This is a genomic window from Acetobacter senegalensis, assembly GCF_001499615.1.
GTDB lineage: Bacteria > Pseudomonadota > Alphaproteobacteria > Acetobacterales > Acetobacteraceae > Acetobacter > Acetobacter senegalensis.
This window is the reverse complement of the sequence record NZ_LN606600.1, coordinates 3209921-3325263: the sequence shown is the minus strand read 5'-3', so window position 1 is coordinate 3325263 and position 115343 is coordinate 3209921. Positions and strand designations below refer to the sequence as shown.

General features: G+C 51.8%; 87 protein-coding genes and 2 pseudogenes (2 of these 89 running past the window's edge). 57 read left to right on the top strand and 32 right to left on the bottom strand.

What is annotated here, in order from left to right; genetic code table 11:
- Nucleotides 1-1200, bottom strand: partial view of an aldehyde dehydrogenase family protein gene (locus ASN_RS15455; RefSeq protein WP_231948263.1) — the 5' portion only. 231 nt of this gene lie to the left of the window's left edge; the window shows 1200 of its 1431 coding nt (coding positions 1-1200); it begins with the start codon at nt 1198-1200; its stop codon lies beyond the left edge, outside the window.
- 443 nt (nt 1201-1643) lie between these two features.
- The gene (locus tag ASN_RS15450) at nt 1644-2408 is read right to left on the bottom strand and encodes an SDR family oxidoreductase (protein WP_058988723.1); all 765 of its coding nucleotides are present in this window, start codon (nt 2406-2408) and stop codon (nt 1644-1646) included.
- Nucleotides 2409-2796: 388 nt separating this feature from the next.
- Here ASN_RS15450 and ASN_RS15445 point away from each other — a divergent pair, with 388 nt between their 5' ends.
- The 14 genes and pseudogenes from ASN_RS15445 to ASN_RS15380 all read left to right on the top strand — a co-directional run bounded on the left by ASN_RS15445 (nt 2797) and on the right by ASN_RS15380 (nt 18034).
- A complete protein-coding gene (locus tag ASN_RS15445) occupies nt 2797-3222 on the top strand; it encodes an NADH-quinone oxidoreductase subunit A (RefSeq protein ID WP_058988721.1) in 426 nt (141 codons plus the stop codon).
- The gene (locus ASN_RS15440) at nt 3219-3863 is read left to right on the top strand and encodes an NADH-quinone oxidoreductase subunit B (protein ID WP_006558687.1); all 645 of its coding nucleotides are present in this window, start codon (nt 3219-3221) and stop codon (nt 3861-3863) included. Before ASN_RS15445 ends, ASN_RS15440 begins: the two co-directional genes overlap by 4 nt.
- Nucleotides 3853-5643 (top strand): annotated as a pseudogene (gene nuoC / locus ASN_RS15435) (NADH-quinone oxidoreductase subunit C/D). Before ASN_RS15440 ends, nuoC begins: the two are co-directional and overlap by 11 nt.
- Complete coding sequence (gene nuoE / locus ASN_RS15430; RefSeq protein WP_039904404.1) at nt 5630-6121, top strand: NADH-quinone oxidoreductase subunit NuoE; 492 nt, start codon at nt 5630-5632, stop codon at nt 6119-6121. Before nuoC ends, nuoE begins: the two are co-directional and overlap by 14 nt.
- Nucleotides 6121-7416 carry an NADH-quinone oxidoreductase subunit NuoF gene (gene nuoF / locus ASN_RS15425; RefSeq protein WP_058988719.1) on the top strand — a complete coding sequence of 432 codons (1296 nt, stop codon included), beginning with the start codon at nt 6121-6123 and terminating at the stop codon, nt 7414-7416. The genes nuoE and nuoF overlap by 1 nt, the downstream gene beginning before the upstream one ends.
- Before the next feature lie 21 nt (nt 7417-7437).
- Nucleotides 7438-10191, top strand: a complete 2754-nt coding sequence (gene nuoG / locus ASN_RS15420) for an NADH-quinone oxidoreductase subunit NuoG (RefSeq protein ID WP_058988717.1) — start codon at nt 7438-7440, stop codon at nt 10189-10191.
- Entirely contained in the window at nt 10188-11144 is a 957-nt protein-coding gene (gene nuoH / locus ASN_RS15415; protein ID WP_058988715.1) for an NADH-quinone oxidoreductase subunit NuoH, read from the top strand. The genes nuoG and nuoH overlap by 4 nt, the downstream gene beginning before the upstream one ends.
- A 25-nt stretch (nt 11145-11169) precedes the next feature.
- Complete coding sequence (gene nuoI / locus ASN_RS15410; RefSeq protein ID WP_006558681.1) at nt 11170-11682, top strand: NADH-quinone oxidoreductase subunit NuoI; 513 nt, start codon at nt 11170-11172, stop codon at nt 11680-11682.
- A gap of 6 nt (nt 11683-11688) precedes the next feature.
- A complete protein-coding gene (gene nuoJ, locus ASN_RS15405) occupies nt 11689-12189 on the top strand; it encodes an NADH-quinone oxidoreductase subunit J (RefSeq protein WP_058988714.1) in 501 nt (166 codons plus the stop codon).
- A 1-nt stretch (nt 12190) separates the two neighbouring features.
- Nucleotides 12191-12502: an NADH-quinone oxidoreductase subunit NuoK gene (gene nuoK / locus ASN_RS15400; protein WP_058988712.1), complete on the top strand. Its 312-nt coding sequence runs from the start codon at nt 12191-12193 to the stop codon at nt 12500-12502.
- Between the two features lie 4 nt (nt 12503-12506).
- Nucleotides 12507-14465, top strand: coding sequence for an NADH-quinone oxidoreductase subunit L (gene nuoL / locus ASN_RS15395; RefSeq protein ID WP_058988710.1), 1959 nt, complete (start codon nt 12507-12509; stop codon nt 14463-14465).
- The gene (locus ASN_RS15390) at nt 14462-15970 is read left to right on the top strand and encodes a complex I subunit 4 family protein (RefSeq protein ID WP_058988709.1); all 1509 of its coding nucleotides are present in this window, start codon (nt 14462-14464) and stop codon (nt 15968-15970) included. The genes nuoL and ASN_RS15390 overlap by 4 nt, the downstream gene beginning before the upstream one ends.
- On the top strand, nt 15967-17433 hold the full coding sequence (locus ASN_RS15385; protein ID WP_058988707.1) for an NADH-quinone oxidoreductase subunit N: 1467 nt from the start codon (nt 15967-15969) through the stop codon (nt 17431-17433). The genes ASN_RS15390 and ASN_RS15385 overlap by 4 nt, the downstream gene beginning before the upstream one ends.
- A gap of 79 nt (nt 17434-17512) precedes the next feature.
- Nucleotides 17513-18034: a CBS domain-containing protein gene (locus ASN_RS15380; RefSeq protein ID WP_058988705.1), complete on the top strand. Its 522-nt coding sequence runs from the start codon at nt 17513-17515 to the stop codon at nt 18032-18034.
- Nucleotides 18035-18167: 133 nt separating this feature from the next.
- Here the strand turns inward: ASN_RS15380 and ASN_RS15375 are convergent, their stop codons facing one another.
- Genes ASN_RS15375 through exbB form a run of 3 tightly spaced genes read right to left on the bottom strand, consistent with a single transcriptional unit; the run spans nt 18168 to nt 20257 of the window.
- Nucleotides 18168-19031 (bottom strand): energy transducer TonB, encoded by an 864-nt coding sequence (locus tag ASN_RS15375; RefSeq protein WP_058988704.1) that lies wholly within the window; start codon nt 19029-19031, stop codon nt 18168-18170.
- Entirely contained in the window at nt 19028-19501 is a 474-nt protein-coding gene (exbD, locus tag ASN_RS15370; RefSeq protein WP_058987069.1) for a TonB system transport protein ExbD, read from the bottom strand. Before exbD ends, ASN_RS15375 begins: the two co-directional genes overlap by 4 nt.
- A 6-nt stretch (nt 19502-19507) precedes the next feature.
- The gene (gene exbB, locus ASN_RS15365; protein WP_058988702.1) at nt 19508-20257 is read right to left on the bottom strand and encodes a tonB-system energizer ExbB; all 750 of its coding nucleotides are present in this window, start codon (nt 20255-20257) and stop codon (nt 19508-19510) included.
- 1080 nt (nt 20258-21337) lie between these two features.
- Here exbB and ASN_RS15360 point away from each other — a divergent pair.
- The 12 genes from ASN_RS15360 to ASN_RS15305 all read left to right on the top strand — a co-directional run bounded on the left by ASN_RS15360 (nt 21338) and on the right by ASN_RS15305 (nt 37568).
- Entirely contained in the window at nt 21338-22756 is a 1419-nt protein-coding gene (locus tag ASN_RS15360; RefSeq protein WP_058988701.1) for an LLM class flavin-dependent oxidoreductase, read from the top strand.
- Between the two features lies 1 nt (nt 22757).
- On the top strand, nt 22758-23924 hold the full coding sequence (gene ssuD / locus ASN_RS15355) for an FMNH2-dependent alkanesulfonate monooxygenase (protein ID WP_058988699.1): 1167 nt from the start codon (nt 22758-22760) through the stop codon (nt 23922-23924).
- 2 nt (nt 23925-23926) lie between these two features.
- Complete coding sequence (locus ASN_RS15350) at nt 23927-25357, top strand: FAD/NAD(P)-binding protein (protein WP_082666727.1); 1431 nt, start codon at nt 23927-23929, stop codon at nt 25355-25357.
- A gap of 31 nt (nt 25358-25388) precedes the next feature.
- Complete coding sequence (locus ASN_RS15345) at nt 25389-25922, top strand: flavin reductase (protein ID WP_058988695.1); 534 nt, start codon at nt 25389-25391, stop codon at nt 25920-25922.
- A gap of 135 nt (nt 25923-26057) precedes the next feature.
- On the top strand, nt 26058-28301 hold the full coding sequence (locus ASN_RS15340) for a TonB-dependent receptor family protein (protein WP_058988694.1): 2244 nt from the start codon (nt 26058-26060) through the stop codon (nt 28299-28301).
- A 15-nt stretch (nt 28302-28316) separates the two neighbouring features.
- A complete protein-coding gene (locus tag ASN_RS15335) occupies nt 28317-29699 on the top strand; it encodes an LLM class flavin-dependent oxidoreductase (protein WP_082666726.1) in 1383 nt (460 codons plus the stop codon).
- 16 nt (nt 29700-29715) lie between these two features.
- Entirely contained in the window at nt 29716-30972 is a 1257-nt protein-coding gene (locus ASN_RS15330; RefSeq protein ID WP_058988693.1) for an SfnB family sulfur acquisition oxidoreductase, read from the top strand.
- A gap of 201 nt (nt 30973-31173) precedes the next feature.
- Nucleotides 31174-32424 (top strand): acyl-CoA dehydrogenase family protein, encoded by a 1251-nt coding sequence (locus tag ASN_RS15325; protein ID WP_058988692.1) that lies wholly within the window; start codon nt 31174-31176, stop codon nt 32422-32424.
- A gap of 26 nt (nt 32425-32450) precedes the next feature.
- Complete coding sequence (locus ASN_RS15320; RefSeq protein ID WP_058988689.1) at nt 32451-34112, top strand: ABC transporter substrate-binding protein; 1662 nt, start codon at nt 32451-32453, stop codon at nt 34110-34112.
- Nucleotides 34109-35065: an ABC transporter permease gene (locus ASN_RS15315; protein WP_058988688.1), complete on the top strand. Its 957-nt coding sequence runs from the start codon at nt 34109-34111 to the stop codon at nt 35063-35065. Before ASN_RS15320 ends, ASN_RS15315 begins: the two co-directional genes overlap by 4 nt.
- Nucleotides 35062-35928 carry an ABC transporter permease gene (locus ASN_RS15310; protein ID WP_058988687.1) on the top strand — a complete coding sequence of 289 codons (867 nt, stop codon included), beginning with the start codon at nt 35062-35064 and terminating at the stop codon, nt 35926-35928. The genes ASN_RS15315 and ASN_RS15310 overlap by 4 nt, the downstream gene beginning before the upstream one ends.
- Nucleotides 35925-37568 carry an ATP-binding cassette domain-containing protein gene (locus ASN_RS15305; protein ID WP_058988686.1) on the top strand — a complete coding sequence of 548 codons (1644 nt, stop codon included), beginning with the start codon at nt 35925-35927 and terminating at the stop codon, nt 37566-37568. Before ASN_RS15310 ends, ASN_RS15305 begins: the two co-directional genes overlap by 4 nt.
- Before the next feature lie 50 nt (nt 37569-37618).
- Here ASN_RS15305 and ASN_RS15300 read toward each other — a convergent pair whose 3' ends face one another.
- Nucleotides 37619-38647: an acyl-CoA dehydrogenase family protein gene (locus ASN_RS15300; RefSeq protein WP_231948262.1), complete on the bottom strand. Its 1029-nt coding sequence runs from the start codon at nt 38645-38647 to the stop codon at nt 37619-37621.
- Nucleotides 38648-38959: 312 nt separating this feature from the next.
- Between ASN_RS15300 and ASN_RS15295 the strand changes: the two genes are divergently transcribed.
- Nucleotides 38960-39949 carry an aliphatic sulfonate ABC transporter substrate-binding protein gene (locus ASN_RS15295; RefSeq protein WP_058988684.1) on the top strand — a complete coding sequence of 330 codons (990 nt, stop codon included), beginning with the start codon at nt 38960-38962 and terminating at the stop codon, nt 39947-39949.
- On the opposite strand, the gene ASN_RS15290 is transcribed toward ASN_RS15295, so the two are convergent.
- Genes ASN_RS15290 through ASN_RS15280 form a run of 3 tightly spaced genes read right to left on the bottom strand, consistent with a single transcriptional unit; the run spans nt 39946 to nt 42112 of the window.
- The gene (locus tag ASN_RS15290) at nt 39946-40551 is read right to left on the bottom strand and encodes a nitroreductase family protein (RefSeq protein ID WP_058988683.1); all 606 of its coding nucleotides are present in this window, start codon (nt 40549-40551) and stop codon (nt 39946-39948) included. The genes ASN_RS15295 and ASN_RS15290 overlap by 4 nt on opposite strands.
- 32 nt (nt 40552-40583) lie before the next feature.
- Nucleotides 40584-41336, bottom strand: a complete 753-nt coding sequence (locus ASN_RS15285) for an ABC transporter ATP-binding protein (protein ID WP_231948261.1) — start codon at nt 41334-41336, stop codon at nt 40584-40586.
- Entirely contained in the window at nt 41333-42112 is a 780-nt protein-coding gene (locus tag ASN_RS15280) for an ABC transporter permease (RefSeq protein WP_099048387.1), read from the bottom strand. Before ASN_RS15280 ends, ASN_RS15285 begins: the two co-directional genes overlap by 4 nt.
- A gap of 528 nt (nt 42113-42640) precedes the next feature.
- Here ASN_RS15280 and ASN_RS15275 point away from each other — a divergent pair.
- Nucleotides 42641-44890 (top strand): TonB-dependent receptor family protein, encoded by a 2250-nt coding sequence (locus ASN_RS15275; protein WP_058989391.1) that lies wholly within the window; start codon nt 42641-42643, stop codon nt 44888-44890.
- A gap of 120 nt (nt 44891-45010) precedes the next feature.
- On the opposite strand, the gene ASN_RS15270 is transcribed toward ASN_RS15275, so the two are convergent.
- From ASN_RS15270 to ASN_RS15255, 3 genes are all read right to left on the bottom strand, one after another.
- Nucleotides 45011-45796 carry a siderophore-interacting protein gene (locus tag ASN_RS15270; RefSeq protein WP_058988681.1) on the bottom strand — a complete coding sequence of 262 codons (786 nt, stop codon included), beginning with the start codon at nt 45794-45796 and terminating at the stop codon, nt 45011-45013.
- 68 nt (nt 45797-45864) lie between these two features.
- Nucleotides 45865-46461: a PadR family transcriptional regulator gene (locus ASN_RS15265; protein ID WP_039903255.1), complete on the bottom strand. Its 597-nt coding sequence runs from the start codon at nt 46459-46461 to the stop codon at nt 45865-45867.
- A gap of 330 nt (nt 46462-46791) precedes the next feature.
- Nucleotides 46792-49428, bottom strand: a complete 2637-nt coding sequence (locus tag ASN_RS15255; RefSeq protein WP_058988679.1) for a M1 family metallopeptidase — start codon at nt 49426-49428, stop codon at nt 46792-46794.
- Nucleotides 49429-49935: 507 nt separating this feature from the next.
- Here ASN_RS15255 and ASN_RS15250 point away from each other — a divergent pair.
- Nucleotides 49936-55176, top strand: a complete 5241-nt coding sequence (locus ASN_RS15250) for a Hint domain-containing protein (protein WP_058988678.1) — start codon at nt 49936-49938, stop codon at nt 55174-55176.
- 609 nt (nt 55177-55785) lie between these two features.
- Nucleotides 55786-56217 (top strand): transposase, encoded by a 432-nt coding sequence (locus ASN_RS20595; protein WP_082666725.1) that lies wholly within the window; start codon nt 55786-55788, stop codon nt 56215-56217.
- Nucleotides 56218-56460: 243 nt separating this feature from the next.
- Here the strand turns inward: ASN_RS20595 and ASN_RS15240 are convergent, their stop codons facing one another.
- From ASN_RS15240 to pxpB, 6 genes are all read right to left on the bottom strand, one after another.
- A complete protein-coding gene (locus ASN_RS15240) occupies nt 56461-58944 on the bottom strand; it encodes a TonB-dependent receptor plug domain-containing protein (RefSeq protein ID WP_058988677.1) in 2484 nt (827 codons plus the stop codon).
- 320 nt (nt 58945-59264) lie between these two features.
- A complete protein-coding gene (locus tag ASN_RS15235; RefSeq protein ID WP_058988676.1) occupies nt 59265-60485 on the bottom strand; it encodes an MFS transporter in 1221 nt (406 codons plus the stop codon).
- A 124-nt stretch (nt 60486-60609) separates the two neighbouring features.
- Nucleotides 60610-61530, bottom strand: a complete 921-nt coding sequence (locus ASN_RS15230; RefSeq protein ID WP_407922286.1) for a DMT family transporter — start codon at nt 61528-61530, stop codon at nt 60610-60612.
- A gap of 62 nt (nt 61531-61592) precedes the next feature.
- Nucleotides 61593-62354, bottom strand: a complete 762-nt coding sequence (locus tag ASN_RS15225) for a LamB/YcsF family protein (RefSeq protein ID WP_058988674.1) — start codon at nt 62352-62354, stop codon at nt 61593-61595.
- Nucleotides 62351-63358 (bottom strand): 5-oxoprolinase subunit C family protein, encoded by a 1008-nt coding sequence (locus tag ASN_RS15220; protein ID WP_058988673.1) that lies wholly within the window; start codon nt 63356-63358, stop codon nt 62351-62353. Before ASN_RS15220 ends, ASN_RS15225 begins: the two co-directional genes overlap by 4 nt.
- Nucleotides 63355-64056, bottom strand: coding sequence for a 5-oxoprolinase subunit PxpB (gene pxpB, locus ASN_RS15215; protein ID WP_058988672.1), 702 nt, complete (start codon nt 64054-64056; stop codon nt 63355-63357). The genes ASN_RS15220 and pxpB overlap by 4 nt, the downstream gene beginning before the upstream one ends.
- Before the next feature lie 295 nt (nt 64057-64351).
- On the opposite strand from pxpB, the gene ASN_RS15210 reads away from it, so the two are divergent.
- The 4 genes from ASN_RS15210 to ASN_RS15195 are packed head-to-tail and all read left to right on the top strand — an operon-like array spanning nt 64352 to nt 67411.
- Nucleotides 64352-65104, top strand: coding sequence for an SDR family oxidoreductase (locus tag ASN_RS15210; RefSeq protein ID WP_058988671.1), 753 nt, complete (start codon nt 64352-64354; stop codon nt 65102-65104).
- 5 nt (nt 65105-65109) lie between these two features.
- Nucleotides 65110-65577, top strand: a complete 468-nt coding sequence (locus tag ASN_RS15205) for an acetyl-CoA carboxylase biotin carboxyl carrier protein (protein ID WP_058988670.1) — start codon at nt 65110-65112, stop codon at nt 65575-65577.
- Nucleotides 65574-66941, top strand: coding sequence for an acetyl-CoA carboxylase biotin carboxylase subunit (gene accC / locus ASN_RS15200; protein ID WP_058988669.1), 1368 nt, complete (start codon nt 65574-65576; stop codon nt 66939-66941). The genes ASN_RS15205 and accC overlap by 4 nt, the downstream gene beginning before the upstream one ends.
- Complete coding sequence (locus tag ASN_RS15195) at nt 66941-67411, top strand: acetyl-CoA carboxylase biotin carboxyl carrier protein (RefSeq protein ID WP_082666724.1); 471 nt, start codon at nt 66941-66943, stop codon at nt 67409-67411. Before accC ends, ASN_RS15195 begins: the two co-directional genes overlap by 1 nt.
- Nucleotides 67412-67521: 110 nt before the next feature.
- On the opposite strand, the gene ASN_RS15190 is transcribed toward ASN_RS15195, so the two are convergent.
- On the bottom strand, nt 67522-68724 hold the full coding sequence (locus ASN_RS15190) for a pyridoxal phosphate-dependent aminotransferase (RefSeq protein ID WP_058988668.1): 1203 nt from the start codon (nt 68722-68724) through the stop codon (nt 67522-67524).
- Nucleotides 68725-69095: 371 nt separating this feature from the next.
- Between ASN_RS15190 and nac the strand changes: the two genes are divergently transcribed.
- From nac to ASN_RS15165, 4 genes are all read left to right on the top strand, one after another.
- The gene (gene nac, locus ASN_RS15185) at nt 69096-70037 is read left to right on the top strand and encodes a nitrogen assimilation transcriptional regulator NAC (protein ID WP_006557290.1); all 942 of its coding nucleotides are present in this window, start codon (nt 69096-69098) and stop codon (nt 70035-70037) included.
- A gap of 698 nt (nt 70038-70735) precedes the next feature.
- Complete coding sequence (locus tag ASN_RS15175; protein WP_082666723.1) at nt 70736-72295, top strand: carbohydrate porin; 1560 nt, start codon at nt 70736-70738, stop codon at nt 72293-72295.
- A 156-nt stretch (nt 72296-72451) separates the two neighbouring features.
- Nucleotides 72452-73795 (top strand): MFS transporter, encoded by a 1344-nt coding sequence (locus ASN_RS15170; protein WP_058988665.1) that lies wholly within the window; start codon nt 72452-72454, stop codon nt 73793-73795.
- Nucleotides 73796-74018: 223 nt separating this feature from the next.
- The gene (locus ASN_RS15165) at nt 74019-74801 is read left to right on the top strand and encodes an enoyl-CoA hydratase/isomerase family protein (protein WP_058988664.1); all 783 of its coding nucleotides are present in this window, start codon (nt 74019-74021) and stop codon (nt 74799-74801) included.
- A gap of 206 nt (nt 74802-75007) precedes the next feature.
- Here the strand turns inward: ASN_RS15165 and ASN_RS15160 are convergent, their stop codons facing one another.
- The 5 genes from ASN_RS15160 to ASN_RS15140 all read right to left on the bottom strand — a co-directional run bounded on the left by ASN_RS15160 (nt 75008) and on the right by ASN_RS15140 (nt 81633).
- Nucleotides 75008-77461 (bottom strand): TonB-dependent siderophore receptor, encoded by a 2454-nt coding sequence (locus ASN_RS15160; RefSeq protein WP_231948260.1) that lies wholly within the window; start codon nt 77459-77461, stop codon nt 75008-75010.
- 88 nt (nt 77462-77549) lie between these two features.
- Entirely contained in the window at nt 77550-78527 is a 978-nt protein-coding gene (locus ASN_RS15155; protein WP_058988663.1) for a FecR family protein, read from the bottom strand.
- A gap of 69 nt (nt 78528-78596) precedes the next feature.
- Nucleotides 78597-79118 (bottom strand): RNA polymerase sigma factor, encoded by a 522-nt coding sequence (locus tag ASN_RS15150; protein ID WP_058988662.1) that lies wholly within the window; start codon nt 79116-79118, stop codon nt 78597-78599.
- A 259-nt stretch (nt 79119-79377) separates the two neighbouring features.
- On the bottom strand, nt 79378-80493 hold the full coding sequence (locus ASN_RS15145; protein WP_058988661.1) for a metallophosphoesterase: 1116 nt from the start codon (nt 80491-80493) through the stop codon (nt 79378-79380).
- A gap of 159 nt (nt 80494-80652) precedes the next feature.
- Entirely contained in the window at nt 80653-81633 is a 981-nt protein-coding gene (locus tag ASN_RS15140; RefSeq protein ID WP_058988660.1) for an SDR family NAD(P)-dependent oxidoreductase, read from the bottom strand.
- A gap of 122 nt (nt 81634-81755) precedes the next feature.
- Here ASN_RS15140 and ASN_RS15135 point away from each other — a divergent pair, with 122 nt between their 5' ends.
- The 6 genes from ASN_RS15135 (at nt 81756) to ASN_RS15105 (ending at nt 87779) form a co-directional block, all read left to right on the top strand.
- Complete coding sequence (locus tag ASN_RS15135; RefSeq protein ID WP_058989387.1) at nt 81756-82337, top strand: TetR/AcrR family transcriptional regulator; 582 nt, start codon at nt 81756-81758, stop codon at nt 82335-82337.
- Nucleotides 82338-83225: 888 nt separating this feature from the next.
- On the top strand, nt 83226-84335 hold the full coding sequence (locus ASN_RS15130) for a low temperature requirement protein A (RefSeq protein WP_231948259.1): 1110 nt from the start codon (nt 83226-83228) through the stop codon (nt 84333-84335).
- Nucleotides 84336-85590: 1255 nt separating this feature from the next.
- Nucleotides 85591-86016, top strand: a complete 426-nt coding sequence (locus ASN_RS15120) for a hypothetical protein (protein WP_058988657.1) — start codon at nt 85591-85593, stop codon at nt 86014-86016.
- Nucleotides 85982-86266 carry a hypothetical protein gene (locus ASN_RS15115; protein WP_157765200.1) on the top strand — a complete coding sequence of 95 codons (285 nt, stop codon included), beginning with the start codon at nt 85982-85984 and terminating at the stop codon, nt 86264-86266. Before ASN_RS15120 ends, ASN_RS15115 begins: the two co-directional genes overlap by 35 nt.
- Nucleotides 86267-86378: 112 nt before the next feature.
- A complete protein-coding gene (locus tag ASN_RS15110) occupies nt 86379-87143 on the top strand; it encodes a hypothetical protein (protein WP_231948258.1) in 765 nt (254 codons plus the stop codon).
- Between the two features lie 42 nt (nt 87144-87185).
- Nucleotides 87186-87779, top strand: coding sequence for a hypothetical protein (locus ASN_RS15105; RefSeq protein WP_086897132.1), 594 nt, complete (start codon nt 87186-87188; stop codon nt 87777-87779).
- 614 nt (nt 87780-88393) lie between these two features.
- On the opposite strand, the gene ASN_RS15100 is transcribed toward ASN_RS15105, so the two are convergent.
- The 4 genes from ASN_RS15100 to betC form a co-directional block, all read right to left on the bottom strand.
- A complete protein-coding gene (locus ASN_RS15100; protein WP_058988654.1) occupies nt 88394-91183 on the bottom strand; it encodes a bifunctional aconitate hydratase 2/2-methylisocitrate dehydratase in 2790 nt (929 codons plus the stop codon).
- Between the two features lie 757 nt (nt 91184-91940).
- Entirely contained in the window at nt 91941-92798 is an 858-nt protein-coding gene (locus ASN_RS15095; RefSeq protein ID WP_157765199.1) for an MFS transporter, read from the bottom strand.
- Nucleotides 92799-93085: 287 nt separating this feature from the next.
- Nucleotides 93086-95479 (bottom strand): TonB-dependent receptor, encoded by a 2394-nt coding sequence (locus ASN_RS15090; RefSeq protein WP_167541321.1) that lies wholly within the window; start codon nt 95477-95479, stop codon nt 93086-93088.
- Between the two features lie 7 nt (nt 95480-95486).
- Nucleotides 95487-97016, bottom strand: a complete 1530-nt coding sequence (gene betC / locus ASN_RS15085; protein ID WP_058989384.1) for a choline-sulfatase — start codon at nt 97014-97016, stop codon at nt 95487-95489.
- 119 nt (nt 97017-97135) lie between these two features.
- Here betC and ASN_RS19050 point away from each other — a divergent pair, with 119 nt between their 5' ends.
- Complete coding sequence (locus ASN_RS19050) at nt 97136-98065, top strand: LysR family transcriptional regulator (RefSeq protein WP_082666720.1); 930 nt, start codon at nt 97136-97138, stop codon at nt 98063-98065.
- On the opposite strand, the gene ASN_RS15080 is transcribed toward ASN_RS19050, so the two are convergent.
- Complete coding sequence (locus tag ASN_RS15080; RefSeq protein ID WP_058988652.1) at nt 98022-98666, bottom strand: TetR/AcrR family transcriptional regulator; 645 nt, start codon at nt 98664-98666, stop codon at nt 98022-98024. The two genes, ASN_RS19050 and ASN_RS15080, sit on opposite strands and share 44 nt — an antisense overlap.
- 113 nt (nt 98667-98779) lie before the next feature.
- Here ASN_RS15080 and ASN_RS15075 point away from each other — a divergent pair, with 113 nt between their 5' ends.
- The 7 genes and pseudogenes from ASN_RS15075 (at nt 98780) to ASN_RS15050 (ending at nt 104759) form a co-directional block, all read left to right on the top strand.
- Nucleotides 98780-99322 (top strand): OsmC family protein, encoded by a 543-nt coding sequence (locus ASN_RS15075; protein WP_006559374.1) that lies wholly within the window; start codon nt 98780-98782, stop codon nt 99320-99322.
- A gap of 9 nt (nt 99323-99331) precedes the next feature.
- Entirely contained in the window at nt 99332-100486 is a 1155-nt protein-coding gene (locus ASN_RS15070; RefSeq protein ID WP_082666719.1) for an acyl-CoA dehydrogenase family protein, read from the top strand.
- Nucleotides 100483-100614, top strand: a pseudogene (locus ASN_RS20320) (rubredoxin); the annotation flags it as partial. The gene ASN_RS15070 and the pseudogene ASN_RS20320, both read left to right, overlap by 4 nt.
- Before the next feature lie 346 nt (nt 100615-100960).
- Nucleotides 100961-101827, top strand: coding sequence for an FAD-dependent oxidoreductase (locus ASN_RS20315; protein ID WP_231948257.1), 867 nt, complete (start codon nt 100961-100963; stop codon nt 101825-101827).
- Between the two features lie 109 nt (nt 101828-101936).
- Nucleotides 101937-103100 carry a CmpA/NrtA family ABC transporter substrate-binding protein gene (locus ASN_RS15060; RefSeq protein ID WP_058989382.1) on the top strand — a complete coding sequence of 388 codons (1164 nt, stop codon included), beginning with the start codon at nt 101937-101939 and terminating at the stop codon, nt 103098-103100.
- Nucleotides 103097-103957, top strand: coding sequence for a nitrate ABC transporter permease (gene ntrB / locus ASN_RS15055; protein WP_082666717.1), 861 nt, complete (start codon nt 103097-103099; stop codon nt 103955-103957). Before ASN_RS15060 ends, ntrB begins: the two co-directional genes overlap by 4 nt.
- Nucleotides 103947-104759, top strand: a complete 813-nt coding sequence (locus ASN_RS15050) for an ABC transporter ATP-binding protein (RefSeq protein ID WP_058988651.1) — start codon at nt 103947-103949, stop codon at nt 104757-104759. The genes ntrB and ASN_RS15050 overlap by 11 nt, the downstream gene beginning before the upstream one ends.
- Before the next feature lie 313 nt (nt 104760-105072).
- Here the strand turns inward: ASN_RS15050 and ASN_RS15045 are convergent, their stop codons facing one another.
- From ASN_RS15045 to ASN_RS19045, 3 genes are all read right to left on the bottom strand, one after another.
- Nucleotides 105073-106080, bottom strand: a complete 1008-nt coding sequence (locus ASN_RS15045) for a FecR family protein (protein WP_157765198.1) — start codon at nt 106078-106080, stop codon at nt 105073-105075.
- A gap of 107 nt (nt 106081-106187) precedes the next feature.
- On the bottom strand, nt 106188-106703 hold the full coding sequence (locus ASN_RS15040; RefSeq protein ID WP_058988649.1) for an RNA polymerase sigma factor: 516 nt from the start codon (nt 106701-106703) through the stop codon (nt 106188-106190).
- 468 nt (nt 106704-107171) lie between these two features.
- Nucleotides 107172-107926 (bottom strand): IS5 family transposase gene (locus ASN_RS19045; RefSeq protein WP_099048343.1). Its coding sequence is split into 2 segments (ribosomal slippage): nt 107172-107596 and nt 107596-107926, totalling 756 coding nucleotides; the frame shifts between segments, so codons are not numbered across the junction.
- A 214-nt stretch (nt 107927-108140) separates the two neighbouring features.
- Between ASN_RS19045 and ASN_RS15025 the strand changes: the two genes are divergently transcribed.
- The 5 genes in view from ASN_RS15025 to ASN_RS15005 are tightly spaced (at most 47 nt apart) and all read left to right on the top strand, a layout consistent with a single transcriptional unit that may run on beyond the window.
- Nucleotides 108141-110387: a TonB-dependent siderophore receptor gene (locus ASN_RS15025; protein ID WP_082666716.1), complete on the top strand. Its 2247-nt coding sequence runs from the start codon at nt 108141-108143 to the stop codon at nt 110385-110387.
- Nucleotides 110388-110392: 5 nt separating this feature from the next.
- The gene (locus ASN_RS15020) at nt 110393-111199 is read left to right on the top strand and encodes an ABC transporter ATP-binding protein (protein WP_058988647.1); all 807 of its coding nucleotides are present in this window, start codon (nt 110393-110395) and stop codon (nt 111197-111199) included.
- Nucleotides 111196-112131 carry an ABC transporter substrate-binding protein gene (locus ASN_RS15015; RefSeq protein ID WP_058988646.1) on the top strand — a complete coding sequence of 312 codons (936 nt, stop codon included), beginning with the start codon at nt 111196-111198 and terminating at the stop codon, nt 112129-112131. Before ASN_RS15020 ends, ASN_RS15015 begins: the two co-directional genes overlap by 4 nt.
- A 47-nt stretch (nt 112132-112178) precedes the next feature.
- Nucleotides 112179-114164 carry an iron ABC transporter permease gene (locus ASN_RS15010; protein ID WP_167541320.1) on the top strand — a complete coding sequence of 662 codons (1986 nt, stop codon included), beginning with the start codon at nt 112179-112181 and terminating at the stop codon, nt 114162-114164.
- Nucleotides 114165-114167: 3 nt separating this feature from the next.
- On the top strand, nt 114168-115343 hold the 5' portion of the coding sequence (locus ASN_RS15005; RefSeq protein WP_058988644.1) for an NtaA/DmoA family FMN-dependent monooxygenase. 42 nt of this gene lie beyond the right edge of the window; the window shows 1176 of its 1218 coding nt (coding positions 1-1176); the start codon lies at nt 114168-114170; the stop codon falls past the right edge of the window.

Sequence of the window (115343 nt, the reverse complement as noted above, 5' to 3'; positions counted from 1 at the left end):
AACCGGCCCAAAAATTTCGTCCGTTGCAATATCCATGTCAGATGTAACGTCCGAAAAGATTGTTGGTTGAACAAACAATCCCCGATCTGTGCCATTGATTTTACCTTGCGAGAGCAAACGGGCTCCCTGCTTTGTTCCTCGTTCAATGTAGTCACAAATGGTTTCATGCTGCTTTTCACTTACAATTGCGCCAATCTGCGTGTCCGGGTCCAACGGGTCTCCCACACGCAAACGGGCCAATTTTTCAGTTAAAAGGCGCTCAAACTCGGGCTGAATGGATTTTTCAACAAGCAACCGGCTTCCGCCCACGCAGCATTGGCCCGCGTTAAAGCAGAAACCAAAAATAACCCCATCAACAGCGTCTTCAAGCCGTGCATCAGCAAAGACCACATGAGGGTTCTTCCCCCCTAACTCCAGGCTCAGCTTTTTGAAGTTCCCGGCAGATGCCGCCAGCACCCGCTTGCCAACAGCGGTTGACCCCGTGAAGGATAGCATATCAATGTCGGGATGGTGAGACAGCACTTCTCCCACCACGCTTCCTGGGCCCGTGACAACATTGAATACGCCATCTGGCAGCCCCGCCTGCGTCAGGATCTCAGCCATAATCAGCGTGGTGGCAGATGTCAGATCACTCGGCTTTGCAACCACTGTGCAGCCAGACGCCAAAATGAAGGGCAGACGCTCAGACAGAATGAAAAAAGGAAAATTCCACGGTGTAATAAGCCCCACAACACCGATTGGCTCACGGGTCACAAACCCGAACATGCTATCGCCGAGGTTATTGAAGCTATCCCCATGCAGCATTCTGGCCGCGCCAGCCGCATATTCATAAATACCAGCGCTGGCCTGAATTTCTCCACGAGATTGCGTAATAGGCTTGCCTGTTTCAAAGGTTTCAAGCCGCGCCAGTTCCTCGGCCCGCTCCCGAATAAGGGTTGCCGCTTTCAGAAGCACATCCGCACGCTGCTGACCAGAAAGCCCTGACCATCTCCTGTCTTCAAACGCCTTTCTGGCCACTGCAACAGCCTCATTGACGTCCGCTTCCGTGCCTGCTGTGGTTCTGGTTACCAGAACACCGTGTGCCGGGCTGCGGCGCTCCATGATCTTACGGTCGCCAGAATCCACCCACAACCCATTGATATATAATCCGAATAAACGTGGGTTTTGGGGTAAGGAAAGCTTTTTTGTGCTCGTTGTCATTGCACCGCCCTGTTTTTGATTTTGTGTTATTGTCGCTGGAAATCGGTGTTACTAACTAGTTAGTGTATTACAGAATGAGTGTCAATCAACACCCTTCCCCTTCACAACCTCTGAACCGCCGTTCAACTTAACTTGATGGTTTTGCGAGGAGCTTTGACTTCAACATGATGCACGGAGCTGAACGCCGATTAGCACCCTTTTCTTGATCAGCCTGGGCCTCCTGACGGTGCTCCCGTAAAGCGTCAGGACACTGTCACCATACATTTTCGATGCAGCGATAATAATAGCGTTGGCGGAAGCCAAAGAAGCAAGGCATCACGCCTCATGTCAGCAAGCTAAACTGCCAAAGCAAAAGGGGGGGCAAACTCTGGCTATCACAGATGTGGTACAAGTCTCTTCGTTATCACAAGGTCAGCACGCACAACACTCACGCAGTATCGCAACTATTGCGCCGTATAACCGCCATCTATCACAAGCTCGCTGCCTGTAACGAATTTTGATTCGTCAGATGCAAGATAGAGGATGCCATAGGCAATATCTTCTGGCGCCCCTAAATGCCCGATAGGGTGAAGATCAACCAGCCGCTGACGTGCTGCCTCGTCTTCCTGTGTCAGCCCTTCTACCATGGGTGTCCAGATATAGCCCGGATGAACGGAGTTGACCCGGATGTTATATCCCGCCTTTGCACAATGTAATGCCGACGATTTTGTAAAAATACGCACTCCGCCCTTGCTGGCATTGTAGGCAGCCAACTCCGGATCTCCAATTAGCCCTTCAATTGAAGACAGATTGATGATTGAGCCACCTCCCGCGTGCTTCCGTATTCCTTCAATGCCGTATTTTGTGCCCAGAAACACACCGTCGAGATTGATGGACTGTACCCTCCGCCACGCTTCCAGACTGGTGCTTTCCACAGTGCCGCTATACGCAATACCTGCGTTATTCACCACGATATCAAGTCGGCCAAAGGTAGCTAAAGCAGCTTCAACCACAGCTTTCCAATCTTCTTCCTTGCTCACATCAAGGGTGAAAAACTGGGCTTTTCCGCCTTCCCCTTCAATTTCAGAAACGGTTTTCTCTCCCTCCTCCTTGTTAATATCCCCAACAACAACAGAAGCGCCTTCCTGCGCCAGAAGCTGCGCTGTGGCTTTGCCAATACCAAGCGCCGCTCCACTCACAATGGCAACTTTACCCTGTACGCGCCCCATGTCCGTCTCCTTCTGTAATATTAAAGTCCATCATGAGGACGCAAAAAACGCCTTCACACGTAGAAGAACGCACACAGGCAAAGAGAGACGCATTCTCCCCCTCCTGTTTTTTATTCCCTTCTCAGCGGCATAAATTCCCCGCTCCTCAGCCCTTGCCGTGCATGGAAAAAGGAAGGCTATGACGTTCCAGATACGCTTTCTGTCTGTCTTGCGGGAACTTCCCCTTTTATCAGGCGTATGAAGCTCGACAGCACCGCTCGCGGCTCCGTTTTTTATACTGGAGCAAACATCGCCGGGACGTGCCGAATATAAGCAGAAAAACACAAATTCCTTACAGGTTAAGACAACTCCGTTCGGATAATAATCAACAGATGCGGAAGGTCCCGATATGGTCGATTTTTCCCAAATCCGTTCCCTTCTTATCTATGCGTTGGTTATAAGTGTTCTGCTTGCCTGCATGCTGGGCCTGAGCGCCCTGACGGGTCTCAGACGTTCCTTGTCCCACGGCGGAACCTCTCTCTCCATCCCATTTGAATCCGGAATCATCCCTACCGGATCTGCCCATCTCCGCCTGCCAGTGCAGTATTATCTGGTCGCCATGTTCTTTGTCATTTTTGATGTAGAAACCGCGTTTCTCTTTGCGTGGGCCATTGTGGTGACAGATGTGGGTTGGGTTGGATACAGCGCAGCGTTGCTCTTCATTTTCTTTCTGGCTGTCTCCCTCGTGTACCTGTGGCGAGCAGGCGGGTTGGATTGGGGGCCTCTGCCCCGGTGCCTTCCAGAAACACAATCCAGCATGGAGCATCTATCATGATCTGGTCACTTTCTCGCCCGGCAACAACGCCAACCACTGTACCCTCTGTTGATAACGCGACTTTTACAGAAACAGTCCAGCGCAACCTTGTTATCGGTCGCCTTCAGGATTTTGTCTCCTGGGGGCAGAAGAACTCCATTTGGCCTCTCAATTTTGGTCTTTCCTGTTGCTACGTGGAAATGGCCACGGCCTTCACAAGCCAGTTCGATATAGCACGTTTCGGATCTGAAGTTCTCAGGGCCACGCCCCGCGAGGCCGATCTCATTGTTATATCCGGAACCGTTTTTGTAAAAATGGCTCCTATCATCAAACATCTCTATGATCAGATGCTTGAACCGCGCTGGGTTATTTCCATGGGATCCTGCGCCAATTCCGGCGGTATGTATGATATTTACAGCGTGGTACAGGGGGTAGACAGCTTCCTGCCGGTAGATGTGTATGTTCCCGGTTGCCCACCAAGACCAGAAGCTCTTCTGGAAGGCCTCATGCTTTTGCAAAAATCCATCGGGAGCCAGAGGCGCCCGCTCAGTTGGATGGTAGGCGAGCAAGGGATCGTTCCGGTTACTCCACCAAGCCTGCGGGACGCCAAACGCAGCGTCCGTCAACAAACGCAGGATCTGCGTTCACCAGATGGGATCTGATACCATGAGCGCGACTGTTCTTTCTGACCGGCCACCGCCCCATTCCCTGTTGGAAAACATTGCTGCACAGAACCTCCCGCCTTCTGGCCCAACTGCCGATGTCACACGGGATAACGTAGCTGTTGTCTGGATATCGGCAGCCACCATTCGCGCCACGCTTCAAATGCTGAAGGATCATGCCCAAGGTCATTTGATGCTTTTTGACCTTACGGCAATAGATGAACGGGAACGCATTCACAGGGAAGGACAACCAAGCTCCTCCTTCACAGTCGTCTATCATCTTATGTCCCTCGATAGTCGGGCGGATTAAGTCCGGATCAAGGTTGCCCTAACTGATCATGCCCCGTCTCTGCCCAGCATTAGTGATATCTGGCCCAACGCCAACTGGTACGAACGGGAAATATGGGATCTGTTCGGGATTCATTTTGACCACCATCCTTTCCTGCGCCGTATCCTTACGCCCCCTACATGGACAGACCATCCGTTACGCAAAGATCACCATGCTCGCGCAACAGAAAAACCACCTTACAGCCTGACCGAAGATCAGGAAAAATATGAGCAGGATGCATTATCTTTTGATCCCTCCCTATGGGGCATGAAGCGCCATAGTGATCATAGTGATTTCATGTTTCTCAACCTTGGCCCCAACCATCCAAGTGTGCACGGTGTGTTTCGCATCGTGCTGCAACTGGAAGGGGAACGCATTGTAGATGCTGTGCCCGATATAGGGTTTCATCACCGTGGCGCGGAAAAAATGGGAGAACGCCAGTCCTGGCACACCTACATTCCCTACACCGATCGGGTGGATTACCTCGGTGGCGTGATGAACAACTTTCCCTATGTCATGGCTGTTGAAACACTGGCAGGCATTACTGTTCCCCCACGTGCGCAGATGATCCGCGTCATGCTGGCAGAATTGTTCCGCATTGCCAGCCATCTGGTTTTTTACGGAACAATGGCGCAGGATGTAGGGCAACTTTCTCCTGTCTTCTACATGTTTACCGACCGCGAGAAAGTATTCAGCATTATAGAAGCCATCTGCGGTTTTCGGATGCATCCGGCATGGTTCCGTATCGGGGGCGTTGCCATGGACCTTCCCACGGGGTGGGATGGGCTGATCCGCGCCTTTCTGGATTATCTCCCCAAACGCCTTGACGAATATGATGCCATGGTCATGCGCAATCCAATTTTCCGTGCACGCACGCAAGGAATTGGCGCTTACACAAAAGCCGAGGCCGTAGAATGGGGTGTAACAGGACCCGGCTTACGCGCCTGCGGGCTGGAATGGGATTATCGCAAATACGCCCCCTATGCCTGTTACGATCAACTGGACTTTGATATTCCCACGGGCAGAAACGGCGATTGTTACGATCGTATCGTGGTCCATATAGAAGAGATACGTCAGAGCCTGCGGATCATCCGCCAATGTCTGGAACACATGCCGTCCGGGCCAGTAAAAGCGGATCATCCGCTGACCACGCCGCCGCCAAAAGCGCGGACAATGCATGATATTGAGACCCTCATTCATCATTTTATCAATGTCAGTTGGGGCCCCGTCATCCCCCCGGGCGAAGCACGGGCCTGTGTTGAAGCAACAAAAGGGCTCAACAGTTACAGCCTGATCAGTGATGGCGGCACGACCTCTTACAGAACCCGTATCCGCACTCCCTCCTTCGCACACCTGCAGATGATCCCACTTCTGAGCCGCGGCACCATGATTGCCGATCTGATAGCGATTGTTGGCAGCATTGATTTTGTGATGGCCGATGTTGACCGTTGAATACACCCTCCCTGCCGAACTGAGGGCAGATATTCTCGCCCTTGCGCAGGAGGAACTCCACCCACAGGGAGCCAGCGTTGCCGCGTTGCAATTGGTGCAATCCCATTTCAGGTGGATCAGTTCCCAGCATTTGCAGGAAGTGGCCCAGTTGCTCGATATGTCACCCGATGCGCTGGATGGCATTGCAACCTATTTCAACCTCCTGTTCCGCCAGCCCGTTGGCAGACATGTCATCATGCTCTGCGACAGCGTTTCCTGCTGGCTGATGGGACGGGACCGCCTTTGCGCCCACCTCCGCCAGACGCTGGGGATCCATCCGGGAGAAACCACACCAGATGGAGCCATCACCTTGCTGCCTACAGTCTGCCTGGGCCATTGCGATCACGCCCCCGCCCTTCTGGCAGACGAAACACTACACGGAGACCTTGATACAGACGCGCTGGACCGCCTGATTGGCAGCCTGAGGGAGACACCGTGATGACAGCCGCCACACACCCTTTGACTGCCATGATCACACCCGCCGCCCCGCCACCGGATTGCGCAGCATACGAGCAGGCAGGTGGGTGGCAAGCAGCCCGCAAGGCTCTCAAAATCCTTGCCCCAGCCGAGGTGATCGACATGGTGACACGCTCAAAACTGCGGGGCCGTGGAGGCGCAGGCTTTGCAACGGGCCAGAAATGGAGCTTTGTGCCGAAAGATGCAGCCTCCGAACGCAGGAAATACCTCGTTGCCAATGCTGATGAGATGGAACCCGGCACGTTCAAAGACCGCTGGTTACTTGAAGGGAACCCGCTTCAGCTTGTGGAAGGTATGATTCTGGCGGCATACGCCATTCAGGCAAGCCACGGCATTGTTTTTCTACGGGGAGAATATCACCTTCCGCGCAAGCGTTTGACGCGTGCTATTGAGGAAGCTCGACAAAAAGGCTGGCTGGGCGAGAACATTCTGGGCTCTGGCTTCAGTTTTGATATCCATCTCCACTCCAGTGCTGGCCGTTACATCTGCGGGGAAGAAACTGCTCTCATCACCGCGCTGGAAGGCAAACGCGCCACCCCCCGCAGCAAACCGCCCTTCCCTCAGTTCAGCGGCCTGTGGGGAGCCTCGACTGTTGTGAACAACGTTGAAACTCTCTGCAATCTTCCGCACATCATCACCAATGGGCCAGAGTGGTTTCTCAGCCTTGGCATGGGCGCGGATGGCGGGACCAAGCTTTATGGCGTAAGCGGTCGGGTGCGACGGCCCGGTGCATGGGAACTCCCCATTGGCACGCCCCTCCGCCAGATCATTGAAGATCATGCTGGGGGAATGCTGCCCGGCTATAGCCTGCGCGCTCTTTTGCCCGGCGGGGCGTCCACGGCTTTTCTTGATGAATCTGCGCTGGATGTTGTAATGGATTACGGCTCGGTCGAAAAAGCCGGAAGCCGACTTGGCACCGGCACGGCCATCATTCTGGATGACCGCACATGCCCCATCGGCATGATCCTGAATCTGGAACATTTTTTTGCCCAGGAATCCTGTGGCTGGTGCACGCCATGTCGGGATGGTCTACCATGGGTGGAACGTCTCCTCGGCGCTCTTGAAGAAGGCACGGGCGAGAGCGAAGATCTTGAAGAACTTGCCCGTCATGCCCGTATGCTGGGCACACCGGGCCGCACTTTTTGCGCGCATGCACCCGGTGCCATGGCCCCGCTCGCCAGCGGCCTGAAACTGTTTTCTGATGATTTTTCCGCCCATATTTCCCAGCGCGGTTGCCCCCTCCGGCACGCAGCCTGATGGCAGAGAAGGAGCAGGATCATGGTCACCTTCCAGCTAGATGGACTTCAGTGCTCTACCCGCGCAGACATCAATCTGCTTCAGGCCTGCCTGGAAGCCGGTGCCAACCTCCCCTATTTCTGCTGGCACCCGGAACTTGGATCCGTTGGGGCGTGCAGACAGTGCGCAATCAAACAGTTCAGTGGCCCGGATGACAAAACAGGCCGTATCGTCATGGCCTGCATGACGCCGGTGACCGAGGGCACGCGCGTTTCAATTGATGACGCAGAAGCAAAGGAATTTCGGGAGGGCGTCATTGAATGGATGATGGTCAACCATCCGCATGACTGTCCCGTTTGCCCGGAAGGCGGTGAATGTCACCTTCAGGACATGACCGTCATGACTGGGCACAATACGCGCCGCTACCGTTTTACCAAACGCACCCACCGCAATCAGGATCTCGGCCCTTTCCTGAACCATGAGATGAACCGGTGTATTGCCTGTTACCGCTGTGTGCGATTCTACAAGGATTATGCTGGAGGTGAGGACCTCGCAGTACTCGGTGCTCATGATAATGTCTATTTCGGGCGATCAGAAGACGGCACACTAGAGAACGCTTTCAGCGGCAATCTCGCCGAAATCTGCCCCACAGGCGTCTTTACGGACAAACCCTTTTCCGAGACCTACACCCGCAAATGGGACATGCGCGGCGCGCCCTCCGTCTGCGTTCATTGTGGCGTGGGGTGCAATACTTTTGTCAACGCGCGTGATGAAAAAGTAAGGCGGCTCCTCAACCGTTATAATGATGAGATCAACCGTTATGCGCTGTGTGACCGGGGAAGATTTGGACACGGCTTTGTCAATGCCCCCTCTCGCCTTCACACGCCTCTTTGCCTGTCCGAGGAACAGCCTACCCCCGTGCCCCCACAGTCTGCCATGGCGCAGTTTGCGCGCATGGTGGCCTCTGGCCCAATCGTCGGCATTGCCTCCTCCCGCGCGTCTCTGGAAGCCTGCTTCAGTCTCCAGTGTCTGGTTGGTCGGGAACAGTTTTCTACGGGTCAGACACAACAGGAACAAACCTGCGCTGAACTGGCTTATACGCTCTTAAGAGATCATCCAGGCTCCATTCCACCCCTGCATGACATGGAAAGCGCGGACGCCGTGCTCGTGCTGGGGGAGGACGTTTCCGCAACCGCGCCACGTCTTGCGCTGGCCTTACGACAAGCTGGGCGACAGAACAGCTTTCTTGCAGCCGACGCCGCCAAGGTGCCTCGTTGGATGGATGCGGCCGTCCGCACAATCGGGTCTGAGAGGCTATCCTCTCTTTTTATCGTTACGCCAGCCCCCACCGATCTGGACAAAAGCGCGGAGGAAACCTTTCGTGCAGTGCCAGACAACGCTGCCCGCCTAGGGTTCGCCATTGCGCATCAGCTTGACCCAACCGCGCCCGCTGTGCCTGACCTCACACCACTTGAGGCCGAACAGGCAAATCGGATTGCAACCGCTCTGGGTGCCGCCAAAAAACCACTAATCGTATCGGGCATGCAGTATGGCTCTCCGGCCCTGATACAAGCTGCTGCCCGCATTGCCCGCAGCCTTGTCCGGAACACTCCGGATGCCGGGTTATCTCTGGTCATGCCAGACTGCAACAGCATGGGGCTGGCCATGATGGGTGGTCTCCCCCTCGAAACTGTCATGATGCGGGCCAGAGCGGGCGCAATTGGAACGCTCATCATTGTGGAGAATGATCTCACTCGCCATCTTGATCCACCAGAAATCGTCGAGCTTCTGGAGGCCGTCCCTAACATCGTCCTGATTGATCATACGGCAACACCACTGTGGCAAAACGCAAACCTCGTTCTGCCGGCCGCTGCCTTTACGGAATACGCTGGCACCCTGATCAGTCAGGAAGGGCGCGCACAGCGCTTTTTCCCGGCGGTTTTTCCGCCTTCTCCCATTCAGGCCAGCTGGCGCTGGGTGCAGGAACTTGCCCGCGCTCTTCCCCCATCGGGAGAGGCCCAGCTTGCACCACACAGAACAGACATAACCGCGTGGCAGAATCTTGATGATGTTCTTGCCACCTTGGGCAAGGAGATGCCGATATTCGCAGGCGTCACAAAGGCCGCTCCAGATGCAGCGTATCGGCTAAATGGCCAGAAGCTCCGCAGCCAGACCTATCGCGCAAGTGGACGCACCGTCATCCGGTCTTACATCAGTGTGCGGGATCAACCTCCCCCACCCAATCCGGACACGCCCTTCAGCAGTTCCATGGAAGGCGCTTATCAACCAGACATGCCTGCGGCCCTTGTTCCCGCTTTTCACACGCCTGCATGGAATTCGGTACAGGCGCTCAATCGCTTCCAGCAGGAGATTGGTGGCCCCTTGCGTGGCGGAGAGGCTGGCATCCGCCTGCTTGCCAACCATGCGCTAAAAAACGGTCAAACCGAGCAACCTCCAGCACCTGACATCCCTCCGCCGTTTACGCCACAGCCTGATACGGTTCTTCTTCTTCCTGACGTCCGGCTGTTTGGCAGCGAGGAACTCAGCATGCTCTCTCCTCCTGTTGTTGCCCGTGCTCCTCCAGTTAAACTAAGCCTTCCGGCACATGGAACTGCCACCGCGTCCCACATAACCCTTCATCTGGAAGGCTATGGGCCGCAAACCCTTCCTGTGCAGCAAATTGCTGATCTGCCTGACGGTATTGCGTTGTGCCCAGCGCACATGGTCGCCCCCGCCTTCGCTTTCCCTCGTATGGCGCGCCTTACGGCCACAAGGGCAGAAGGAGACGGGTCATGAGCCAAATACCGTTCCTTGCCATTGTTCTGACGCCACTGGTGATCCTGGCATTAGCCACACTGCTAACATGGGTGGAGCGTCGCCTTTTGGGTTTATGGCAGGATCGGCATGGTCCAAACCGCGTTGGGCCGGGTGGTCTCTTTCAGGCCGTAGCCGATGGTATCAAGATTCTTTTCAAACAGGACTGGATTCCACCATTCGCTGATAAAGCCATTTTTGTTCTGGCCCCCACCATAGGCATGATGACGGTTCTGCTCTCTTTCGCCGCCATTCCTTTTACCGCATGGAGCAGCATTGTTGGCACCCTGAATGTTGGTCTTCTGTTCATTCTGGGCATGATGGGTCTTGGCGTATACGCGGTTGTTCTCGCCGGATGGGCCTCCAACAGCAAATATGCGTTGCTGGGTGGTATGAGAGCCGCTGCCCAGATGATCAGCTATGAAGTCTTCATGGGGCTTTCCCTGCTTGGAGTGGTGATGATTGCTGGTTCATTCAACCTGCATGATATCGTCATGGCGCAGACGCATTGTTGGTTCATTCTTCCGCAATGCCTTGGTTTTCTTGTCTTCCTGCTGGCAGGCATTGCAGAAACCCATCGGCTTCCCTTTGATCTTCCCGAAGGCGAAAACGAACTGGGGGCTGGCTTTCATACAGAATATTCCGGCATGAAATTCGGCATGTTCTTTATTGCCGAGTATGCAGGGATTATCCTTATTTCCTCTCTTGTCACCACGCTCTACCTGGGTGGCTGGCAGGGGCCTCTTCTCCCGGCGGCTCTCTGGTTTTTGCTCAAAACCACAAGTGTTGTCATTTTTTTCATTCTTCTCCGGGCCGCCCTTCCCCGTCCGCGTTATGACCAACTGATGGCTCTTGGCTGGAAAATCCTGCTGCCGCTTTCTCTTCTCAATGTCACCGCCACCGGCACTATCCTGATGTTACGCGCAGCCGGATAGTACGCTCCATGGAAAGGCACGTGTCATGCTCAATACTGTCCGCACACTGTTCCTGACATTCCTTCACGCTTTCCAGCGCCGTGCAACCGTGCAGTATCCGGAGGAACATCCCTATCTGCCGCCACGCTACCGTGGACGCATCATTCTCTCACGCGATCCGGACGGCATGGAGCGCTGCGTTGCCTGCAATCTCTGCGCTGTCGCCTGCCCGGTAGATTGCATCAGTTTGCAGAAAACAGAAGAAAATGGGCGATGGTATCCGGAGTTCTTTCGGATCAATTTTTCCCGCTGTATTTTCTGTGGTTTTTGTGAGGAAGCCTGCCCGACCTACGCCATTCAACTCACACCAGATTTTGAGATGAGCGAATATGCACGACCCAATCTTGTTTATGAAAAAGAAGATCTTCTGATCAGCGGAACAGGGAAGTATCCGGACTACAGTTTCTACCATGTGGCCGGTGTTACCATCCCCGGCAAGGATCGCGGAGAGGCCGAACGCGAGCGGCCACCCGTCGATCTCCATACGCTTCTGCCGTAACACGCCATGAATACGCTAGCCCTCTTTTCCGGCGCCGTGACCCTGCTGGGGGCCATTATGGTCATCACACGGCAGGTGGCCGTTCATGCCGTGCTGTATCTGGTTGTCACTTTATTGGGGCTAGCGACAGTTTTTGCCCTGCTTGGCGCGCCGTTTGCCGCCGCACTTGAGGTCATCATCTACGCCGGCGCAATCATGGTTCTTTTTGTTTTTGTCATCATGATGCTCAATCTGGGGCAATCTGACCGTGAGAGAGAAAAAGAGTGGCTCCAGCCCCGCATCTGGCTGGGCCCGGCTCTTCTTTCCATTCTTCTCTGTGCAGAACTGATCTATTCTGTCAGCACCTCCTCACAACAAGAAGGGCCGCTTGCCTCTCTTTCCGCGCGGGATGTGGGCCTTAGCCTGTTCGGCCCCTATGTGCTGATGGTGGAACTGGTCTCGTTTCTACTTCTGGCTGGTCTTATCACAGCCTTTCATATCGGAAGACACCGCACGGAGGGCCGTTGAAATGGCCGCTCTTTCCTTAAATGCTTCCCTGCTTCTGGCCAGCATGCTGTTCTGCATCGGTCTTGCCGGGGTACTGATACGCCGTAACCTGCTGTTCATGCTGATGTCACTCGATATCATGCTGAATGCAGCGGCGCTCCTGTTTGTGGCTGCCGGTGCGCGTTGGCACGATAGTGGCGGACAGGTCATGTTCCTGATGATTTTGGCACTCGCCGCGGCGGAAACCGCCGTAGGGTTGGCCATTATCCTCGCGTTGCACGCCAGAGGGCGTCCTTCTCTTGATGCCGATACCGGCAACCTGCTGCGAGGATAAGACCATGCCTTCCCTTCTTCCCCTTCTGGTGTTTTTCCCTCTTGCATCAGCCATCTTTCTGTTTGTCACAGCGGGCCGTCTTTCCGCACGAACGGTTGGATGGGTAGCAACGGGAGCCATCGGGTTATCCGCCTTGTGCAGTATCGTGCTGGCATGCTTTTTTCTCTTTTCAGCGGTTCCAGCGCCTATCCACATTATCCTCTGGGAATGGATGCACACACAGGCATTCTCTGCAGATATTGCTTTTATTCTTGATCCCGTGTCGCTCGTGATGATCCTCGTCGTTACGATTGTCGGGTTTCTGATCCATCTTTACGCCATACGCTATATGGAGGAAGAACCCGGCATCGCACGGTTCTTCGGCTCCATGACGCTCTTTGTGGCGTCTATGCTGGTTCTGGTGCTCGCATCTGATCTGTTCTGCCTGTTTATCGGATGGGAAGGCGTTGGCATATGCTCCTATCTGCTGATCGGGTTCTGGTATGAAAACCCCGTCAATACCGCAGCCGCCCGCAAGGCATTCTACATGACGCGTATCGGAGATACCGCCATGCTCTGTGGCCTTCTCCTTCTGGCCACCACAACAGGCTCGCTCCATATAGAAACGCTTCTGGCCACCTTGCACGCAGGCCAAATTGCCCCGGACGTTCTGACCACTGCAACACTGTTTCTGCTGATAGGCGCATTAGCCAAATCTGCCCAAATTCCCTTCCAGACATGGCTACCAGACGCCATGGCAGGGCCTACGCCAACATCGGCCCTTATCCATGCGGCCACAATGGTCACTGCGGGTATCTACCTGATCGCCCGGCTACATGAACTGTTCACCGCGGCCCCTCTTGTGATGATGCTGACATCCATTATTGGCGCGCTCACCCTCATGATGGCTGCCTGCACGGCCCTTGTGCAAACAGATCTCAAACGTATCCTGGCGTGGTCCACCATCAGTCAGCTTGGCTATATGTTTCTCGCCCTCGGCACGGGCGTCTGGCAGGCCGCCCTTTTCCATCTGATGACCCATGCGTTTTTCAAGGCGCTTCTGTTCCTTACAGCGGGCGCTCTCATCGCCCGCCTCCACCACGAGCAGGATATTTTCCGTATGGGGGGACTGTATCGCACCATGTCCGGCCTCACAGTAGCTTTTCTGGCAGGCGCTTCCGCTCTGGCCGGGCTGCCGCTTGTCACGTCCGGCTTCTATAGCAAGGAAATGATCCTCTCCAGCATCTGGAGCGCCCATTTCCCCTTATTGCCTGGTTCGTTTCCACTTGCTCATATTCTATGGGGAATTGCACTGACTGGCGCCTTTCTAACTTCTCTTTATATTTTTCGTTGCATTTTCATTGTTTTTTTCAACACACCAAAAACAGAAAGCACCGGTTCAACCCCGCGTCTTATGGCTATTCCGCTTGCGTGCCTCTCCTTTCTCTCCCTGTTTGGAGGAGTCATCGAAATGCCAGACACACTTGCCCCCATTCACCTCTTTACCCACTTTTTATCCGCCCCCCTCCCTCATGCGGATGAACCTGTGTGGCTCCTTCTGGCTGGAGCGTCAGCCCCCATTGCTGGCGTGGTCATTGCGTGGGTACTCTGGGGCCGCGCTACGCCTGTCATGCAAGAAATTCCCGGCCAGGCCACCATCATCCGGGTGGCAAAGGAAGGCTGGGGCGTAGATGCCCTGTATGCTTTTCTCTTCGTGCAGCCTTTCAGATTTCTGGTCTGGCTCACCCGGCATGATGTTCTGGATTACCTTATTACCGGCATCGGCAGAATGGTCCGTGCCATCAGCTCTTTTCTTGAACATACCCGCACCCGTTTTCTTACGCTTTCCTCGGGCAGAACCACACTCCTCCTTCAGAGCGGAGATACCCTTCTGGCCCGCGTCCAGAACGGGCGTGTCCGGTGGTATGCCGCATGGATCGTCGCAGGCCTCTGCGCCGCCCTCGCCTCAGGAGTTGTACCATGAACCCGCTCCCGGCCCTTGTGCTTCTGCCCTTGCTGGGTGGTACGGTTGCCTGGTTGGCTGACCGTTCAAATACGGCCAACCAGCAGCCCACCAGGAATATCTCCTGGCGCATCACTTTGATGGTGCTGACACTGGAAACAGTGTTATTGCTTATCATCACCTTCAGGCACCATACCCTGCCAGGGCCATGGCTAGATCATTTTTCCATACCGTGGATCCCCGTCATGGGCATCGCCTTCCAGTTGGATATGGATGGCCTTTCCCTTTCCTTGCTATGGCTCTCTCTCATCCTCTCCTTTCCCTGCGTTCTTCTCGCCACCCGACAAATCACCACCAATGCAGGTGCTTTCTATTTTCTGTTTCTCGCCACTCTTACCGGCATCATCGGAACATTTCTGGCCACGGACCTCTTTCTCTTCTTCTTTCTTTGGGAACTGATGCTTGTCCCAATGTTTGTTCTGATCTCCGCATGGGGGCATGAAGACAGACACCGCGCTGCAATCAGGTTTTTTCTCTTCACACAGGGCAGCGGGCTGCTCATGCTTCTGTCCATTCTGGGGCTTGTCATTACGCACTACCGGGAGACCGGAATACTTACATTCAATTACTTTGCACTCGCCAACACCCCTCTTTCTCCCTTCCTTTCCATGCTGCTTATGCTGGGGTTCTTTATTGCGTTTGCGGTGAAACTTCCGGTCGTCCCCGTGCATGTCTGGCTGCCCGCCGCCCACACGCAGGCCCCTACTGCCGCCAGTGTTCTCCTCGCGGGCCTTATGCTCAAAACCGGGGGCTACGGCATGATCCGCTTTAACCTCATGCTCTTTCCAGAGGCTGCAATCCGCTTTGCTCCCGTCGCAATGGGGCTGGGTATTGCAGGCATTCTGTATGGCGCGTGGCTGTCCTGCGCTCAAAACGATGTCAAACGCCTGATTGCCTACAGCAGCATCAGTCACATGGGCTTCGTTCTGTTGGGGATTTTCACAGGGTCCAACACCGGTTTGCAGGGCGCTATTATCCAGATGCTGGCACATGGCCTGAGCACCGGAGCACTCTTTATCATCGCCGGTTCCATTCAGGACCGTCTCCACACACGGGATATGGCACAAATTGGCGGTCTGTGGGCTTCTCTGCCCCGGCTTTCAAGCGCAGGGCTGTTTTTTGCCGTCGCATCTCTTGGCATGCCCGGTTTGGGAAACTTCACCGGCGAATTTCTGGTTCTGCTCGCAACGTGGCATGTCAATTCCATCGTGGCCGCGCTCACCGCAACCGGGCTCGTGCTGGCAGCCATCTATTCGCTCCGTATGGTAAACCGAATTTTCCTGGCCCCAAGCCGAACATCCCCCAGTCACGCAAAAGATTTTTCAGCAGGACAGATGACCATTCTTGGCGCGCTCATGATCCTTCTGGTCGTGCTCGGCGTGCACCCTCAACCAATCATGACCTTATCCATGCCGTCACCTCTTTCTGCTCCCCCTCTCTCTGATAGAGGAGGAGACACGCAATGATCACGCATGATCTGTTCCTGCCTTTGCCGCTCCCTCTTCTTTCTGTCGGCACCATGCTTCTGCTCACGGCCATCGCATGGCGTCGCTCAACAACACGTAGCCTGACACTTGCTTTAGTGACACTCGCCCTGTCCCTCGGTGGCATAGGTTATCATGTCGGCACACCACAACCCGAAGGCTTGTCCCTCTTTGTGCAGGACCGCTGGGCAAACTATACTGCTCTGCTCATCCTGCTTTCTTCTCTAAGCATTCTTCTTATGTCATGGCGGGATCTGGAGCAGGATAAAACACACCCAACCGACGAATATCCTCTCATGCTTGTTCTGGGCACATTAGGCGCAACTTCTATGGTTTTCAGCGCAAATTATCTCCCCTTCTTTCTGGGGGTGGAGATACTGGCGCTCTCCCTTATGGGGCTTGTGGCATCTCGCTCTTCCCGTTTGACAGAAGCCAGTGAAGCCTCCATGAAATATCTGATTCTTTCTGGAATATCGTCCGCCATTCTTCTTTTTGGCATCGGTCTGGCTTATGCCAGCACTGGCTCCCTTCTGTTCAGCCCTCCCCCTTCAGGCAATGCCAACACCATCCCGGCCATTGCGACCATCATGATCCTTGTGGGGGTTTTCTTTAAACTCTCTGCCGTGCCTTTTCATATGTGGCTGCCAGATGTCATGGACGGTGCTCCGCCGCCGGTTGCAGCATTCATGGCTGTGGTTTCAAAAATAGCCATTTTCTCGTCTCTTGTTCGCTATTTCGGCACAGGGGATACTCCTGAGTATCTGCATGGCATCCTGTCCGCCGTCATCATTCTGACTATTCTTGGTGGCAATTTTCTGGCCTTGCGTCAGACCAATCTCATCCGTCTTATGGCGTGCTCGTCAATCGCGCATGTCGGTTATCTTCTTATTGCGTTTTTTTCGCCCGGGCAGTTGAGATCAGAAGCGATCACACTCTATCTCGCAGCCTATGCCGCAAGCACTTTAGGAATTTTCGCCATCATCTGCGCCTTTGCCCTGACGGAGAATTCACTCCCCAATACCATTACTGACTGGAGAGGCCTGTTCTACACCCGCCCTTTTCTGGCAACCACCTTATCCCTGATGCTCCTTTCGCTGGCTGGCATTCCACCGGGAATTGGGTTTTTCGCAAAATTTGAGGTCGCCGCAACCGGTGTGGAACGTCAGCAGACACTTCTGCTTGCTGCCCTTGTTATTGGGAGCATCATCGGCCTGTATTATTATCTCTCTATTGTCCGTGTCCTTATGGGCACGCAGGACACGCCCTCGTTACAGGTTAAAAAAAGTCAGTCTCCGGAACTGACAACTCTTATCGTCGTTTTGACTTTGATAGTGGTTGTGGGTGGAATTTTCCCTGCCCGGATGCTTCCGCAGGTTCTGCCGTCCCCACCATTACCACAAAATGAGCTTATAAGTATTCAAGAGCCAATGCAGCCCAGCCTTTAATATGGCCGCATACAAACAATGCCTTCTGACTTCAAAAATATTCCATCTCTTCACGCAAAATACAGAAAGAACAGTTGTCATGTCTTCTCGTGTTTTTCATATTCTGGCCCAAAAAGGAAATGTGGTCCTCACCGTCAAGGAAGACGATCCTGTCCTTTCTGTCGCCAATTTGCTGATCCGTCATAATATTGGTGGCGCACCAGTTATGGGCGCTAATGGCGCACTTGCGGGAATGGTTTCGGAACGTGCCATTGTTAACGCACTCACCCAATATGGCCCCAACATCGCATCCCTGACAGCAAAAGAGATCATGCTGAAAGAGACGCCAACCGCTTCACCTGACGACAACATATTTGACATCGCCAACCGAATGACATGGTCCCGCAGCCGTCATGTGCCGGTTCTTGAAGACGGAAAGCTCGTAGGTCTGGTCAGTATTGGCGATATCGTCAAATTACGGGCAGAAAATGCAGAGCAGGAGGCTCAGGAACTTCAGGATTACGTCACTGGCAGCAACCATGCCGCCGTCAAACCTCATGACGATAGCCCCCGCTCCTCCTCTAAAGCTCAATATAAAATTCGCACCAACCATAGAAACTAAAATAGCAACCCCTGACAGAGCGGAAGTCTTTCAACCTCAAAGATAAATTAGATAAAACAATAAAAATAGAGTATTTTTATAAATATTCAAATTAGTCGCCTATAAAATCTAAAAATATTCCGTAAATAATTCGCTATCCTTTCCCTTTTTCTATGTAAAATTCAATCGGCACAGTGAGAGTAATCGGATCTCCTTGCACACTATCTGGTGGAACCGGAAGAGGCTCGGCACGGCGCACCAACGCCATCGCTTCCTGATCCAGCAAAGCATGGCCGGAACTGCCTTGAATGTGAGCAGACAAGACATGACCTTTACGATCCATGGAGAAACGCAGCATTGGCACGCCCTCCTGATGATCAGCCATGGCCTCCGCCGGATACCGCTTATACTTCTCCAGCCGGGCTAACAAATCACCTTGCCACGTTGCTGGACTTTGAGACGCATGTGATGATGACTGGCCTGAAGCAGAAGTAGCCTGAGCAGCCGCCGGAGGTGCTTCTGTCGCGGGCGGTGCTGTTACTTCCTCTGCTGGCGGCGTTTTATCTGGCACCAGCTGTTTCAAATGCGGCGCGGGTTTGTGTTTCTTCACAATTTTGCGCAGCTTTTCAGGTTTGGGCACCGGCGCTGGCGGATTGGCTGCGGGTGATGGCAGGGCCGATATCTTGGGCGGCTCTTCCGGTGCCGGATCCGGTTCCGAGAGGGTCTGCTGCGGGCCGGGCGGCACATCTGTTGGAGGAGACGGCGTGGACACAGGTTCCGGCGCCATATCAATGGCAATGGCCGCAGGTGGAGGTTCCGGCACGGGCACCACAACCGGAGGCAGCCGCATGATCCATGCCACCGCCCCGCCTGTCACCATCAGCACCGCCACAAAGGATATCCCCCAGCGAAGCGCTTCCTCCCGGCGGATATGGCGGGTATGATCCTTCTGCCACTCGGCAAAAGACTGGGACAGGTGCACGGTTTTTTCGCCCTGTTCGACAACCGCCGTGGTCATGGCGTTCCCCCAGCCGGGGTGGGCGCGTTGGACGGAGTAGCCGGTGCGGCCCCTTCTTCCTGCCCCTGCAGATTGACCAGCGCTACCTTGAGGTATCCGGCAGAGCGCAGCTTATCCATCACGCCCATCAGTGTGCCGTAATCCACCGTTTTGTCGGCCCGCAGGAAGATCCGTTCGTCCTTGTTGCCTTTCGTCGCTGTCTCCAGCGCACCGGCAAGCGCGTCCTCACCGATATCGTCCTCGCCCAGCGCCAGACCGTGATCGGCCTTGACGGTCAGAAACACGGGATCATCCGGCCGGGGTGTGGGCTTTTCGGTGGAGGACGGCAGATCAACCGGCACGTTCACCGTGGTCAGCGGGGCCGTGACCATGAAGATCACCAGCAGAACCAGCATCACATCAATGAACGGCGTGACATTGATCTCACTGGCCTCATGCGGGTTTTCATCAGTGTGACGGATGCGGATCATACCCCGTCACTCCCCGGCCATGCGGCTGACACCCAAGCGCACCACCTGCCCGCTTTCCAGTTGCGCCTGCATCCGCCCCAGATCGCGCGAGACCAGCCGCATGACCAGCGAGGTCAGATCTGCCACCTGCGCCCGGCACGCGGCGGACTGACGTGCAAGATGGTTGTAGATGATCACCGCCGGAATGGCCGCCACCAACCCCAGAGCCGTGGCCAGAAGTGCTTCGGCAATGCCGGGCGCCACCACCGCAAGGCTAGTCGCCTTGCTGGCGGCAATACCGGTAAAGGAGGTCATGATTCCCCATACCGTGCCAAACAGGCCAATAAAGGGTGATGTTGCGCCAATGGTGGCCAGCAGGCCCGTGCCACGCATCAGGCGGCGGCCTTCCGCCGCTTCCAGACGTTCAAGATGCAGCACGATCCGCTCCTTCAAACCCTCACGGTCATCGGGAATATCCTGTGAACGTTCGCGCTCCGTTTCCGCGGCCATCACCAGCGCATGGGCAATCCCGGCGCCACGCGTGTGCTCTTCTCCCAGATCAAGCGTTCCCGCGTCCTCCAGCGCCCGCTCCGCCCGGCCCAGCTTCAGCCGCACACGCACCAGTTCAACCGTTTTGGCAAAAAAGACCGTCCACGTCAGCAGGGATGCCAACGCCAGAAGAACCATCACACACCGGACAACAGGCCCGGCATTCATAAACATTTCCCACGGAGAAAACGAAATATTGGTGAGAACTGGGGAGGCTGATGTTGGCATGGAGAAACCAGCACTTTCAAAACATGAAGAAATACAACTCCATGCGACAGATCTCAGATACGCCCTTTCTTAACTCAATGGCGCAACAACCTGCTGTATCTCTGACACATGAAAAATTTCACACAGTGATAACAAAGCCGCTCAAAACCCGCAAGTGCGAATCACTATCATTATTATCGCTCTTATTCTGCTCGCAAAACAGACCTCGTACCTATCTCTCAGAAAGAAGGACCACTAAATTTATTATTTAAAATCATATTATTAGCAGGTGGAAAGAGACTAACCACGCCCCCCACTTCGCCCGACCGGTAATAATCCCTGATAACAACCTGTGGGTCTGAGGGTCTCGTTCAATCCCAAACAGCGCCCTAACCCCCGCCGTTGGTCAAATCAGGTCGTTCTTCTTTTTGCCGACTACCCCAAGGGCCATCGCACAAAGAAAGCCACGATACTTGTCCCTCATATGTATCTCTTCCTCCACATGGGCAGGAGGTTGATCGCACCGGCAGCCCTCTTCAATACTGCTGGTTTAGGGCCTTGCCTGTTTAAAGCGGCGTGCGTCGAAACTGCATATGAAGCACTCCTTACGTGCGCAGCAGCAACTGAACATGGACTGACGGAAACTCTGTTTCTCCATAGCCCCCGTTAAAGATGACTCAGCCCCCTTCCATCTTGCGGGAGCAGATTACCGTCATCTTCCAAATGTGATCGCCCACAAACACTCCCCGCATCCAACGCGCAGAGCCTGCGTTGAATAGGTCCTTATGCAGGTAACACGCTGGCAACCCGGCTGAATCCGGTTATCGGCATCCCGGCCTTTCAACACAATGGGGCGATAATTTTCTTTATAACAAATTTATGTCGTGAGTTTTTTGTTTGACTCACGAGGTGTCGTTGTTACTATTCATTATGTACTATTTTGTGTGGTTATTTAAGGAGTCTGCGGTGCTTACGTCTCTTGCCTTTTTCTCTTCCGGCTCCTTTCCGCTCCACTCCGCAACCTGCCGTGCCGTCACCCTCTCTGCCTCGCCTTATCAGCCGACCTTGAGACCATTTCGTCACGCAGTCTGAGCCAAAACCATGAAACAACTGCACGTAAATCTGTTTGAAATGGCCTGCGTCAGCCACATCGTGCATGGCATGTGGCGTGCGCCGGGCAATAACCGCCATCGCTATAGTGAAATGGAGCATTGGCTTGAAACGGCCAAGCTGGCCGAGGCCGGCCTGTTTGATGCTGTTTTTCTGGCTGACGTAATTGGCACTTATGACCGGTTTGGAGAAAGCAACGATGCCGCCCTGCGGGAGGCTGTGCAAATTCCTAATCTTGATCCGCTCCTGCTTGTCCCAGCCATGGCGGCTGTCACCAAAAATATCGGTTTTGGTGTTACATTTTCCACCACCTATGAGCCCCCTTTCGCCTTTGCGCGCCGCATGGGAACGCTTGATCTGCTCACACAAGGGCGGGTGGGCTGGAATATTGTCACCTCCTACTTAAGAAGTGCCGCGCAGAATTTCGGTCTGGATGATGAGATCCCGCATGATGAACGTTATGCCATTGCGGACGAATATATGGATGTCCTCTATAAGCTCTGGGAAGGCAGTTGGGATGACAACGCCGTTCTGAAAGACGCTGCAGCAGGCATTTATACAAATCCATCAGCAGTCCGTTCCATTAACCACACAGGGCCTAATTTTCGGGTTGCCGGGCCGCACCTTGTGGAACCATCCCGGCAACGGACACCTTTACTGTTTCAGGCAACCGGCTCATCAGCAGGGTTGGAATTTGCAGCCCGACACGCCGAGGTTGTGTTTATTGGCGGCCGCACGACTGAGGAAGTGCGCCGCAACATTGCCAAAACACGCGAGCAGGCCGTGGCTCATGGTCGAAAACCTGACGATATTCGGTTCATCGTTATGGCGGGCATTATTGTTGATGAAACAGATGCCCTTGCCTCCAAAAAACTGGAACACTATCGCCGTTACTACAGCGTAGAAGGCGCACTTGTTCACGCTCAGGCTGAAATTGACCTCCGCCGCTATGATGTAAACGAGCGCATCGGGGATGTCCTGCTACGTGAAGGTCAGAGCTTTGGGAACATGGGCCGTCGCTTCCGCCCGGATCAAACCATTGGTAGCGCGCTCAAACAGATAGCGTCGTTTGATGAGGGACGCTTCTTTGTTGTCGGCTCCCCCACGACTGTCGCAGATCAGATCGAGAACTGGCTGGACGTAGATGGTATTGATGGCATCAATCTGCGGCAGTACCACTCCTTTGATACTGCAAGGGATTTTATTTCCCTCGTCGTGCCTGAACTTCAGCAGCGTGGTCGCTACCGTACAGCTTACACGCCGGACGAGACCCTGCGCGAACGTCTTTTTGAACCCGGAAGAGCACGCCTGCCAGCATACCATTTTGGCGCGCGCTACCGGGACCCGCAAAACCTGACGGCTCCAGCGGCCCCTCTCTTTTCTTCCTTGCCCTTTTCCAAGGCGTCCTGACATGTCTTTTTCTATTCCTGATAAAATCAACGTTCTATGGTTTTTGCCTACCCATGGTGACAGCCGTTATCTTGGCACCCAGAAAGGGGGGCGTCCGGTAGATCTTCCTTACCTGCAGCAGGTGGCAAAAGCGGCCGATACCCTTGGATATTATGGAGTACTGATACCAACAGGCCGCAGCTGTGAAGATAGTTGGGTTGTAGCCTCGGCCCTCGCGCCCATTACGGAGCGGCTGCGCTATCTTATTGCGGTCCGGCCCGGACTGCTTTCCCCCACTCTCGCCGCACGAATGACAGCAACACTGGACCGTTTCTCTGAAGGCCGTCTGCTGATCAACATTGTCACCGGGGGAGACCCGGCAGAAAATGCGGGTGACGGATTTTTTGCCGACCACGCTACGCGCTATGAAATTACAGATGAATTTCTCGATATCTACCGAGCCCTTTTGCACGGTGAGCATGTCAATTACGTTGGAAAACACTTCAAAATAGACGATGGCCACATTCTGTTTCCGTCTTTCCAGAAAAATGGTCCCCCGCTCTATTTCGGCGGCTCCTCTGAGGCCGGTGCACATGTCGCCGCCAAACACATTGATAAATATCTGACATGGGGTGAACCGCCTGCACTAGTCGCCGAAAAAATAAGCAAAGTACGCCAGCTTGCAGAAAAACAGGGACACGATATCTCCTTTGGCATCCGCCTTCACGTCATTGTTCGAGAAACCGAGCGTGAAGCATGGCAGGAAGCAGACCGCCTTATCAGCCATCTAAGTGACGAAACAATCTCCAAAGCTCAAAAGGTTTTTGCGCGGATGGATTCCGTGGGACAGGCCCGGATGAGTGCTTTGCATGGCGGCAAACGCGACAAGCTGGAAATCAGCCCCAATCTGTGGGCCGGGGTCGGCCTTGTGCGTGGGGGGGCCGGCACCGCTCTTGTGGGTGACCCAGACACCGTTGCCGAACGCATTGATGAATATCGTCGGCTTGGCATAGACACCTTTATCTTCTCCGGTTACCCGCATCTCGAAGAAGCCTATCAGTTTGGAGAACTGGTCCTGCCGCTTCTGCCAACAGCGCACCCTATTCGGGCAACGTCCAACCTGAACAACATGGGACCTTTTGGTGAAACCATTGCTGGTGATCACCGTCCCGGTTCTCACGCAGCCTGACCATGAGTACGCAGCCTCCCAATATCATAGCCATTATCGGCGGCGGCTTCAGTGGCGCTGCGCTGGCCTGGCATCTGCTCAAGGGGCCCCCCGTACCCCTGACGGTTCTGGTTTTTGAACCCCGCTCCGTGTTGGGCAGCGGTGTGGCCTATAGCGCAACAGACCCCAACCACCGTATCAATGTTCCTGCCAGCCGCATGAGCATTGATACGGCCCATCCTCTGGACTTCCTTGAATGGCTGGAAGAAACGGGGACAAACCATCAGGACGACGGGGCTCGGCAACCTGATGGGCATCTCTATCCAGCCCGTAAGGTTTTCGGCCAGTACGTAGCGGCCAGACTGGCCCCCCTGCTGGAAGCTCACCTCCTACGACACATTCCTAGTCTGGTCACTGCGGCGCGGAAAGTATCAACTGGTAAATGGATACTGGAAACTCAGGGCGGGGACGTTTTTGAAGCAGATACTGTCGTTATCGCAACCAGCCACCCAGCACCGCAACTGCCCAGACAATTTGCCGCTTTGGGGGCATTCCTTTCTGCTGAAACGCGTCCTGTTCTGATCAATGATCCGTGGAAACCTGATGGGCTGAGCACAGTCAAACCAGACGACCGGGTTTTGATTATCGGCACAGGCTTGAGCATGGCTGATACTGTGGCCAGCTTGGCGGCACAAGGACACAGAGCACCTATTCTCGCCATATCCCGCCGCGGCCAGAGATCAAAAAGCCATAGTCGGACACCTGTTACAGCAACGGGAGATTTTCTCTCTCCTCCAGCCTCTCGAACCAGAGACGTCCTGCAACGCATACGTAAAATCATTGCAGATAACCCGGACACTCCCTGGCAGGCCTTTCTGGATCGTGTGCGTGAACAGGGGCCTCAAATCTGGAGTTCGCTTGATCAAACGGAGCGGCGTCGGCTCATTCGGCATTTACGTCCGTTTTGGGATACTCATCGCTTCCGTATTTCTCCACAAACCGAAAACATTGTGAATAAGGCACTTCAAGCGGGTATACTTCAGATTAAGGCCGCCCGCGTTATCAAGGTCGAGAAAGAGGGAAAAACCTTCAAGGTCACCTTACGGCACCGCAACGGTCATACGGACGATCAGGTTGTGGACGCCATAATCACCACAACCGGCCCCGCTCACGTCAATATTCTGCACTCACAGCCATTCCTGAAATCTCTTGCTGCTGAGGGACATATTGAGATGGATCACTCCGATCTGGGATTGCATGTTTCTGCAGAAGGAAACGCTCAGGTCGGCCCCAAAAAGGACCCTTCTCTTTTTGTTGCGGGGCCGTTGGCACGTGGCCGCTTTGGCGAACTGATGGGGCTGCCAGAAGTCACTTTATACGCCGAAAAGCTTGCCAATACCATTCGTGCGCAGACTGCCATGACCGTGCCGGAAAACGCCACCCTGATCTCCTGATGCGACCACTCTTTTGCTTACGGACCCTAAAATGAACCAGTTTATTGATCCTGCTGCACTTCAGCCGCAATCCATCCCTTCCTCCCAATCTTTTCGGGATGGCATGGCCCTGCTGCCAGGTGCGGTAACCATTGTGACAACTGATGGCAACGCCGGTCAGTATGGATTTACCGCATCAGCCGTGTGCAGTGTTTCTGATAGCCCGCCGACATTATTGGTCTGCATCAATAAAAATACCAGCGCACATGATCCCATTCTGAAAAATGGCGTTTTAGGCGTTAATGTTCTGACCCACGCGCAGCACCCGCTTTCCAATATTTTCAGCAGTCGCTCCCAATCACAGGAGGCGCGCTTCGCTCATGCGGGCTGGTCTTCATACGCCACGGGGGCTCCTCTTCTCCAAGATGCGCTCGTCAATTTTGATTGCCGTATTGCGCATGTTGTTGAGTCAGGATCGCACTCTGTCGTTTTCGCCCATATCCTCCATGTCAACGCTTCCGATACACACCACCCTGGCCTGATCTGGTTCCGGCGCAACTATGCCCACACTCATATTCCTGAATAAAACTGGAAAATCCTCATGATAAAGCACTCATTTCCACACAGTAGAGAGCTTACTCCTGCACAGGAATGCTGTTGATGCTGCTTTTCCGTTGGCCTTCCCCCGTAATATCTCTTCTTTCTGACAGAAAGTCCTCCCATGCTCAGGTTTTCTTTCTCTCCTCCTAAATTTTCTGAGCGCGGCTCCTCCCTTCCACGGCATGCAGCGCTGGCATATGCATTTTTGAGCATGCTTCCACCCGCAGCCCAGGCGGCAGAACATTCCTCATCTCCTCCTGCGGACACATCAAAGCCACGCCACCCTGCTCCCGCCTCTTCTCCCAACAAGCCCGTAGCTCAGACGCGTGCAACCAGTAGAGAAGAAATATCCGTTTCAACACAGCGGCGTTCTGATGCTCAAGTTGCCCAAAGTCATCTCCGTAGCATTCCAGGCGCAGCGACCGTTATTGATGCGCAGCAGATTCTGAAAGGCCGGAATCTCACCAATGCGGATACGCTAGCATTTCAGCCGGGCGTTTTTGCTCAGGCTTCAGGCGGTGGCGACGGTCTGCGCATCTCGGTTCGCGGGTCTGGTATCCAGACAGGCGTCAACTATTTTCGCTCTGGCATGCTCATGATGTTTGACGGTCTGCCTGTCACCACGCCCGCAGGCACCCCCTACGAACTATTTGAAAGCCTTGGCCTGCAATATACAGAGGTCTTGCGGGGCGCGAATGCCTTTGATTACGGTGGCATGCAACTCGGCGGTGCCATCAATTATGTGACCCAGACAGGATATAACTCCCAGAAATATCAGGCGCGTGCAGAAGCCGGAAGTTTCGGCTACGTCAAAGAGCAGCTGAGTTCCGGGCAAGTTCTCGGAAAATTTGATTATTATATCAGCCTCACCAACTCCTACCGTGGTGGCTATCAACATAATACGGAAGCAACCAGCTTTGGCGTAAATGCCAATTTTGGCTATAAATTTAATGATCGTGTTTCAACTCGCCTTTTCTTCCGTTATCGCCAGACCCGGAATGGCTGGGCTGGTTTCTTGACACGTGATCAGATCCTGAAAAATCCCAAACAGGCCCAACAGCCATATCAGGAATGGGGATCAAACCGTATTCAGCCTGGCACCAAATATTACGCGGATATGACCACCATCAAAATTGATGATAAATCCAAAATTGAATTGGGCTTTAATTATCAAGATGCTCCAATTGATATCCAGTACGGACGGTTTTCACAAGTCTGGGGATATAAAACTGTTGCTGGCGTGCTGAATTATGATCGGCATGATGTTCTGGGCGGCCATAAAAGTGACACCCGCTTTGGCATTCTAACCTATACTGACCTTGAAGCCTGGCAAACCAACCGTGTACGTGTGCAGTCAGGAAATTTTGCAGGATACCCCATAGGCACGTCTCTAAGACATGTTACTTATGGCGGAACAGAGAACTACTTTCATATTCGCAATAACACGGAATTATTTCATAATTTCTGGCTTACTACAGCCGGCGCGCTCGCCTTTATTCAGAAATCTTCCGATGTTCCCTCTCCGGGGCCGAGCAACCCGTTCAAAACCTCTTCCATCAATTTCATTCCGCGCGCCGGTTTCCGCTATCAACCGGACAAGCATGTCGAAATTTACGGAAATGTCAGCCGCAGCCTTCAACCCCCCAATGACTGGAACTACAACTACGCTGGTTCCTATTATCCCAGCACGTCCTTGCAAGCTGGTATGAATGCCACTGCCGGAAAATTGCGTAACCAGACAGCCACGACATTTGAAATTGGCACAACAGGGCATTATGCTGGCAATCAATGGGCACTCACCTATTATCATTCGTCCGTGCATAATGAATTGCTGGCCGTTATGACGCCGGAATCACAAGCACAGGGCACATCCATTTATGGCAACGCCTCTCCAACCGAACATCAAGGTGTGGAATTTTCTCTCGACAGCACATTGTATAAATGGAAAGGCAATCGCCTGTCCCTGCGTAATGCTTACACATGGCAGGATTTTCATTACAAGCATGATGCTGTATTCGGGCATAACCGCCTTCCCGGCATTCCGGAACATTTCTACCAGGGCGGCATAAATCTGGATCTGGCAAACGGATTTTATGCCGGTTTTGATGCTCAGGTTTCATCCAAGGTCGGCGCTGCGTATGACATGACGTATTTTGCCCCGTCCTACCATCTCTTCAATGCGCATCTGGGTTATTCCTGGCCCCACAAGCACAGAACAGTTTTTCTGAACTTCAATAATCTGGCCAACACCCATTACGCCTCCATCGTCGTACCCGGATACATTGCTGGCGGCTCCCAGCTTTCTGTCATGCAGCCAGGTGATGGTTTTGGCGTGTTCGGCGGCATTTCTCTCGGTTTCAACTGAACAGGAAAAACGAAAATGGCCGAGATACGCCTGAATGCTTTTGATATGAACTGCGTGTCCCATCAAGCCAGCGGATTATGGCGGCACCCCCGAGACCGATCGGCACAGTATCGCTCGCTCCGGTACTGGACTGACCTTGCCCGCACATTGGAACGAGGATTGTTTGACTCCCTGTTTCTGGCTGATGTCCTGGGCGTTTATGATGTCTATGGGCATAGTCCCGATGCTGCTTTGCGCAACGGTGCCCAAATCCCGGTTAATGACCCCGCCATGCTGATTTCCGCCATGGCAGGTGTCACCGAACATCTCGGCTTTGGGCTTACGGCAACCCTCTCATACGAACATCCCTTCCCATTTGCGCGGCGTATGTCGACACTGGATCACCTGACTGAAGGGCGTATTGGCTGGAACATTGTGACAGGTTACCTGAACAGTGCGGCCAAAAGCACCGGAAAGCAGGTGCAGACCAAGCATGACCAACGCTACGCAATAGCTGACGACTATATGGACGTTGTCTATAAGCTTTGGGAAGAAAGCTGGGAACAAGACGCCGTTTTACGTGACAAACAACAAGGTATTTTTACCGACCCGTCAAAAGTTCACCGTATTCAGCATGATGGTCCCTTTTTCTCATTAGATGCCATTCATCTTGCCGAACCCTCTCCTCAACGCACTCCCGTGCTTTTCCAAGCTGGGGCCTCGGCGCGCGGTCAACAGTTTGCTGCAACACACGCTGAATGTGTATTTGTGGCCGGTCCTTCTCAAGACACAGTTGCCAAGACCGTCCGCTCCCTTCGGGCTGCTGCGCAGCAGGCTGGCAGAACCAAGAAGACACCATTGGTTTTTTCCCTCCTCACCATTGTTACCGCCCCTACCGAGGAAGAGGCTTTTGCAAAATATCGTGACTATCAAAGCTACATCAGTGAAGAGGGAGCGCTTACTTTGCTTTCGGGCTGGACCGGTATTGATTTTTCCGCATACAAGCCGACAGACCCCGTGCGTCATATTCGGAGTGATGCCATCCATTCCGCCATTGATTCCCTGACAGTGATGAACCCGGACAAAATCTGGACAGTAGGAGAACTGGCACGTCATGCGGCCATTGGCGGCATGGGCATAACATTTGTTAGCAGCCCAACGCAGATTGTTGATCAAATGGAGCAATGGATTGATCAAACTGGCGTTGATGGCTTCAATCTGGCTTACGCCGTTGCTCCAGAAACATTTGAAGACATTGTTGCTCTCATAGTGCCCGAACTCCAACGACGCGGCCGCTATAAACGCGCGTACCAGCCCGGCACACTGCGGCATAAGCTTTTTGGAGCAGGCGACCGTCTCCCCGCCAATCATGCAGGCCGGCAAACTCACGCCACTCCTCCGTTAGCCTCCGCACAGTAATATCAGGTGCTCTGTCATGTCTTTGTCTGATCCGTTTGTTATTGGTTCTGGCTTACCTGTTCCGCCGCCACTCTGGCCCCGCTCCACATCTACCACCCGCATAGAAAACGACGCAGACGCCATTCGTGTCGCGCAGCTGTTAGCTGCTCATCTGAAACAAAACGCTGCGGCACGTGAACAGTCTGACCATTTTCCGCTTGAAGAATTAAACCAGTATTCCTCTTCTGGCCTCTGGGGCATTACAGTTCCCCGCTCCCACGGTGGTGCCGGTGTGTCTTACGCCACGCTGGGCACCGTTGTGCAGACTATTGCTGCGGCAGATGGCGCTTTAGCGCAAATCGCCCAGAACCATTGGGCCGCCGTCGCTGTGATTGCGTCATGCGGTACGGAGAACCAGAAAGAAGAACTGTTTGGCCTTATTCTTGACGGAAAACGCTGCGGGAATGCTTTTTCCGAGCGCGGAAACAAAACATTAACCGATCTCAAGACACAACTTGTCCGGGAGGGGGATCATGTCATCATAACCGGCAAGAAATATTACTGCACCGGTGCGCTGGCAGCAGATCTGGTGCCAATTGTTGCCGTTGATGATCAGGGGCTGGCCTGGCTTGCCATAGCAGACCGAAATACAGAAGGATTGACTGTGTTAAATGACTGGTCGGCCTTCGGTCAGCGCCAGACAGGCAGCGGTACAGTTCTCCTCGAGAATGTGAAGGTCCCTGTTACGCGCGTAATACCTGCGTGGAAGTCCTATCTCCCTGATACTCCGCGTCCAGATAGCGCAATCTCACAGTTTATTCAGGCTGCCATTGATGGTGGAATAGCACAGGGCGCCCTTGATGAAACTGTCTCTTTTGTAAAAACCCGCACACGTGCATGGATAGACAGCCATCAGGATCATGCACATGAAGATCCTTACACGCACCATATTCTTGGGGGTTTATTTGCGCGCTTAAGCGCGTGCCGTGCCTTGCTGGACGTAGCGGGAAAAACAATTGACGCAGCACTTATTCACGCTACACCAGATACAGTCGCGGCAGCCCAAATTGCCACGGCAGAAGCGAAAATTTTCACGACAGAACTGGCAATAGAGGCCACAAACAGATTGTTTGAACTGGCAGGAACTGCCGCTACAGATACACGCTATAATCTGGACCGTTACTGGCGCAATGCCAGAACCCACACATTGCACGATCCAGTTCGGTGGAAATATGCCATAGTCGGAGATTATTACCTCAATGGCGCATTTCCTCCACTTCATGCCTGGAGCTGACGCCGTCACCTTACCCATTGAAAGTAAAGACTTTCAACTGCACACCGTGCAGAACTCATCATAAACCCACTCTTATTTTATCAGATTTTCAACTGTTTTCCGTTTCGTTAAGTGGAATTGTGTTGACTATAAAATAAACACGATAGACTATGATTGTATGGTTATTGTTCATATTTTTTGAGTTATATAGCGAGTCACGTCATGGTTCAGTCCCCGCTCTCCAACCACTCAGAAGCTCCCTCCAACCATTTTCAGGCAATCTTTGACCAGATTGCTGAAGGTGCAATAGACCGCGAGCAAAATCGTATTCTGGCCTATGATGCGGTGGATGCTCTGCGCCAGAGTGGCTTTACGGCCGCCCGTATTCCCCAAGAATTGGGGGGACAAAATTTGCCTTTGCGGGAGACATTCCGTCTACTGGTCAAACTTGCCGCAGCAGATTCAAATCTTCCTCAAATCATAAGGGCGCACTTTGCTTTTGTTGAAGGGGAACGCCAACGCCTTGCAGAAGCCGGAACAGGGTCTTCAGCCGGAAAATGGCTGGAAACAATTCATGCCGGTGCCGTTTTTGGCGCAGCCATGGCTGAGCTGGGTAAAGCGACTGAAACCACAACCACCCTGACCCCCAAAGATGGAAAATGGTACCTGAACGGTACCAAATATTATTCTACCGGCAGCCTGTACGCTGATTGGATTGCGGTTGTAGCCGTGCATGATGATAAACGCTACCGCGTGGCTGTCCCCACCACGGCTGCTGGCGTCACCCGTGTGGATGACTGGGACGGCTTTGGCCAGCGCCTCACCGGCAGCGGCACAACCATCTTTGACAATGTCGAACTCTCAGCAGACCAGATTTATCATGTCCTTCCAAAGGACGCCTCACCCATAGATCGGTTTTTCACTGCGTTCTACCAGAACTTTCATCTGGCCACGTTGGCCGGTATCGCACAAGCGGCTCTACGCGAAACCATAGATTTTGTGCGCCCGCGCACGCGTGTTTTCGGTGTTCCGGGCCAGTCTCTTCAGCGTGAAGACCCCCTTGTGCAAACAGTTGTCGGTCGCCTCTCGAGTCTGACCTTTGCAGCAGAAGCGCTGGTTGATCGGGTCTCCACAACGCTGGAACAGGCTTCTCTTCTTCGGGAGCAAGGCCTGCCAGATACAGTCTCTCAACAGGCGGAACTGGAAGCCTTCCAAGCACAACAGGTTATTATTCCTCTGGTTCTGGATGCAACGACCAGCCTGTTTGAAGTAGGCGGTGCCTCAGCCAGTTCAGAAAAGCGGCGGTTGGACAGGTTCTGGCGTAATGCGCGGGTGCTGGCGTCGCACAACCCAGCCATTCAGCGTGCCCGTGAACTGGGAGACTGGGAATTGAACGGCACGCCGCTTGATTCCGGCTGGACCCGCAAGGCGAGTGCGGATGTAAAACACACCCCGCATTTTGCACCAGCCTGACCTTTTTTCCTTACCGGTCATATTCCATGCTTGCCAGAAACACGGCCACACACACATGCAAAGCAGTTTTCCATAGCGCACTGCTGGCAGCCCTGTGTCTGCCTCTGGCAGCATGCCACAAGAACAAACATGCGCGAAATGCCACGTCACCTATCTCGGGCGGAACGCTTATCTACGCAACGGACCGTGAACCTGTCTGCCTGGACCCCCATGTGCAAGGAGATATGCCGCAGGTTTTTGTGGCACAACAATATCTTGATTCACTTGTCTCAATGGACAAAGCGGGCAGCATTCATCCGTGGCTGGCATCCAGTTGGGATATTTCACCCGATGGACTGGCTTACACTTTCCATTTGCGGTCAGACGTCACCTTTACCGATGGCACGCCCTTCACGGCAGAAGCCGTAAAAGCCAACCTTGATCATATGGCTAATCCGGCCACGCAATCCAGCACGGCCGGCGGTTATATTCGCCAATATCATTCAACCGAAATTGTTGACGCCCATACTGCCACTGTCCACCTCAGCCGTCCTTATGCCGCGTTTCTTGAAGTGCTTGCCCAAGGTTTTCTCGGCATTGAGTCCCCCAAGGCACTCGCTCGCCCGCGTGACCTGAACTGTCAGGCCCCCGTCGGCTCCGGTCCCTTCCGCATTGTCCGCTGGGATCGACAGAACAGGATCTTATTCGAACGCAACCCGGCCTATCACTGGGCCCCTTCCTATGCCTTACACAATGGGCCAGCCTATTTAAATCGTATTGAGTGGCGCTTCATCCCTGAACCTTCTGCCCGGTTTGCAGCTCTGCAAGCTGCGGAAGTTGATGCCATCGATACTCTACCGCCCGAAGCACAAACGCCTGCCCAGCATAATGCTGATCTGTGGCTATTGATGGCGGACCGCCCAGGCAACCCCACCAATGGCACCCTCAATACCCGCCGCGCCCCGTTCAATGACGCACGAGTGCGAGAAGCTTTTCTTCGGTCCGCAGACATAGAAGGCGCACTCGGAAGCGTTTTTTTCCACCATTATCGGCGCGCAGGCGGCCCGCTTACGCCCACAACGCCTTTTTATTCTCCCGATTTTGAACACGCGGCAGACTACAATCCCCAAAAGGCAAATATATTGCTGGACCAGGCAGGATGGAGTGCCAAAGATGCGGATGGTATCCGCACAAAAGATGGACACCGTTTAACCGTTCATATTCCTCTGCGCTCCTCACTTTCAAATTCTGAACGCACATTATGGGAGCAGGTCCAGGCCACGGCACGTGAGACCGGCTTTGATGTGCTACTGGAAAATGCTGACGATACATCCGTCAACGCCCGTGAAGGCCAATGGGACTATGATGTTCGGATTGGCTATTGGAACACAAATACTGCTGACGTGCTGCGTATTGTTTTTTCTTCAGAGTTTCTTGACGCTGCCGGAATTTCAGGACACCACCAGAATGAATCTGGTTTCAGCAATCCTTATTTTGACAAAATCGTCAATGAGGCACTTCTGACAACCGATACTGAACAGCGACGTAATCTGTACTATCAGGCCCAGAAAATTGCTTCTGCCGCGTTCCTCCAGATCACAACTTTTCCCCAGACCACACGTCTGGCCATTTCAAAACGTGTGCATGATATACGGCTGGAGCCCGCGCTGAACGTCACAACATTATATGACGCATGGGTAGAACAATGATCCCCTTCCCTAATTCCGGCTTTGTTTTTCTAAAAAAACTCATGATCCGCGTTGGAGGAGCCTGTCTGGTTCTCTTTGCCGCAGCAACATTAACCTTCATCACGCTTCATCTAGCTCCAGGAGACCCTGTTACGGCCATTTTGGGCGGCTCCGCCAATCCAACTCCCGAAACAATTCGGGAGATCCGTGAAGAATATGGATTGGATCAACCGCTTATGGTGCAATATGCACTCCATATCTGGCATGTGCTGTCGGGCCATCTAGGCGCGTCATTCTCGCAGCATATGCCGGTTACAGATGTTCTCTGGCAACAGGCTCCCCCAACTCTGAAGCTGATGCTTTCCTCCCTCGTTCTGGCATGGGGCTTTGCTGTTCTTTCCGTAACCCTTTCTGCCCGCAAACCGCTCTTTGATTCTGCATTTTCTTCTCTTGAAACCTTTTTTGCCGGGCTTCCACAGTTCTGGATTGGCATCATCCTGCTCTGGCTGTTTGCCTATCAGCTTGGGCTGCTTCCGCCAGCTGGTACGCATGGTTTTTCATCGCTAATACTCCCATCCCTTTCCCTCGCCATTCCTCTGGGGGGCTTCCTCGCTCAGGTGATGCGGGAATCTTTCAAAACCACGCTTGATCAACCCTTTGTACTAACCGCGCGCGCCAGAGGGTTATCTGACAACGCAGTCAGGTTCCGGCATGTTTTACGCCATGCATTGCTTCCGGGCGTCAGCTTATCAACATGGGCCGTTGGTGCTCTTGTAGGAAATGCTGTTGCTGTTGAATTCATTTTTTCGCGGCAGGGACTAGGGCGTCAGCTTTTTCTGGCTGTCAGCATGCACGACATGCCGTTGGTAACAGGTATAATTCTGTTTATCTCTGTTGTTTATATCCTCGCGTCCTTTCTGGCCGATATTCTCTACGTGATCGTTGATCCACGCATTCAGGAGGCAAGAGCATGAGCGCAACCAACTCTCTCCCGCTGTCGTTAAAAGCCTCTCCGCGTCTGCGGTTGCCGGCAGGAAAGCATATCGGGCTGGCTCTGGCATTACTCTACCTGACTCTTCTCATTCTTGCTGCCATTGCCCCGCATCTTCTCGCACATGGCAACCCTTATGGCATTGCACCGCGTGAAGCATTTACGGCTCCCGGCTGGCAACATCCACTCGGCACAGATCAATCCGGGCGCGATATGTGGACACGTCTTATCTTCGGGGCGCGCAGTTCTCTGGTTATTGGAATAGGGTCCATTCTGCTCGCTCTCTCCGTTGCCTTAAGCCTCGCTATCCCCGGGGCGTTTGGTGGAGCCGTCGCAGAACAATGTGTTAAATGGATTTTTGAGATCCTTTTCTCATTCCCTGCCGTTGTTCTTGCTCTCCTGTTAACGGCCATTTTCTCTTCCGGCACGTTTCCTCTGATTGTAGCGGTCGGCATTGGCGCCGCACCGGGGTACGGGCGGATGCTGTTCGGGCAGTTTCTGACAATCCGTCATGCGGGCTTCATTGAAGCGGCCCGCTCACTCGGCCACTCGCCAGCACACATTCTACGGCGCCATTTAGTTCCTAATGCGTTTCGTCCATTGCTGATTGCAGGTGCCATGGGTGTTGGGCAGACCATTATCTGGGCGTCCTCTCTCTCTTTTCTGGGGCTCGGCGCACCACCTCCTGCCGCAGAATGGGGCACCATGTTGGCTATGGGCCGCGACTATATTGCCGAGGCGTGGTGGATCACGTTTTTCCCCGGCGTTGCTATTGTTCTTACCATGTTGGCAACAACCACATTGGGACGCTTCCTGAAAAATCACTTTGAAACAAGTTCCTCATGAACGCGTTTTCTGACACATCTCAGTCTGGGCTGAGTGTAAAAAATCTGTCCGTGACATTCAGTTCGGGTGGGGTTTCCCATACAGCCGTGCATTCCCTCTCCTTTTCCCTCACACCGGGAGAAGTTGTCGCACTTGTTGGAGAGTCTGGCTCAGGCAAAACCGTTACCGCGCGCGCATTACTTGGTCTTTCGGGTCCACATGCCCAGATTACAGCGGACCATCTGTCTCTTAACGGGCGGTCGCTTCTAGCCAACACAGAACAGCAATGGCGCAAGATACGCGGTGCGGAAATCGGCTTTATCCTGCAGGATGCATTGGTCGCACTCGACCCGCTACGCTCAATCGGCACAGAGATTACTGAAGCCCTGACAGCCCATAAATGGGGCACCAAAACCACACGAGAAGACCGTGTGTTACAGTTGCTAACGCAAGCTGGCATTCCTTTGGCCAAAGAGCGTGTTCACCTTCGGGCGGACCAGCTTTCGGGCGGCCTGCGTCAACGTGCTCTGATTGCCAGCGCACTGGCCATGAATCCACCCTTTTTGATTGCGGATGAACCAACAACAGCCCTTGATCCGTCCGTTCAGGTGCAAATTCTGGAACTGCTGAAACAGCTCCGTGCAGCGGGACATGGTATTCTGATCATTAGTCATGACCTTGGTTTTGTCTCTCGCCTGGCAGATCGCGTTATTGTCATGCATCATGGGCATATGATTGAAGAAGGCCGCACGGCGGACCTTCTTTCCGCTCCCCTACATTCCTATACCCGCAGGCTGCTTGATGCCGAACCCGGAAGAAGACCGCCGCGCCCCTCTGCACCGGCCCGCCAAACAGCGTTGCCGTTGCTGGAAGCACATAATTTATCGTTCTCTATCAAACGGCAGGATGGCACCAGAAAACATATTGTGCAGGATATCAGCCTGTCCCTTTTTCCCGGCCGCACATTAGCGTTGATTGGAGAATCCGGTTCCGGCAAAACATCCACAGCCCGCATGATCATGGGGTTTCAGAAACCCCAAACAGGATTCATAGATTTTTTGGGAGAACCTTGGTCACGATCAGAAAAGACCGACGTTCCCGAGTCCGCTCGCCGTGGCAGAAGGCCCAAATTGGCCGCTATCTATCAGGACCCGCTCAGTTCGTTTGATCCCCGCTGGACAGTACAGACTATTCTGGATGATGCTCTTTCTGTCATTCATGTTCCAAAACCGGAAAGGATGACACGTATTCGTGCGCTTTTGGATCAGGTTCGCTTGCCGGATACCCTCCTGAGCAAAAACCCCCTGCTTCTCTCGGGTGGGCAAAGGCAACGTGTCGCCATAGCACGGGCTCTGGCAGTAGAACCGTCTGTCATTCTTTGTGATGAACCTGTCTCCGCACTTGATGTTTCCGTGCAAGCACAAATTCTCGACCTACTGGATGATCTTCAAAAACGCCTGCATCTTTCTTACCTATTCATTTCTCACGATCTGAACGTGGTAAGAAATATCGCGGATGATCTCATTGTCATGCAGCATGGACGAATTATTGAAAGCGGTACCGCTCAGGACGTCCTAACGCATCCTCGCCATCCCTTTACGCAGGAACTGGTTACTGCTGCCCACCTTATAGGAGACGCAACCAGCAGCCTCCCCTACTAAAAAAATCTTACCAAGAAAGACCATTCCAACAGTGAAGGAGGCTTCAATCCTTAAACACCCAGCGCCTGGCGTCCCGCTTTATTACGTAAAAGCTCCGCATGGGGGGCATGAATACGCCCACATAAAGCATCCCGATGACAACGCTCCAGATCATTACGTGCAGAAAGACCTGCATTGCCAGCAATAGCCAATAAGGACTGCGTCAAACCTGCGGCGCCATCAACCGTCTGTACCTTGATCAGAACTGCTTCTTTCTGAATACGTTCCTTATCCCTGAGCGCCACAGCCTCTGCAAAAGAGCGTAAAAGGGTCTGATTTAGATCCAGCGCGATCCGTATACCGCCGATCACGTCCTGCATGGCGGGAAGCGTTGCAAGAGCGGCACCCAGATTGGACGGTTTGCGCTCTTTAAGAAAATTTTCGGTCCAACCAACAGCCGTCCGCACAACACCATCATAAAGCGCTCCTAGCAGCCCCTGATTCCACATCCCCAGCACTTTGCCAAAATTGGATGCTTGACCAGCTTTTTCCTTAAAAACGAGATGATCATTCGGCACGGCAACATCTGTCAGCACTATCTCCTGGCTGGCCGAAGCCCGCATACCCACATGATCCCATGTCGAAAGAACGGCTATGCCTGAAGCCTCTCTTGGTATCAGAAAAAAAGCAATCTCCGGCTCAGGACCATCCGTTCTGGCCCGCACCAGCAACCAGGAAAGAGCGAGTATGCCTGTTGCGTACGCTTTGCGGCCGGTAAGGCTCCATCCCTGATCTGTTTTCTGCGCCACTGTTCCCGGCAGCCCGCCCCGCGATGCTGAACCCTGATCAGGCTCAGCCAGCAACGCATTGATCAATTTACCCGCTGTTGCCTCTCTGTCCTGAAGCGGGACAGGATAAGACGGTAATGAGCGCAATTCTGCATGCACCATATAATGGTTTACCAAAACAAGAGCAGCAACAGGATCAGCCTGCGCAATGGTCCCAATCAGAGCCTGAGCACTTGCCAGATCACATTCTGCACCACCTTGTGAACGCGGTAATACCAGATCAAGCGCCCCGGCTTGAGCAAGAGCCTGCATTGTTTCAAATGGGAAAACAGCCGTTCTGTCTGCTTCTCGCGCTCTGATTTTCACCTCAGGGAGTATTTCAGATACTTTTTTCTGAACACATGTAATCTGTTGGTCTATATCCTGCGCCGTCATAGAATACAGTCTTTCCCTGTCATAAACGCGTTAATTTAACCATTAATTTTCGTTGTTTAATAGTTTATTTGAATTCAATAGATAATAAAAGGAATACCCATCCTGTCTTTCCGGAGCATCTGACTTCCATTCTGATCCAAAAAGAGACTGGTTTTCATAAAACAAGAAACAATACGGAGATCTTTTTTCATGGCGCCTCCCTCCCTTCCCCTCTTTGCACCCAAACTCCGCCGCCGATCGCTCCTCACTGCGGCACTTGCTACTACGGCAGGGGCCACACTTCTCGTCCCCCAGCACAGCTTGGCTCAAAGTGCGGATAAAACTCTCCGAATTGGCTATCAACGGTATGGGACACTTATTATTCTCAAACAGTCAGGTTTGTTGGAAAAAGCCCTGTCTTCTGTAGGGTGGACTATCAAATGGTCCGAGTTTATTGCAGGGCCACAAATGTTGCAGGCTCTGGCTGCCAACGCCATTGATCTTGCAGAAACAGGTGATGCCCCTCCCATCTTTGCTCAGTCCAACTGGCCAGACAGATTGGTCTATATCGGGCACAGCGGCCCCGCCCCCTTGGGTGAAGGCCTATTGGTCCAGAAAGAAGGAGAGATAAAAACACTGAAGGATCTGAAAGGCAAAAAAGTCGCCTTCAACAGGGGCTCAAATGTCCATTACCTGCTGCTGAATGCTCTCACTCAAGCTGGATTAACAATTGCGGATATTCATCCTGTTAATCTGACACCCGCCGCCGCACGGGCTGCTTTTGAAACGGGCCAAATTGACGCATGGGCCATCTGGGACCCCTATCTTGCCGCAGGTGAGGCACTCCCTTCAGCCAGACTGCTGACAAATGCCGAGAATCTCTCTCCCAATCGGCAATTCCTGCTCTCAGCCCGCGCTTTTGCAGAACAGAATCCTGATATTGTGCGGCGCATCATCTCGACGCTTTCGGGCCTGAAAGCATGGGTTACCCAAAATCAACAGGATCTGGTGCACACGCTTGCAACAAGCACCGGGCTTGAGGCAAGCGTTATCCAGACGGCACTCTCACGCCTTTCTCTGGACGTCGATTTCATGGACGCCCAAACTCAGGCCGAACAGCAAAAAGCTGCCGACCTGCTCACCCAAAAAGCCCTTATACCGCATAGCCTCCATGTGCAGGACATGATCTGGAAGGGTTAGTCCTCACGCACCGGGAAACGTCCTTCAAACGCCAGCTCCCCCAAAGTCCGGCGGCCAGAGGGCGTTTCCTTTCCCTGCAAGGTTTCCGGCAGATGGCTCTTATCACCTTGCTGACCAATAACAACTGCGGCATGCAGGGCATAATCTTCCGGCAGTTCCAGCCCAGCGCGCGCCAACGCATGATCAAATCCGCTGATTGGATGTGTTGCCCACCCCGCATGAGACGCCTCCAACTGAATCAGAAGCGCTGCGGCACCGGCATCAAACGCGTGGCTAGGCGCAGGAACCGGCTCTCCGGTGCTGCTGGAAAATGTGACGGTATGAGAGGCGATAAAAACCAGAGCAGACGCATGTTGTGCCCATGCCTGATTAAACGGAATAAGCCAGGAGAGGAAACGCTCCCAATCCGGCGTATCCCGTCTGGCATACAGGAAACGCCACGGCTGGCCGTTATAAGCTGACGGTGCCCAGCGACCAGCTTCCAGAAAAGTCAGTAAATTTTCCTGAGATATGGGAGTAGGTGTAAAAGCACGGGGCGACCAGCGATCCACAATAAATGGGCTGGCAGAAGTGTCGGCTGAACGTTCTGGCGCTTTGGTCATATCGTTTTTATGCCTTTCAAAAGTAAAAATTCTTAGCTGTTCTGCACGCCTAACGCCTGCAGCAACTCGCTTCGTAACTCCTCAAACACAGGGTGAGCATGCCGACGAGGGCGTGAAAGGGGCACGGGTAGATCAACCTTGATCTTCCCATGTTCCAGCACCAAGACCCGATCTGCCAGCACCAAAGCCTCATCCACGTCATGCGTCACCAGCAAGGTTGTGCACTGGTGTTTCCTCCACAACGTCAGAACAAGAGCCTGCATCTGAATTCGGGTCAACGCATCCAATGCGGCAAAGGGCTCATCCAACATCAGGAAAGATGGGTCGCGTACAAGCGCACGCGCCAACGCCACCCTTTGCGCCTCTCCACCAGAAAGAGTCAGCGGCCATGCGTCCACCCGATGCACCAGGCCCACTTCTGTCAAAACCTGCAAGGCACGTTTTTTTGCTTCGGGCCCTTTTTGCCCCAACACCACATTTTGCCAGACACGCCGCCACGGCAGCAGACGACTTTCCTGAAATACGACGGAAACAGCTGTGGGCCGGACCACGTCTCCATACTCAACCGGGTCCAGCCCGGCCAAGGTCCGCAATAAAGTGGACTTGCCAGACCCACTGCGGCCCAGCAACGCAACAAATTCTCCTGCCGGAATATTCAGAGACAAATGATCCAGCACAGCAGGGCCGTCACCAAACCGCTTGGTTAAACCGGAAATACGCACATCTGCTCTTTCCCGAACCAACAGACCCTGCCCCTTTTCTCCGTTTGAGATGATATGGTTCATACGCGCGTACCGCCCTGCATTTGCCATACCAGCAGCCAACGCTCCCCAGCCCTCACAAGTCGGTCAGAAATCAATCCCAGCAAACCGTAAACAATCAATCCGACCAGAATAATATCTGTTCGTAAAAAATCTTCTGCATCCATCATCATGTGGCCAATGCCACTTTCTGCATTCACCTGCTCCGCCACAACAAGCATCAGCCATGCAACACCCAACGCATAGCGCACCCCGAGCAGCAAGTCTGGCAAAGCTCCAGGCAGGATCACATCCATGATGGTCTGAACACGGGAGAGAGCAAGCGTGCGCGCCATTTCCAGAAGCTTGGGATCGATATTCCGAATGCCTTTATGTAAATTGAGATAGATTGGAAAAAGCGCCCCCAGTAAAACCAGTAGAATTTTTGGCTCTTCTCCAATACCAAACCATAAGATGAACAGCGGCGCCAAAGCCAAAGCAGGAAGCGTACGGAGTATCTGAAGGGGAGCATCAATTATGTCCTCCCCCAAGCGGGAAAGTCCTGCAATCAGTGCTAATGTCACCCCGATTACCAAGGCGAGAGCAAAGCCAAGGCTGGCCCGTTCAAGAGACACAAGAAGATTGGTAGGCAAGGAGCCATCCTTGATCAATCCCCATGCCGTATGAGCAAGCTGAACAGGTGACGGCAATATCCGCGCGGAAACAAGCCCGGATACGCTTGCTATCTGCCAAATAGCAAGAAGAAGAAGAGGCGAAAGAAACCTGCGACTTTCCCTCCCAACAAAACGTAATTGCCGTATCCGTAACTCTTGGGCTGCCCGGTGCCCAGAATAGCTTTCTGCCATCAAACAGCCTTTCTTATTCTGCGCCCACGTTCCCTAACGCCGCCCTAAGTTTCCATGCAGTTCGTTATTTATCTATATAACCTGTTTTTACGATTGTTTAATACACACAAAATAAAACGTGAAATTTGAGTCTCATCCCTTTCTCATAAAGAAACATACAACTCTTACTCAAGACCACCGAAGATAAAGAGTGCGCTCACTCCCTATCACCTCACAAAAGTGGCGAGAATAATATCCTATCATATTGTTTTATATAACTTTTTAACTCTCACACTGCACAGCCTCCCTCCACATTCTTGTAGTGTTAATTTTGCAACACACATTATATTTTGTTGTTTATATATTTACCGATCATTTTTGTCATTATATTCCACCCACTCTAGTCGCATAATTATCTCACCCTGACGGATTAAAAATATGGATCACCTCGCCGCACCTCGTTCTACACTTACGGTTCGTGCTTCACGTGTGTGTTCCTTTTTCATGATGCCCCCTTTCAGAACAGGGCTCCTGCTGACAACCTCAGCGCTGGTGACAGCCTCGGCAGCACTGGCCAGCACGCCTCCTGTGACGCATAACGCTGCCCCCAGCACTGCGCGCACCATTTCAGCCGCACACAAAAAGGCGGTTCATGTTCATACGCACTCCCATGCTCCAGAAGCAGACAATATGGAGGGTATGCACCACGAGCACTCTGCTACGCACACCAGCCATACAGCAGAACAGATCCTCGTAACGCACCATCATACGCCTGCCGTTATGCAGGCTGAACGCAGGCTCTCCCGTATTCCCGGCGGAACCAGTGTTATTGACGCATCCGTCATGCTACGTGGGCGAAGCGCCACAAATGCGGATTCCTTCAAGTATCAAGCTGGTGTTTTCGCACAGGCTCCTTGCGGATCAGATGACTTGCGCATTTCCATCCGTGGTTCAGGCATCCAGACAGGGCTGAATGCAACACGTTCCGGTATTCTCTTCCTGTTTGATGGTTTGCCGTTGACCACGCCTATTGGAACCGTGAACGAACTACAGGAGCCACTGGGCATAAAATATACAGAAGTCCTGCGCGGCGGAAATGGTTTTGATTACGGCTCCCTCATGTTAGGCGGCGCGATCAACTATGTCACAAATACTGGCTATGATGCCCAAACCTATCAAGCCCGTGTGGAAGCCGGTAGCTTTGGTTACGTCAAGGAGCAGCTCAGTTCAGGCAAGGTGATTGGCAAACATGATTATTATATCAGCGTCACCAACTCTTATCGCTCAGGGTATCAGGAAAGCACAAAATCCACCAACTTCGGTGTTAATTTCAATTATGGTTATAAATTCAATGATCGTGTTGAAAACCGGTTTTTCTTCCGCTACCGCCAGACGTCTGAAGGTAACCCCTATTATCTGACCCGTGCCCAGGTTGCACAAAACCCCAAGCAGGCACAGGAACCCTACCGTTACTGGGGAACAAAAACGATTGAACCTGGCACAAAGTACGCGGCAGACCGTGTCAGCATACGCATAGATGACAACTCAAAGCTTATGCTCGGCTTTGTTTATATGAACGCCCCCATGGACCATGAACTGGGCAACACTGCTTCTCTTTATGATATCGATTACGCATCTGGCGTTCTCAGTTACCAACGTCATGATACCTTGTTCGGTCTAAAGAGCGATACAGATGTGGGGGTATACACAACGCATGATTTGCACGCCACAATTGACAACCGTGTCCGACGCGCCGATGCCTATCCGGGTGTTGCAATCGGCACACTGGTCACACGCTCCCATTTGGGCGGAAGTGACAATGTATTTCATGTTAGCAACAATACGGAAGTTTTTCATAATTTCTGGTTAACGGTCGCTGGTGCACTGGATTATTCCCCCCGTTCGGGTAGCCAGACATATCCGGAAAAAAGCCGCTTTAGTCAGGATGCTCTGTATTTTTCTCCGCGCGCCGGTTTCCGATATGTCATTAACCCGCATATTCAGGTTTACGGAAATGTCAGTCGCAGTGTCCAACCAGCACAGGATTGGCAGTATCTCTCCGGTAATCTCTATACCAGTGGCATCGCAACCGGTTTAACCAAAGACTGGAGCATGCTGAAACCCCAGACTGCCACCTCGTTTGAAGTTGGTACCAGCGGAGAATATGCCGGAACACAGTGGAGTTTGTCCTACTACCATTCGGCTGTGCGCAATGAATTACTCTCTGTCATGACACCCACGTCACAGCTGTATAACAACGCAACCTATGGGAATGCCTCCCCCACCACGCATCAGGGTGTGGAGTTTGCACTTCATTCCAATCTTTACCAATGGGCAGGAAACGTCATTTCTTTACGGCAAGCCTATACTTATCAGGACTTCCGCTTCAATCATGACCCGGTATGGGGCCATAACCACATTCCCGGCATTCCCCAGCATTACTATCAGGGAGAACTGCATCTGGACCTGAAAAACGGGTTTTATGCCGCCGTTGATGCTGAAGTCGCATCATCTGTTCTGGCATCTTATGATAACCGCTACCGGGCAGCCCCTTACCATATTTACAACTTCAATATGGGATACCAGTGGCCCCAAAAGCATCGACAGGTTTATCTCAGCTTCCACAACCTTGCGAACAAGCATTACGCAACCGGCGTAGTTCCTGTTTACGGAAGCGGCACCACACAGCCTTCTGCGCTGCTGGTGGGCGATGGGTTCGGCATTTTCGCCGGAATTTCAGTAGGGTTTGACTAAGCCCTACTTTTCCCTTGCGATTGTATTCTTTAGCTTCAAGCCATATCTGGCTCCTTTCCTGAAGGAGTCAGGCAAATGCTGTCTAAGGGGCAAATTTTCATCAATTACGTTGGGGGGCGTTCAGATCGCCTCTTCCCCAACATTTTTGACTGAGACATCGGCCTGCCCCTTCAGCCAATATCCCGACGCCTTGAGCCACCGAGCATTAATACCCCGTTCTTCAAGCAGATAATGTCGCACTGCTTTTGCCACGTGGGCCTCAGCTCCCACCCAAACAAAGGTGCGTTCCGGTATTTCAATATCAGCCAGCTTTGCAAGAAGACCTTGTGCCTGATCTGCCTCTTCAAGTGGCCTATAAACCCAGTGCGCATCATGCTGGGCTGATGTTTCGAAGCTCTGTTCGTCTTCCTGGTCAGATACAGCGACAACCGTTATCACAGAACTCCGCTCCGGAAGCTCTTCCACACGCCGCCCGATAGCTGGCAGGCCCGTTTCATCCCCGATCAACAGCCAACTGGTTACACTCTCTGATACGATCTGCGATCCACGGGGGCCGCCAATCTCCAGAGTATCCCCTACTGTCGCTGCACGAGCCCACGCAGCAGCCGGCCCACCGTGATGATTGACAAAATCCAGAACCAGCATTCCAGTTTTGGCATCATAACGGCGCGGTGTGTAATCCCGCCGCGTAAGAACACCGTCCAGCCCGGGGATGAAGATCTTGATGTGATCATCAGGAGAAGCGCTGATAAACCCAGCCAGTTCCGGGCCAGTCAACGCGATACGGATCATATGCGGCGTTAAACGCTCTACCGATGCAACTTCCAACCGACGCCGCCGAAGTTCGTGGCGTACGCGGTGAATTTGGGGAGCATCATTTTGCTGGGGTGGGAGTAATGCACTCATATGTCTATTTCCTTCTCCAGCCAAACAGGGGAGAAGATAAATCCCCCCCCCTCCGAATATAAAGTGTGTCAGGATTGGCTAATGCCGCGCGCAGCCTCATCAAGGAGAGCAGCAATTTTTTCCTCGGTCGCTGCATCAAGGCCACCATTACGTAGCCGAAGCCTTAAGGCTGTCTTGAGGTTTTCCATACCGCGCATAATGGGCACCGGGATATTTCGTCTTCCTCCGCGCCCATCTGGCTCGGCAGTCGCGGCCCTTGAGAGAATTTCTTCCAATCCCCCCTTGTTGGCCCCAAGAAAAGCCTCACCTTCCGGCGTGATATGGTAGCTTTTGCGTCCGTCTTCCTCGGAAAACTTCACGTAACCAGCCTCATCCAGCCAGGTAAGCGTGGGGTAAATTACACCCGGACTAGGGGTGTAACTTCCTCCGAATGTTTCTTCGATGGTCTTGATCAGTTCATAGCCATAGGTCGGTTTTTTACTGATCAGATCAAGCACCAGAAGACGCATCTCACCGTAATCGAAGAGTCTGTTGCGCCCGCCTCGACGACCACCGCCACGACCATGGCGCCGTCCTTCTGGACGGGATGAACCTCCGGCACCTAGGCCTTCGGGAGAAAATGTCTGACGGTGACGACCGTCTGCGTGTCTATTTCTGTGTTTCATAATTCCGATATAAGTCTCGATATATCGCATGTCAAGATATATCGAGACTTATATCTAGATATGGTTTTGGCTTGCCTCTCGCTGCCTTCTTCTCTCGCGTAGCTCAGAAACTCAAATGGAGGCTCCCGTGCTAAAACCCAAACAGGAGCCGAGCGACATTGCGCTAAAAACCAGGCTGATTTTTATGAAAAAATATCAGGCCAACAGAGCACTAACTCTGCCAAGCGCGCAAAACAGGCTTATTCTGAATGGCGAGAAGGAGACCCTTCCTGCGTCCGGTAACGCGACAAGAAGCAGGAAAGGTCTTTCGAGGTATCAATACAGAGAAGCTTAATGTTTCTGCGTATTGAGCCAAACATGGATTTGCGCCTGCGCCGCCCGCATGGCCTCTTTACGGGCACCAATTTCGCTTAACGCCTTGGCCGTGGCAATTTTAGCGCCGGTTGTCTTGACTGACGCGGGATCGTTTTCCAACGCGCCAGCTATGTCCGCGTTATCTGAATGTACAGCTATACCCGCAAGAAACCCATCCTGAGACCATGGAGCTAGATGGGTTCTGATCTCGGCCTCATGTTGTTTCACAAGTTTCCATACCAGATCCGGGTTCTCGCTACTGTCCGCCACTCTGGAGAGTGCCATGGCAATACGGCCGTTTGGAATGGCACCGCTATAAGCCAGCGCGACAGTCTGCTCAATCAGCGCAGGGTTTGTGGCTCCTGCCATGGCGTTAAACAGACGCAGCTTGACTTCTGTCGCCTGTGTCGCGCGCACCTTGGCAGCCATAATGTCATATGTTTTCTGATCAGCGTGCTTCATGGCAAGGCTGGCAACCACACCCACAAGATCAGGACGAACAGAAGCAGGATTATCCAGCCACTGCGCAAAACGCTTTTGAGCTTCCGTCACCACTGCCGGGTCTTCAAATTGACCGAGCGCGGAAAGAACCAAAGGCCGCAACATGGTATCCAGAACGTTTTCATCTGGCTTCTGATCCCACCCAAGACGCGCCAACACAGACGCCAGTCCTTTACGCGCATAAGCCCGGAACAAAGAGCGGTCGGCTGAGCCCTTCAGATAGTCATCTAACGCGTCAAACTTGCCAATAATTTCCTGAAGCACTGCAATGTTGTCTTCATGTGCGTTCAGAAGACGATCAGCCAGCGTCAGGTATGAAGAAAGCTGTGCCTGCCCAGACTGGAAAAGGGCAAACTGATCCCCCAGCAGGTTAGCCTTATCCACTGCTTCAAATGTGGTAATATTCTTCGCCAACGCATCAAAAGCAGATGGCATATAACGGACACGATAATAACCGCTTTCCCCCAAGTTCATCTTGAATGGGGCGTCACACCCGCGCACGGATAGCGTTTGAGGCACCTTGCCCAGCACCAGTTTTTGAGTCTGCAACCCAGGGCCACCAGCCACCACCGGAATACTCCACACCAGATCCTTCGGGTTGGGATCATGGATGGTAAAGCGAGACTGTGTCAGAGTATAAACTGTTTTCCCCTTTTCACAGGCTGCTGCAACATTGACCAGTGGAATGCCCGGCTGTTCCGTAAAACTGCGGGCTACCTGGCCAACCTCCTGCCCCGATGCACCTGACAACGCATTCCACAAATCCTGGCTGGTCGCACTGCCATATGCATGCGCTTTCATGTAAGCCCGCATCCCTTGGCGGAAACGCTCCTCACCCAGCCATCCTTCCAACATACGGATAACCAGTTCGCCTTTGCCGTAACTGATCCCGTCGAACGCTGAATTCGCTTCACTTACGTTGTGAATAGTTTGCTGAATGGGGTGCGTACTGGGCAGTGCATCAGTGCCCATCGTTTCTTCCCGTGTTTCGTGCTGGCGGGGCCAGATCTCCCATTGCGGGTTCATTTTGTCTGTCGCCTTGATTTCCATCCAGGAGGCGAACCCTTCATTCAGCCAGATATTATCCCACCACCCCATGGTGACCAGATCACCAGACCATTGGTGTGCCATTTCATGGGCAACCACTTCATAAATCAGTTCACGCGTGCGGGGGGTGCTGTTTTTGGGGTCAAACAGAAGTACATTATCAATGTAGGTCAGAAGGCCCCAGTTCTCCATGGCTCCGGCCTGATAGTTACCAGGAATAGCCACCATATCCATTTTGGGGAGCGGATATTTTACCCCGAAATAACTATTATAATAGGGCAGTATCTTTTCTGCAGCATGAAGCGCAAAGTCCCCCTGCCCTTCCAGACCCGATGGCGCATAAACAGCCAAAGGCGTTCCATCAGCCTGACCGCGAACAGCCTTCATGTCTCCCGCAACCAATGCCAGAAGATAAGTGGACATGTGCGGTGTTTGCGCAAACCAGACCCTTTTCAGCCCAGCGCCTTCAGGTTTGGAGCTTGTAACAGGCATATTGCTCACGGCCACATAGTCTGTAGGCAAGGCCACATCCAACTGGAAGGTTGCCTTGAAGGCCGGCTCATCCCAGCCGGGGAACATACGCCGCGCATCTGCAACCTCAAACTGGGTTACAAGCATGCGTTTTGCTTCGCCCTTGAGGGACGTGTAATCATCAACATAAATACCGTTCGGCGTTTTCAGAATGGGCCCGGAATATGTGATGGCCAGTGTATGCACCCCCTTCGCCACGTCCTTGGGGAAACGCAAGGTTACTGTCTCCGCAGCGTCATTCTGGCTGATCTCTGCTTTGACAGCATTATCCAGAACAGCGCCCTCAAGCTTGAGACCTGCCTGGTTCATCGTCATCTCAGCCGTAGCGGAAAGGACATTCACCTTGATCGTTTCCCGCCCGGTCAGGGACAGATGGTCCATGTCCGTTGCAAGATGAATAATGTAGGAAAGGGGCGCAACTGTCTTGGGCAGTTCTCCGGGCGCATTCTGAAATGAAAAGGCTTGCTCAGCATATGCCGGAACCACAAACTGCATCCCGGCAAGCAATGTTGTAAAAGACAAAAACCTACGCATAAAATTGCTTCTCTCCAGAAAGTGAACACAATGAGGCTCTTCACGCCCCTGATTTTCGGTGCGCGCATCGTGGCATAATCAGGACGCAGCTAGAAGCTCTCCTGCCGGGATTTCTTTCTGAGAGAGCAACAGACGGATTCCGTCTCTTTCTGACCAGACGGTAAATTTCTTTCACACGGACAAAAACGGCATCTTATTGCGAAAACGAATCGTATTTGGCAACTTTCACTCACATGTCATGACGGCACCCGTTTTCAGAATCGACCCAGAAAAATCATAAAGGGCCCATGTTATAACAGAATAAAATTTATAACATTTCCAAATAGATAGTTCTTTTATGCGCCCGTTTCGGGGCTCATCAGACAAATCTGCCCATTAGAATAAAATATGAATTTTTTATGTATTTTTTAAGTCAAAGACGAAAAGAAGTTGACTTACAGATATCAATGCAAGGAATGTGTCTGAATATCTTAATTCACATTCAAAACGACCGTCGGAATCAAAGTAATGGCGTCCAAGCTCCTCATCAATGAGTTTATGTTTAATCCAAGTGTTTCTGGTGACCCCGATGAATTCATTGAAGTAAAAGGAGATGCGTCCACTGACTACAGTGAATGGTCTATTATAGTTGTTGATGGTGACGGTACTGCTGCCGGAAAAATTGATAACGTTTTTCAGGTTGGAACAACCAGCAGTGACGGTTACTGGGCCACACCGTTCCTGACAAATACTTTGCAGAACGGCACACAAACTGTCCTTCTGGTCAAAGACTTCACTGGCAAGGTGGGAGATAACGTCGATACGACCAAAAGCGGCACCTTCACATCCACGCCGTGGTCTGAAATCGGGGATACCATTGCCGTCTCGGATGGCGGAAAAGGCGATCCAACCTACGCCGATGCCCCCGTTCTTACCGGCGCACGTGCAGCCGGGGCCTCTCGCATACCCGATGGCACAGATACGGACAGCGCGTCTGACTGGGTAGCAGACGACCCTTCCCTGGCTGGTATTGACGGATACGGAACGACAGCGGCAGCCGGTACCGTGCTGGTCACCCCAGGCGCAGCCAATAATGGAACAAATAGCGGTGACTCTGACACCGATGACAGTAGCGGATCTGACGGGTCTGATACAGGCGGCGGAAACAGCGGTTCTTCCGGGAATGATGGTACGGGAAACACCTCCCCCCAACAGCTAACCGTTCAGCAGATTAACGGAACGGGCTATTTCAGCACCTACGCCAACAGTTCAGTCATGACGACGGGCGTGGTAACGGCTGTTGATACAAACGGCAGCATTGGCTTCTGGATACAGGAAAGCACAAAAGACAAGGATACCGTTGGTAGTTCCGCCATTTTTGTTTACGCTGGCAAAGATGCAGCATTGCCAACGGTCGGCACAACAGTCTCGGTCACAGGGACGGTAACCAATTATTCCGGCACCTCATGGGAGAAATCTCTAACACTGCCGGAAATCAACCTTGTTTCCTACACGGATACCGGCGCATCCTACACGCAGGTCGCCCCCACCCTGATCGGCCAAGGTGGAGAGACTGTTCCCGCCAGTTCTTATCTGGGTGATCTGGCGCAGGCCATCAACCTCAATCAGAGCACAGCAACTCTCAGCCCGGATACTAACGCGCTCGATTTCTACCGGAACCTGCTCGGACAGCTTGTTACCCTTAACAATGTCGTAGCGGTTAGCGCTTCTTCAGGAAATGCCGTGTGGGTTGTGCCAGATAACGGAAACGGCCTGTTAACACCAACAGGTGCGCTTCAAAGCACAGAAACCAGCATCAACACGCAGCGCGTTGAACTCTATTATGATAGCGGTGTGACCCCCGGCACAGCACCAAGTGTGGAGCTGGGAGATTCCCTAGGCAGCGTTACCGGCATCTTAACCTACTATAATGGCATCTACGAACTGGTTCCCACCACGCAGGTTACGGTTATTCACACCGAGCAGGAAAAGCCTGTTACCTCTTTCCACAAAGATGATCAGAATCTGCTGATCAGTGATTATAATATCGAGAATTTCAACGCGCTTGACCCGGCCAATGCAGACCGGCTGAAGCAGGTTGCGCAGATTATTGTTAAAAACCTTGATAATCCTGACATTCTTGCTCTTCAGGAAATTCAGGATGACAGCGGAACCACCAATGATGGCACCGTAAGCGCAGAACAAAATCTTGCAGCTCTTGTGCAGGCCATTGCGGCCGCCGGTGGCCCTACCTATTCCTGGGCGGAGGTCGATCCCGCCAACAATACACAAGGGGGTGTATCGGGCGGCAACATTCGCAGCGTATATCTCTACAATGCGGATCGGGTAACGCTGAAAGCGCCCGTCACCACCATTGGCAACGAGGAACTGAACGGTACGTTCAAAAATACCCGCCTGCCGCTGGTCGGGACATTTGAATTCAACGGCAAGGATGTCACTCTCCTCAACGTCCACCTGTCATCACAGGCCGGTAGTTCCGAACTCTACGGATCGACACAGCCTCCGGTCAATCATGGTGGCACCACAGCAACCGTCAACAACCGGATTGCTCAGGCTGAATACATTACAGACTACGTCAACAGTCTGCGTCAGCAGGACCCTGATGCAAAAATCGGGATTCTGGGCGACTTCAATGATACGGAATGGAGCGATGCCAATACGGTTTATACCAATGGCGGTTTGACGGACATGAGCTCCAAGGAAGACGCTTCCAACCGCTACACCTATATCTTTGAAGGAAACGCCCAGTCTCTGGACCACACAATCGGCACCTCTGCTTTTGCTGATGCCGGACAGTTTGAAACCGTGCATGTCAACACGGGCTATCTGGATGCTGAATCTGACCACGATCCATCCGTAACGCTTCTGGAAATATCAGACTACAGCGCCAACAGTGGAGAAACACTCGCCAATACAGTTGTCGCAAACGGGCAAACGGCTGTCGTCAAAACGGGCGCCAGTGCCGCAGATATCTCCGTAACAGATGGTGGGCGTCTGGCACTTTATTCCGGCAGTTCTGCATCCAACATTCAGTTGTCCAGCGGCGCACAGATTGATCTGCCAGAACTTACATGGTCTGATAACGCGACCCTCAGCCTGACAGATCCGTCTACCCTTAAGGTCTCCAACGGGACAGATACCTACTCCATCGCCCTTGATGGAAACTATAATGCGGCCTTTTTCTCCCTTGCGGCTTATGGAAGCGGCGGAACTGAACTGCTGACAGAAGGCACGCCCTGTTATTGTCGCGGCACATTGATTGAAACAGATCACGGTCCGGTTTCTGTTGAATTTCTGAAGATTGGCGATCTGGTCAAAACACTCCAGAATGGCTTCCGTCCAATCAAATGGATCGGCCGCCGCAGCTATTCCGGACGTTTTGCCGCCGGGAACAAGGAAATTCTGCCTGTGGTCTTCCGCCAGGGATCCCTTGGAAACGGGCTGCCTACTCAGGATCTTTCCGTCTCTCCGCTGCATGCAATGTATCTGGCCCATAAACTGGTGCCCGCCATGACGCTGGTTAACGATGTGAGCATCATTCAGGCAGAAGCCATGGATGAAGTGGCGTATTTTCACATCGAACTTGAAAGTCATGACGTCATCTTTGCCCACGGTGCCCCATCGGAAACGTTTGTTGATGATGACTCGCGCGGCATGTTCCTGAATGCCTCTGAATTCCAGATACTCTATCCGCAGGATCAGAAGCTACCGGCTCAGTATTGTGCCCCTCGTCTGGAAGAAGGTGCGGAACTGGAACAGCTCCGTACAGACCTGCTGCACCTGACCGGAATCCACACCCTGAAATCTGTTGGTACACTTTCAGGGTATATCGATACCGTGTCACACACCATTGTTCAGGGATGGGCGCGGGATAGCGCATCTGAAGAACCAGTCCGGCTCTCCATTCTGAATAATGGCGTGACGATAGGTGAGATTATTGCCAATCAGCCCCGTGCAGACGTGGGAAGCTCCTGTGGTTTCCGTTTCGAAATCCCCGGCGGACTTTCCCCCTTTGAGCGCCACGTTATTGAAGTGCAACGCATGGAAGATAGTGCCCCTCTTAAAAACAGCCCATGGATGCTTGACCTGAACGAAGAGACCCAAGCCCCCCTTTACACCACACAGCCCAATATCAATCTTGAGTCTTTTGAAGGCTACCTTGACGCTGTAAGCCGTGAGCAAATTCGAGGATGGGCCTGGAACCCGGCAACCCCGGATACACCTGTTGCCATTCAGATACTGGACAATGGCAAGTTGATTGCCACCACAGTTGCAAATGGCCTTCGTCCTGACGTGGAATTGAGTGGGCGTGCTCTACGTTGCGGCTTTGACGTCATTCTGCCTGTGGGTCTTTCCCCATTCAGCCGTCATGTCATTGAAGTTCGGCGAGCAAGTGATGGCATGCTGCTCAGTCATCCACATGTTCTGGAACCAGTGGATGCGTTTGATCCTGCATTTGCCCAGTCCGTCAGCCGTGCAGTCAAGGCCGTCAGCAAGGAACATCGTAAAGATGTGCTGTCCTTTCTGCTTGCACAGGTAGAACAGTTGACGCAGGAACACGCTCAGGAAACAAGTGGCAAAAAACAGGCAGTTCTGCATTCAGCCCATGCTCGACGGGGATTGAAAGCAGCCCGCCCGGCCAAGACGTGCCGAGCGCTCGTCATTGATACACAACGGCCAAACAAGGGCAGAGACGCGGGTTCACACGCTATCCTCTCCCACATCACTGCTCTGCAAGACCTTGGGTATGACGTAAGTTTTGTGGCGGCAGACCAGATGGAAGGGCCGGATCATCTCGACAACACCCCGGATGTTACCGTGCTGACGGCCCCCTTCTATCGCTCCGTAGAGGACGTGCTGTCTCGTCAGAACAACAGTTTTGACATTGTTTATCTGCACCGTGAGGAGATTGCCTCCCGCTATATGGGGCTTACCCGACGCCATCAGCCCAGAGCTCGGATTATATATAGCGTGGCTGATCTCCATTTCCTGCGCACACTCCGCCAGGCACAGATAGAAGCGCGCCCTGAACTAATTGCTGACTCCCGACGCTTAAAATTGCGGGAATATCAGGCCGCCTGTCAGGCAGATATTGTTCTGACCCATTCTCCAGCTGAAGCAGCTCTGCTTAAGGACGCTCTTCCACTGCTGAATACGGCAGTCATTCCATGGTCTGTTCCCTTGAAGGTTCATGAGAACAGTTTTGAGCAACGCAAGAACGTGCTGTTCCTGGGGAATTACGCCCACGCCCCCAACGTGGATGCCGCCCGCTGGCTGGTTGAAGAGATTATGCCTCTTGTATGGCTTAAAGACCCTTCAATCAAATGCCTGATTGCTGGAACCAATATGCCCACCCGCGTGCGTTCATTGCAAAAAGAAGGCGTAGATATCCTCGGAGAGGTTTCTGATCTGGACGCGCTTTTCTCCACTCTGCGCCTCAGCATTGCCCCCCTGCGTTTTGGTGCCGGGATCAAGGGCAAGGTTCTGGAAAGTCTGTCCTACGGTGTGCCCTGTGTCATGACACCAATTGCAGCAGAAGGTTTGCCGCTAACAGCAGGTCTCCATGAAAATCAAGGAGAGACAGCGCAGGAATTGGCTGAACAGATTTTACAACTCCATAACTCTCAGCCCCACTGGTGCAGAGCATCTATTGAAGGACGCCATCTGATCAGAATGACCTATAACCAGGAGCAAATCACCTCCCTTCTGGAAGACGCGATAAAATCAGAAGCCAGAAAAGCTGGCTGAACAAAGCCAAGAATTTTCCTCTAAAGCCGCTTATTCTGAAGCAGCTTTAGAGCACACCGCGAATAGATTGGCTCGCGAGATTCCCTGAGGGCGCGGGACATACTTCAAGATGAAGGCTGGCGAAGGCAGCCAGCCTTCATTCCGAAAACTTACCCGCAGGATTTACGAAACCGCATGATTGACGCGGTGCAAAATGACGGCATAAGTTATCGAGGCACGCCGCTCTGGCATGAGCGAAATCTCGTCGATCAAATGGGTTCAGGGCGCAAAACACGTGGGCGATCAGTGTTGCGCCGACATGGCCGGACATCATTCTTGCCGAACCAGAGCTGAAAGAGCCTAGCTGCTGACCATCATTGTTTCCGAACCTGATGCTGCATTGTCGGTTCAAATGCGCGACGAGCGTGGCGTTCCGGCGGAACGCGGGAATACTGTCGCCCATTTTTCAATCCCAAAGGACGAGCTTCAAAAAAACGTAATGTCCTGTTAGCAGGATCGACCTGAGGCCGCATGTAAGCGAAATTCTGGAAGCAACGGCGGGCTGCTATAGATCCCACCCATCTGGTCTTCATCGACGAAACATCGCCCAAACCAACATGACGCACGCGCATGATCGCTGCTGCAGAGCGGACAGGCTGGGAGCTCAGGTCTCACACGGTCGCTGGAAGAGACCGCCCCGTCTTACCGCTTTGCGTCATAACCGGATTACTGCACAGTGCGGGCTCAACGGTGCTATCAGCGAGCGCAGCCCATGCTCATATCAAACAGTCTCTGGTTCTAAGGCTCAAAGCTGGCGACATCGTCGTGCTCTACAATCTCGGCAGCCACCAGGACGGAGCCGCTCGCAAAGCCATTCGCGCCGTTGGTGTCTGGCTAATTTTTCTGCCGCCGCCCTACAGTCCCGATCGCAATCCAATCGAACAGGTCTTTGCCAAACTCGAGACCCAGCTATGGAGGATCGCTGAACGATCCATCGCGGCAACGTGCAAACGTATCGGCTCACGTCTCAAATGCTTCTCAGCACAAGAATGCGCTAATTAGCTCCGGAACTCAGGATACGCATCAACCTCATCACACGGTGCTCTAAACTATCCCGTCCGTCCGCAATCTCATATCAGTTCTCGATAGGACAGCATGCATACAAGGCATCAGGACACTGTTCCCACGTTAATGATCACAAAAAAGCCGCCGCAAATCAGTTCCCATGAGTTGGACAACCGATCTACAGCAGCTAACATTATCATTTTTAAATTCGTTAGATTCCAGATCTGAAATTTACAACCTTTAGAAATCTAATGACGTTTTTACGTAATACATTCCACCACTAAACCCATAAGGAGAATAGGAGGCATATTTAGCCAAGCCCTGCTGTGTGTTGGCAATAGAGCTAGGAACACGCGTTGGGTGTTTATTGCCCACATTATTGGCACCCACACCCACCGTCCAACGCGGCAGAATTTTATAATCAACTTCAAGATTGGTAATAAAACCTGGGTTCTGCTGGAAAGGCACGCTACCTGCGCCGGTTGGCGCTGCCATATAGACAATTGAACCATAGCGTAGTTCCTGCACAGAAGCCGACCATTTGCCGCGTGTCCAGTTCACACTGATCTGTTCACGGTTTTTGGGAGCAGAATGCAGAACCATCATCTTGGTATACTCATTTACCAGATCAGATTTTGCAGACCGGATCTCGTTATCCGAAAAATTGATGCCCATAGCAAAACGGAACTGCCCGAGTTTTGCAGTATGCAACGTATAGTCCGCGCTAAAATCCCCGCCAAATGTCTGCGTGTTATACAGATTAGCATAATAGGACAGTGATGTTGCGCTTTCCAGATTTGCGTTTTTCAGCAACTCCAAAAGTTCGGAATCATTCTGGCTGACCGAATAGGTTTTTGTGCTGCCCATTCTGCCGTTGATGGCAATATAATACAGATTGCCCGTAACATGAAAATCATCAACCGGTGTTGCATCAAACCCAATGGAATAGCTGCGTGAATATTCCCCTTTCATGCTCCCGGCACCAAGATACTTTGCAATGGCGCTGCTCGCCGGAATCTGATCAACCGTATAACCCGGATACGGGGCAGAATAGAAATAGGAGAGCGCGCCCAACGTTGGCGGACGATACCCAGTATTCACGTTGGCACGAATAGCCCAGCGTTTGTTAAAGTTATAGCGTGTGCCAACAGACCCCGTTTCGACAGTAGCAATATTGTTATAGCTCCCAACACGGCCACCTAGGGTCCATTCCCATTTTTTGGTTACATAGAAATCAAGATTGACATTGCCTTCGTACACGTCACGGTTCTGGTAAGTTGCTGCCATGGGCACATTACCCGGATGATCTGTCGCGCCCATACCGCTCCAGGAGGCTGTCTCACCTTCAAGCATCTGAAAAGTATCGTGGCGATATTCGCCTCCAAACCGCAGATTGATTGGACGAGGAGCCCAGTCAGGCCGGAACGTACGGGACCCGCGCAAACCTGCTGTCAACTGAGTTGCGATAGATGCACCATCATAAAACGATGTCTGGGTACTGCCAGGGATAGAAACATTTTCAGAGTTTGTTGTTCTATAATCCTGTTTATCTCGAGCGTAAGTAATATAGGCATCCCATGCAAAGCCGAATTTACGCGCTTTAATGCCATTGTCTGTCTCAAAATCAAGCTGATCCATGGCAATATAAGGCTGATTACCATCTGGGTAGAGCTCGGGGTTGATCCATTCGTCAGAACTGGTATTGGCCCGATAGGTTTCAGGCACATTTGCGCGGCGATGAGAAAAAGTCGATGTGCTGTAGAAATTGAAGTCACGCGCCATCGGCACCGACATATTCTCGCTGATGGTCTCCAGTGTGGATTTAGGAATACCTAGACCACGCTGAACATTGCGATTAGCCGTCTCGTTTCTGGAATCATCAAAAAGCGTCCCATAAAAATCGCCACCTCGCGTTGTGGGAAGCTGATGGGAAACCTGTGCCGCCAGATCAAGATAACCACCATTACGACCCAGAGCCATACCGTAATTGGCAGAACCATCCAGAGCCTGGCCATCCCCGGCGTAATAACCACTATTTTTAAAATTGATTGTACCACCGTGAGTATCATGCTTCAGCACAATATTCACGGCGCCTGCAATGGCGTCCTGCCCATATAGCGCGGATGCGCCTTCTGTTACTACTTCAATATGGTCAATCGCAGTTACCGGGATAAGGGAAATATCAGCCGGTTCACTTCCCCAGTTGGTGCCAGAGTTCGAGTTAAAATTCGCACCAATATGACGACGATGGCCATTAACAAGAATCAGGGTATCATCCGGAGACTGACCACGCAGCTGCATGGTCTGCACAAATGAGCTTGCACCGCCACCGGGAAGAGCCGCGGTTGTAATGGCAGGGTTAGCCTGCGCAAGAGCAGAAAGCACATTTGTCTGACCGGTTTTCAGAAGCTCAGCACCAGTGACGACCGTAACCTGCGTTGTGCTATGCTTTGGCGTCGTCGGTGAAAATACGGAACTTCCCGAATGGCCACCCACGTCAATGGACTCCTCCCCTCCCCGCAAGGCGCTCAATTTGCTGCGAACATGTGTGGGTGACGTTTTTACAGGTGCGGCCGTCGTATTTTTTGTCTTTTTTACAATGACCTTCTGCGCCTTCGCCTTCTGGGAAGTTACACTTTCTGCAAAACCGCTTCCTGCCGGGAGAAGAGCACCGAACGCTACACTCGCCACGAGTGATAGTTCAAGTTTTGATATTTTGGCCATCGCATCACCCTGAAAACCGGTCGGATTAAGAAACCTTATCTGGTTTCATATGATACGTTTCCGTTATGTTTTGGCGTCATATTGAATATTGATATCTCGCCTTTTGACCCCTATCAGAGCGGGATTTTGACTATAAATTTCAATTTATACATATGAAAACTCTCCACAAGATTAACCTTAATCTCATGGAGATTTATTTTTTACATGTGTTTCTAAAAAGAAAGTCATGATAAATTTAGAAAAAATAATGAGTTTTTTTGACGTAGCTCCATACTCAAAATATATTATGAAAAAACACCAACTTATTAATTTTTCTCGAATTAAGTCATAACAATCGGCTTCCTTACCGTCATCAAAGAAATTAGGCCGGCAACAATCAGCGCCACCGCGCACAGGTACCAGGCCATATTAAAGTTTCCCGTCCAGGACACGATATATCCTGTCAGAATAGGCGCGGTAAGACCAAGTGCATTACTGAATGTCAATGTTACGCCCGTAACAGATCCAATTTTATGACCGTCCTGCAACATATCTGCCAACATGGCTGTATTGGCACCGTTTGCCGCAATCAGACAGCAGAGAGAAAGGGAAAGGACTGCCAGAATGGGTGTTTCATCATGAAAGAATGGAAGAAACCCGATCATGGCACTTCCGATAATACAAAAGGCCACAATAAATCGGCGGCGGCTCGCATCCGGGTTGTTTCGGAACACAATATGCTCAGCTATACGCCCCAGAATAACCGCCCCAACAGCACCCAGAACGTAACACCCGGCTGTACCACTGCCGGACCCTAGAACATTCAAGTGCAATTCATGAATGAGATAGAAAGGAACCCAAGACATAAGCAAAAAGTTCAAAAAATTCTGTGTACACTGGACAACGAGAATCCCACAAAATGTCGAAGACCGAAACAAAGACAGCACTTCTGACACGCGAATGGAGCGAACCCGCGCCGAAGCATCAGATTTATTCGGATTTCTATAAAGTAGCCACCATGCAAGCGCCCAAATCAATCCCACAACACCGAGCGCCATGAACTCAAATCGCCAGCCAACTTTTGCAATCAGGTAGGCTCCTGCAATTGTACCACCAGCAAGGCCTATCTGCATGCCAGTCAGCAGGACTGTCATAACGGTACCGCGTTCCTGTGGTCTTGCCCAGTTGCGAACAATCGTCGCGCCCACCCCAAAAGTTGGCGCTTCCCCTACGCCCAGAAGCATGCGGGTTAAGATAAACTGCGTCACATTTCGTGTCATGCCTCCAAGGATCATAGCGCAGGACCATACGGAAACAGCCAGCGTTCCCACCAGACGAGCGCCAGCGCTATCCAGAAGAATGGTTGAGGGAAGATTCAGGACAAAATAAGACCAGAGAAAACTGGAGGAAACCCACCCCATCTGGACAGAAGAAAGTGAAAATTCGCGGCCAAGATCAGGTAGTGATATGGAAAGGGCTGCACGATCCCCATAACTGATGACGTACATCAGAAAAATCATGCCAAAAAAGACATATCTTGATGAGCCTGCGTTCTTGTTCATCGCTTTTTCACCTTTAAACTCTCGACCTTAAAAGGCAGCCTTGCATCACACAGATCATCAATATTTTTACGATAACGGAACATTATGAATACAACACACCTGTGCGCATGTATGGAAAGGCTTTTTATTGTGCTCCAGAGGAAGATTCTGATTCTAAAACCACTTTTTGTCGGGACGGCCTTTCATGCCGCAACATCCACAGGCCAGAGCCGATAATCAGAAGACCACCCACAAACATGGCGACGCCTGGAATTTCGCCAAACCCCAACCAGCCGATCAAGGCAGCCCAGACCAGACCACAATAGGCAAAGGGACCAATGGCTGAAACCTGAGCCGAGGCAAATGCTTCTGTCTGCAGAACCTGTGCTATTCCGGCAAATGCACCAACAGCAACAAGACATAATAAATCCGCGCGTGTGGGCATATGCCACACGAACGGAAGCGCTGCTGCCGTTGCCGCGGTCATCAAAATGGCCTGCCACATTGCGATGGTCGTGCTTTTTTCCGTAGCCGAAAGCTGACGGATCTGCATGGTTGTCAAAGCCCCTACTGCCCCTTGACCAAGAGCAACAGCGTAAGCCCATGCTGGAACGGTTCCGTGACCATCTCCCAAAAGCCCCTTCCCGCTCGCAACCACAACAACGCCGACAAAACCAATGACTACGGCCACCCAACGCTGAATGGACGGACGCTCATGCATCAGCGGAATGGACAGAAGAATAAGAAACAGTGGCTGCGTGTAAGATAAAACCTGCTGCTCTGCCAAAGGAAGATGTGTTACGGCAACAACCGTCATGATCATACTGACCAGCCCCACAACAGAGCGGATGACATGGCCGCTGAAATGATGCGTCTTCAGCACAAGGCCACCGCGTAACGCGATAACAACCACAAACGGCAAAGAAAACAGATTCCTGAAAAAAACGATTTCAACAACAGATAATGTTGAACCCGTAATTTTCTGCAATGCGTTGAGAAGTGCCGTAAACAATGTGGCCAATGCAAGTAGATATGCCCCGCGTGCGAGGTTATGTTGCATAGCCATTACCGTTCTGCTCCGGACAGAAACAGAGCAATCCTCTTCTGCCCTTTTCTTTTCAAGACCCGTTATCCTTCAGCACACGCCGAGACTTCTCCGCCCATTGCATCTATCTGGGATGCGATGGCCTGGGCCAGCTTGTCGGAACCTGGTGTGTCGCTGTGCACAAGGATCGAGCGGGATCTGATAGCCAGACCCTTGCCCTCAATAGTTATCACTTTTCCTGTTTCAAGGAAGGTTTTTACACGCTCTTTCACTTTATCCAGATCATGGATAACGGCGCCTTCCAACCCCCGGGGCACCAGCGCGCCGTTTGCCTGATAAGCTCTATCTGCCAGAAACAGTGACCGCACACGCAAACCGGCCTTTCTGGCGGCAAGATCAATAGGCTGCCCCTCCATTGCCAGCATTACGAGAGAAGGATCAATCTGCGCAATCACGCGCGCAAGACGATCAGCCAAGTCCTGATCGGCATTCGCCATTGTCCCAAATGCGGCATGATAACTGACATGGCCTACCCTAAGCCCATGGCGGGCCGCGATGCCCCTGAGAGCCCCAATCTGGTACGCCAGCATGGCTTCCATTTCTTCCGCGCTGACAACCATGGTCCTGCGCCCAAACCCCATCCGGTCTGGCAGGCCAGGATGCGCCCCAATAGCAACGCCACGCTCTTTTGCAGCCCGAACCACACGGTCCATAATCAGATGATCACCCGCGTGAAAACCACATGCGATATTTGCCGACGAAATCACAGTCATCAGAGCGGCATCATCGGCTATCATCCAGCGACCAAAGCCCTCGCCAATATCGGCATTCAAATCAATCTTCATGATTTTTTACCGGTCTGGCCGGCATCCCTCCGAATGAATGATTTTCTGTAGAGCGCAGAATTTTCCTGAATACTCTTCAGATACTTTTCTACATCTGCCATGGCCTCAAGGCCCGCGGCGTGATCACACCGCTGTAACCGCACGAAACTGCCGATACGCGCCTGAGCAAGACGCCACAAATCAGCTTCGATCACAGTCGCAATCCGAGGATAGCCGCCCGCGGTGTTTGCATCCGCCATTTGCACAATAGGTTCTCCTGCCGGAGGCACCTGAATAAGGCCGGGAATAACCCCGTAAGATCGCAACTCTATGGGGTGTTTCAGCATCAAAGCCCCCCCTTTAAGCCGGTAGCCCAGCCGGTTGCTTTGTGCTGTAATCTGCCAGGATGTAGACCAGAAACGGGCTTGCGCTTCTTCCGTAAACAAGGCGTAGTCTGTTGCGGGAATAGCGCGCAATGTCACTGTTTTTTCTTTTTCTTCAACGCATGCGCCAACCAGCCCCTCCGACGGCGGAATAGCGCCGAAGCCATCTGGCACGCGTCCACCGGTTCCGGCAATCTCATCGTCAACCTCTAGCGGACGCCCCAGATACCCCCCAAAGCCACCACGCAATTGCGTACTCCGAGAGCCGAGGACAACTGGAACATCAATACCCCCGCAGACGCACAGATACATCCGCGCGCCTATGACAGGCCGCTCAAGCGTTAGAACATCGCCCATGCGCGCAGTGACAACAGTCCAAGGCAGAATTTTTCTGCCCCCCAGCGTTAAAACGCCTTGGGCGCCCGTCACAACCAGACTGACATCTTTGTCGAAGCGAACTTTGAAAGGAAATGTCTGCACTTCACTGCAAGCAGCATCCGGTGCATTCCCAAGAAGGGCATTACCGCATCGCAGTGCCACAGGGTCCATCACGCCAGATGTACTCACGCCCAAATGGCGATACCCAAACCGACCAGCGTCCTGCACGCTATTCAGTACGCCGGTTTCAAGAACTGTAATCACAACTCGATACTCTCGGCGTAAAAACGGATCTGGTCACCTACGTCAAACAACGCTGGCGGATCACGTTCTGGATCAAACATCACCAAATCCGTAAAGCCGATGGAATTCCAGCCATTCGGCCCCGTCAATGCGGATATTCCAGCCTGCGGGCCTCCAATTGTAACTGTGCCCGCCAGCATTTTCAGAGAAGGCACAGATTTGCGCGGCGTTTCCAAACGGGAGTCTAGCCCGTGCAGATACCCAAATCCCGGCACGCTTCCGAGTGCGCACACTGTATAAAGGGGAGCCTGATGAAGCGCGATAACCTCATGCGGAGACATACCGCAATGTTCTGCAACACGCGGCAGGTCAGATCCCAGTTCACCGCCATACCGAACCCCCACTTCAAACAGCCGTCCTTTGATGTGTTTCTCCGGTAAGGTATCCCATGCCTTACGCAGCCAAGCCGCCATATCCTCAGGATTTTCCGGTGGCGTAGAAAAAATCAGCATCAGGTTGGTAACACCCGGCATGACTTCAGCAATATCCGGGCGATCGGCGCAGGCATCCATCAAGGCCCAGATACGCTGCTGACAGCCCAGTGTGAACTCTCCGGGCGCTTCAAACAGCATGGCCCGTGTTCCGATCATACTGATGGTAGGAGGCCCTGCTGAACCAGCAGACTGCTCTGCCCTAAGAGCGGGGATGGTTTCAGTCATGAGCGTCCAGGCAAAGATCTAAGATGGCTGCCACCAAAAACATCCCGTACGGTGTTACATATTGCGTCCGTAACGATACGGTGAGAGAGCGAATGCTCGCCAACATTATCTTGCTGTGGTGACATACAATAATCTTATGACCAGCACCGAGCCGGAAACATTGGATAATCTTATGACGCAAGACTGAACTGATCTTGGTCAACACAAAATTCCGTCTCTAAGGTGGAATGACTTGTCAAATTCTGGCCTTTTACATAGGGCAGAGCGGCCCACATACATCAGGATATTTTATATCATGACAATACAGCCCTACAGCACAGCACTTGTTACCGGCGCATCATCCGGCATCGGAGCCGCAACTGTCCGCCGCCTGCGGGAACTGGGGCTGGAAGTGCATGCCGTTGCCCGAGACAAAGAACGCCTGACCAAGCTGGCTGAAGAAACCGGCTGTATTGTGCAGGCTGCCAGTGTCGCGGACCTTGATGCCATGGGGGCCATTTTCAAGAACCATGAGATTGATATTCTCATCAATAACGCCGGTCAGTCCCGCACCGGGAACATCACCAACACGACAGAGGAAGACATTGACGGCCTGGTGGACATCAACCTGCGTGCCGTTCTGCAACTGACACGGCTGGCCCTGCCGGGGATGATTGCGCGGGACCGCGGGCACATTGTCAACATTACCTCCATTGCCGGCCATTATGCCTTTGCCGGTGGCAACACGGTCTATCACGCCACTAAGGCCGGCGTGCATTCTCTCTCCCAGCAGCTACGGTGTGACCTGTTCGGCAAGAATATCCGGGTCACTGAAGTTTCTCCCGCCCGTGTTCAGACTGAGGTTTTTGGCCGCCTGATTGGCGATATGGAAGAGGCTCAGCGTCGCTTCTTTGATGAATATGACTCTCTGCTTCCTGAAGACCTGGCAAACTCCATTGCTTTCGCCATTTCTGCGCCGCAGCGCATGAATGTCAGCTTTATGGAAGTTCTGCCCACCATGCAGGTTGTTGGTGGCCTGAACTTTGCGAAGAAAACAGCTAAGTCCTGATAACCATGGATACTCAAGCTCTCAAAGCGCTGATAGACCTGTTTGGCCGTGCTCCGCTCCGTGAGCTTGAGATTGAAGAAGGCGGTCAAACTCTTAAAATCACGCGCTCAGGGCAGGCTTCGGCCCCGGCTAGTCCTGCTTCTCCGCTTTCTTCTCCACAGTCAGCTCTGGCAGGATCTTCGCCTGTCGAAACGGGGGCTTCCACATCAGCAACGCAGCCTGAAGCGCCCCCTGAGGCTGCGCGCGTTGTAACCGCCCCAATGTATGGTACCCTCCATTTGTCTCCCTCCCCTGATGCACCACCTTTTGTCAGCGTGGGAGACACTCTGAGCGTCGGACAGCAGATAGGTCTGATAGAAGCCATGAAAGTTTTCACCCCGGTCAAATCCGAGGTTGCTGGCCGTATAGAAGCCATTTTGGTAACCGATGGCAGTGAGGTTGAGGCTGATCAGCCTCTGATGCGTCTATCATGAGCGGCCCGCAGCGCTTCGGGCGCGTTCTGATTGCCAATCGTGGCGAAATCGCCCTGCGTATTCAACGAGCCTGCCGCCAACTTGGGCTGGAAACTGTTGCTGTCTATTCGGAAGCGGATGCCCAGAGCCGCCATGTTCTGGAAGCTGACATTGCATTGTGTATTGGCCCGGCGTCTGCCGCTCGCAGCTATTTGGATGCTGATGCCATTATTCTGGCGGCAAAAGTAACAGGCGCGTCTGCCATCCATCCCGGCTATGGCTTTCTGTCCGAAAATGCCGATTTTGCGGAAGCAGTTGAAGATGCCGGGATTATCTTCATAGGCCCAACGCCAGCTTGCATCCGCCTGATGGGCGACAAGATTACCGCCAAACAGACCATGCAGGCATCAGGGGTGCCCTGCGTGCCCGGCTCAGACGGCCCTTTGCCGGAGAGTGAGCAGGCCATTCTGGAGTTGGCCAATACGGTTGGCTTTCCGGTTATTGTCAAAGCCTCTGGCGGCGGCGGCGGTCGCGGCATGCGGGTTGTATGGTCCGCTGATGAGCTGATCAAGGCGGTCACCCTCACCCGCAAGGAAGCTCAACAGGCCTTTGGGAACCCGACCCTGTATCTGGAACGCTTCATGCAGAAGCCCAGACACATCGAAATACAGGTTCTGTGCGATACGCATGGTAACGCGCTGTGGCTGGGAGCCCGTGACTGCTCTTTGCAGCGCAGGCACCAAAAAGTGCTGGAAGAAGCACCACCGCCGGGAATTTCACCCGAACTGATTGCAGAAATTGGCGCCAGTTGCGTACAGGCGTGCCGCAATATTGGCTACCGCGGCGCAGGCACGTTTGAATTTCTGTATGAAGAGGGTATTTTTGCCTTCATTGAAATGAACACGCGCTTGCAGGTTGAACACCCGATTACGGAAGAAACAACCGGCATTGATATTGTGTGTGCACAGATTGAGATTGCACAAGGCAAACATCTGGCCATCGAGCAGAGTGCCATTCATACCGTGGGCCATGCCATTGAATGCCGGATCAATGCAGAAGATCCTTTCTCATTCGCACCATCTCCAGGCTGTGTGAGCCGTTGGGATGTTCCCGGCGGGGCTGGTATTCGTCTGGATACGCATATTGTGGCCGGAAGCGTTGTGCAGCCATATTATGACTCGCTCATTGCCAAAGTCATTGCACGAGGCGCCACACGGAGCGAAGCCATCCAGCGGCTGAAAGTTGCTCTTGCTGAAATGCAGGTTGAGGCAATCTCGACCAATATCCCGCTCCATCAGGCGCTTTTGTGCGACCCTGCTTTTGAGAAAGGTGGCGTTGACATCCACCATCTGGAACACTGGCTGGAAAAAAGGGAACACTCCTGATGAACACGCCATTATCAATCCCGGCTTTTGACAGCCTTCCGAATTCAGAAGAAGTGATCCAGATTACCCAATGGCTGAGCGAAGCTGGTCTCAGCAGCCTTGAACTGTCCAATGTGCAGGGAGTACGCCTTCGCATCACTGTGGAAGAAAGCGCCCCTCCTACTCCCGACGCGACAAGCCACACGTTCCCCACACACGGGCAGCCTGAGGCTGCTGTCTCTACCTCTACGGACATTTCTGTTACAGCCCCGTATTTTGGGAATTTGTTACGAAAAAATCCGCTTACAAAGGAAGAATTTGCACCGTCAGGCAGTTCTGTCTGTGCGGGAGAGGTAGTCTCCATGCTGCAAATCGGGGAACTGACTGTCTCTATTACAGCGCCACAAAATGGAACCGTGGTACAGTTCATGGCTGAGGAAGGCGATCTGATCAGCTATGGGCAAACCATTCTGACCCTTCATCCTCTTTGATGACAGAAAACTTCTGTCTGGAAATCAGTTAAAAGAAACCCCACCTCTTTTCAAAGCGGGGTTTTCTCTGTCCGGCACGTCCCTTTGGATGTGCCGGATATCTTTTTTGCTTATTTCAAACCTGCGACAAACTTTGCAATCCGGTCACATCCTTCACGGAGTGTCTCGACATCGGTCGCATAGGACACGCGAAAAAACGGGCTCATACCGTAGGCTGTGCCCTGCACCGTTGCCACCTGCTGTTCCTCCAAAAGGCCCATGACGAAATCTGTATCTGTTGCAATGGTTTTTCCAGCAGCAGAAACCTTATTCATGCATGCACTTATATCCGCATAGACATAAAACGCGCCTTGAGGCTTATGGCACTGAATTCCCGGAATGGCGTTCAGCAGACCGACCACCAGGTCCCGACGGGTTTGATATTCCCGCGCGCGATCTTTCAGGAAATCCTGCGGGCCTTCCAAGGCAGCAACGGCAGCCGCCTGCGCCAGAGTGTTGATGCCGCTGGTTGACTGTCCCTGCATGTTGTTCATAGCGGCGATCAGCTTTTTGGAACCACCACAATACCCCACGCGCCAGCCTGTCATGGCGTAAGCTTTAGAGACACCATTAACTGTGAGAACACGTTCTTTCAGACGGGGCTCCACCTGCGCAATCGTACAAAACTCAAACGCGTCATAAACCAGACGTTCATAAATATCGTCTGTCATGACCCAGACGTTGGGATATTTGAGCAGGACAGCGGCGATTGCTTCCATATCCTCACGCGGACAGCATGTGCCTGATGGATTGTTCGGGAAATTCAGGATGACCCATTTTGTCCGCTCTGTAATGGCCGCTTCCAGATCATCCGCTGCAAGCCTGAAGCCGTTTTCAGCTTTGCAAGGAACCTGAACAACACTGGCCCCGGCCAAACGCGCCTGATCCGCGTAGCTGATCCAGTACGGGGTAGGTAGAACAACCTCATCGCCCGGATTGCAGGTCGCCATGATGGCATCAAAAATGATCTGCTTTCCGCCATTGGCAATCAGGATTTCATCCAGCGCATAATCCAGATTATTTTCGCGCAGAAATTTATTACGGACTGCCTTTTTGAGCGCTGGCTTACCAGCCTGAGGTGGATATTTTGTATCACCCGCCCGTACTGCCGCCACAGCAGCTTCCACCACATGCGGAGGCGTCGGAAAATCCGGCTCACCCGAGGAAAGACTGATAACCTTAATACCTTCGGCCTTCAACGCCGTGGCTTTATCCGTCATTGCAGCAGAGGCTGATATGGAAATTCCGTTAAGTCGATCCGCTAAACCAGGCATCACATATTCACTCCGAAACTTCTTTGATGCATACGCACCCTAGAAGGCAAAAAATTATCAATATGAAATGAATTTATGCCTAAGGACCATGCAGGAGATAGCATTGAAAAGCATCTACCCCCATACAAGAATTCTATGACAAGAAATGGCACGTATATCTTCGCAATGTAGCCATCAAAAATCGAATGAAACAATATTATAAACAAATATTATTTTATTTTTTGAGGATAATTTTCTTTATTGAAAAGAAAAAACCGATTAAAATTGATAGATATATAAATATATATTCAACAGGAATTTTTTCGCATTTATTGACCATTTACAGAAATTCCATTAAAATCCAACCAAATACGGCGCATGGAGAGGGCAAAATGGATATTCGTCGATTGCAAGCGTTCGTAAAAATTATTGATATTGGAAGTATTTCTCGTGCTGCCGATATTCTGAATATTGCACAGCCAGCTCTCAGCCAGCAGTTGGCATCGCTAGAAACCGCGTTCAAACAGAAACTGCTGATCCGCAGCAAAATGGGTGTCACCCCAACGGCCGCTGGTCTCGAATTGTATCGCCATTCACAAACCATCATCAAACAGCTTGACCGCGCCATGACCGAGATCAGTAACGGTGCGGGGCCGTTGGTGGGCAAGGTGTCGGTTGGGCTTTCGCCTTACTCTTCGGGTTCCACGCTGTCTCTGGCACTCCTCAAGGAAGTGCGTGAGAAATTGCCGGGAATCACACTTCACCTGACTGAGAGTTTTGACGATATTTATAGCGAAATGGTCATGACTGGCCGATTGGATATGGCGGTCATTCATGGGGCCGGACCTATTAAGGGGGTACATTTCACTCCTCTCATGAAAGAAGATTTCTTTCTGGTTGCTCCGGAAAACTCTTCTTTTACAGAGAGCCTCTCTTCTCCTGTCAGGCTCTCTGATCTGACGGAAGTTCCCTTGCTCCTTCCCCCAGACTACAACTTTGTCCGCAAGCGCATTAACATGGCTTTTGCACGCAAACAGATTACGCCCAATATTGTTGCTGAAGTTGAAGCACTGCTGACGCTTCAGGATGCTGTTGCCGCAGGCGTTGGCTGTACAATTCTACCCTGGTCTGTCGCCAGCAAGATTATCGTTCCTGGCAAATCCCGCGTGTACGAACTATGCAGTCCCGTGATTCAGGAGGATGTGTCCCTCTGTGTACCGGAAAGCATTCCAGAAACGGAAGCTGGTCTAGCCGTGCGCGAAATTCTCATAGATCTCGCGAAAAACATGGTCGCCTCTCAGAATTGGCCCGGCACTAAAATTATGGATAGCTGACACACAGAGAAGCAGAAACGTCTCTCTTTTCAGGCACAGCAATGCAACATATGGTCGAAAAAGAATTTAGCCTTTGCATGTTCTGGATACCCGAAGACATCATGCGACAGGACATCAGCTTGATTGCGCCATTTTCGCACCTGCAATCCAACCATCAGTCCTTCAGCCGCATATGTGGATCGAAAGATCACAACAAGGTGCCTCCACAATAACGTTACAGGCAACTCTCCCTAAACAGATCTGACGGCACAATCCCGGTATCGCAGCTATCTTGAGTGGAGAGAAAACGCTTCATCCACGCCACCTCCCCTCTCCTCAAAATAACTTCCATTGACTTTTTTCATAACAAACTATTTAGTTACATAGACTCGAAGCGAACGTAAAGTATGGAATTCCATATTACGGACGCTTTCTGCATCTCTGGCGTGCTCATCGGGAATCCAAGAACAATCTTGGGAACTCGCTGAGAAATAATTTTTTGGTCTATAACAAAAAGAAAGATGACCAAATGACAAGTCAAACAACATCGCACGAAATATTGTGCATTCATTGTCTGATTTCTTCTCGTATTTTTTACTTTAAGACTCGTTTCCACAATACCCTATAATATGTGACCGATACGATACCGTCATGCATGTATTTACGTTTGATATTCAATATTAAACGTTCGGTTCCGAATTTTGGAACGGGTTACCTCAATGAAAAATCCAAAATCGATAGCAATTATATTTTTGGCTATTATTGTTCTATTGATTCCTTTTGCTCATTCGTTGGCCGCAGATGTACTTTTTACCACTCGACCGGCCACTGTTTCTCCTCAGCGTGAGAAGAACGTCAGCAAAAGGCAAGAGCAAAATCATGAAGAAACGACGGAACACCACCACAACGGATTTTGGGATAACGGAAGTATCGTTCTGTTTATGGAAAAAGATAATGCTGCCGCCTCATCGCAACAACGGCAACGTACAGGGATGGCTGCCAGTGCGTTAGGTTCAGCATGGCCTGAAATACGGATAGTTCCGAAGGATGACCGTATTTTTGGAACTCTAGGGGGTTTGCGCACAAAGCTGGAAAGCCACGGCTTTGCTTTTACGCTGACATACCTCAACGAAAGTTTGGGAGATGTGGCGGGAGGAAGAAAGCGCGGCTTTGCGTATTCTCATCAGGTTGTCATGGGGACCGATCTGGACTTCGAAAAAATGATCGGCGTCAAAGGCCTCTCATTCCATATGCTGGGAATACAGCGTGCAGGCCGGAATGTTGCGACTGATTATATGGGCGTCACAAGCCTGATCCAGCCACAGGAAGATTATGGTGCAGGCGGAAACGTGCTTTACAAGCTTGTTTATATGTATTTTGAGCAATCTCTCTTCAATAAAAAGCTGGTTATCGATTTTGGCAGGATGCCTGCGAACATGAAGTTCGGTACATCCTATCTTGGATGTTACGCGTTAAACATGATCACGTGTGCTCACCCCTCTGGTCTATCCAACGTAACAAAATGGCGCTCTTGGCCCTTCTCTCAGTGGGGTATCATGGCACGGGTTAATCCAGGCGCACATCTTTATGCCCAGGCAGGACTTTATGAAGTCTCCCCCACGGAAGGAGGCAGGGCCGGATTCAATTTTTCATTCGCGCAGGATGGATTTGTTATTCCTATGGAAATTGGGTGGCAGCCGGAATTTGGCAAAGGCAAAATGACAGGCCATTACAAGTTAGGGGGATATGTAGATACATCCAACCATCCCGATCCTTTTACGTCCATTGATGGCCGACCTAAGCCGATCTCCCAACTACCGGGAAAAACAGAAAGACAGCGTGGTGCCTGGTACGTAGGGGCGGACCAAATGGTTTTCCGTTACGGGAAGGCGGCAAACCAAGGCATTATCCTGTATGGTTTGGCAGGTTGGAATATGGGAGCCTCTCTGCCCAACCAAAGCCAATATACACTTGGCATTATTTCTCAAGGCATGTTTCCTGCCCGTATTACAGACGCAATTTCGTTTTTCTGGACACGACAGGTTGTTAATCGCAAAATTACAAGAATGCAGGAAATGCAGTCTGATATGGGATTACCATTGTTGGGAGGAGTTTCAAAACCGCAAAGCAGTTTTCAGGTTCTGGAACTGACTTACACCGCATTCGTTAGTCCTGGAGTGAAATTTTTTCCTGATCTTCAATATATTATTCACCCCGACGCAAACAGAGTTTACCCCAATGCACTTCTTGCTGGATTCCGCCTTTTGGCTCAGTTCTAAACCACCTTCATATTTCTAAAAATAAAGAATGAGGAATAATTTTTATAAATATCGAATTTTACGTTTTCCTTTTTTTTATAATTCCGTATGAAATTTGTCATACATATTTTTACCTATTGTTGCCTCTCTACAAAACAAGAAAAATCGGAGGACGTTATGGTTGGAAAATATCGATGGTTTATTTGCAGCCTTCTTTTTGCTGCAACAACAATCAACTATGTTGACAGGCAGGTTCTCAGCCTTCTCAAACCTCTTTTGGAAAGCACCTTCAACTGGTCTGAAAAAGATTACAGCTATTTGGTCATTATTTTTCAGGCTTGCTACGCTGTTGGTTTTATTTCATTCGGCAAGTTGATTGACAGGGTAGGAACGCGTCTCGGCTACGCATTATGCATGATGGTTTGGAGCCTTGCTTCCATCGGTCATGCTTTTGTAAGTGGTACAGCCAGTTTCGGGTTCGTGCGTGGTTTACTCGGTTTTGGTGAATCAGGAAACTTTCCTTCCGCTTTAAAGGCTGTTTCTGAATGGTTTCCTGCACATGAACGAACACTGGCTGTTGGTATTGTCACGGCTGGAACGAGCATTGGCGCCATCATGGCCCCGGCAACGGTACCGTGGTTAGCTGTGACCTATGGGTGGAAGGCGACATTTATCATTACTGGCCTATCGGGTTTTGTCTGGCTTGCCGTATGGCTTTACACGTATCAGGTTCCTGAAACGAGCACGCGTCTGTCTGCGGAAGAACTGCACTATATACGGCAGAATGCCAGCAACACTGAACTGCCTGAGTTCAAAGGACGCTGGATTGATCTGCTCAAAATGCGAGCAACATGGGCTTTTGCTGTCGGAAAATTTATGACAGACCCCATATGGTTTTTCATTCTCTTTTGGCTTCCCTCATATTTTTCTGACCGTTACCATCTTAACCTTCAGCATCTTGGTCTGCCACTGATGGTTGTTTATTGTTCTACCTCTGTCGGCAGTGTTGGTGGTGGTTGGCTTTCTTCTTTTATGGTTAAGCATGGATGGAAAGTCGCCAATGCGCGCCGCACAACAATGCTCATCATGGCCCTTCTTGTTGTACCATTGGCCTTCTCTGCCAAAGTTGACGCAATGTGGCTCATGATCGTGTTGCTGAGCCTGGCAGCCGCAGCGCATCAAGGGTGGTCTGCCAACATTTATTCTCTTCCAGCCGATCACTTTCCTAAGGAAATGATTGCATCTGTTCAAGGAATAGGAGGAATGGCCGGATCAATTGGAGGCATGCTTTTTCCGCTGGGGATTGGCATCTTGCTGGACCACTATCGTCACCTGAACAGTATTACAACCGGCTATTACATTCTATTCACCGTATGTGGGAGCGCTTACCTTACGGCCTGGTGCATCATGCAGTTTCTGATACCCAAACCACCAGTCACACAGACGGAATTTAAAAGTGAAAAAAGTAATGCGTCCCCCAAAACAGGCGTAAGACCGACAATGCGCAGGGTAACAATTTGATGTCCTATTGAGAATACAGCAAAAATAGCCTCACTTTTTCAGCTCATGAGCATTCCGTTCTTCCAGCTGCAAACCTGAAAGAACGGGATCACTGATGCAGGTTTCTTTAATAGTAAGAACTCTTGTCACATAACTCCAAAGAAACAAGCAACTCAGAGGCCTCTTCGCGAGAGAGGTTCAAGAAAACTTCCTGATACATTGCAGGCAAAAGGCGACTTACATCATGTTCTCTCAAGCTCATATTCGTGTAACGTTTGACAAGCATATTGCCTTTCTTGTGATCGATCGGCCGGAAAAACATAACGCGCTTGATAATGATGACATCGACGCTTTATTGGCAGCATGTGCCCTTATTGAAACGACATCTCAAATCCGGGTCGTTATACTCAGTGGATCTGGAGGCAAGGTCTTTTGCTCTGGGGGCGACATCATGGCCTGGAGCGCACTTTCGCCCCTGGATTTCGGGCGGCACTGGTTGCGGCGGGGCCATATGGCTTTTGATGCACTTGCCCGCTTGCGCCAACCTCTTATTGCCGTATTGAACGGACATGCCTTTGGCGGAGGCCTGGAACTTGCGGCGGCGGCTGATTTCCGCCTCATGGAAAGCCATGCACGCATAGGTTTGCCCGAACCCGGGTTGGGTGTGATCCCCGGTTGGTCAGGCACTCAGCGAGCTGTTCGTCGCTTTGGCGCTGCAAATGTGAAGCGGATGGCTCTTTTTGGTGAGATGATGGATGCACCCACTGCTCTCGCGGCCGGTGTAGTTGACGAAATTGTTCCACAGGAGAGCGGGTTGAGAAGAGCGCGTGAGCTCGCAATAAAGGTCTCTGAGAAAGCTCCCGTTGCAATCGAAGCCGTGAAAATGCTGATTAACACGGCAGAGGGCGAAGAAGGAGGCCGCGCGGCTGAAGCGCTGGCTGGTATTTGCGTTGGTTACACAAATGACCTGCAAGAGGGCGTTCAGGCTTTTCGCGAGAAACGTTCTCCTGTGTTTCAGGGGAGGTAGAAATTTTCACGTCCCCTGTCCTTTTTACAGAAAACGGAATGTGACCTCCTCATTAGATACTCAACAACTCCTCGCTCATGGTTAATGAAACCGTTCCTTGCGTGGTTGTTCGCCGGCGTCAGTTTCGCCAGCTCTTACAGCTATGCGCACAAACAAAAGGTAAACGAACCGACTTCGGAAAAGGAAATAGGTCAACCTTGAAAAGGCTACCAGTTGTATCGAATACTACCAATCACGGAACGATGCATATTCTGGTAACAGAAATCAGACTGGCACGTAATAATCTGTCGATTGGCGAGGTTGTTCAGGTTCACAGCAAACTGCAATCCCTTCAATTGTGATGAGATCGCTTCGAACCGATAGCGCAGGGCGGCATCCATCAGGAACTGGGATTTGTTTTTGCCTGTTGCATTGCTGTCCCCTCGATAGCTGGACCCGATATAGCGGATGCCGAAACCCGTTCCCAACCCTCGGAGTAGTCCACTCTGGAATGTATGGTCGATCCATCCGTTAGCCACATTGCGAGGGATACCCGAGGGTATTTTCCCCACGACAGATGTAGCCCCTGATTGCTCAACCATATCCAGATAGGTATAGGAGGCATTGAAGCTGAAACCTGCCCCCAGATCTCCTGTTGCCGAGACCTCAAACCCGCGGGAGCGTATTTTGCCGCGCTGGATCTGATAGGTGCCAGTGGCATCACTTGGGTCCGTTGTCAGCCCGTGATTCTGATGAATGTCAAACGCAGCCCCCGTGAGCAAAACCTTTTTGTCAGGCGTCTGATATTTCATGCCAACTTCATACTGGTTTCCCGTAATCGGGCGAAACGGTGCCCCTTCCTTTGTCTGGCCAATAGTCGGGTTGAATACGGTGGAGTAGGATGCATAGGGTGCGAGACCAATGGCTGACATATATGTCAGTCCGACCCTGCCGCTGAACGCCTGATCGTTCTGTTTCTGGCTCGTATGGCTGTAATAGTTTCCGCTATTGGTGGACACCCAGTCATGGCGGCCACTCAACGTAAGAAGCCAACGGTTATACCGGATCTGATCCTGCAGATAGACACCCGCCTGCGTCTGGCCTGAATGGGCAATGGAATAAACCGATGGCTGCGATATGGCCTGCTTACCGTAATTCTGGCTTACCAGATCAAGGGATGGTGCGGCGCCATCGGCATAGCTGGTACGGTAATCGGTAAAAAGGTAATCCACGCCAAATAGAATCTTATGCGCTACCGGCCCCGAACGGACATCGAATTTTGCCTGATTGTCCAGCCCGACGGAATTCAGCTGTTCACGCACTTGCCCCGCACGCCGCGTTGCACTTGTACCGTCATCCGAAAGTCCGGTCAGATAGAGGTATTTGGCATTACCGTCTCCATGCGCGTAGCGAAAATTCTGCTGCACGGCAAAAAAGTCCGTAAACCGGTGTTCTAATTCATACCCCAGCCGATAAGTCGTGGAATCAAACGTGTTCCATTTTGGGTCGGCGTAACGAATATTGGTCAAAACGCCTTCATTTGTCTGGTAATTGAACATCGTGCCACCAGTTCGGTCTTTCTGGAACGCGGTCAGCACGGTCAGGCGCGTTTTATCATCCGGGCGAAAGGTAAAGGCAGGAGCAACATAGATCCTGTTGTCTCGCACCGCAGGCATCTGGGTATTACTGTCACGAAACACGCCAGTCAGACGGTAGGTAAAACGTTTATCAGAAGGCAGTGCACCGCCGAAATCAAAATCACCTTGATACCGACCATAATTACCTACCTGAAACTGCACTTCGTTAATGCGCTGGCTGGTTGGCCGTTTGGACACCATATCCACCAGTCCGCCAATGCCCGACGTGCCATAAGTTGCCGAAGCCGGACCATTGATAACGCTAAGTGCATCCAACCCATAGGGTTCGGTCCGGAAACTCAGTAGAGAACCTGCAACGGGCTGGCGCAACCCGTCGCGAAACTCGCCATAGGAGGTCACGTCAAACCCACGAATAATGAACTGGTCCTGACGCGGCGAAAACCCATACACATTGGTCCTGACACCCGCGCTGTAGCTGACCGCATCAGACAAGGTCTGCACATTGCGAGCATCAAGTTGCCCCCGTGTAACAACAGAAACGGTCTGGGGTATTTCAATCAGCGGAGTGTCTGTTTTCGTGCCCGCGTGAGAGGCATAGGCTAGAAAATGTGCTGGTGTACCAATAACCGTTATCTGTTCGGCATGGGGCACTTCATCAACAGGTTGGCGCATCATGGCACCCCCTACCCGCACGGGCCGCAGCGTGATGGGAACGGTGGCGGGCGCAAGCGTGATACTGTTCGCACCTGTCAGTCGAAATGCCACGCCAGTACCAGAAAGAAGATGCCCAAGCGCGATTGTTGGCTCGTAATCTCCCCTGACACCGGGCGAGACAACGCCAGTTTCAATCTGCGTGGTGTAGACGATCTGCATGCCAGTTCGGCGCGAAAAAGCCTGTAATGCTGTCCCCAGCGGCTGCTGCGCAATGTCAAAATGTATAACACGTGCCTTGCCTGCCGCTGACTGCTGTGCCAACGCCGGGCGCCCGCCAACGGGCGAAAGCACAATGCCCAACGTTAATGCCATGGATAGTGTAATGCGGCGTCCCGCCGGAGCGATATACGACAAGTGAAGGCCCTTCATGAAAACGCCAGACATGACTGCAAATGCGAGTTGTTATTATCGCTTGCACTCCTAAGACGTCTCTCGTGACCGTCTGCCTAACCCCTTTCTACGTTTTTTTTCCGCCACTCCGCCGCACCAGCACAGTATTTCCGGGCAAATGATACAACCTAAGATGCGCTCCGGCTGCGAGAGCGTTCAACGCATCGTCAGGTTTCCGCAGATCCACCATGGCCGTAACGGGGGGAAGATCATCAAGATGATCCACAACCAACGTCAGACCCGATCGATAACGGGCGATGGCTGCAATCACCACATTCACGGGCACCGCAGTCAGCACAAGCTGCCCATCCCTCCACGACGCCACTCTATATGCCGCCACATCCGCCTGCCGTGTGATCTGGCCTGTGTGTTGCCACAAGGCACGTTGTCCTGCCGTCAGGATAATGGATTGCCCCCCAGCGCGCCCGGAAACACGCACCACGCCGCTTTCCACGGTCGTCTCAACCCCTCCGGTCACGCGGTAATCCACTTCAAACGCTGTGCCAATATCTTCCGTGACGCTGCCTGCGGCTTCGACCCTGAAAGGATGCTCCGGATCATGCCGCACATCGAACCAGACACGACCGCGCAGTAGCTCAACGGTGCGTGTATACGCCCCATAATGCACCGCAATTGCGGCATCAGCGTCCAAAACGGCCTGTGTGCCGTCTGCCAGCGTGAAGGCGCGAATTTCAGAGCCAGTCCGGTGATCGGCATGTAGTCTCATCCACACATCGGGACCAATCAGAAAAGCCGCCAGACAGGCAGCCGCAGCCAGTCCCGATGCAGCAAAAAGGCCTTGCCTGCGCCTCCTTGCGGCTCGCTGTCCCACAGGTTCGCGCGGGGCAAGATGCTCTCCAATAACGCTCAGGCTGCGCCATAATTTTAATTCGTGCTGAAAAACAGCATGATGATGCGCATCCGCCACCCAGTGCCGGTAGGCAGCCATTTCTGGCTCCGTGATGTCACCAGACGCTAGCCGCGCAATCCAGTGCCGGGCTTCCTGCGTCGCAGCGCGATCAGATGTTGCATTGAAACCAGTCATATCTGCTTTCGGAACGGTTTATAGCCTACCCAGCGGGACAGGGACATTCCGAAGCCCCCTCATCCTTATTTATCCGTGACGGGAACAATCGTGGCTGTTGCGAGCATCCCCCAGTAAGGTAATTGCACGCCTTATATGCTTTTCAACAGTGGTGCGCGAAACCCCAAGCATAACAGCAACATCACGCAACGGCACGTCTTTCATACGGTTCAGCCAGAATACCGTGCGGGTTGGCTCGGGCAAGCGTTCAGCTGCGGCCATGACACGTTCCAGTTCCTCACGCGCCAGAAATGCCTGCTCAACATCGGGCGTACTTTCATCCCCATACAGGATTGACCGCGCCTCGGCCTGCAAGCGCTCCATACGCGCTTCGGCACGCCCCTGATCGACCGCCAGATTAGACGCCAAGCGGTATAGATACGCTTTTCCGTTATGGATTGGCGGATTGTCACCCACGCGCTGGATGCGGAGCCAGAGCATTTGCAGCAGATCGTCTGCCGCCATGGTCCGGCTCACTTTCTGGAAAAGGCGGCTCAACGCGTTACGTTCGGCAGTAAAGGCCTTATTCAGTATGGTAAGGTTGCTCGACATAACGCCCATATTCCTTTGGTCAGACGGACACGCTTCTGACCAATTCGTCCCTTTGCTGTTCTTTCACACTCCCCCTGGCGGGGAGGAGTTGCGAACAATTATTATCTCCCTAACGTAGCCTCTCCTTTCGGGCAAGAGAGCAAGACTACTGATTATATCCCGTCTATTTTTGGCTCACCGGCCATTCATATCTATGCTCAGGAGGAAGGCGGTTATGACTTCCTCCTGAGCATAGATATGAACCAGCAAGCTTCGCACGTTATCCTGCGCGCAGATGGAAACACGTGATTTCAGGAGGTCTGCCGAGCCGAAGCGCGAAACCCGGCCATAGCCCTGTGCCATTGCTGACATAGAGCGTCATGCCGTCCACATCGTAGCGCCCGGAGACAAATCCATTATTCCCACGCGCCACGAGACGATCGAGCCCCAGAATCATCCCCCCATGCGTATGTCCCGACAACTGAAGGGCGACACCTTGTGCCGCAGCAGTACGCGCATCCTCCGGCTGATGGTCAAGCAACACAACCGGAGCCTCGGCGGGACGACCATCAAGGGCCGCAACCAGATCCGGCCCGATCTGCCCATGTTGCCGTGCCGAGCGATCAGTTACGCCAGCAAACACCAACTGGGCCGTTCCCCTCGTGATCACCACGTGGCTGTTCAATAGCAAATGAAAGCCCAAGCTCGACAGATGGCGCAGCCAGTCAGCGTAATCAAAGTAATATTCATGGTTGCCCGGAATTGCCAGAATGCCATCTGGCGCATGCAACTGCGAAAGTGGCGCTACGTCAGCACGGCGCATAGCCACCGAACCATCAATGAAATCGCCTGTAACGACGATCATATCGGCTCCGACCGCGTTGGTGCGTTCCACGACCGACGCAGCCCATCTGGCCGGAAAAAGGCGACTGATATGCATGTCACTCAACTGGACCAATCGATACCCGTCGAATACTGGTGACACCCCCCGAATAGTGACGGTTACATCCCTGACCGGAGGCACCTTTAGCGCGTTAGCCACGCCAATAGCGGCGAGGACCCCGGCCATGCCCCCTATGGTCTCCCGCGCCCCAACCGAGATGTGAACCGGCTGCCATGTGGCCAACGCCATCATCAGCGCGCCAAGATCAAGCCCGATCTGGAAGAGTGTGAGAAACAGAATTGCCCCAAACGCCCAGTTGAACAAAATGATAAAAGGCCGAGGAAATTCCGGTGCGAAGACTGACCCCGAGGACAACCGGGACCAGTAATGATAGAGCGCAGCAACCACCACCAAAGCCGCCGCAATGACCTTCACACCCAAAGGCAGTGGCAGCGGCCAGAGCCAGTTCAGGATCACGATAAGCAGGGGCAAGCCAAAAACAACAAGACGCAAAGCAGTCAATATCCTCTTAAAAAAGCAGCGGTGAAGCGTCTCTCACCGCTCCCCGCGTTCTGATCATGCAGCATGGCCGTAAATTGATGGTATCTCTATTTGTGAAGCAGAATAACTTGTTCCTCTTCAAGAACGTGAATTCCGCTACCTATCAAAGCTTCAGGAGAAACGCTCTCCGACCATTTCCTCACTTTTCGCCCAAAGCGCTTCTGCATGGGCCGGATCAAGAGCGTAGGCACGCACACCGTCACTGACCAGACTGATCGGCTGGTCATTCGGCACTACCTTGCTCACATGGCAGTCTTCGCAATACTGGCCGCCTACCGCCTCGGCTTTCGCCACCACACCTGCCCAGACCGACGTGGCTGCGCCTTGAGGAATGGTTTTGAACTGGAATGGCGGTTTTCCTTCCGCAGCAGCCTGTTCATTGATGCCTACCAGCATGGCCTCGATTGCGCCATCCTGCATATGACGCACCAGTTCGGTCATAATCCCGCCAGGATGAATTGCGGTGGCTCTCACCCCGCGTGCCCGATGCCGTGCATCAAAGGCAACGGCGAAAAGGATATTGGCTGTCTTGGAGCGTCCATAAGCGACAAAGGGGTCATACGGGGTCTGTTCAAAATTTGGGTCTTCCAAATCAACGTCTGCAAAACGATGACCGGCGGAAGACACATTCACCAGACGAGCGCCGTCGCGCATCAGCCCCGCAATCCGATTGATGAGGACAAAATGCCCCAGATGATTGGTGCCGAACTGCGTCTCGAACCCATCCTTCGTATGCCCAAACGGCGTAGCCATAACCCCCGCATTAGCGATAACCAGATCAAAGGGAAGTCCGCTTGCGTTCAACTGATCAGCACAAGCGCGGACGCTCGCCAAGTCTGCGAGGTCCAAGCCTATCAGTTCGAACGTTCCGCCGCCATGTTCAGCGTCTGCGCGCACCTGTGCTGTGGCACCTTCTGCTTTTGCCAGATTGCGCGCCGCACCCACCACGTGGGCCCCATGCGCGGCAAGGGCGCGTGCGGTTTCAATCCCCAGCCCTGCGGAAACGCCCGTCACGAGGATACGTTTGCCCTTTAGGGATACACCAGAGAGAACTTCTTCTGTTGTTGAGCTTGCGCCAAAAATCTGTGTCATTGGGAGAACTCCTTGAGAAGGATGCATCCGTTTTTTGCCGAAACGGCATTCAGGATGTTATGTGGAGCATCACTCCGGTTTGTATATACGGAGGGTTGCTCCGTTTAACAAGAGAGAAACAGGTGACAGACGTAAATAAGCCACGCCGCCGACCCCGCAGCGACGGACAACGCAACAGAGAGCACCTGCTGCACGTGGCCAAGGCTGCGTTCACAGCGGGAGAAGTTGACATTCCCCTGGATGAAGTCGCTCGCCGTGCGGGTGTGGGCATCGGGACCCTTTATCGTCATTTCCCCAATCGGGATGCTCTTATTGAAGCAGTCTATCGTGCTGAACTCGATCGCCTTGCCGAAGCCGCACCGGTGCTTGCCGCGCAGCATCCGCCGGTAGAAGCGCTTCGCGCGTGGATGCTATTGTTCGTGGATTACATTGCGGCCAAACAGGTCATAGCCCCCGCCCTTAAAGGACTGGTCGGCAGGACAAGCACGCTTTACGCGCAATCAGGCACAGTGCTCCAGACCGCAATCGACACTCTTGTCGCGGCTGCCGTCGAGAGTGGGGACATCAGCACGAATATCGAACCAGTTGACCTGCTTCGTGCCTTGGCTGGCGTCTCAAACTTTGCCGCAGGCCCCGGCTGGGAGAATAGTGCGAAGCGCCTTGTCGATATTCTCATCGCGGGATCACGAACGCCAGCATCGTAATGCTGGGGGCATTATGCCTCATCCGCTATACCCCTCCGACCTTACCAGAAAATATCACAGATAAAGGCGAAAGCGGCACCGCTGCTTCCGCCTTTATCTGACCGTTCCACTATCAACCTGCACTTTCCAAAAGCTGACACGCCTTCTCGGAAAGAGGCTGCCTATTCCAATCCTTGAGTTCGCTCCCTCTAACGCCCCGCGTCCCCTCAAGCGCGCTATATTCCAAGACGCACGTCAGGTCATACACACCTCAGATATGTCACTTCGGGACATTGATAAAAAAACCAACGTAGTTGATCAGCCTCCGCTCGCCACCAATGCGTCTGCATGCGCTCCGTGACAGGTCGGAGTGTCTTGATAGAAAGCACCCCACGCTTCTGTCTTTCAGTTTCGCAGGCATAAGACATCTCTTCCGAAATACTGTTCCTTTCTATTATTTTAAAGAAATCCTTTACCTTTATATGAAAACCAGAACCTCTCCGCCTTCCCGCTTTATATTCAGTAGCCCACACTATCCTTCGCGCATTGCTGCCGCACACCTCGGCCAGATATTTTACTCATGCGACGTGCTGAAGCATTTCAGTCTCCATGGCTCCAGAGAGTCCCTGTTCTTTCTCAGACTGATGAGGAGATGAAATCAGGGTGTGGCACGGGACCTCTCCCCGTTTACAGCAACAGTGATGGGAAAATTACAACCGAATGGTGAAATTTACGAATGCGTGATAACTGGAAAGAAAAAGTTTTGAGCTTTCAGAGCTTGTGATGAGCATAAAAAGCCATTGTGGCAGCAGTAATGACCTCATATGAGGCCGGGTGAGACGTTCAATGGGTTTCCAAAATCAAATAGGTCGTCCGTTTATTAGAAAATCAGAAAATGGCCACGTTGAAGTGACAACGGAAGAGCTGTTTTTTGATCTGATTTACGTTTTTCTTGTAACACAGATCAGTCATGGATTGCTCCATCAACTCGGCTGGACTGGTTTTCTGCAAACCCTCGTTCTCTGGTTTGCCGCGTGGCTGGGGTGGCAATATACAGGATGGGTTACCAACTGGTTTGATCCGCGATCTGCCTCACTGCGTTGCGTTCTGTTTGCGTCTATGGCGCTCGCTTTATTATGTGGCGCAGCCGCACCCGAAGCATTTGGTGTCCGCGGGCTAGATTTTGCAATCTGCTATACAGTCATGCAAGTGGGACGCTCTGCATTTGTTGTCGCCAAGCTACCAGAAAATCATGCATTGCTTCCAAACTATAAGCGTATTCTGGGATGGAATGTCATCAGCGGAGTTTTTTGGATTGCAGGAGCATTCTGCTCCCCAGATGAGCGTCTTGTTTTATGGGGTGCGGCTGTTCTGTGTGAATACGTCTCCCCCATGTTTGGTTTCTGGTTGCCGTTTCTGGGCCGGTCTCATACGTCAGACTGGACAATTTCAGGTAGCCATCTGGTGGAACGGTGTCAGCTTTTTGTAATGGTCGCATTAGGTGAAACCATCATGGCGTCAGGGCTGTCCATGGCGCGCGCCGAGTTATGGACCACACCTGTACTTTTGGGATTTTTTATAAGCTTTCTATGCACAATCGCTATGTGGTGGCTCTATTTTGGCACATCCACAAAGCAGGCAGAACATGCCATCACACATTCTTCAGATGCAGGCCGCTTAGGCGCTTATTTCCATTATATCCATGCCATTCTCATTGCTGGCATTATTGTAACAGCAGTTGGAATGGACATTCTGCTGGAAAATCCGTTGGAGGTTGTGTCTGGCCCGGCATTGCTTGCCATGGTTTTAGGCCCCGTCCTCTATCTTTCTGGAAGTGGCATTTATCATCGGATTGTAACCTCCAGTTGGCCCATTTTTCAACTTATCGGGCTTGCCTGCTTTTCCCTTTTATTTTTGCTCGGTCAATCGCTCTCAGCTTTGACACTTGCTGGAATTGGCACACTTTTATTGCTGGGTGTCGCTTGGGGCGTGGAAAGACAAAATAAAGCCGGGATCTGAACACTCTTCAGGTGAACGGATAAAAGATGATTCCATTTTTACTGGATGCAGGCTTTAGAGGATAAAATAAGATAGCCTGATGTGTTTGATGCCTGAAGGCTCTCTGGCTCCCCAAAGTCGATTGGGCCAGCATGGAGCACAGTCTGGTCGGTCGTTTACACAATGCGCGGACAATCCGGCAGCTCCGTGAAGAACAGAAGGATTTGAAGCCCGCGCCTCTCCTTTTTTCTACTTTGACCAGTAACTGTGCGAGGCAGGATATACCTTTATATCCTGCCCTCCCGATTGATATGCGGCACGCTTTGCGCGCCACCCTCTCCCATCAGAACAACGCTTCAACTTTTTCTACATCTGCAAGACTGCTCTCCAATGACCGTAGGAGCTCTACTATCAGAGATAATGGAAACCGCGCTGCTCACACGCGCCAGTAACCTCGTTTTGCAACGCACTTCCAGTTTCTGGATCGTCGTAAAGATTGTCGAGCGGTATCGTTCGAACATATCGGAAACAGACGAGAAACTCTCGGCCTCGACCGCACTTAATCAAAATGCCACAGAGAGCCATCTCTACCCCACCAGATCCAAGACACTATCGTAACCCGTTTGTTCGTATTTCTCGACATGTCTTGTCGAAAATGACGGATTTATCGCGATATCATAGATGATAATCATCCTGAACGGAAAGCATGACAAGCATCTTATGGAGTAACAGGGGAACCCATCTATGACGGACGACAGTCTTAAGGAGAAAACCGTCCTTGTTGCCGCCCCCCGAAGAACCGGCGGGATCGACCGCGCATGCGTTGAGAGAACCAGCATCATTGCAACCCACTACAATAGTGCCCCCCAAAAGCGCCCATTGAGCAGTTTACCCGCTCAACTTCGAAAGAATACGGCCCTCCGCTATATTTCGACAAATGCAATTGAATTGGAACCAATGGATAACTGCTTTTTTATGGTCAGAAAGCTCCGCATGCAGTGACGTTCCATAAATCAGCAATCGGCTTTTCTGCCTCCATTACAGCAGGACTAAGTTATATCACAGGCCGTGCGCCTTTCGTTCGTTTTCCTATAATCAACGGATGGGGGCTGACTGGTCAGACCTTTCTGGTCAACAGCAGTGACACTATGAATTACTCTACTCAATGCCCAGCGCTACCCCTTTGGAAAACTAATTTCCACTTCTTCATCATGTCAAAATGACAATGGCTGAGTGTGAACGTTGACCAAGCACCGATTAGACAAGGAAAAATTTTATGATGCAAACCTGGAAAAAAGCGTGCTTTAGCGGCTTGTTCTTATGTTTGAGTGGATGTGCTGACATCAGTTCGGCATTAAACACTGTGGAGGTCACACCACATATGCTGGATGATCACACAGTGGCCATCTCGGGCTCAGGAAGCGGTACTGACTCTATGAGCAGCGTGCAACAGGCCGTGTTTCGCTCTGCTGCCACAACGGCAAAGAGTTCCGGTTATCAGTATTTTTTGGTCCTGAATGAACAGAAGACGCAGGTTCCTGGCCCGTCTTCCTCATATGGATCAAAAAAATCCCGGCATACATATCAACTTATGCAGCCCAGAGAGGAGTTGACTGCCCGCTTCTACCGAACGGGCGAAGTTGATCCCAACCAACCCGGTGTGTTCAATGCAGATACTGTCCTTGCTGAGAGCACCAAATAATGAACAGCGGGGCGGCCTATTCATCGTCCTTTATGCTGTCATGATGGGCGTCATCGGGCTCGAGTTCCGCGATGGTGATCTGGTGTCTGTGTATTTAGTCATGTCCATCGCCTCGGGCGTCGGAGCATTTATCGGCCTCGGCACGACCGGAGTGGCCATGGATATCACGAAGCACGGGCTGCCCTATTTTGCGGCTTTCGCCTGCACCCTGTTCGTCATGCTACCAACCCTACGAACGAAAGGAGCATAAAAATGCACGCCTTTTGGACTGTCTGAATGGACGTCAATGTTTAGCCATAAGGACGAAATCACTAACGCTCTGGCGCATTTTCCCCTCCTTTTAATGAAAGAATGCTGAACCCATGATATTTAAAATCCGTACAATGCGCAGAACTCTATCAGGACTTATGACTGTTTTCCTCATTGGATTTTCCACGCACATATCCTGCCAGGCACATGCTGAAGATTTACGTGCGTTCACTGATTATGCCGGTGCAATAGGTGAAATACCGATCAGTATGACGGTGTTCGTGTCTGGCAATAAAATTGCTGATGGAAGTCATTATTATTACAGAAAATATCTGAAAGACATTCCTCTTACCGGAACCGCAGGAACAGAACTGCATCTTACCGAACCCGGTGGAGGTGTGTTCGTGCTACATTATGTGGATAACAATTCGTCTCCTGTCACAGCAGAAAACAGCACCGGCCTTGCAGGAACATGGAGCGGTAACGGTCATACTCTTCCTGTTAAACTCGATCTCCAAAGTGGAGGCTCTTACATCCTCGGACGTCGATATGCCGACATAACCAATAAGAGTGACGCTCAATTTGAGGAACCTATCAAGGGGTTTTATTACGCTGCCATTGGAGGGCGACCGGCAGATGCAGTCCGGTTCGTAGCGTTTCCTTTGCGGGTGAATACGGGTGCCCCCAAGCCTCTGATGATCCACAATGCTTCCGAATTGCAGCAGAAATGGAAAAGCATCTTTTCACCCGCTTGGCTGAAGGCGCTTGCTGCAGCCTCACCGCACGATCTATCCACCACCAAGGGGCAGGCCATGATTGGTGCCGGGCTCGCTTTTTTTGGAGACGATGGACTGGAAGTTGTCAATGCCATTCCCTGAGAACGAAACGGCCTGAGAAAGCTGACAAGGAGAAAGTTGATCGTGGTACCGCATCCATTGACCTCTCCCGATATTTTCCAGCATGTCCGCATCATCATGGGAATGGTGGTCGGTCTGAGCGTCACACGTCTCCTTACCGGGCTTGTGCGCATCATCCAACACCCGACGCAGACACGCATTTATCCGGTTCACATTGGGTGGGTGTTGACGCTGCTTCTGATGCTGATGCATTTCTGGTGGTGGGAGTTGTGGCTGATCGAACTTCCTGTCTGGACGTTTGAAACCTATCTGTTTCTGATCCTCTATGCGATCATCCTGTTCTTTCTGAGCGCTTTTCTTTTTCCTGATTCTATCAGCGATTATACAGGATATGAGGATTTCTTTATTTCCAGACGAAAGTGGTTTTTCTCCTTTTTTGCGCTGACCGTTGTATTTGATCTTATTGATACGCTCATCAAAGGCCCGGCGCACTACGCCCTGTTTTCGATCGAATATTGGTTTCGTGTGCCCGTCTATCTTATCCTATGTGGGATAGCGATTATCTCAACTGATCGCCGGTTCCATATTGGGTTCGTTAGCCTTGGCTTGCTCTATGAGATGTCATGGATCATCCGACATTTCGAAACGTTATCGTGAAGGAAAGACCATATCAGATCTGAACATATTCTCTCTGAAATCCCGCAATCCGGTTAAGAAACTTATGGGATTGCCTTTTTACACTTTCAGTGAGAGGCATTATGCTGGAACAGCACCCAATTGGAACGCTGACATTTGCGTTCCAATTCGTGCGGAAAATCCTTCTATGTCCGCTATAAACCTACCTGCCCCGTAATTTTATAGAAAAGTCTCACCACTTATTTCGACTGCATCTCCGCGACGAAGCTCTTCTGTTACTCTGCCAAAATCGTATCAACTGCCAACCAGTCGCGCTTTCTGCGAGGGAGCAGCAACTTAGGGGTATGTAACCCCTAGTTTCACTTCGCGCTGGGCGTGGTCCGCCGACGATCTGCAGGCCGCAGCAGTCATAGAAGAGACAGTATCTATATCGAAGCACCATCGTCAGCAGGCGCCGCGGAAGCCCGTTCCACTTGGTCGAGGATGCAAAGATGAGCAACGTCCCTACTGATTAACACCATAGACCGGACATACACTCACCGGCAAATTCAACCGATTAGCAGCATGTCCGGACAAGGTGTCAAACGAAGCGCTTTCTTCCTGCTTCCGAATAATCAAGCCTTAGAAGGAAACCCTTAATAATGGACAGACAAGGAATCCATCGGAACAGCTTTTGGTGGAGCGAATTTGGTTAGCTCAATCCCTTCGACAGCGACCTTATATTCTTCCTTGGTCGGCATCCGCCCCAGGATCGCTGACAACACTACGACCGGGGTCGAGGCCAGAAGTGATTCACCTTTCTTCTCGCCGGAATCCTCAACGACACGTCCCTGGAACAGACGGGTAGACGTCGCCAGAACAGTATCGCCCTTTTCAGCCTTCTCCTGGTTGCCCATGCACAAATTGCAGCCCGGACGTTCCAGATAAAGGATGTTTTCGTATTCGGTCCGCGCGTTAGCCTTCGGCAGCAGATCATCGAATTCAAAACCGGAATAGCGTTCAAGGATTTCCCAATCGCCCTCGGCCTTCAGTTCATCAATGATATTGTAGGTGGGTGCAGCGACAACCAGCGGTGCCTTGAACTCCACTTTTCCTTCGGCTTTCTCGAGGTTCTTGAGCATCTGTGCCACGATTTTCACATCGCCTTTGTGCACCATGCAGGAACCCACGAAACCCAGATCCACTTTCTTGCTGCCACCATAGTAGGAAACCGGACGAATGGTGTCATGGGTGTAGCGCTTGGACACATCGGGGTTGTTTACATCAGGATCGGCGATCATCGGCTCGTCGATCACGTCGAGATCAACCACAACCTCGGCAAAATATTTCGCATTGTTATCCGGGGCCAGCGCAGGCTTTTCGCCCGAGCGTATTTCAGCAATACGTTTATCAGCTTTGGCAATCAGGCCCTTCAGCGTGCCTGCTGCATTTTCCATACCCTTGTCGATCATGATCTGGATGCGCGATTTGGCGATTTCCAGCGATTTAATCAGCGGCTCATCCTGCGAGACACAGATAGAGGCCTTTGCCTTCATCTCGGCTGTCCAGTCGGTGAAGGTGAAAGCCTGATCGGCAAGCAGTGTACCGAGATGCACCTCAATGACGCGCCCCTGAAAGACGTTCTCGCCGCACTGTTTGAGCATCTGCGCCTGGGTTGCGTGCACCACGTCACGGAAATCCATGTGTGGCTGCATCGTGCCTTTGAACGTCACCTTGACTGATTGCGGGATCGGCATCGTCGCCTCGCCCGTAGCAAGTGCCAGCGCCACGGTGCCCGAATCGGCACCGAAGGCCACACCCTTGGACATGCGGGTATGGCTGTCACCACCGATGATGATCGCCCAGTCATCAACAGTAATGTCATTCAACACTTTATGAATGACGTCCGTCATCGCGTGATAGACACCCTTGGGGTCGCGCGCGGTGATCAGGCCGAAGTTGTTCATGAACTTCATGAGCTTCGGGATGTTCGCCTGCGCCTTCTTGTCCCACACGGATGCCGTATGGCAGCCTGACTGGTATGCGCCGTCCACCAGAGGAGAGATGACGGTCGCCGCCATCGCTTCAAGTTCCTGCGCGGTCATCAGGCCGGTTGTGTCCTGAGAGCCGACGATATTCACCTTCACGCGAACATCCGACCCCGCATGCAGGACCTTACCCGGCGTTACACCAACGGCGTTACGGTTGAATATCTTCTCGACTGCGGTCAGGCCCTGACCTTCGACCGTAAGTTCCTTATTCGGAGCAAAGACCCGAGGAGCCTCGATCCCCAGCGTCTGAGCAGCAAATGTCTGGAGCTTCTTGCCGAAAACGATAGCATAAGAGCTACCCGCCTTCATGAACTCCATCTTCTGGGGGGTGAATGAAGCCGCAATATCGACCAGTTCCTTGCCGTTTTCGTCGCGGAGCTGCTTGTTCTTCACATCGATCTTCAGAACGGTACCCGTCGCAACCGAATATTTCTGCTCAAGGATAGGATTGCCATCTTTGTCCAGAACCGGTTTGCCGTCTTCACCTGTCTTCCGGACCCAGTTTTTCAGGTTCAGGCCGATGCCGCCAGTCACGTCAACTGTTGTCGCAAAAATGGGCGAGATACCGTTAGTACCTGCGACGATCGGAGCAAAGTTGACGAAAGGAACATAGGGGCTGGCCTGCTTGCCGGTCCAGAGTGCCACGTTGTTCACGCCCGACATACGCGATGAGCCGACGCCCATCGTGCCCTTTTCAGCGATCATCATCACTCGTGCGTCGGGATGCTGCTTCTGCAGCGCAACGATTTCTTTCTGTGCCTCGGGCGAAATCATGCATTGGCCGTGCAACTCGCGGTCTGAACGCGAATGCGCCTGATTGCCGGGCGACAGAAGATCGGTCGAGATATCCCCTTCTGCTGCGACAAAGGTTACAACCTTGATCTCGTCTTCAACATCCGGAAGCTTGGTGAAGAACTCGGCCTTGGCATAGCTCTCGAGCACGTCCTTCGCGACGGCATTGCCAGCCTTGAAGGCATCGCGCAGCCGGGACATATCGGCGTCATAGAGGAATACCTGGGTCTTCAGCACTTCGCCCGCCTGTTCGGCGATCGGGCCGTTGTCTCCGAGAGCGATGTCCAGAAGCGCCTTGACCGATGGGCCGCCTTTCATGTGCGAAAGCAGTTCGAGGGCAAAGTTCGGCGTGATCTCCGGAACGACTGTTTCGCCCAGAACGATCTTCTTCAGGAAGTCCGCCTTGACACCTGCGGCGCTGGTTGTGCCGGGCAACGTGTTGTAAATGAAGAACTTGAGAGCATCTGCCCGGTGTTCGTTACCAGTATCCTCAATCAATGTAATAATATCGCGGACTAGTCCACCATCGTCGATCGGTTTGGGAGCGAGCCCCTGGTTTGCTCTGTCCTTGATTTCGGCCAGGTAATCTGAATAGGCGTTCATCGCAATCCCAACGTCATAGAGGTGTATCGATCTGAAGCGTAGCCACACAAACCAGCTATCGCTCGCTTCACTTTAAGGCCTGACTGATCCCAGCTACGCTAGCATTTGTCATTTCAATTTTCCGGTACTGAGAGAGACGAAAGAGCCTAAGACACCCGCTTCGTTCAGCCCTTGGATGAAGACCTATTACTTAATGAAGCGATATCCAATCAAGAGCAGTCTGTCGAAAGGCTCCATCCGCGTTTTCATATTACAACACGTCTCGGCCACCTGCCCTATAGGGCTCTCCCCTCCCTTTTCGCTCCCAGATAGCGGCTAAACTCCTGACTATCCCTATCGGCAGAAAAGCCAGAATTAAGGCTTTTTGACCCCTCCGACTGGTAATCGTCACCATTGGAAGGTACTTCGTCACGATCGCAAAAGCCACCTACCGAATAGGCCGATCTTCATCGGGCTCGCCGCCACCGCCCCAAACACGATGGTCAGTCGAATAGAACTGACTAAAAAAATGATGCCTGAGGCAATCGTCCTCCAGTCACCGTGGAGAGCAGGTTCATGCTCTGAAAACCACTTTGGCCCGGATTTATCGCTACGGCTCCCATAGTCATCGCGGAAGGAACATTTCTACCTATACGAGACACCAAGGTGGCCTTATTTTGTGCCCCTGCTGACGCCATAGTCAGACAGTTACTCTATAATCAGGACACAAAATATGTTCGTCACGGCCTTACGGCCAGAGACACATCGAGCATAATAGCTATGGAGCCACCATGTGGTGTGGCTTAATAAAAACGACACAGACGGCGGATATAAGACACAACAAAAAACTCAGAAAGCCGACCCACATATAATGTCCGCTATTACCTGCACAGCCAGCAAGCAATGTAGTACCCGCCTGAGAAAGCATCCAGGCACCGCCGGAACGAGCAGCCAACTTCCCCGATGGGTCAACCAGACAAGTCAGACCGACCAAACCCGGATAGATAAAGAACCACAAACCATAGTTTAACGAAAATGCTGTTTTGAAAAGTACCCCAGACGGAGGCCATGCCTGAAGAATACAGATCACTCCTGTCAGAATAATTGCAGGACTCAGCAAGCGCATGCTTGCCCTATTCTGGCTCAACCGGACACCCACAAGGCAGATACACAAACCAAATATGTTGGCAAAAGCCGATAACGAGCCAAATGACATAGGTGTCAGCCCGACTGATACTGCAATTCGTTCGGTAAATGGCCAGACAGCAAGGCTGCCGCCAGTGTAACACAGAACGGCAAGCAAGGCGGCAAAAGCCTGCCCGGACATCGGATGATGATCTTGCAATCGTTTCTGAGGTTCGCTCGCCGTATCTGGCAGTAACCTCATAAGAGGCGCCAGAGCAAAAACAATAAGTGCCAATGTTAAGAAAATACCCTGCTGCCCTGTGGCATCGCCAATATAAGGCAGAAAAAGGCTGGATGCAGAAAAAACAACGGTCTGCACAACCATAACAAAAGAGAGCACAAAAACAGGCTGGCCCAGCCGGCTGGCACCAATATTGACGACTGCATTCAGCGCACCAAGCCCACACCCTGACAAAATACGTAAACCCAGCAGCCCCCAGAGCACATGCACGTAAGCAGAGCCAGCTTGTGCTGCAATAACACAGCACGCAGCGATAAGGGCGAGCGAGCGCAAACGCACACGATGCACGTGGGACGCAATGCCTGTCATGGCAGCAGCATATGAAAGCATTTCTACGCTGCTCCACAAACCAGCCTGTGCCGTAGTCAGTTGGCCACTTTTTATCAACTCCCCAACCGCGAATGGACCTAATGAGTTCATACTATGCGCGGCACAGTCTGCAGCGCTGATAGCAGCCAAGGTTATGAAACCAATTTTACGTGTTTCCCCCAAAGCCATTACAGGGACCGCATGACTTCAAAGCCAAAGGAGCGCAAATCACCTGGGTAGCGGCTGATATTACGGTTGAAGAATTCACCAAACGCGTTTGTATAAGTCATCTGGTTTGTAATATTGTGCAGCCAGACGGCGACTTCTGTTTTTTCATCAACGGAATGCCAGGCAAGTCTTACATTTCCGGTAATAACAGGCTTTTGGGAAAAGGCTTTCCGCACTAACGCCAGTGTTTGAGGTGAAGCAAGAAAAGCGGCTGGTGTTGAGGGATGCACATCAGACCAGGCCTGGAAACGATAACGGCTTGTATAACGCCAATCAGTCTGGATTGTGAAATCACCAAAGGATACGGGAATTTTATAACTCAACAAGAAATTGGTCGTGACATGAGGCGCACGTTCCAACGGCTGCCCGGACAGATTGACAGGGTTCCCACCATTGAAAGGTGTCGGCGCACTCGCATTACGGAAATTGGTGTAATGCGCATCCTGGTAGGACACACCGAAAGAGCCAAACAGGTTTTCAACTGGGCGTACCTGCCCTTCAAATTCAAAACCATTGGAAACAGCACGCGCAGCGTTTGTTGTGTGTGTACCGGTATTCTGCAGAATTGTAACCTGCATGTTGTTGTAATCATAATGAAAACCGGAAAGGTTAAGCTGAGCCTTGCCCTGCCATAGCCGAGCCTTTATCCCCCCTTCGTAATCAGTCAGCACTTCGGGGTTATACAGACTGAAGTCTGATGCCGTTGCAACATATGTATTGTAATTACCCGTACGAAAACCACGCGCATAACGCAGGTAGCCAATAACACCATGCGCAAACCGATATTTCAGGCTTGCATCTTCGCTGTCTCGATTAAACGTTTTCTTCAGGGGTGGACCGCTAAGACTCTGGCCGGTAGCTGGGTCAATAAACGTGCCTGTGTTGGTATTAATATAGGTAAGTGCCCGATTTCCCGTATAATAGGGGTTTGTACTCAATGTATTGTAAGCCCACGCTTCACCATTGGCGGTGCGGGTTTCAGACGTAAAGCGGCCCCCAATATCAAGGGTGAGGCGACGCGTCAGATCAAAGGACAAAGCCGAAAAAACCGCAGCATCCTGCGTATTGATATTAAAGCTGGAAGCGTTACCATTCACACCAAAGTCAATCGGGCTATAAAGAGGCTGCTGGCTGGAAGATTGCGTCATATTCCGCAAATAATAAACGCCCCCAATATAGCGTATTTTCCTGTTTTGTGGAGATGCAACACGAATTTCATTACTCAAAACACGCGCTACACCACCAATATTTTCCTGATAATCAACGGAAGCCGGACTGGCATCATCATCTGAGAAAACGTTGAAATGGTTCCATTCCAGCGCGAAAATATTGCTCAGGCTCCAACCGCTTTCAAACTCATAGCGAGCATTGACAGAAAGCCCTGCCCGCCGGGTTGTCGCATCCGTACGCCCATTATTTTGGATATTTCGTCGGGAGGCTTGAGCATACCCTTGCGCATCTGTTCCCCCCTCCAGCAGCCCGACATGATCAATAGGCACTTCCGTTCTGTTCCGCCCAAGATGGGCCTTGATCAGAATGGAGAAATTATCAACTGGCTTTGCAAGGATCTGCCCACGCATATCATAATATTGATAACCACCCGTCGGGTTTTTATGCGTACCATTATAATACTGACCATCCATACGTCTATTCACTATGGCGAAACGGGCCATCAGTTTATCTTTTATAATTGGGCCGCCAATAGCCCCCTCTTCGCCCCACAGACCATAATTTCCGGCAGTACCACGTACATAACCATCCAAAGCATTGGTTGGCTTTTTGGTATAATAAGAAACCATTCCAGCAGTTGTGTTCTTGCCTTGCAACGTTCCTTGCGGACCACGAAAAACCTCTACATGGTCCAGGTCATAAATTGGCGTTCCTTGAGATGCACCGCTATCCAGAAACACTTCATCTTCAGAAACACCAACGGCTGTTGTCATGTTGGCTGAAAAATCATTTGTACCAATACCACGCAGGCGATAACGCGGGTTTGTCGAGCCAGATGTACTTTCTGCCATCAACCCAGGAATATCACGCGCCAACGAAAGCGCATCCCGCACACCTGTTGTCTGAAGTGTCTTGCCTGTCAGGGCCACAACAGAGGCTGGTGTATTGGCAACCTGTTGCGTTCTTCTGTTGGAACGTACTGTAACTTCCTCCAAAGTTGACGATTTCTTTCGTTGGGCCGCAACACGAGTATCATCTTTCTGACTACTCTTCTTTTGCACATTCCCGCTGGAAGCGACAAAAATCGGATGAGGCTCTGTTTCTGCGCCATACGCAGCGCATGTTGCTCCCAAAGAGATGACAAACGCGAAGGAGGCGCGATAAGGAAGGCGATAGAATATCATGGTGATATTACCCAATACCCTGTGGTAACAGCCGGGCTTCTGCTTCAAGCTGTTCCAAAGGTTTATGATGGCGGATATAGGCACGATGTGCGTTAGCCGGGGGCTGATAATCCCACGCCGTACAGCGGCCTGTCGCCAAGGCACGTTTTACAAGTGCCCGCCTTTGCTGACTTAGCACTACAGTTTGACGAAGCTGATCAAAATTCCACCGTTGAAGAGCTTCGGCCTGAAAAGCCTTTACCTTGTCCTGATAAGCCGACAGATGTGCAAGATTGCTTACTTCATCTGGATCATCCACCAGATCATATAATTGATCAGGGTCGTGCGGCGTATAGAGAAATTTCCATTTGCCACGACGGATCATGACAGTTGGCTCAAATGTCCCTTCTCCAAGATATTCACCGAACACTTCATCCGCCCAAGCCTTCTCGCCTTTAAGAAGGGGCGTCAAATCTCTGCCTGTTACTCCTGGGGCTGACGGCGCACCTGCCAGCCCGCAGACTGTCTCGCCCACATCAGCCAGACAAACAGCCTGATCGACATGCCGTGACGTCCCTTCCGGGAGAACGACAAGAAGCGGGATGCGACTGGCCCCTTCTCGAAAGGACATTTTATACCACTGCCCATGCTCACCAAGCATTTCACCATGATCACTGGTGAAAATGATGGCGGTGGTTTTGTCCAAGCCTGTTTGGCGCAATACATCGACCAGTTGCCCAAGCTGATGATCAATGTAAGAAATAGCGCCATAGTAAGCACGCTTTGCACGCAGAATATCAGCGTCGGAAGGACGTTGCGCATCAATTCCGCATGCCGCACGAATACGCTCTTCGGCGGGGTGTTTTTCTACTGAATCTGGAACCCGAGGCAGAGGAATATCGCTTTCTGCATACAAATCCCACCATTCCGGTGTAATATTGAACGGGTCGTGCGGATGAGTAAAAGACACAACCATGCAAAACGGTCGTTTGTCGTCTCTCTGCCGAGCCAGGTCGAACAACTTCCGCCGCGACGCAAAAGCAACTTCTTCATCAAAATCAATCTGGTTGCTTCGCAGCACTGGTCCGGCATTCAGAACGGAATCCATGGAATGGTACCAGTCTGGCCGGTCTTCCTTGTTCTGCCAGTCTGGCACCCAGGTAAAATCTGACGGGTAAATATCCGTTGTCAGCCGTTCTTCAAAACCATGAAGTTGATCCGCGCCGACAAAATGCATCTTTCCCGCAAGAATGGTTTGATATCCGGCATCTCGCAGCCTGTGGCCGAACGTTGGAATGTCTGAATGCCATTCACTGCCATTATCTATAATACCGCTTTTAGAGGGCATAAGGCCGGTCATGAACGCACCACGAGAAGGCCCACACAAGGGGCTAACCGTATACGCATTGGTAAAAAAGGTACCACGTTCTGCCAAACGGTTCAGGTTTGGCACTTTTGCAGGTGAAGGGTCACGTCCTCCAAGGTAGGCAGGCAACGCAAGGGCCGTGAGCTGGTCTGCCACCACAACCAGAAAATTCAGCGGAACGCTTTGTGTCACTGTCTCTCTTTCCGTTATCATTTTTCACTATTTCGTATAGTTTTAATTGTTCAAAATAAACCATTAATTTCGTTGTTTTTGATGTATCTACGTTTATATATGTTGTATAAGCACGCCTTATGACACCGAATCAAGCAGACTATCTGTTACGCTCACTTCGCCTGATTGAGACTGTCGGTCGATGTGGCAGCTTCAGCACGGCGGCACTTGAGCTTGGCATGACCCAACCCGCAGTCAGCCAGCAGGTTGCGCAACTGGAAAAGCTTTTAGGAGTTGTCTTGTTTGAGCGACGCCATAGGGGCGTTTCAGCCACCCGCTACGGCCAAATGTTACATACGACGACAACTGATGTGCTGACTCAGTTATATGGCACCATGGAAATAATTCACGGCAGCAGTTCTCGTGAAACACTAACAATTCTGACCGATTACGGATTTGCAGCAAACTGGCTTTTGCCCCGTTTGTCAGACTTTGAAGAAAAACATCCAGACATTGATGTCAGCCTCCTGACAACACAAGCTAGACGAGATGCCAAGATAGACCATCGAAACACCCTGCATGATGTTTCCATTCTTTTCGGGGAAAAGCCGCAAACACACGATATATCGACTATCTGCCTATTTCAGGAAGAAATTGTTCCTATCTGCAGTGCAGTGTATTTGAAGATAGCCGGCCCTTTTAACCATCCACACGATCTGCTTGAAGCAAAGCTTTTACATTTAAGCGGCCCTGACCACCAGTGGTTTACCTGGGCAGACTGGTTTCAAGCGGTCGATGCATCATGCTCTTTAAAGTCATATTCAAAGAATGGCCTTTTCTTTGGAAATTACCCACTCTTACTTCAAGCAGTTTTACAGAACCAAGGCATTGCACTGGGCTGGAGGCCTCTGATTGATGATTTAGTAAAAACAGATCAGGTTATTGTTTTGAATAATAAGCCAATAAAAAGCAGACGAGGTTATTTTCTTTCTACCCCTCTGAACAAGAAAAGACATATCGACAGTTTCATTCAGTGGATATTGGCGCAATCAAAAATGAATCAAGTATGATTTTTGCCATTGCTCCCGCCTCCAAACCGAACCTCGGATCTTTTGCAAGAAGAGACTTAATAATGCTTCCATCTATGAGGGTCATTAACATAGATGCAAGGACATTACTTTCTCTTAAACCTACATCCTCACATAAATCGACCAGAAACCCATTCATTGCTGTTTTATGCGCATTAAATATCCGCGTGATTTCTGGAGACTCTCCTTCAAATTCAATCGCTGCTTTCATGATCAGGCAACCGAAATAGTCCTTCCGTGAAAACCACTCGAACAAAGCCGTAAAAACCAACGGTATCCGCCCATAGTGCGGATCAGCCTCTCCGCCATTTACATATGAAAAAAGCCAATCTCTCCACTGTTGAGCTTCCTTCTCCACGGCGGCTGCAACCAACCCTTCTTTGGTCGAAAAGCGGTTGTAAAGCGTCATCTTTGAGACACCTGCGCGAGAGATGATTTTTTCGACGCCAGTGTTTTTTATGCCGTTCCTGCAGAACAGCCAGATAGCAGCCGTGACGAGTGCATCCCCGGCATCCCGACTTGAAGCGGAACCTTCTGTTTCAGGCGCATAGGTCGGCAGGAGAAGAGAAAGAGTGTGATCCATGGTCTTTTCCTATCACGCAATTTGGTTGTTGACGACATAGACTGACCGGTATACCCATAAATAACGATATGGAATGATAATAACGTTTTTGATCGTTATTTACGGAGTGGGAAATGCCTGAAACATCAACTGTAACCACATATCTTCGTCCGATTGACCGGGATGGTCTTCTTAAATTTGCTGAAAAAGGCAAAGCGAACCCTGATAATTTTGGGACTAATAAGGTTCATACAGTGACCGAAGGACAATACCGGACTCTCAGTTATGTAGGAGACCACGCGCCGGTTGTCGTTGATGAACCCCTGCATCTCTTCGGCCAGAATACCGCGCCAGCCCCGGGTGAAATCGTACTTTCGGCCCTTGGCGGATGCCTGGCAGTCGGCATTACTGCCGTTGCAACATACCGCCAGGTCAAGCTGAGCAAACTTGAGCTCTGGCTGGAAGGCGACATTGGAAATACAGCCGCCTGGGGCGCGGGTGGTGCAGACCGTAAACCTGAGGAAATGGGATTCAAGCAGGTTCGCGTCCGCGTTAACGTAGAAGGAGATGCACCACGCGCTGTTCTCGACGAGATTGTCGCACATGCCAATACATTCTCACCGGTCGCCAACACACTCCGCAACCCGGTTCCGCTGACCGTCAGCTTGACCGACTGAACCATAATCATGACCCAGCACCTCTCCAAGTCATCACCTGATATGCGCCCCTCAGCACCGCACTTTGCTGGCAAAGAAGGGAACAATGTGCTGGGCAGAATTAACCAGATTGCTACTGATCGCCTGACAGAACTTGCGGTCAAAATTGATCTGGAAGGTTATTATCCGCTTGATATTCTAAAAGACCTTGCAGATGCAGGGCTGTTTTCTCCTTTCTCCAACAGGGCAAACCCAGATCTCGTCCAAGCTATCCAGGGAGTAGCTTCAGTATCGCGTGTATGCGGCTCGACTGGCTTTCTTGTGTGGTGCCACATGGCCTGTGCACTTTATCTTACTGCAGCGCCTGAAGCAGCATTGCACGACACATTGCTCAGGCAACATCTTGCGGCTGAACGGTTCGGCGGAACAGCTCTTTCCAACCCCATCAAGGCGCAGGCGGGAATTGAAAAAATTGCCCTACACGCCACCCCTGTTTCAGGTGGATATACCGTAAGCGGTACACTCCCTTGGGTTAGCCATATTGCACCTGGACAGTATTGCGGAGCCGTTGCAAGCCTGAATGGTCATGAAACTGAGAGAGTGCTTTTTCTCCTTCGGTTTGATAAACCGGATATGCTTTTCAAATGCCCTCATTTTTCAGGCATGGAAGGAACCAGCACCTGGGGTATTCGGCTGGAAAACCATTTTATTCCTGATCGGGACGTTATCGCTGCCCCGGCGGGAGCCCTGCTGCAACATATTAGAATTCCGTTTCTCCTGCTTCAGTGTGGCATGGCTGTCGGGATCATTCAGGGTGCTATCGACAGTATGCGTGCTGTTGAGAGGCCGTTGGGCCACGTGAATCAGTATCTGGAAGATCGTCCTGATTCCGTTCAAGCAGAACTGAATGATTTGCTTGAGCGCGTTCTGAAACTGGCGCGAATTCCAAAAAATCCGGGGAAAGACTATTTTCTGAATATTCTTGATGCCCGTGAGCAGGGATCTGAACTTGCCTTGCGTGCGGCGCAATCAGCGTTGTTGCATCAGGGGGCACGTGGGTATCTAAGCAGTGCAGCACCGCAAAGGAGAATGCGGGAAGCCCAGTTCGTCGCAATCGTGACACCTGCCATCAAGCATTTGCGGTCAGAAATGACGCAACTCGCCAAGGAAGAGTTGCCATCATGACACCTTCATCCCCGAGGCTTCCAGAAGATCTTTCTGTCAGAACATATATCTGCACAATTTGCGGATGGATTTATGACGAAGCAAAAGGGGATCCGGATAGTGGCATAGCGCCCGGCACGCGCTTTGAAGATATTCCTGATGACTGGTATTGCCCGTTATGCGGCGTCACAAAAGCAGATTTCGAGCTTTACAGTCCAAGCTCACCCTCTGCGCAGCAACCTATCGTGGCACCGGTGATTACACGATCGCGAACTGATTCCATTGTTATTCTTGGGGGCGGCACAGCAGGGTGGAGTGTAGCCCGAAAACTGCGTGAACTGGATGCAACGGTACCCATCACGCTGGTGACCGCCTGTTCCGGCGATATTTATACAAAGCCTGAACTTTCAGTCGCTCTCTCCCGCAACCTGACACACGAAAAAACTCCGCAAAGAAACAGGCCTGCAGGCTGCGGCCCGTTTGAATATTCGCCTGATGGCCGAGACAGTAGCAGTCGGGCTGGATGCTTCACGGCGGAGCTTACGTACTACACGCGGTACGCTCCGTTACAAAAGCTTGGTGCTGGCGCAAGGTGCCAGACCTATTTCCCTGCCCTCCCTTCCCGCCAACATGGTTTGGCGTATCAACACGCTTGATGCTTGGTTAGGGCTCCGCGCGCAAATCGGCTCACAATCGCGTCGTATTGTCATTATTGGCGCAGGACTGGTTGGCTGTGAACTCGCAGAAGATGCGGCAACGGCTGGGCATGATGTTACGCTCATCACTCAAGGCCCCTACCCGCTTGAAACTCTTCTTCCATCCCAGGCAGGAATGGTGTTGCAGCAACGCTTGCGCCAATGTGGTGTCACAATCATAACCAATACAACAGTTGATATTGTTAAACCTTCCCCTGCTGGTAAAACTATTATTCTCTCATCAGGAAACAAGTGCGACGCTGAGATTGTTATTTCCACGATCGGCCTGGAAACTAATTTAAGGTTAGCCCATATGGCAAACCTTAAAACCAAACAGGGTATTATTGTTGACGAAGCAACACTTCGGACAAGTAACCCATCAATTTATGCTTTGGGAGATTGCATCAGCCTGAATGGGCAGACATGCCGGTATATTGCACCAATCGCCGCTCAAGCCGATGCCATTGCGCACTCTCTTCTGGGCCTGCCACACGCTGGTTATCAGCATACCAGCCCTCCCATTCGCCTGAAAAGCCGGATTATGCCGTTGGAATTAAGGGGTACACCTGACCCAAGGGCCGAATGGGATGTTGTGGAGGCGACACCCTTCCGACTGCTTATGCAGCAGAAGCAAGGCGGCATCATTACGGCAACGCTGAAAGCCTGACTGCATGAAACCAAATCCAAATCGCTCTTTGCTGCAAACAGGGTCATCCAGCTTGGCGTGTACAACGGCTGTTCCCGTTCTTCCATGCCCATGTGGTGGCTTACATGGCTTGTCCCGCAGAGGTTTCATAGCTGGCACGTTAGGCGCAGCACTCCTTGGAACAGCGGCACCCTCACTTGCCGCGACAAAACGTCCGGTTGAAAAAAATACTCTGAAAATTGGTTTTGTGCCGATCAGTTGTGCAGCACCGCTTATTATGGCGCAGGCAAAAGGTTTTTTTCAGGATGAAGGGATTACAGTTGATCTGAAAAAAACCGCAGGTTGGGCTCTTATACGGGATAACCTCCTGAACGGTAATTTTGACGCATCGCATCTGCTTTCTCCCATGCCTCTTGCTCTTTCAACAGGGGCCGGACACGCCCCGCACCCTGTTCGTGCTGTCACGATGCAAAATATTAACGGGCAAGCCATTACACTAGCACTAAAGCATAGAAACCGTCGCGATCCACAAAATTGGAAAGGAATGACTTTTGCAATTCCTTTTGAATTTTCAATGCATAACCTCATGCTCAGGGCTTACCTTTCCCACTACGGCCTGGACCATGATCATGATGTGACACTTCGTGTAACTGCACCGCCAGAGATGGTCGCGAATCTCCGCGCCGGAAATATTGATGGCTTTCTAGGCCCGGAGCCGTTCAATCAACGTGCAATAATAGAGGAAATCGGATTTTTACATATTCTGACCGCCGAGATATGGGATGGTCACCCTTGCTGCGCACTTGGCATGACAGAAGAGTTTATTACGGAAAATCCCAACGCTTATGCTGCGGTACAGCGTGCCATGATCCGCGCTGCCGCCTTCATGCATAAAATGGAAAATCGCCTTGAAGCCGCGCAGATCCTTTCCAGACAAGAATACCTGAACCATTCTGAACTGGTCATTCGGCAAGGACTAACCGGGCACTATGCCGACGGTCTGGGAAAAGTTCAGGACAATCCACATCGTGCTGAGTTTAGCCCCTTTCCCTATTATTCTTCTGGATTGTGGATGATGAAACAAATGCAACGCTGGGGCTACATTCCTCCCGCTGTTGATAGCCAAAAAACTGTGGAACAGGTTTTTCTTCTGCCTGATGTTCGCCATCAAGCGTCCGCCCTCGCTTTAGCTGACCTTCCATTACCGGACGACAATAATTACCCGGCATTTAAGATTTTAGGAGAAACTTTTCCTCCGCAGTTACCTTCACCAGTAATGAGTACCAAACCATGATGAGGAGAACTGATAAATTAAAAGGTTTTGCACTCAGCGCTCTCCTTACTTTAGCTTTGTTGCTGGCGTGGCAATACCTGACACTCCCGTTTGAGACTCATGTTGGAAGTTCTTCGGCACAGAATGCAGAATATGAGATGTTGATGGGCCATACACCCGCAACACAGCAGGCTAGCCACAACTTCCCCTCTCCAAGACAATTTGCCGTCGATGCGTGGCAAGAATTGAAATCACCCTTTCATAACACAAATGCCAATAACCGCGGAATTGGATGGCAGTTAGGCGCGTCGCTTTACCGGGTTATTATCGGATATGGGCTTGCTGTGATTGTTGCCGTTCCTTTAGGTCTTTTATTAGGTCAACTGCCCATTTTACGGGCCGGGCTAAATCCATTTATTCAGATTCTGCGGCCCATCTCACCACTGGCATGGATGCCAATTGCTCTTTACACCATTAAAGATGCCGAAGAATGCGGTATTTTTGTAATCTTCATCTGTTCCATTTGGCCGATATTACTCAACACATCTTTTGGTGTCAGCAGATTGCGAAAGGAGTGGCTTGACGTCGCGCGCACACTGGAACTGAGTTGGGCTAGACGCTTACGGCTTATCATTTTTCCAGCAGCGGCCCCAACCATTGTCACGGGTATGCGTGTTGGGCTCGGTATTGCGTGGCTAGCGATTGTGGCAGCAGAAATGCTCGTCGGGAGTTCTGGCATTGGGTATTTTGTCTGGAACCAATGGAATAATCTTTCACTCTCCAATGTTATTCTTGCTGTGTTACTCATTGGTGTCACAGGAATGATTTTGGATACAGCGTTCGCAGCTCTTCAACGGAGCGTCAGTTATGCAGAATGAGCTGAATAAGCCCGACCATCTTGTCGTTGTTAATAGCCTCGAGAAACGCTACACAAAAGGCGGTGCGCCAGTTTTCTCAGATATTTCATTCAGTATTGATCATGGCGAAATTGTTTGCATGATCGGACATTCTGGGTGTGGAAAAAGTACAATCCTCAACATTCTGGCTGGCCTTGAAAGTGCCTCTTCGGGGCAAGTCTCAATAAATGGCCATACGATCAGAGGGCCAGGACTTGATCGGGGCGTTGTGTTTCAAGGTCATGCCCTTATGCCATGGCTGACGGTTGAGCAAAATGTTGCCATGGCTATACGGGCCCGCCATCCTGGCATGCAGCGCGGTGACGTGAAAAACATGACGGAACATTATCTGGGGCTGGTCAGTCTGAAAGAAGCCATGCATAAGCGCCCATCAGAACTTTCTGGCGGTATGCGACAGCGTGTGGGCATAGCGCGTGCTTTTTCGACAACGCCGGAACTGCTGCTGATGGATGAACCCTTCGGTGCGCTTGACGCTCTCACACGTGGCGTAATTCAAGATGAACTCCTGAATATTTGCGCACAAACACACCAAACCGTGTTCATGATTACTCACGATATCGACGAAGCCATTCTTTTAGCTGATCGCCTTTTGTTAATGAGCTCAGGGCCAAACGCACACATAGCGGAAGTTGTTCAGAACCCCCTCCCCAAGGAGAGGTCACGGGCAGAAATACATCACAAGAAAGGCTATTCGGATCTTCGTAATCATATAATGGATTTTCTTGTTCAAAAACTGAACTTAAAAAAACCAGAGAACAATTAATGAAATTCTGTCGGGATGTTTTCTGTTTCGAGATACGTAAAACGATGGTCCGTTTTGGTGTTGCACACTCTGCATTTTAACCAAAGTGAGGCGTTTTACCACGAACCAAGGCCTCTACACAGTGGCACGGGCCCTTACTGCGGCGTGTCGTCAAATTACAGAATTTCGCGTGGGTGGTTCCATATTACCCGTTTCAAAGCGCTTGGAGTCCTCCTCACGTATCTGCCCCCGACCATATGGTAATCAAAAAGCCACCAATTGCAGAATTTATGTAGAATAGTTTTCGATTTTTATCATATAATAAAGATCAAAATTAACGGAAAAGAATTGTACCGCCTGGTAAATATGTAATTGTGACCCCACAGGACTCGGAAAGAGCGCGAAACGCGCTTTCTATATCAGCTAATCTAAAATTTCCGCTAACCAGACTTTTTTCAAGCCCACTCTTTATAATGAAAATTCTTCCAGAGTAGTAACGGGATAACTCATGCACAACATCCGTAAATGGCTGAGCATCGAAAACAAGACGACCATTACGCCACGCCAAAGCTATAGATGGATCGGACTTCGTTACTCCTGAAAGTTGCTGATAAGATGCTGTCACCATTTCCCCAGGATCAAGCTGCGTGTGCCCTCCGTCTCCACTACGCAACCGCACATCAACATGCCCGCGTTCCAGAATAACGCGATCTTGCTGCCTATCAGTCCTAACGGAAAAAGCGGTTCCTGTAACTTTTGTAATACCAAATGGTCCAGTTACCAGAAATGGATGCACGGCATCATGCCGGACATCAAAAAAGGCTTCTCCTTGCAAAAGAGTTACCTCCCGATGCCCATCATGGAAATTGATCGCTACAGCAGAGTCTGTATTCATCGTCATTTTTGAGCCATCTGGGAGAACAATACCAGTTTGCTGTCCGGCGACCGTAACATAATCCGCGCGCCAGTGAAGAATAACCTCAGGAAGCGTCCATACACATACCATTACAGTCGCGAGCCCAGCAGCGGCCAGACAGACGTACTGTTTTAATGGCCTGCCACGCCTGGATTTTTGCTTGTGAATCTTCTCTATACCTGCAACCTCGGAAAACTCACCTATGGCATTCTCGAAAGCTCTGGATTGCCACATTGCCTCAATAACTAAATATGCTTGAGCATGACGGGAACTACGGCCATGCCAGCGCTCAAAAGCATGGAGCGTTGGCTGATCTACTTCTTGACCGCGTAACCTTACAAACCATTCCAATGCTTCGTCCTGCAGCTTGACATTATCCATGCTTTCGCTGTCAAGCCTGTCCTTGGATGAATTGTCCTGTTCCACTTAAACCTATCCAATGCCCGTAATTCGTGCTGCGTGCAGGAAGTATTATACCTTAGACGCTTCCCACTTCACAAACAGGCAAAGAAAATAAAATCTGAAACGACAGATCAATCACCATCAAATCCGCCCATCTGCTCAACACAATGCGCCAGCGCCATTTTCAGATCGTTAAATACGGTACGTTCAGAGACCCCTAGATGGGCGGCAATCCTGCGATTAGTCCACCCTTCTATACGGCTCAGATGCATTACAATTTGTGTTCTACGTGGCAACCGGGATACCGTTTGCCGGAGCAGTTTCAACCGTTGCCGGTCTTGCAATATCCGCTCAACGGACGGTGTGTCATCTGCAATAATGTCCACCATTTGATCATCAAGCGAAACTGCTTCTATTTTTCTACGCGCCTTGCATCGCCTCTGATGATCAAACGCGATATTACGGGCTGTCTGATGCAGGAAGGGCTCCACACGCTCCACACCTCCAGCCTCTAGCGCTCGGCATACGCGAATATAGGCTTCCTGCGCCAGATCTTCAGCCGTATGTGGATCTCTTACAATCCTTAACAACGACAGAATAAGAGACTGGCGGCGCAATCTGAAGATAACGTTCAGCGCCGGAGACATCCGCTCATACTCCCACCCTGCAAACTACCCTGAGAAATAACAGGTGCACTTTCCCGAATACCCTGCACCCATTATTGATTGTGATTATTAATTGCAATCAAAAAAAATAGGGAGCGACACATTGATGTCACGTGGCGTTGCCAACCTCGCAACGTCTACTCAAAAATATCGCTATTTTTTTTCCGACTTAGTGCAGCTGAAACGTCAAGGAGATGAAAGAACGAAACTTGCGTGCCGGACAACGCAGGAAAATCGCCAGAAAAAAGGTGTAAATAGTGATAAAAAGCTCCGGAAACGTAATGGGCGTAGCAACTTACGGGCAAACTGGTCACCACAGATACTTAATTCACGCTTTGCTCACCCCTTCTCTCTTAAGCTGCGCCTTTGTTACCTTGGAACCACAACAGGCTTGCGCACAGGCAACAGCGCAAGGAGCGCCACTATCAACGGTAAATCTAGAGCGTGTCGTCAGTTAAGTAGGATAATGATTGAAGCGAACTGCACGGCTGCGAGGAAGGTCGATTTCAGCTTGTCGTAGCGTGTTGCGATAGCACGGAACTGCTTGAGTTTATTGAAGAACCGCTCGACAAGGTTCCGTTCGCGGTAGAGAGCGAAGTCGGTTTCCCGTTGGGTTGTTCTATTGCGTTTCGGCGGGATGACCGGAGTAATCCCGCGCTGTGTCAGCCGATCAATCAGTCTGTCCGCGTCATACGCCCTGTCGGCGAGGAAGGCATCCGGATCGATGTTTTCCAGCATCGGTTCCGCCTGGCTGATATCCGCATCCTGCCCCGGTGTGATGCCGAGTTCCACCGGATTGCCCAGAGCGTCGCAGATGGCATGGATCTTTGTCGTCAACCCGCCTCGTGATCGTCCGATGGCCTGATCCGCGCCCCTTTTTTGAGGGCTCCGGCACTATGCTGATGTGCCCGGACAATGGTGCTGTCGATCATCATGTATTCATTGTCGTGATCCGCGGCTAGATGGCGAAAGATCCTCTCAATAACACCGCTTTCACACCAGCGGCGCAGACGCCGATGCACGTTTTTCCAGTCTCCGAAACGGGCAGGAAGATCACGCCATGGAATGCCTGCGCGATAGCGATACAGCACGGCCTCCACGAACAGGCGGTTGTCCGCTGCTGTGCCGCCGACATGACCTTCACGACCGGGGAGAAGGTCTTTTATCCGTTCCCACTGATCGTTGCGTAAACCGTAGCGCCGCATCTGTTGCTCTCCCACAAAATCGGGAAAACAGTCAGCACAGGACGCCACAAAGTACAACCCTCACGTGCCATACTCAGCGCTTAACTGACGACACGCCGTAGAAAAAAGCGAAAAATTTTCGCTTCCTGCCCAACCTCTTCCAGAAGCAATAAATGCGTTTCTAAGCCAAACTGGATGGCAGATCAGTTATTCGTCTTCTTTGGCGCAAGGCAAAATGTCCTCCCCCGTTTCCGGGGTAATGCCTCCATCGCAAGCACTTAGAACATTGCTTTCCGGTACCGGCCTCCGTGCCCGTATTATCTCGACAAATGCCGCCGCCCTTATGGCGGATCCCACAAATACTGCAGCTTACACGCCCGATGGCGCCATTGCGCTTGGTCCTGTCTCCGTGAAGGGATCGAGTGAGTCTGCGTGGGGCCCCGTGCAAGGTTTTGTTGCCAAACGTAGTGCCACAGCGACCAAGACGGACACCTCTCTGATAGAAACGCCTCAGACTATCAACGTCATCACTGCCGAGGAAATGGAGCGCCTCAAGCCCAAGAGATTAGCAGACGCTCTACGCTACACTCCTGGCGTGGTGAGCGGTGTTCAGCCTAGCACGACCTATTTTGATCGCATCCGTATTCGTGGCTTTTACAGCATCAACAATATTTATCAGGATGGCCTACAGTTAACTCCCTCGGGTACGCTTGCTGTTGCCCAAGTGGATCCTTACTTCCTTGAACGTGTGGAAGTGCTGAAAGGTCCTGCGTCTGTTTTATATGGTCAGAATGGCTCAGGCGGCCTAATTAATATGGTCACCAAGCGTCCCACAGGAGAAACTTTCCAGAGTGGCCGCATCAATATCGGTGCCTACAATCTTTATGAAGGCAATGTGGATGTTGGAGGCACGCTGAGGGATAGACATTTTGCCTACCGTATTGAGGCGATTGCCCGCAAGGCGGGCCTTAAAGGTGACTACGGCACACCAGAACGTTTTGCGGTGGCACCATCGTTAAAATGGACGCCGACCCAAAAAACATCGCTGACCGTCATGGTCAATTTGCAGATCGACCCCCAAGGTAACTCAAGCGGTTATCTACCGTCTGTAGGGACCATCCTGCCCAACGTGAATGGCCGCTTCCGTCGCTACATTTACACGTGTGATCGCTCCTACTGCGACTACAACAGGAAACAGGCCTCCTTTGGCTATGATTTTCATCAAAAAATTATCGAAAATTTGGAATTTCGTCAGAATACGCGGTTGATGTACGTGGATACGAACACCCACACCCTCTCGCCCGGCAGCCTGCTTGCCGACCAGAAGACCATTTCCCGCACAGCCATGTATCAAACTGCCACAACAGAGGGGATCGAAGTTGATAGTAGCCTGGCTTACAGGTATGCACTTGGCCCAATACATAATTCCATTGTTGCTGGTTTCGACTATCGTATTTTCAGCTCAGACAATATGACCAGTCAGGGTACCAGTGCGGCTCTTAATCTGGATCTAAACCATCCAACTTACGGTAATTTGACGATCCCGACCTTGATTAAGCGGTCTGATAACACGCTTATTCAGGAGCAGTATGGTGTCTATGCTCAGGATCAAATCGCATTCAGAAAATGGCGGCTTCTGGCTGGCTTGCGGCAGGACTTGGCAAGAACAAAAACTGATAACTACCTGACCAATAGCGACAGCACCCAAAAAGACCATGCTTTTACCGGTCGTGTTGGCCTGGTCTATCTATTCGATTTTGGCCTCTCACCTTACGTAAGCTATTCAACCTCATTCGAACCTACAAGCGGAACCGACTATTTTAATCAGGCCTTCAAACCAAGCATGGGCAAGCAGATTGAGGTAGGTGCCAAATACCAGCCGAAAGGGCTGAACAGCCTTTTCACTGCATCTCTTTTCAATCTGGAACGCACGAATGTCACCACAGCGGATAATGCCCATACCTGCTCGGCAGCACCGCAGCTTTCTGATTGCGGAAACTTCTCGGTTCAAACAGGAAAAGTGCGTGTCAGAGGAGTGGAGTTAGAAGGTAAAATCAGCCTGACGAATGAACTGAATGCAACCATCGGCTACACTTATATGGATGCACGGGTTACACGTAGTAATGACGGCTATCAGGGAAATATTCCTACAGATACTCCCAACAATATGGTTACAAGTTGGCTCGACTACCGCTTTTCGTCCGGTGCCATGAAGGGGCTTTCCATTGGCGGAGGGGCCCGTTACATGGGCCGGATGTTTGCAGATGGCGCCAACGCCATGCGTATTCCAGATTATGTCCTGGTAGACGGCATGATCTCCTATGATTTTGCGACAGTTCCATCTCCGTGGAAACATCTAAAACTCACGCTCTCGGCCACGAATTTGGCAGACCGCAAAGCCATTGGCGGCTGCCTGAGCTCCAGTTATTGCGATTATGTTGGCCGACGGACAATTTCTGGTTCCATCGGTATGAAATTTTGATCTTCATGCCCATTATTCGCGCAGAAAAGATCGAAATCGCCTACCAGACGACCTCCGTCATACGGGAGCTCACACTCTCCATAGAGTGCGGGACTATGATTTCACTCGTCGGGCCCAACGGCTCCGGCAAATCAACTCTCCTTAAAGCTCTTGCCGGTCAAATCCGGCTAAAAGATGGAAAGGCGTTTCTTGACGAACAGGAAATCCGTCACACCGGTTCCCGTGCCACAGCCAGACGCCTTTCCTTTTTGCCACAGACCCCTCTCGTCCCTGAGGGGCTCAGTGTCCGAGAGCTGGTTGCTTTAGGTCGTTTTCCGCATCTTGGTTTTACAGGTCTGCGCTCTCAGGAAGATGAACAGGCCATAGATCAGGCCATGGAGATGGCGTCCGTGAAGGAACTGTCTGCACGCCCTGCCGAGCAGCTTTCGGGCGGTCAGCGTCAGCGGGCCTGGATTGCCATGACCTTGGCCCAGCAATCCGATATTCTGTTTCTGGACGAACCCACCACATATCTTGATATCAGCCATCAGATTGAGGTGCTCGACCTCCTTCAGCACATGAACCGGGATTACCAACGCACTGTTGTCATGGTGCTCCACGATCTGAATCTGGCAGCACGCTATTCTGATCGTATCATTGCGCTACGTGACGGTACAATTCACGCAGATGACACGCCCTCCAGAGTGGTGACACCGAAGATACTGGAACAGGTATTCGGCATACAGGCTGAAATTCACACAGATTCAGCCACCGGTCGTCCGTGGTTCATTCCCGGTCGTCTCCTTCCCCTGCGAACGGACAAGACATCATGACGTATTACAGACGACATATTCTGGGGAGCATGGTCCTCAGTCTTCTCCCCTTCTGCAATACCAAAGCAGAAGATCTCTGCATACATGATGATCTCGGCGAGACGTGTGTGGACAAAACCGCCAGCCGCGTTGTGGCATTAGACCAGCAGAGTATCGAATTTTTGTTAGCCCTCGGCGTACAGCCTGTTGGCGTTACCAGCCCGACAAATTATCGTAAATTTACAGGAAACTCAGCGCCTGAACTCTCATATTCCGTGCAGGACCTCGGTTTGTCTTCCAGTCCCAATATCGAGTTGATCATGGCGCTGCAGCCAGATCTTATTCTGGGCAATATAACCAATGTTCAAAAAAATCTCTCCTTGCTAAAAGAGATTGCGCCCGTTTCTGCTTTCGCATCTTACCCGTCAGGACATTCTGACCAGTTCAACACCATGCTGTCTAATCTGCGCACCATTGCGCGACTTGTGGGGCGGGCAACAGAAGCAGACCATTTCTGCAAAATGCTCGATACTACGCTGGACACGGGATACCGAAGGCTCGCGAGCCTTGGGCTCACATCAAAACCTGTCGTGTTAGGCAACATCAACGCCGGAGCCCGTGGTGCGGAAATTATGCTGTTCAACCAGAACGCCCTACCCGCCCAAATATTGAAAAGGCTTGGCTTTTCCTATGCCTGCAATGATGAACGCTACCGTGAGAAAGGATTTACCGTCACCAGCGTTGAAACGCTTATGGAGTTTGAAAATGCCGACTTCCTTTACATGCCCTTCAACGAAAAAGGAATGGAGCGGCTTATTCAAACTCCCATCTGGCGTAATCTGCGCTTTGTCCGTGAAAAACGTCTACATTCCATTCCTTATCGTCTTATCCATAATGCTCCCCTGAGCACACGTTTATTTCAGACAGATGTTGTTTCTGCGTTCCAATCATGATGACCAAACAGCGGCAAAGCGAATGCATCGTACTCTTAGGTGGGGCAGTGGCGCTCGTCTTTACATTTGCTCTCAATATCACCCAAGGCGAAGCTTCCATCAATTTTTCAGCCATACTTAACGCCTTTTTTGACACCCAGAAAAATCTGACAACAGACATCATTCTGGGGTTCAGGTTACCTCGAGCCATTATGGGATGTATCGCAGGAGGCGCTCTTGCTGTCTCAGGCGCGCTGACGCAAAGCATTCTACGAAATCCGATTGTCTCTCCTGGTCTCTTGGGCATTCACGCAGGCAGTTTTCTATTTATCGTCTTGGCTGTTATTTTTGCACCCCTCCTTATGGCCGACCACCCATTCCTTGTATCTATAAGCGGCGGACTTTGTGCTGTTCTTCTTGTGGGGCTGATTGCAGGGGGGAGAAGCGCCCCTCCATTACGTATGCTGCTAAGTGGCCTGCTCGTCGGCATGTCTCTTAACGGTCTAACGGAGGCCCTTCTCATTCTGCACGAAGAGCAGTCTCGTAAGATTATCGGCTGGAACGCGGGTTCACTTCGACAAAATGGATGGGGCAATCTGCAACTTGTGTGGCCGTGGATTACCGTAAGCCTCTTGCTTGCATTGCTCATGGCCCACCAGCTTGATGTCGCACGGCTAGACAGTGACGCAGCGCGTGGACTGGGCCAAAAAACGCGTCTGGTTAGTAGTATAATCTTTGCTCTTATCTTGATCTTGAGCGGCATAACCATTGCGGTCACTGGACCAATCGGCTTTGTCGGCCTTGTCGTGCCGCATCTGGTCAAACAGGCAGGTATCAGAAGGCACGCGATCATACTGCCAGCCTGCATCTTATGGGGAGGATCGCTTCTTCTTGCGGCCGATACGTTGACCTATCAACTTGGCAGCTTGACTGATACGCCTCCAGTTGGCGCGGTTACTGCCATGATTGGAGCTCCTTTCCTACTTTGGCTGGTTCTGCACCAATCGCACGGGGACCGTGGAGTTATTCTGAATGAGGGACAGACATCTCGCTTTTCTCTCCCCCGTATTACGTACGCTCCCTTGTGGCTTATCACAATATTCATATTGTCTCTGATTATCCTGTTGCTGATAGCCGGACTTGCATGGGTCGGCGGCTATTCGCTGTCAGTCTCTCAATTACTGCAAGCGCTTCATGGCGCAAAAGGGAGTATAGCAGAGCGTATTGTATGGAATATTCGTCTGCCACGCTTATGTAATGCTCTTTTGGTGGGGGCTGGTTTTGCACTGGCAGGCACGCTTTTTCAAGCCGTGCTGCGCAATCCTTTGGCGGATAGCGGCGTTGTCGGTGTCAGTGGTGGAGCGGCAGCAGCTTCTCTCCTCCTGCTGGCTCTTGTTCCTGCAGCTCCGCCTTACGCAATCGGTCTTTCCGCCCTGTGTGGTGGGCTATGTGCAGGCGGGGCTGTCTATGCAATGGCGTGGCACCTGGGTCTTTCTCCCGGACGGCTTAGTATTATCGGTATTTCAGTGGCTGCCTTGTGTGGTGCGTTCACCCAGATCTTACTCATTCAGTCCCGCTTTACAGGAAATCCACTCATCTGGCTGATCGGCAGCCCTTATGGAACATCGTGGTCAACCACCTCTCTTCTCGCTGCCACACTGGTGGTAGCTTTCCCCTGCGTCTGGCTGATAGCAGAACGTATCGGATTACTGTGCCTAAACGATCAAAGTGCCCACGGGCTCGGGCTTGATGTTAACACAACCCGCCTTCTTGCAGGCGCTATCGGCATTACTGTTGCATCCCTTTGCGTGTCATGCACGGGCCCGATTGGCTATGTCGGACTCATCGCCCCCCATATGGCCAGATTACTTGTGGGCCACCTTACACGACCAAATCTTCTTCTCGCTCCCCTTATCGGCGCAGCTCTGGTTGGTGCAGCAGATTGCCTGGCCCGCGTCATAATCGCACCTGCTGAACTCCCTACCGGCGCTGTTATCGCAATGATCGGCGCCCCTTATCTGCTTTATCTGACAAGAAGAAGCCTGAAAGCATGAATCATGCGCGATAGAAAAATTCACTTCAATTCATGCATCGACTGGCTGGATTTAGCGTGGCGCCTGCCAGGAGAAAGTCCCTGTCGGTTATTTGATATCAGGCAACTGGCAGAACGTGCCCAGCTTGCGGAACGCGGCTTGATGGACGCCTTGTTCATGGCTGATTTTTATATCTATCGAGCCGGTTTTTCCATGGAACCACTCACGGTGCTCTCTGCGCTCGCCACCATGACCCGCCATATCGGACTCATCGCGTCCGTCTCCACCACCTACAGCGAGCCCTATGATCTGGCGCGTCTGTTTGCGTCCCTCGATCACATCAGTAATGGACGAGCTGGCTGGAACATGGTGACAACGGCTGTCGACAAGGTTTCTCAAAATTACAGTAAAAAAGAACACCTTGAACATGATACTCGCTACGCACGAGCCCATGAGGTTGTTCAGATTGTCACCCGTTTATGGTCTGGCACACACACGAACAGAATAGATACCCTTGATCATCAGGGGGACTGGTTTACAGTCAAGGGAGATATAAACATGCCCCCGTCTCCTCAAGGTCAGCCTGTAAGAATGCAAGCGGGCTCATCACAAGCAGGACGAGATTTTGGAGCGCGCTGGGCAGAAATTATTTTCACTGCACAGCCTATTCTCGCGGTCGCACAAGATTTTTACTCAGATATACACCAGCGGATGGCCACGCTGGGACGTGCGCCACACGAAGCCAACATCCTACCCGGCCTTATGCCAATTGTTTGCCACACGCGTTCAGAAGCTGAAGATCTTCTGGCCGCGCGCGCAGGCCCAGATCAGGGAAACGCCAGCCGCATGCGGGAAATGGTAGGAATTGACCTCACCACACTTCCTCAGGATGAGCCTGTCCCCCTTGAACTTTTACCTCCCAAGGGAAGCACCAATGGCATGCGGGGGCGCTCAGACCTTTATCTTGACCTTATCCGCAAGCATAGCCTCACGCCCCGGCAAGTTCTAGGGCAAGGTGCTCATCTCGCTTACGCAGGAACTCCTATGGATATGGCGGACCTTATAAGCGAATGGTTTACCGGCAAAGGCTGTGACGGCTTTACGCTCATGTGGCCTTCCCTAGCGGCCAACATCCTGTTTGTGGATGAAGTCATCCCGATCTTGCAAAAACGCGGCCTATATCGAAGAGCCTATACAGGT

What these genes read in the sequence shown, in the direction of transcription:
- ASN_RS15295 (WP_058988684.1), top strand. Translation starts at nt 38,960, where the DNA reads ATGGCGCCTCCCTCCCTTCCCCTCTTTGCACCCAAACTCCGCCGCCGA.
- nuoK (WP_058988712.1), top strand. Translation starts at nt 12,191, where the DNA reads ATGGCCGCTCTTTCCTTAAATGCTTCCCTGCTTCTGGCCAGCATGCTG.
- nuoI (WP_006558681.1), top strand. Translation starts at nt 11,170, where the DNA reads ATGCTCAATACTGTCCGCACACTGTTCCTGACATTCCTTCACGCTTTC.
- ASN_RS15250 (WP_058988678.1), top strand. Translation starts at nt 49,936, where the DNA reads ATGGCGTCCAAGCTCCTCATCAATGAGTTTATGTTTAATCCAAGTGTT.
- ASN_RS15115 (WP_157765200.1), top strand. Translation starts at nt 85,982, where the DNA reads ATGCAGATACTGTCCTTGCTGAGAGCACCAAATAATGAACAGCGGGGC.
- ASN_RS15040 (WP_058988649.1), bottom strand. Translation starts at nt 106,703, where the DNA reads ATGTCTCCGGCGCTGAACGTTATCTTCAGATTGCGCCGCCAGTCTCTT.
- ASN_RS15450 (WP_058988723.1), bottom strand. Translation starts at nt 2,408, where the DNA reads ATGGGGCGCGTACAGGGTAAAGTTGCCATTGTGAGTGGAGCGGCGCTT.
- nuoG (WP_058988717.1), top strand. Translation starts at nt 7,438, where the DNA reads ATGGTCACCTTCCAGCTAGATGGACTTCAGTGCTCTACCCGCGCAGAC.
- ASN_RS15445 (WP_058988721.1), top strand. Translation starts at nt 2,797, where the DNA reads ATGGTCGATTTTTCCCAAATCCGTTCCCTTCTTATCTATGCGTTGGTT.
- ASN_RS15285 (WP_231948261.1), bottom strand. Translation starts at nt 41,336, where the DNA reads ATGAACCATATCATCTCAAACGGAGAAAAGGGGCAGGGTCTGTTGGTT.
- ASN_RS15165 (WP_058988664.1), top strand. Translation starts at nt 74,019, where the DNA reads ATGTTCTCTCAAGCTCATATTCGTGTAACGTTTGACAAGCATATTGCC.
- ASN_RS15110 (WP_231948258.1), top strand. Translation starts at nt 86,379, where the DNA reads ATGATATTTAAAATCCGTACAATGCGCAGAACTCTATCAGGACTTATG.
- ssuD (WP_058988699.1), top strand. Translation starts at nt 22,758, where the DNA reads ATGTCTTTTTCTATTCCTGATAAAATCAACGTTCTATGGTTTTTGCCT.
- ASN_RS15090 (WP_167541321.1), bottom strand. Translation starts at nt 95,479, where the DNA reads ATGATATTCTATCGCCTTCCTTATCGCGCCTCCTTCGCGTTTGTCATC.
- ASN_RS15100 (WP_058988654.1), bottom strand. Translation starts at nt 91,183, where the DNA reads ATGAACGCCTATTCAGATTACCTGGCCGAAATCAAGGACAGAGCAAAC.
- pxpB (WP_058988672.1), bottom strand. Translation starts at nt 64,056, where the DNA reads ATGACTGAAACCATCCCCGCTCTTAGGGCAGAGCAGTCTGCTGGTTCA.
- ASN_RS15230 (WP_407922286.1), bottom strand. Translation starts at nt 61,530, where the DNA reads ATGGCTATGCAACATAACCTCGCACGCGGGGCATATCTACTTGCATTG.
- exbD (WP_058987069.1), bottom strand. Translation starts at nt 19,501, where the DNA reads ATGATCCGCATCCGTCACACTGATGAAAACCCGCATGAGGCCAGTGAG.
- ASN_RS15310 (WP_058988687.1), top strand. Translation starts at nt 35,062, where the DNA reads ATGAGCGCAACCAACTCTCTCCCGCTGTCGTTAAAAGCCTCTCCGCGT.
- ASN_RS15265 (WP_039903255.1), bottom strand. Translation starts at nt 46,461, where the DNA reads ATGAAACACAGAAATAGACACGCAGACGGTCGTCACCGTCAGACATTT.
- ASN_RS15205 (WP_058988670.1), top strand. Translation starts at nt 65,110, where the DNA reads ATGGATACTCAAGCTCTCAAAGCGCTGATAGACCTGTTTGGCCGTGCT.
- nac (WP_006557290.1), top strand. Translation starts at nt 69,096, where the DNA reads ATGGATATTCGTCGATTGCAAGCGTTCGTAAAAATTATTGATATTGGA.
- ASN_RS15330 (WP_058988693.1), top strand. Translation starts at nt 29,716, where the DNA reads ATGTCTTTGTCTGATCCGTTTGTTATTGGTTCTGGCTTACCTGTTCCG.
- ASN_RS15345 (WP_058988695.1), top strand. Translation starts at nt 25,389, where the DNA reads ATGAACCAGTTTATTGATCCTGCTGCACTTCAGCCGCAATCCATCCCT.
- ASN_RS15160 (WP_231948260.1), bottom strand. Translation starts at nt 77,461, where the DNA reads ATGAAGGGCCTTCACTTGTCGTATATCGCTCCGGCGGGACGCCGCATT.
- ASN_RS15025 (WP_082666716.1), top strand. Translation starts at nt 108,141, where the DNA reads ATGTCCTCCCCCGTTTCCGGGGTAATGCCTCCATCGCAAGCACTTAGA.
- ntrB (WP_082666717.1), top strand. Translation starts at nt 103,097, where the DNA reads ATGATGAGGAGAACTGATAAATTAAAAGGTTTTGCACTCAGCGCTCTC.
- ASN_RS15270 (WP_058988681.1), bottom strand. Translation starts at nt 45,796, where the DNA reads ATGAGTGCATTACTCCCACCCCAGCAAAATGATGCTCCCCAAATTCAC.
- ASN_RS15300 (WP_231948262.1), bottom strand. Translation starts at nt 38,647, where the DNA reads ATGCAGGCTCTTGCTCAAGCCGGGGCGCTTGATCTGGTATTACCGCGT.
- ASN_RS15080 (WP_058988652.1), bottom strand. Translation starts at nt 98,666, where the DNA reads ATGGATCACACTCTTTCTCTTCTCCTGCCGACCTATGCGCCTGAAACA.
- ASN_RS15210 (WP_058988671.1), top strand. Translation starts at nt 64,352, where the DNA reads ATGACAATACAGCCCTACAGCACAGCACTTGTTACCGGCGCATCATCC.
- ASN_RS20315 (WP_231948257.1), top strand. Translation starts at nt 100,961, where the DNA reads ATGGCCGAGACAGTAGCAGTCGGGCTGGATGCTTCACGGCGGAGCTTA.
- ASN_RS15140 (WP_058988660.1), bottom strand. Translation starts at nt 81,633, where the DNA reads ATGACACAGATTTTTGGCGCAAGCTCAACAACAGAAGAAGTTCTCTCT.
- nuoH (WP_058988715.1), top strand. Translation starts at nt 10,188, where the DNA reads ATGAGCCAAATACCGTTCCTTGCCATTGTTCTGACGCCACTGGTGATC.
- ASN_RS15320 (WP_058988689.1), top strand. Translation starts at nt 32,451, where the DNA reads ATGCTTGCCAGAAACACGGCCACACACACATGCAAAGCAGTTTTCCAT.
- ASN_RS15195 (WP_082666724.1), top strand. Translation starts at nt 66,941, where the DNA reads ATGAACACGCCATTATCAATCCCGGCTTTTGACAGCCTTCCGAATTCA.
- ASN_RS15375 (WP_058988704.1), bottom strand. Translation starts at nt 19,031, where the DNA reads ATGACCACGGCGGTTGTCGAACAGGGCGAAAAAACCGTGCACCTGTCC.
- ASN_RS15440 (WP_006558687.1), top strand. Translation starts at nt 3,219, where the DNA reads ATGATCTGGTCACTTTCTCGCCCGGCAACAACGCCAACCACTGTACCC.
- ASN_RS15175 (WP_082666723.1), top strand. Translation starts at nt 70,736, where the DNA reads ATGAAAAATCCAAAATCGATAGCAATTATATTTTTGGCTATTATTGTT.
- ASN_RS15070 (WP_082666719.1), top strand. Translation starts at nt 99,332, where the DNA reads ATGACCCAGCACCTCTCCAAGTCATCACCTGATATGCGCCCCTCAGCA.
- ASN_RS15335 (WP_082666726.1), top strand. Translation starts at nt 28,317, where the DNA reads ATGGCCGAGATACGCCTGAATGCTTTTGATATGAACTGCGTGTCCCAT.
- ASN_RS15390 (WP_058988709.1), top strand. Translation starts at nt 14,462, where the DNA reads ATGAACCCGCTCCCGGCCCTTGTGCTTCTGCCCTTGCTGGGTGGTACG.
- ASN_RS15075 (WP_006559374.1), top strand. Translation starts at nt 98,780, where the DNA reads ATGCCTGAAACATCAACTGTAACCACATATCTTCGTCCGATTGACCGG.
- exbB (WP_058988702.1), bottom strand. Translation starts at nt 20,257, where the DNA reads ATGCCAACATCAGCCTCCCCAGTTCTCACCAATATTTCGTTTTCTCCG.
- nuoF (WP_058988719.1), top strand. Translation starts at nt 6,121, where the DNA reads ATGACAGCCGCCACACACCCTTTGACTGCCATGATCACACCCGCCGCC.
- ASN_RS15315 (WP_058988688.1), top strand. Translation starts at nt 34,109, where the DNA reads ATGATCCCCTTCCCTAATTCCGGCTTTGTTTTTCTAAAAAAACTCATG.
- ASN_RS15385 (WP_058988707.1), top strand. Translation starts at nt 15,967, where the DNA reads ATGATCACGCATGATCTGTTCCTGCCTTTGCCGCTCCCTCTTCTTTCT.
- ASN_RS15050 (WP_058988651.1), top strand. Translation starts at nt 103,947, where the DNA reads ATGCAGAATGAGCTGAATAAGCCCGACCATCTTGTCGTTGTTAATAGC.
- ASN_RS19050 (WP_082666720.1), top strand. Translation starts at nt 97,136, where the DNA reads ATGACACCGAATCAAGCAGACTATCTGTTACGCTCACTTCGCCTGATT.
- ASN_RS15150 (WP_058988662.1), bottom strand. Translation starts at nt 79,118, where the DNA reads ATGTCGAGCAACCTTACCATACTGAATAAGGCCTTTACTGCCGAACGT.
- ASN_RS15015 (WP_058988646.1), top strand. Translation starts at nt 111,196, where the DNA reads ATGACGTATTACAGACGACATATTCTGGGGAGCATGGTCCTCAGTCTT.
- ASN_RS15340 (WP_058988694.1), top strand. Translation starts at nt 26,058, where the DNA reads ATGCTCAGGTTTTCTTTCTCTCCTCCTAAATTTTCTGAGCGCGGCTCC.
- ASN_RS15170 (WP_058988665.1), top strand. Translation starts at nt 72,452, where the DNA reads ATGGTTGGAAAATATCGATGGTTTATTTGCAGCCTTCTTTTTGCTGCA.
- ASN_RS15255 (WP_058988679.1), bottom strand. Translation starts at nt 49,428, where the DNA reads ATGCGTAGGTTTTTGTCTTTTACAACATTGCTTGCCGGGATGCAGTTT.
- ASN_RS15290 (WP_058988683.1), bottom strand. Translation starts at nt 40,551, where the DNA reads ATGACCAAAGCGCCAGAACGTTCAGCCGACACTTCTGCCAGCCCATTT.
- nuoL (WP_058988710.1), top strand. Translation starts at nt 12,507, where the DNA reads ATGCCTTCCCTTCTTCCCCTTCTGGTGTTTTTCCCTCTTGCATCAGCC.
- ASN_RS15305 (WP_058988686.1), top strand. Translation starts at nt 35,925, where the DNA reads ATGAACGCGTTTTCTGACACATCTCAGTCTGGGCTGAGTGTAAAAAAT.
- ASN_RS15190 (WP_058988668.1), bottom strand. Translation starts at nt 68,724, where the DNA reads ATGCCTGGTTTAGCGGATCGACTTAACGGAATTTCCATATCAGCCTCT.
- ASN_RS15360 (WP_058988701.1), top strand. Translation starts at nt 21,338, where the DNA reads ATGAAACAACTGCACGTAAATCTGTTTGAAATGGCCTGCGTCAGCCAC.
- ASN_RS15380 (WP_058988705.1), top strand. Translation starts at nt 17,513, where the DNA reads ATGTCTTCTCGTGTTTTTCATATTCTGGCCCAAAAAGGAAATGTGGTC.
- nuoE (WP_039904404.1), top strand. Translation starts at nt 5,630, where the DNA reads ATGTTGACCGTTGAATACACCCTCCCTGCCGAACTGAGGGCAGATATT.
- ASN_RS15325 (WP_058988692.1), top strand. Translation starts at nt 31,174, where the DNA reads ATGGTTCAGTCCCCGCTCTCCAACCACTCAGAAGCTCCCTCCAACCAT.
- ASN_RS15225 (WP_058988674.1), bottom strand. Translation starts at nt 62,354, where the DNA reads ATGAAGATTGATTTGAATGCCGATATTGGCGAGGGCTTTGGTCGCTGG.
- ASN_RS15240 (WP_058988677.1), bottom strand. Translation starts at nt 58,944, where the DNA reads ATGGCCAAAATATCAAAACTTGAACTATCACTCGTGGCGAGTGTAGCG.
- ASN_RS15120 (WP_058988657.1), top strand. Translation starts at nt 85,591, where the DNA reads ATGATGCAAACCTGGAAAAAAGCGTGCTTTAGCGGCTTGTTCTTATGT.
- accC (WP_058988669.1), top strand. Translation starts at nt 65,574, where the DNA reads ATGAGCGGCCCGCAGCGCTTCGGGCGCGTTCTGATTGCCAATCGTGGC.
- nuoJ (WP_058988714.1), top strand. Translation starts at nt 11,689, where the DNA reads ATGAATACGCTAGCCCTCTTTTCCGGCGCCGTGACCCTGCTGGGGGCC.
- ASN_RS15350 (WP_082666727.1), top strand. Translation starts at nt 23,927, where the DNA reads ATGAGTACGCAGCCTCCCAATATCATAGCCATTATCGGCGGCGGCTTC.
- ASN_RS15020 (WP_058988647.1), top strand. Translation starts at nt 110,393, where the DNA reads ATGCCCATTATTCGCGCAGAAAAGATCGAAATCGCCTACCAGACGACC.
- ASN_RS15235 (WP_058988676.1), bottom strand. Translation starts at nt 60,485, where the DNA reads ATGAACAAGAACGCAGGCTCATCAAGATATGTCTTTTTTGGCATGATT.
- ASN_RS15155 (WP_058988663.1), bottom strand. Translation starts at nt 78,527, where the DNA reads ATGACTGGTTTCAATGCAACATCTGATCGCGCTGCGACGCAGGAAGCC.
- ASN_RS15275 (WP_058989391.1), top strand. Translation starts at nt 42,641, where the DNA reads ATGATGCCCCCTTTCAGAACAGGGCTCCTGCTGACAACCTCAGCGCTG.
- ASN_RS20595 (WP_082666725.1), top strand. Translation starts at nt 55,786, where the DNA reads ATGATCGCTGCTGCAGAGCGGACAGGCTGGGAGCTCAGGTCTCACACG.